Origin of the sequence: Microbacterium sp. CFH 31415 (genome assembly GCF_022538185.1) — a bacterium.
GTDB lineage: Bacteria > Actinomycetota > Actinomycetes > Actinomycetales > Microbacteriaceae > Microbacterium.
This window is the reverse complement of record NZ_JAKYXC010000002.1, coordinates 57,672-171,999: the sequence shown is the minus strand read 5'-3', so window position 1 is coordinate 171,999 and position 114,328 is coordinate 57,672. Positions and strand designations below refer to the sequence as shown.

105 protein-coding genes and 5 tRNA genes (2 of these 110 only partly in view) are annotated in these 114,328 nt (G+C 69.9%); 36 read left to right on the top strand and 74 right to left on the bottom strand.

The window, feature by feature from the left end:
• Positions 1-478: the 3' end of a zinc-dependent alcohol dehydrogenase family protein gene (locus tag MK786_RS01715; RefSeq protein ID WP_241110526.1), read on the top strand. It extends 578 nt beyond the left edge of the window; only the last 478 of its 1,056 coding nucleotides appear in the window; its start codon lies off the left edge, out of view; it ends in the stop codon at positions 476-478.
• Between the two features lie 25 nt (positions 479-503).
• The gene (locus tag MK786_RS01710) at positions 504-956 is read left to right on the top strand and encodes a pyridoxamine 5'-phosphate oxidase family protein (RefSeq protein WP_241110525.1); all 453 of its coding nucleotides are present in this window, start codon (positions 504-506) and stop codon (positions 954-956) included.
• 33 nt (positions 957-989) lie between these two features.
• Here the strand turns inward: MK786_RS01710 and MK786_RS01705 are convergent, their stop codons facing one another.
• From MK786_RS01705 to MK786_RS01695, 3 genes are all read right to left on the bottom strand, one after another.
• Positions 990-1,637, bottom strand: coding sequence for a hypothetical protein (locus MK786_RS01705; RefSeq protein ID WP_241110524.1), 648 nt, complete (start codon positions 1,635-1,637; stop codon positions 990-992).
• A gap of 3 nt (positions 1,638-1,640) precedes the next feature.
• Entirely contained in the window at positions 1,641-2,765 is a 1,125-nt protein-coding gene (locus tag MK786_RS01700) for an alpha/beta hydrolase (protein ID WP_241110523.1), read from the bottom strand.
• Positions 2,766-2,933: 168 nt separating this feature from the next.
• Complete coding sequence (locus MK786_RS01695; protein ID WP_241110935.1) at positions 2,934-4,910, bottom strand: AarF/ABC1/UbiB kinase family protein; 1,977 nt, start codon at positions 4,908-4,910, stop codon at positions 2,934-2,936.
• A gap of 216 nt (positions 4,911-5,126) precedes the next feature.
• Between MK786_RS01695 and MK786_RS01690 the strand changes: the two genes are divergently transcribed.
• The gene (locus tag MK786_RS01690; protein ID WP_374200414.1) at positions 5,127-7,751 is read left to right on the top strand and encodes a cation-translocating P-type ATPase; all 2,625 of its coding nucleotides are present in this window, start codon (positions 5,127-5,129) and stop codon (positions 7,749-7,751) included.
• Positions 7,752-7,818: 67 nt separating this feature from the next.
• Entirely contained in the window at positions 7,819-8,520 is a 702-nt protein-coding gene (locus tag MK786_RS01685) for a VIT family protein (RefSeq protein ID WP_241110933.1), read from the top strand.
• A 52-nt stretch (positions 8,521-8,572) separates the two neighbouring features.
• Here MK786_RS01685 and MK786_RS01680 read toward each other — a convergent pair whose 3' ends face one another.
• The 11 genes from MK786_RS01680 to rplU all read right to left on the bottom strand — a co-directional run bounded on the left by MK786_RS01680 (position 8,573) and on the right by rplU (position 16,723).
• Positions 8,573-9,604, bottom strand: a complete 1,032-nt coding sequence (locus MK786_RS01680; RefSeq protein ID WP_241110522.1) for a TerC family protein — start codon at positions 9,602-9,604, stop codon at positions 8,573-8,575.
• Between the two features lie 280 nt (positions 9,605-9,884).
• Positions 9,885-9,960, bottom strand: a tRNA-Ala gene (locus MK786_RS01675).
• Positions 9,961-10,031: 71 nt separating this feature from the next.
• On the bottom strand, positions 10,032-10,409 hold the full coding sequence (gene rsfS / locus MK786_RS01670) for a ribosome silencing factor (protein ID WP_241110521.1): 378 nt from the start codon (positions 10,407-10,409) through the stop codon (positions 10,032-10,034).
• Positions 10,409-11,560, bottom strand: a complete 1,152-nt coding sequence (locus MK786_RS01665) for a hypothetical protein (protein ID WP_241110520.1) — start codon at positions 11,558-11,560, stop codon at positions 10,409-10,411. The genes rsfS and MK786_RS01665 overlap by 1 nt, the downstream gene beginning before the upstream one ends.
• Positions 11,557-12,153: a nicotinate-nucleotide adenylyltransferase gene (nadD, locus tag MK786_RS01660; RefSeq protein WP_241110519.1), complete on the bottom strand. Its 597-nt coding sequence runs from the start codon at positions 12,151-12,153 to the stop codon at positions 11,557-11,559. Before nadD ends, MK786_RS01665 begins: the two co-directional genes overlap by 4 nt.
• Positions 12,154-12,163: 10 nt before the next feature.
• Complete coding sequence (locus MK786_RS01655) at positions 12,164-12,385, bottom strand: hypothetical protein (protein WP_241110518.1); 222 nt, start codon at positions 12,383-12,385, stop codon at positions 12,164-12,166.
• 53 nt (positions 12,386-12,438) lie between these two features.
• Positions 12,439-13,698, bottom strand: a complete 1,260-nt coding sequence (locus MK786_RS01650; protein WP_241110517.1) for a glutamate-5-semialdehyde dehydrogenase — start codon at positions 13,696-13,698, stop codon at positions 12,439-12,441.
• Positions 13,695-14,534, bottom strand: coding sequence for a glutamate 5-kinase (proB, locus tag MK786_RS01645; protein WP_241110516.1), 840 nt, complete (start codon positions 14,532-14,534; stop codon positions 13,695-13,697). Before proB ends, MK786_RS01650 begins: the two co-directional genes overlap by 4 nt.
• Positions 14,531-16,039: a GTPase ObgE gene (obgE, locus tag MK786_RS01640; protein WP_241110515.1), complete on the bottom strand. Its 1,509-nt coding sequence runs from the start codon at positions 16,037-16,039 to the stop codon at positions 14,531-14,533. The genes proB and obgE overlap by 4 nt, the downstream gene beginning before the upstream one ends.
• Positions 16,040-16,136: 97 nt before the next feature.
• Positions 16,137-16,394: a 50S ribosomal protein L27 gene (gene rpmA, locus MK786_RS01635; RefSeq protein ID WP_168914038.1), complete on the bottom strand. Its 258-nt coding sequence runs from the start codon at positions 16,392-16,394 to the stop codon at positions 16,137-16,139.
• Between the two features lie 20 nt (positions 16,395-16,414).
• On the bottom strand, positions 16,415-16,723 hold the full coding sequence (rplU, locus tag MK786_RS01630; RefSeq protein WP_168914039.1) for a 50S ribosomal protein L21: 309 nt from the start codon (positions 16,721-16,723) through the stop codon (positions 16,415-16,417).
• 240 nt (positions 16,724-16,963) lie between these two features.
• On the opposite strand from rplU, the gene MK786_RS01625 reads away from it, so the two are divergent.
• Positions 16,964-17,239 (top strand): DUF4031 domain-containing protein, encoded by a 276-nt coding sequence (locus MK786_RS01625; protein WP_241110514.1) that lies wholly within the window; start codon positions 16,964-16,966, stop codon positions 17,237-17,239.
• 35 nt (positions 17,240-17,274) lie between these two features.
• On the opposite strand, the gene MK786_RS01620 is transcribed toward MK786_RS01625, so the two are convergent.
• Complete coding sequence (locus MK786_RS01620) at positions 17,275-19,641, bottom strand: Rne/Rng family ribonuclease (RefSeq protein ID WP_241110513.1); 2,367 nt, start codon at positions 19,639-19,641, stop codon at positions 17,275-17,277.
• A gap of 306 nt (positions 19,642-19,947) precedes the next feature.
• Between MK786_RS01620 and MK786_RS01615 the strand changes: the two genes are divergently transcribed.
• Entirely contained in the window at positions 19,948-20,556 is a 609-nt protein-coding gene (locus tag MK786_RS01615; protein ID WP_241110512.1) for a vitamin K epoxide reductase family protein, read from the top strand.
• A gap of 6 nt (positions 20,557-20,562) precedes the next feature.
• On the opposite strand, the gene ndk is transcribed toward MK786_RS01615, so the two are convergent.
• The 8 genes from ndk to MK786_RS01575 form a co-directional block, all read right to left on the bottom strand.
• Positions 20,563-20,979 (bottom strand): nucleoside-diphosphate kinase, encoded by a 417-nt coding sequence (gene ndk / locus MK786_RS01610; protein ID WP_241110511.1) that lies wholly within the window; start codon positions 20,977-20,979, stop codon positions 20,563-20,565.
• Between the two features lies 1 nt (position 20,980).
• Positions 20,981-21,403 (bottom strand): DUF4233 domain-containing protein, encoded by a 423-nt coding sequence (locus tag MK786_RS01605; protein WP_241110510.1) that lies wholly within the window; start codon positions 21,401-21,403, stop codon positions 20,981-20,983.
• Positions 21,400-22,758, bottom strand: a complete 1,359-nt coding sequence (locus MK786_RS01600) for a folylpolyglutamate synthase/dihydrofolate synthase family protein (protein WP_241110509.1) — start codon at positions 22,756-22,758, stop codon at positions 21,400-21,402. Before MK786_RS01600 ends, MK786_RS01605 begins: the two co-directional genes overlap by 4 nt.
• The gene (gene ileS, locus MK786_RS01595; RefSeq protein ID WP_241110508.1) at positions 22,755-26,114 is read right to left on the bottom strand and encodes an isoleucine--tRNA ligase; all 3,360 of its coding nucleotides are present in this window, start codon (positions 26,112-26,114) and stop codon (positions 22,755-22,757) included. Before ileS ends, MK786_RS01600 begins: the two co-directional genes overlap by 4 nt.
• A gap of 203 nt (positions 26,115-26,317) precedes the next feature.
• Complete coding sequence (locus tag MK786_RS01590) at positions 26,318-27,865, bottom strand: ABC transporter ATP-binding protein (protein ID WP_241110507.1); 1,548 nt, start codon at positions 27,863-27,865, stop codon at positions 26,318-26,320.
• Positions 27,862-28,674, bottom strand: coding sequence for an ABC transporter permease (locus MK786_RS01585; RefSeq protein WP_241110506.1), 813 nt, complete (start codon positions 28,672-28,674; stop codon positions 27,862-27,864). Before MK786_RS01585 ends, MK786_RS01590 begins: the two co-directional genes overlap by 4 nt.
• The gene (locus MK786_RS01580) at positions 28,671-29,654 is read right to left on the bottom strand and encodes an ABC transporter permease (RefSeq protein WP_241110505.1); all 984 of its coding nucleotides are present in this window, start codon (positions 29,652-29,654) and stop codon (positions 28,671-28,673) included. The genes MK786_RS01585 and MK786_RS01580 overlap by 4 nt, the downstream gene beginning before the upstream one ends.
• 34 nt (positions 29,655-29,688) lie before the next feature.
• Positions 29,689-31,305, bottom strand: coding sequence for an ABC transporter substrate-binding protein (locus MK786_RS01575; protein WP_241110504.1), 1,617 nt, complete (start codon positions 31,303-31,305; stop codon positions 29,689-29,691).
• Between the two features lie 113 nt (positions 31,306-31,418).
• On the opposite strand from MK786_RS01575, the gene MK786_RS01570 reads away from it, so the two are divergent.
• The 3 genes from MK786_RS01570 to MK786_RS01560 all read left to right on the top strand — a co-directional run bounded on the left by MK786_RS01570 (position 31,419) and on the right by MK786_RS01560 (position 35,004).
• Positions 31,419-32,078: a pentapeptide repeat-containing protein gene (locus MK786_RS01570; protein WP_241110503.1), complete on the top strand. Its 660-nt coding sequence runs from the start codon at positions 31,419-31,421 to the stop codon at positions 32,076-32,078.
• A gap of 96 nt (positions 32,079-32,174) precedes the next feature.
• Positions 32,175-34,754 (top strand): valine--tRNA ligase, encoded by a 2,580-nt coding sequence (gene valS / locus MK786_RS01565; protein ID WP_241110502.1) that lies wholly within the window; start codon positions 32,175-32,177, stop codon positions 34,752-34,754.
• Between the two features lies 1 nt (position 34,755).
• Complete coding sequence (locus MK786_RS01560; RefSeq protein ID WP_241110501.1) at positions 34,756-35,004, top strand: hypothetical protein; 249 nt, start codon at positions 34,756-34,758, stop codon at positions 35,002-35,004.
• Positions 35,005-35,011: 7 nt separating this feature from the next.
• On the opposite strand, the gene MK786_RS01555 is transcribed toward MK786_RS01560, so the two are convergent.
• From MK786_RS01555 to MK786_RS01545, 3 genes are read right to left on the bottom strand one after another with little or no spacing between them, the layout of a single operon-like run.
• On the bottom strand, positions 35,012-36,442 hold the full coding sequence (locus MK786_RS01555; RefSeq protein ID WP_241110500.1) for an MFS transporter: 1,431 nt from the start codon (positions 36,440-36,442) through the stop codon (positions 35,012-35,014).
• Entirely contained in the window at positions 36,439-36,648 is a 210-nt protein-coding gene (locus MK786_RS01550; RefSeq protein ID WP_241110499.1) for a hypothetical protein, read from the bottom strand. The genes MK786_RS01555 and MK786_RS01550 overlap by 4 nt, the downstream gene beginning before the upstream one ends.
• A complete protein-coding gene (locus MK786_RS01545; protein ID WP_241110498.1) occupies positions 36,645-37,283 on the bottom strand; it encodes a transcriptional regulator in 639 nt (212 codons plus the stop codon). The genes MK786_RS01550 and MK786_RS01545 overlap by 4 nt, the downstream gene beginning before the upstream one ends.
• A gap of 107 nt (positions 37,284-37,390) precedes the next feature.
• Between MK786_RS01545 and MK786_RS01540 the strand changes: the two genes are divergently transcribed.
• Positions 37,391-39,442 (top strand): M3 family metallopeptidase, encoded by a 2,052-nt coding sequence (locus MK786_RS01540; RefSeq protein ID WP_241110497.1) that lies wholly within the window; start codon positions 37,391-37,393, stop codon positions 39,440-39,442.
• Positions 39,443-39,500: 58 nt separating this feature from the next.
• Here MK786_RS01540 and MK786_RS01535 read toward each other — a convergent pair whose 3' ends face one another.
• The 9 genes from MK786_RS01535 to MK786_RS01495 all read right to left on the bottom strand — a co-directional run bounded on the left by MK786_RS01535 (position 39,501) and on the right by MK786_RS01495 (position 46,965).
• Complete coding sequence (locus tag MK786_RS01535; RefSeq protein WP_241110496.1) at positions 39,501-40,559, bottom strand: alpha/beta fold hydrolase; 1,059 nt, start codon at positions 40,557-40,559, stop codon at positions 39,501-39,503.
• 4 nt (positions 40,560-40,563) lie between these two features.
• A complete protein-coding gene (locus MK786_RS01530) occupies positions 40,564-41,433 on the bottom strand; it encodes a hypothetical protein (RefSeq protein ID WP_241110495.1) in 870 nt (289 codons plus the stop codon).
• A gap of 109 nt (positions 41,434-41,542) precedes the next feature.
• Complete coding sequence (clpX, locus tag MK786_RS01525) at positions 41,543-42,811, bottom strand: ATP-dependent Clp protease ATP-binding subunit ClpX (RefSeq protein WP_241110494.1); 1,269 nt, start codon at positions 42,809-42,811, stop codon at positions 41,543-41,545.
• Positions 42,812-42,983: 172 nt separating this feature from the next.
• Positions 42,984-43,655: an ATP-dependent Clp protease proteolytic subunit gene (locus tag MK786_RS01520; RefSeq protein ID WP_191766881.1), complete on the bottom strand. Its 672-nt coding sequence runs from the start codon at positions 43,653-43,655 to the stop codon at positions 42,984-42,986.
• Positions 43,656-43,687: 32 nt separating this feature from the next.
• Positions 43,688-44,272 carry an ATP-dependent Clp protease proteolytic subunit gene (locus tag MK786_RS01515; protein WP_191766880.1) on the bottom strand — a complete coding sequence of 195 codons (585 nt, stop codon included), beginning with the start codon at positions 44,270-44,272 and terminating at the stop codon, positions 43,688-43,690.
• 80 nt (positions 44,273-44,352) lie between these two features.
• A complete protein-coding gene (locus MK786_RS01510) occupies positions 44,353-44,841 on the bottom strand; it encodes a tetratricopeptide repeat protein (RefSeq protein ID WP_241110493.1) in 489 nt (162 codons plus the stop codon).
• A gap of 72 nt (positions 44,842-44,913) precedes the next feature.
• Entirely contained in the window at positions 44,914-46,347 is a 1,434-nt protein-coding gene (tig, locus tag MK786_RS01505; protein WP_241110492.1) for a trigger factor, read from the bottom strand.
• A gap of 81 nt (positions 46,348-46,428) precedes the next feature.
• Positions 46,429-46,502, bottom strand: a tRNA-Pro gene (locus MK786_RS01500).
• Positions 46,503-46,587: 85 nt separating this feature from the next.
• Positions 46,588-46,965, bottom strand: coding sequence for a nuclear transport factor 2 family protein (locus tag MK786_RS01495; RefSeq protein WP_241110491.1), 378 nt, complete (start codon positions 46,963-46,965; stop codon positions 46,588-46,590).
• A 99-nt stretch (positions 46,966-47,064) separates the two neighbouring features.
• On the opposite strand from MK786_RS01495, the gene MK786_RS01490 reads away from it, so the two are divergent.
• The 3 genes from MK786_RS01490 (at position 47,065) to MK786_RS01480 (ending at position 49,898) form a co-directional block, all read left to right on the top strand.
• Positions 47,065-47,138 (top strand) — tRNA-Gly (locus tag MK786_RS01490).
• A 236-nt stretch (positions 47,139-47,374) separates the two neighbouring features.
• Positions 47,375-48,826, top strand: coding sequence for an LCP family protein (locus MK786_RS01485; RefSeq protein ID WP_374200413.1), 1,452 nt, complete (start codon positions 47,375-47,377; stop codon positions 48,824-48,826).
• Positions 48,827-48,989: 163 nt separating this feature from the next.
• The gene (locus MK786_RS01480) at positions 48,990-49,898 is read left to right on the top strand and encodes an alpha/beta fold hydrolase (RefSeq protein ID WP_241110490.1); all 909 of its coding nucleotides are present in this window, start codon (positions 48,990-48,992) and stop codon (positions 49,896-49,898) included.
• Positions 49,899-49,904: 6 nt separating this feature from the next.
• Here MK786_RS01480 and MK786_RS01475 read toward each other — a convergent pair whose 3' ends face one another.
• On the bottom strand, positions 49,905-50,444 hold the full coding sequence (locus tag MK786_RS01475) for a gamma carbonic anhydrase family protein (RefSeq protein ID WP_241110489.1): 540 nt from the start codon (positions 50,442-50,444) through the stop codon (positions 49,905-49,907).
• 9 nt (positions 50,445-50,453) lie between these two features.
• A complete protein-coding gene (locus MK786_RS01470) occupies positions 50,454-52,589 on the bottom strand; it encodes an acyltransferase family protein (protein WP_241110488.1) in 2,136 nt (711 codons plus the stop codon).
• Between the two features lie 172 nt (positions 52,590-52,761).
• Between MK786_RS01470 and MK786_RS01465 the strand changes: the two genes are divergently transcribed.
• Complete coding sequence (locus tag MK786_RS01465; protein ID WP_241110487.1) at positions 52,762-53,244, top strand: DNA starvation/stationary phase protection protein; 483 nt, start codon at positions 52,762-52,764, stop codon at positions 53,242-53,244.
• Between the two features lie 85 nt (positions 53,245-53,329).
• On the opposite strand, the gene MK786_RS01460 is transcribed toward MK786_RS01465, so the two are convergent.
• The 8 genes from MK786_RS01460 to MK786_RS01425 all read right to left on the bottom strand — a co-directional run bounded on the left by MK786_RS01460 (position 53,330) and on the right by MK786_RS01425 (position 62,045).
• The gene (locus tag MK786_RS01460) at positions 53,330-53,998 is read right to left on the bottom strand and encodes a response regulator transcription factor (protein WP_241110486.1); all 669 of its coding nucleotides are present in this window, start codon (positions 53,996-53,998) and stop codon (positions 53,330-53,332) included.
• A gap of 20 nt (positions 53,999-54,018) precedes the next feature.
• Positions 54,019-55,407 (bottom strand): sensor histidine kinase, encoded by a 1,389-nt coding sequence (locus MK786_RS01455; RefSeq protein WP_241110485.1) that lies wholly within the window; start codon positions 55,405-55,407, stop codon positions 54,019-54,021.
• Positions 55,388-56,962, bottom strand: a complete 1,575-nt coding sequence (locus MK786_RS01450; protein WP_241110484.1) for a multicopper oxidase family protein — start codon at positions 56,960-56,962, stop codon at positions 55,388-55,390. The genes MK786_RS01455 and MK786_RS01450 overlap by 20 nt, the downstream gene beginning before the upstream one ends.
• A gap of 92 nt (positions 56,963-57,054) precedes the next feature.
• Positions 57,055-58,560 (bottom strand): amidohydrolase, encoded by a 1,506-nt coding sequence (locus MK786_RS01445; RefSeq protein WP_241110483.1) that lies wholly within the window; start codon positions 58,558-58,560, stop codon positions 57,055-57,057.
• On the bottom strand, positions 58,557-59,198 hold the full coding sequence (locus MK786_RS01440) for an FMN-binding negative transcriptional regulator (protein WP_241110482.1): 642 nt from the start codon (positions 59,196-59,198) through the stop codon (positions 58,557-58,559). Before MK786_RS01440 ends, MK786_RS01445 begins: the two co-directional genes overlap by 4 nt.
• A gap of 21 nt (positions 59,199-59,219) precedes the next feature.
• Positions 59,220-60,224: an Fpg/Nei family DNA glycosylase gene (locus MK786_RS01435; RefSeq protein WP_241110481.1), complete on the bottom strand. Its 1,005-nt coding sequence runs from the start codon at positions 60,222-60,224 to the stop codon at positions 59,220-59,222.
• A gap of 6 nt (positions 60,225-60,230) precedes the next feature.
• On the bottom strand, positions 60,231-60,776 hold the full coding sequence (locus MK786_RS01430) for a ribose-5-phosphate isomerase (protein ID WP_241110480.1): 546 nt from the start codon (positions 60,774-60,776) through the stop codon (positions 60,231-60,233).
• Between the two features lie 54 nt (positions 60,777-60,830).
• Positions 60,831-62,045, bottom strand: a complete 1,215-nt coding sequence (locus tag MK786_RS01425) for a ferrochelatase (RefSeq protein ID WP_241110479.1) — start codon at positions 62,043-62,045, stop codon at positions 60,831-60,833.
• A gap of 62 nt (positions 62,046-62,107) precedes the next feature.
• Between MK786_RS01425 and MK786_RS01420 the strand changes: the two genes are divergently transcribed.
• The 6 genes from MK786_RS01420 (at position 62,108) to MK786_RS01395 (ending at position 70,316) form a co-directional block, all read left to right on the top strand.
• Positions 62,108-62,497 carry a metalloregulator ArsR/SmtB family transcription factor gene (locus MK786_RS01420; protein ID WP_241110478.1) on the top strand — a complete coding sequence of 130 codons (390 nt, stop codon included), beginning with the start codon at positions 62,108-62,110 and terminating at the stop codon, positions 62,495-62,497.
• Positions 62,494-64,185, top strand: coding sequence for a SulP family inorganic anion transporter (locus MK786_RS01415; RefSeq protein WP_241110477.1), 1,692 nt, complete (start codon positions 62,494-62,496; stop codon positions 64,183-64,185). The genes MK786_RS01420 and MK786_RS01415 overlap by 4 nt, the downstream gene beginning before the upstream one ends.
• 105 nt (positions 64,186-64,290) lie before the next feature.
• On the top strand, positions 64,291-66,837 hold the full coding sequence (gene pepN, locus MK786_RS01410; protein ID WP_241110476.1) for an aminopeptidase N: 2,547 nt from the start codon (positions 64,291-64,293) through the stop codon (positions 66,835-66,837).
• Positions 66,838-66,968: 131 nt separating this feature from the next.
• Entirely contained in the window at positions 66,969-68,060 is a 1,092-nt protein-coding gene (locus tag MK786_RS01405) for a mechanosensitive ion channel domain-containing protein (RefSeq protein WP_241110475.1), read from the top strand.
• The gene (locus tag MK786_RS01400; protein ID WP_241110474.1) at positions 68,057-68,575 is read left to right on the top strand and encodes a globin; all 519 of its coding nucleotides are present in this window, start codon (positions 68,057-68,059) and stop codon (positions 68,573-68,575) included. Before MK786_RS01405 ends, MK786_RS01400 begins: the two co-directional genes overlap by 4 nt.
• On the top strand, positions 68,475-70,316 hold the full coding sequence (locus MK786_RS01395; RefSeq protein ID WP_308220012.1) for an FAD-binding dehydrogenase: 1,842 nt from the start codon (positions 68,475-68,477) through the stop codon (positions 70,314-70,316). Before MK786_RS01400 ends, MK786_RS01395 begins: the two co-directional genes overlap by 101 nt.
• Positions 70,317-70,321: 5 nt before the next feature.
• Here MK786_RS01395 and MK786_RS01390 read toward each other — a convergent pair whose 3' ends face one another.
• A complete protein-coding gene (locus MK786_RS01390) occupies positions 70,322-70,999 on the bottom strand; it encodes a hypothetical protein (RefSeq protein WP_241110472.1) in 678 nt (225 codons plus the stop codon).
• A 102-nt stretch (positions 71,000-71,101) separates the two neighbouring features.
• Between MK786_RS01390 and MK786_RS01385 the strand changes: the two genes are divergently transcribed.
• Positions 71,102-71,950 (top strand): acyl-CoA thioesterase II, encoded by an 849-nt coding sequence (locus tag MK786_RS01385; protein ID WP_241110931.1) that lies wholly within the window; start codon positions 71,102-71,104, stop codon positions 71,948-71,950.
• A 32-nt stretch (positions 71,951-71,982) separates the two neighbouring features.
• Here the strand turns inward: MK786_RS01385 and MK786_RS01380 are convergent, their stop codons facing one another.
• The 4 genes from MK786_RS01380 to ssb all read right to left on the bottom strand — a co-directional run bounded on the left by MK786_RS01380 (position 71,983) and on the right by ssb (position 75,370).
• The gene (locus MK786_RS01380; RefSeq protein ID WP_241110471.1) at positions 71,983-72,498 is read right to left on the bottom strand and encodes a thioesterase family protein; all 516 of its coding nucleotides are present in this window, start codon (positions 72,496-72,498) and stop codon (positions 71,983-71,985) included.
• Complete coding sequence (ettA, locus tag MK786_RS01375) at positions 72,491-74,170, bottom strand: energy-dependent translational throttle protein EttA (protein WP_191766852.1); 1,680 nt, start codon at positions 74,168-74,170, stop codon at positions 72,491-72,493. The genes MK786_RS01380 and ettA overlap by 8 nt, the downstream gene beginning before the upstream one ends.
• A 106-nt stretch (positions 74,171-74,276) precedes the next feature.
• Positions 74,277-74,810: a hypothetical protein gene (locus MK786_RS01370; RefSeq protein WP_241110470.1), complete on the bottom strand. Its 534-nt coding sequence runs from the start codon at positions 74,808-74,810 to the stop codon at positions 74,277-74,279.
• Between the two features lie 41 nt (positions 74,811-74,851).
• On the bottom strand, positions 74,852-75,370 hold the full coding sequence (ssb, locus tag MK786_RS01365; protein WP_241110469.1) for a single-stranded DNA-binding protein: 519 nt from the start codon (positions 75,368-75,370) through the stop codon (positions 74,852-74,854).
• Positions 75,371-75,597: 227 nt separating this feature from the next.
• Between ssb and MK786_RS01360 the strand changes: the two genes are divergently transcribed.
• On the top strand, positions 75,598-75,858 hold the full coding sequence (locus MK786_RS01360; RefSeq protein WP_241110468.1) for a hypothetical protein: 261 nt from the start codon (positions 75,598-75,600) through the stop codon (positions 75,856-75,858).
• A 64-nt stretch (positions 75,859-75,922) separates the two neighbouring features.
• Here the strand turns inward: MK786_RS01360 and MK786_RS01355 are convergent, their stop codons facing one another.
• Entirely contained in the window at positions 75,923-77,347 is a 1,425-nt protein-coding gene (locus MK786_RS01355; RefSeq protein ID WP_241110467.1) for a PLP-dependent aminotransferase family protein, read from the bottom strand.
• A 62-nt stretch (positions 77,348-77,409) separates the two neighbouring features.
• Here MK786_RS01355 and MK786_RS01350 point away from each other — a divergent pair, with 62 nt between their 5' ends.
• Positions 77,410-78,048, top strand: coding sequence for a hypothetical protein (locus MK786_RS01350; protein ID WP_241110466.1), 639 nt, complete (start codon positions 77,410-77,412; stop codon positions 78,046-78,048).
• Between the two features lie 52 nt (positions 78,049-78,100).
• Here MK786_RS01350 and MK786_RS01345 read toward each other — a convergent pair whose 3' ends face one another.
• Positions 78,101-78,313 carry a methyltransferase gene (locus MK786_RS01345; protein ID WP_241110465.1) on the bottom strand — a complete coding sequence of 71 codons (213 nt, stop codon included), beginning with the start codon at positions 78,311-78,313 and terminating at the stop codon, positions 78,101-78,103.
• A gap of 105 nt (positions 78,314-78,418) precedes the next feature.
• Between MK786_RS01345 and MK786_RS01340 the strand changes: the two genes are divergently transcribed.
• From MK786_RS01340 to MK786_RS01315, 6 genes are all read left to right on the top strand, one after another.
• Positions 78,419-78,491: transfer RNA gene (locus tag MK786_RS01340), tRNA-Arg, on the top strand.
• 64 nt (positions 78,492-78,555) lie between these two features.
• The gene (gene orn / locus MK786_RS01335; RefSeq protein ID WP_241110464.1) at positions 78,556-79,182 is read left to right on the top strand and encodes an oligoribonuclease; all 627 of its coding nucleotides are present in this window, start codon (positions 78,556-78,558) and stop codon (positions 79,180-79,182) included.
• 37 nt (positions 79,183-79,219) lie between these two features.
• A tRNA-His gene (locus MK786_RS01330) sits at positions 79,220-79,295 on the top strand.
• Between the two features lie 25 nt (positions 79,296-79,320).
• The gene (locus MK786_RS01325; protein ID WP_241110463.1) at positions 79,321-79,662 is read left to right on the top strand and encodes a metallopeptidase family protein; all 342 of its coding nucleotides are present in this window, start codon (positions 79,321-79,323) and stop codon (positions 79,660-79,662) included.
• A complete protein-coding gene (gene clpS / locus MK786_RS01320) occupies positions 79,662-79,961 on the top strand; it encodes an ATP-dependent Clp protease adapter ClpS (RefSeq protein WP_277397159.1) in 300 nt (99 codons plus the stop codon). Before MK786_RS01325 ends, clpS begins: the two co-directional genes overlap by 1 nt.
• Positions 79,958-80,446, top strand: a complete 489-nt coding sequence (locus MK786_RS01315) for a DUF2017 family protein (protein ID WP_241110461.1) — start codon at positions 79,958-79,960, stop codon at positions 80,444-80,446. The genes clpS and MK786_RS01315 overlap by 4 nt, the downstream gene beginning before the upstream one ends.
• On the opposite strand, the gene MK786_RS01310 is transcribed toward MK786_RS01315, so the two are convergent.
• From MK786_RS01310 to gatC, 6 genes are read right to left on the bottom strand one after another with little or no spacing between them, the layout of a single operon-like run.
• Positions 80,447-81,040, bottom strand: coding sequence for a hypothetical protein (locus MK786_RS01310; protein ID WP_241110460.1), 594 nt, complete (start codon positions 81,038-81,040; stop codon positions 80,447-80,449).
• A complete protein-coding gene (locus tag MK786_RS01305; RefSeq protein ID WP_191766842.1) occupies positions 81,015-81,335 on the bottom strand; it encodes a hypothetical protein in 321 nt (106 codons plus the stop codon). The genes MK786_RS01310 and MK786_RS01305 overlap by 26 nt, the downstream gene beginning before the upstream one ends.
• A 32-nt stretch (positions 81,336-81,367) precedes the next feature.
• Positions 81,368-82,633: a DNA polymerase IV gene (dinB, locus tag MK786_RS01300; protein ID WP_241110459.1), complete on the bottom strand. Its 1,266-nt coding sequence runs from the start codon at positions 82,631-82,633 to the stop codon at positions 81,368-81,370.
• Between the two features lie 59 nt (positions 82,634-82,692).
• Positions 82,693-84,210 (bottom strand): Asp-tRNA(Asn)/Glu-tRNA(Gln) amidotransferase subunit GatB, encoded by a 1,518-nt coding sequence (gene gatB, locus MK786_RS01295; RefSeq protein ID WP_241110458.1) that lies wholly within the window; start codon positions 84,208-84,210, stop codon positions 82,693-82,695.
• Complete coding sequence (gene gatA / locus MK786_RS01290) at positions 84,210-85,736, bottom strand: Asp-tRNA(Asn)/Glu-tRNA(Gln) amidotransferase subunit GatA (RefSeq protein ID WP_241110457.1); 1,527 nt, start codon at positions 85,734-85,736, stop codon at positions 84,210-84,212. The genes gatB and gatA overlap by 1 nt, the downstream gene beginning before the upstream one ends.
• A gap of 8 nt (positions 85,737-85,744) precedes the next feature.
• The gene (gatC, locus tag MK786_RS01285; RefSeq protein ID WP_241110456.1) at positions 85,745-86,044 is read right to left on the bottom strand and encodes an Asp-tRNA(Asn)/Glu-tRNA(Gln) amidotransferase subunit GatC; all 300 of its coding nucleotides are present in this window, start codon (positions 86,042-86,044) and stop codon (positions 85,745-85,747) included.
• Between the two features lie 68 nt (positions 86,045-86,112).
• On the opposite strand from gatC, the gene MK786_RS01280 reads away from it, so the two are divergent.
• Positions 86,113-87,813, top strand: coding sequence for a long-chain-fatty-acid--CoA ligase (locus MK786_RS01280; RefSeq protein WP_241110455.1), 1,701 nt, complete (start codon positions 86,113-86,115; stop codon positions 87,811-87,813).
• Here the strand turns inward: MK786_RS01280 and MK786_RS16250 are convergent.
• Entirely contained in the window at positions 87,791-90,646 is a 2,856-nt protein-coding gene (locus tag MK786_RS16250) for a helix-turn-helix transcriptional regulator (protein ID WP_308220011.1), read from the bottom strand. The genes MK786_RS01280 and MK786_RS16250 overlap by 23 nt on opposite strands.
• A gap of 143 nt (positions 90,647-90,789) precedes the next feature.
• Here MK786_RS16250 and MK786_RS01265 point away from each other — a divergent pair, with 143 nt between their 5' ends.
• Complete coding sequence (locus MK786_RS01265; protein WP_241110454.1) at positions 90,790-91,020, top strand: hypothetical protein; 231 nt, start codon at positions 90,790-90,792, stop codon at positions 91,018-91,020.
• Between the two features lie 79 nt (positions 91,021-91,099).
• Here the strand turns inward: MK786_RS01265 and ligA are convergent, their stop codons facing one another.
• The 3 genes from ligA to MK786_RS01250 form a co-directional block, all read right to left on the bottom strand.
• Positions 91,100-93,286 carry an NAD-dependent DNA ligase LigA gene (gene ligA, locus MK786_RS01260; protein WP_374200412.1) on the bottom strand — a complete coding sequence of 729 codons (2,187 nt, stop codon included), beginning with the start codon at positions 93,284-93,286 and terminating at the stop codon, positions 91,100-91,102.
• Between the two features lie 263 nt (positions 93,287-93,549).
• Positions 93,550-94,647 carry a tRNA 2-thiouridine(34) synthase MnmA gene (gene mnmA / locus MK786_RS01255; protein ID WP_241110453.1) on the bottom strand — a complete coding sequence of 366 codons (1,098 nt, stop codon included), beginning with the start codon at positions 94,645-94,647 and terminating at the stop codon, positions 93,550-93,552.
• Between the two features lie 10 nt (positions 94,648-94,657).
• A complete protein-coding gene (locus tag MK786_RS01250) occupies positions 94,658-95,845 on the bottom strand; it encodes a cysteine desulfurase family protein (RefSeq protein ID WP_241110452.1) in 1,188 nt (395 codons plus the stop codon).
• A 109-nt stretch (positions 95,846-95,954) separates the two neighbouring features.
• Between MK786_RS01250 and glgX the strand changes: the two genes are divergently transcribed.
• From glgX to glgB, 3 genes are all read left to right on the top strand, one after another.
• Complete coding sequence (gene glgX, locus MK786_RS01245) at positions 95,955-98,039, top strand: glycogen debranching protein GlgX (RefSeq protein ID WP_241110451.1); 2,085 nt, start codon at positions 95,955-95,957, stop codon at positions 98,037-98,039.
• 167 nt (positions 98,040-98,206) lie between these two features.
• Positions 98,207-100,192, top strand: coding sequence for an alpha-1,4-glucan--maltose-1-phosphate maltosyltransferase (locus MK786_RS01240; protein ID WP_241110929.1), 1,986 nt, complete (start codon positions 98,207-98,209; stop codon positions 100,190-100,192).
• Positions 100,189-102,366 (top strand): 1,4-alpha-glucan branching protein GlgB, encoded by a 2,178-nt coding sequence (gene glgB / locus MK786_RS01235; RefSeq protein ID WP_241110450.1) that lies wholly within the window; start codon positions 100,189-100,191, stop codon positions 102,364-102,366. The genes MK786_RS01240 and glgB overlap by 4 nt, the downstream gene beginning before the upstream one ends.
• 19 nt (positions 102,367-102,385) lie before the next feature.
• Here the strand turns inward: glgB and MK786_RS01230 are convergent, their stop codons facing one another.
• Together MK786_RS01230 and MK786_RS01225 are read right to left on the bottom strand one after the other, a co-directional pair.
• Positions 102,386-103,330, bottom strand: coding sequence for a tetratricopeptide repeat protein (locus tag MK786_RS01230; protein WP_241110449.1), 945 nt, complete (start codon positions 103,328-103,330; stop codon positions 102,386-102,388).
• Entirely contained in the window at positions 103,327-105,186 is a 1,860-nt protein-coding gene (locus tag MK786_RS01225; RefSeq protein ID WP_241110448.1) for a glycosyl transferase, read from the bottom strand. The genes MK786_RS01230 and MK786_RS01225 overlap by 4 nt, the downstream gene beginning before the upstream one ends.
• A 177-nt stretch (positions 105,187-105,363) precedes the next feature.
• Here MK786_RS01225 and MK786_RS01220 point away from each other — a divergent pair, with 177 nt between their 5' ends.
• Positions 105,364-106,425, top strand: coding sequence for an AI-2E family transporter (locus MK786_RS01220; protein ID WP_241110447.1), 1,062 nt, complete (start codon positions 105,364-105,366; stop codon positions 106,423-106,425).
• Between the two features lie 36 nt (positions 106,426-106,461).
• On the opposite strand, the gene MK786_RS01215 is transcribed toward MK786_RS01220, so the two are convergent.
• The 9 genes from MK786_RS01215 to rpsB all read right to left on the bottom strand — a co-directional run bounded on the left by MK786_RS01215 (position 106,462) and on the right by rpsB (position 113,319).
• On the bottom strand, positions 106,462-107,190 hold the full coding sequence (locus MK786_RS01215) for an alpha/beta fold hydrolase (RefSeq protein WP_241110446.1): 729 nt from the start codon (positions 107,188-107,190) through the stop codon (positions 106,462-106,464).
• Positions 107,191-107,216: 26 nt separating this feature from the next.
• Positions 107,217-107,501 (bottom strand): hypothetical protein, encoded by a 285-nt coding sequence (locus MK786_RS01210; RefSeq protein WP_241110445.1) that lies wholly within the window; start codon positions 107,499-107,501, stop codon positions 107,217-107,219.
• A 5-nt stretch (positions 107,502-107,506) separates the two neighbouring features.
• Positions 107,507-108,256 (bottom strand): lytic transglycosylase domain-containing protein, encoded by a 750-nt coding sequence (locus MK786_RS01205; RefSeq protein ID WP_241110444.1) that lies wholly within the window; start codon positions 108,254-108,256, stop codon positions 107,507-107,509.
• Positions 108,257-108,314: 58 nt separating this feature from the next.
• Positions 108,315-108,878 carry a DivIVA domain-containing protein gene (locus tag MK786_RS01200; RefSeq protein ID WP_241110443.1) on the bottom strand — a complete coding sequence of 188 codons (564 nt, stop codon included), beginning with the start codon at positions 108,876-108,878 and terminating at the stop codon, positions 108,315-108,317.
• Entirely contained in the window at positions 108,875-110,041 is a 1,167-nt protein-coding gene (locus MK786_RS01195; RefSeq protein WP_241110442.1) for a phosphatidate cytidylyltransferase, read from the bottom strand. Before MK786_RS01195 ends, MK786_RS01200 begins: the two co-directional genes overlap by 4 nt.
• A gap of 5 nt (positions 110,042-110,046) precedes the next feature.
• On the bottom strand, positions 110,047-110,601 hold the full coding sequence (gene frr, locus MK786_RS01190) for a ribosome recycling factor (protein WP_241110441.1): 555 nt from the start codon (positions 110,599-110,601) through the stop codon (positions 110,047-110,049).
• Between the two features lie 51 nt (positions 110,602-110,652).
• Positions 110,653-111,372, bottom strand: a complete 720-nt coding sequence (gene pyrH, locus MK786_RS01185) for a UMP kinase (protein WP_241110440.1) — start codon at positions 111,370-111,372, stop codon at positions 110,653-110,655.
• Positions 111,373-111,455: 83 nt separating this feature from the next.
• The gene (tsf, locus tag MK786_RS01180; RefSeq protein ID WP_241110439.1) at positions 111,456-112,283 is read right to left on the bottom strand and encodes a translation elongation factor Ts; all 828 of its coding nucleotides are present in this window, start codon (positions 112,281-112,283) and stop codon (positions 111,456-111,458) included.
• 112 nt (positions 112,284-112,395) lie between these two features.
• On the bottom strand, positions 112,396-113,319 hold the full coding sequence (rpsB, locus tag MK786_RS01175) for a 30S ribosomal protein S2 (protein ID WP_241110438.1): 924 nt from the start codon (positions 113,317-113,319) through the stop codon (positions 112,396-112,398).
• Positions 113,320-113,668: 349 nt separating this feature from the next.
• Here rpsB and MK786_RS01170 point away from each other — a divergent pair, with 349 nt between their 5' ends.
• Positions 113,669-114,175 carry a murein hydrolase activator EnvC gene (locus tag MK786_RS01170; protein WP_241110437.1) on the top strand — a complete coding sequence of 169 codons (507 nt, stop codon included), beginning with the start codon at positions 113,669-113,671 and terminating at the stop codon, positions 114,173-114,175.
• A gap of 67 nt (positions 114,176-114,242) precedes the next feature.
• Here MK786_RS01170 and MK786_RS01165 read toward each other — a convergent pair whose 3' ends face one another.
• Positions 114,243-114,328, bottom strand: the 3' end of a protein-coding gene (locus MK786_RS01165; RefSeq protein WP_241110436.1) for a tyrosine recombinase XerC. 823 nt of this gene lie beyond the right edge of the window; 86 of the gene's 909 nt are visible here — the last part of the coding sequence; its start codon lies beyond the right edge, outside the window — the gene reads right to left on this strand; its stop codon occupies positions 114,243-114,245.

The following is a 114,328-nucleotide window of genomic DNA, read 5'->3' as shown; positions in this document are numbered from 1 at the left end:
GCTGTATGGACCGAGCCGGGTCATCGCGATCGACATCGACCCCAACCGCGTGGAGCAGGCGAAGCGGTTCGGTGCGAGCGACGGTGTCGTCTCCTCGGGCGCGGACTGGCGTGAGCAGGTTCTCGCCCTCACCGACGGGCTCGGTGTGGATGTCGCGATCGAAGCCGTCGGGCTGCCGTCGACCTGGGACATGAGCCTGGAGATCGTGCGGCCGGGCGGTCACGTCGCCAACGTGGGCGTGCACGGCAAGCCGGTCACGTTCCCGCTGGAGTCGGCCTGGATCCAGAACCTGACGATCACCACGGGCCTGGTCAACACGGACACTTCGCGGATGCTCATCAAGCTGCTCGCGCAGGGCCGCCTCGACGTCGCCGGCTTCATCAGCCACCGCTTCTCGCTCGGCGACATCATGGATGCCTACGACACGTTCGGCCGCGCGGCCGAGACGAAGGCCCTCAAGGTCATCCTCACGGCCTGACCACGGCGCAGAGGAGAAGAGGAGCATGGAGCGCATCGATGAAGCGGGCGTCTGGAAGCTGACCGAGGAGGAGTGCTGGAACCTCCTCGCGCGTCGGGAGCTGGGCCGCCTCGCACTCACCGGCCCGACGGGGCCGGAGATCTTTCCGGTGAACTACGTCGTCGACGGCCCGCGGCTGCTGTTCCGCACAGCGCCCGGCTCGAAGCTGGCCGATCTCTCGGCGGAACCCGACGTGGCCTTCGAGGTGGACGAGTACGACGAGAGCTCCGCAGCGAGCGTCGTGGTGAAGGGACGGGCGAGCAGACTCGAGCGTCAGAGCGAGATCGATGCGGCCGACGCTCTGCCCCTTCGTCCGTGGATTCCCACGCTGAAGTACCGCTGGGTCAAGATCTCTCCCGCGGCCATCAGCGGCAGGTGGTTCGAGCGCACTCCCGAGCCGGATCGCTACGTGGCGTCCCGAGCGGCAGACACCACCTGAACGGGCGCCCCAGGCCCGGGATCCTCCCTGACGTCAGCGCGGGGTGGTCTTCAGCCGTGCGGTCGTGTCGCGGCGGAGGATCGCCTCGAGGACGGCTCCGGTGGCGATCGCCATCACCACCGCCATCACCAGACCGGCACCGATGCCGATGAGCACAGACAGCGCCGGCTCCTGCCCCTCATGCCACAGAGGTGTCGCGATCGCCAGGAAGGCGCCGAGCGCGAGCGTCCAGGCCGCCGCCGTCCCGACGACCCACCATCCCGCGCCGCGAACATGGCGGCGCAGCTCCAGCCACTGCGCCGTGCCGACGGAGAAGAGCACCGCGCCGGCGGATGCGCCGACCATTCCCACCTTGACCACACCCGGCAGACCGGCGAAGTCGGTCGCGGCGGACGCGAGCATGCCGGCGCCGTACGCGACGGTCGCGCCGGCCGCCGTCAGAAGCACCCACGCCGCGACCCGAAGCCGGGCGAGTCGCCGACGCAGCACGACACTCTGCGCAGCGCCCAGCACCGCTCCTTCGAGCGCGCCGGCCGCGAGTGTCGCGTAGACGAACACCGGCGTACCGGACGTGACCACACCCACCACCGCAGGCACGAGGAAGCCGATGGCCTCGCCTGCGCTCACGACCACGAGCCACCGCGTCAGCCACCGCGAGTCGTCCGCTCCCTCGACTGTCATGCCTTACCTCTCGCAGCCGCCGAACGACTCGTCGAGGAAACCGACGACACGGGAGACCCACTCCTCGCGGGAGCTCTGCAGCGCTTGCGTGTGCTCGACGCCCGGCGCGACCCATATTGACACTCGAGACGGGTCGATCCGCTGCAGGCGCCGGGCGACCAGCTCCTCGTCCTGCTCGTCGCCCGCGGCGATCAGCAGGAACGGAGTCCGGTCCGCGCCCGCGAGCGAGTCGACCAGGCTGTCGGGACGAGGTGCGGGAGTGAGCACCTCGATGAGGGCGTACGTGACGGTGTCGAGCCCTTGCTGCACGACGCCTGCGATGCCGTACTCCTCGACCAGCCAGGCCTTGTCGGCGGCGGTCCGACCTGTCGCGCCCTCCGCCGCCACCGCGCAGATCCTCTGGTCGACGCCGGCAGCGCCGATGGCCTCCTCGCCGCCCATCGACAAGCCGACGACCGCGATCCGATGCGGATCGACTTCGGCGCGGCTTTCCAGATAGTCCACGGCTGCGTTTATGTCGCTCTCGCCATACCACCCGAGAGCCATCGCCTGACCGCCGCTGGCCCCGTGTCCGCGGGCGTCCGTCAGGAGCACCCCGTACTCGGCGGCCTGAAGGACGCGAGCCTGCGCAATCGTGTGGGAGGAGGTCGAGCCGGCGCCGTGACGGAGCACCACCGCCGCGCCGTTGCGCGATGGGATGTACCAGCCCGCCAGCGCCGTGCCGTCGGCGGCCGTCATCGACGCCCACGTCGCTCCGCTCGGTGGCTCCCCTGCGGCAGGCCGGGGCGGATACGCCGCGGCGAAGGCGATCGACGTCGAGTACACGGCGACGAGCACCACGCCGAGCCAGGGCAGCAGGATGAGCCTTCCCCATCGTCGCGTCGCCCTGAGGAGGAGGACGACCGCCACGGTGAACAGGATCACCGCCGCGGCCGGTCCCAGTGCCAGCGGCAGAACGGCGGCAACCACGGATGCGCGCGGGAGAGCGATGCCGAGCGCAGCGGACGCCGCGAGCCACCCGGCGATCGTCGCTCCGGCGGGGAGGAGGAAGAGCGACGGGCGACGCGAGTCGGCGACGTGCGCCCCGACTGCGCGGTCACGATCCGCTGTCTCGACGGCCGAAGGCATGCGTACACCCTGGCGCGGTCCCCACACTCGCAACGTGCCGAAGGTCCTGCCATCGGCCCAGCGACCTGCGGTCCGGCGCACCGCCGTCCGTACGCCATTCCGGCGTGATGCCGGGCTCCCCGCCGATCTGTTCGTGACCGCGGTCCGCTCACGGGTGAGTCGCCGATCCTATCCGCCGCCACGACTCCGGAAGGATTGGCCGAGGCTGCGCAGCAGCAGCAGGATTCCGCCGAGGCCGAGAAACCCACCGAGCACCGACACCGCGGGCACGCCTGCCAGCTCCGGGCCGGTGTCGCTCACGCCGAGCAGCACGCCCGCGAGCACGAGAGTGACCCCGACGACGGTGACCGTCAGGCGCGATGCGAGCCGGTCCACCCATGTGCGCTCGTCGGCACTGTCGAACACCACCGCCTTCACCGCGAAGGTGCCCTCGTCCAACTCACGGGAGATGTTCTCCACTCGCCGGCCCATTCGCAGCATCCGCTCGACGGACAGAGCGAACTGAACCTCCGCGGTCATCGCCATGTCGTGCAGCGACAGACCGCGCGTGGAGACAGTGGATGCCATACGAATGCCGCTGCGCGTGAGGTTGTATCCGTCGGACAGCCGCCGGAGCGTCCCGTCGAGGGAGCTGAGCGTGCGGAGCACGAGCAGGAGCGACGGCGGAATGGCGAGGTGGTGACGCCGAAGTGCGTCCACGAGCAGGCGGAAGATGTCTTCACCGGACGCGCTGAAGCGCACTCGGGTGACGAGAGCGCCGATGTCTCGCTGCAGCGCCGACTTGTCCAGCGCTCCGTGGTGCGTGCAGATGAGCAGCACCAGATCTGTGGCGCCGGCATCGTCTTCGTTCGCCATCGCTATCAGCAGCGCAGCGAGGAGCCTTCGGAGGCTCTTCTCCACGATCCCGATCGCTCCGTAGTCCACCAGCGAGACCCATCCGACAGGATCGCTCCCGTGGTCACATCGCGCCATGACGTTCCCGGCATGAAGATCTGCGTGAAACACCCCCCGGACGAGCACCTGGTCCAGCACGGCCGCCACCAGGTGGTCGGCGATAGCGCGAGCCACCCCCTCCGACAGGTCGCCCGGCGCGATGCGGCTGACCGGTGTTCCCAGGATCCGCTCCATCACCAGCATGCGTTCCGTCGAGTGCTCGCTGTACGCGCGGGGAGTGCGGACCGGCCAGGGGGATGCGGCGCCGGCCCTCCGCACGAGCTCGAGGTTCGCCAGCTCGATCCGGTAGTCCAGTTCCTGGTGCAACGCCCAGCTGAATTCGGCGACGAGGGCGACCACGCCGTATTCGCGTGCCCAGGTGGTGCGGCGTTCCAGGTCGCCCGCCAGCCGGTTGAGGATGTCCACGTCCGTGACCACCTGCCGGCGGGCGACAGGTCGCTGGATCTTGAGGACGACATCCTGGCCGTCGATCAGGCGCGCAGCGTGGACCTGCGCGACTGACGCCGCGGCGAGCGGCTCAGGGTCGACGAAGCTGAACACCTCTGTGATCGGCCGGCGCAGCTCGCTTTCCACGACCTGCCTGGCCGCATCCCAGGGGATCGGCGTCGAGTCGGTTTGGAGGGTAGCCAGAGCGTCGACGATCTCCCGAGGGAGCACATCGTCACGGGCCGAGAGCATCTGCCCCAGCTTCACGAACGTCACACCGGCTTCGTTTGCGGCCGCGACGATCGCTGCAGGCAGCTCGCGTGGGGCGTCGCCTCGCCCTCTGCGTTCGAAGAGCGCGAGTCCGTGACGTGAGGCGATCGAGAGAATCTCGGCGTAGCGTCGTGCCCGATCGCGTCGGCGGAGCGCATCGCGGACCATCTCGACAGGGCGCCCCCAGCCACCGGACGGCCAGACGAACTCGATCGTGACCACGCAGACGACGACGGCGGCGAAGAGCCAGCCCAAGGTGAGCGCGATGAAAGAAAGCGCGATCGGTGTGCCCACGGCCACGCGGCCGTCCTCGTCGAGCACGCCCGCGGCTCGAAGCGACCACAGCGCCAGGGGCAACGCGACCAGGAACACGACGAGCGACGTCGCACTCGCCCGGAACCAGCCGACCGTCCGATCCAGCAATCGGCGTGACGCCCAGGCGGCCAGGGCGGTGAAGCCTGCTCCGACTACGACGAGGATGACCCATGCGGGCATGGTCACGGCCCCTGTCGCAGCGAACAGCTGAGCGGACCCATCATCCGATGATGAGTGGCGGCAGGGTGGACCCGAAGGTCGAAGGTCCCGCGCGGTCGTATGGCTCCGCCCGGCAGGACCTTCGGCCCGACAGGTCCCGCGCCCTCGCGGCACGCTGAGTCGTGTCGCGTGGATGGGATGCCGCGAGCGCTCGCGAGGCGCGGCCACGGAGCCTCGGTGTGCGGCGGAAGGACCGAAGGTGTGACCGCAGTGTCGGAGACGTCGTCGGAGTCGGGCCTGACCAGCGCGGAGGCGTCCGCGCGCCTGGCAGAGGTCGGACCCAACACGCTCAAGCCCCGCCGGCGTGCATCGGTGTGGCGAATGCTGATCGCTCAGCTGACGCATCTCCTGGCCCTGTTGCTGTGGGTGGCGGCCGGCCTTGCGCTCGTGGCGGGGACGACGGCCCTCGCCGTGGCGATCGTGGTGATCATCATCTTGAATGCGGCATTCGCCTTCGCCCAGGAGTACCGCGCGGACCGCGCTGCGGAGCAACTGCGATCACTCGTACCGGTCACTGCACATGTGGTCCGCGACGGCGCCGCGGTCGAGGTCGCGGCAGCGGATCTCGTGCCTGGCGACCTCGTCGTGCTGGCCGCAGGTGACCGGGTCGGCGCCGATCTGCAGATAGCGTCCTGTGATGGTCTGCTGGTCGATGAGTCGATCGTCACCGGCGAGAGCGTCGCCGTCGCTCGCGGTGCGGGTGACCGGCTCATCGGCGGCACCTTCGTGGTTCAGGGGACTGCGCGCTCCGTTGTGATGGCCACGGGTCCGCGCACGCAACTGGCCGAGATCGCGCGGCTCACAGAGGGAGCCGCGAGACCTGCCAGCCCACTCACTCTCGAACTGCGGAGAGTCGTTCGAGTCATCGCGGTGATCGCGGCGACGGTGGCCGCAGGCCTCGGTGGCGCGGCGCTCCTCCTGGGCCTCGGACCGCTGGCCGCCGCCATCTTCGCGATCGGCGTCGCCGTCGCGCTCGTGCCGGAGGGCCTCCTCCCCACGGTGACGCTCTCGCTCGCTCGGGGTGCGGAGAAGATGTCCACGCGGAACGCGCTGGTGCGTCGTCTCGATGCCGTCGAGACGCTCGGAGCGACGAGCTTCATCTGCACAGACAAGACGGGCACCTTGACGCAGAGCCGAATGAACGTCGTGATCGTCGTCACCGTCACCGGTGCTGTCCACGTGCACGGGGAGGGTTACCTCCCCGTGGCTCGGCTGACGGGTCCCCCGTCCGCCGTCGCCCTCGCCGCTGACGTGACGCGCGCCGCACTGCGCTGCGTCAGCGGGCGCGTGGCGGAGACGCCGGAAGGCTGGGTGGCCGACGGCGACCCGATGGAGGCCGCATTCCATTGCCTTGCTCTGAGATTGGGGCTGACCGTCGAGCCCGAGGGCCAGCGCACCGCCTATACCTCGGAGCGCATGGTCAGCTCCTCGATCGACGGGACCACGGTCTCGGTCCTCGGCGGCCCGGAGGCGGTGTTCGCACGGTGCCGGGCAGTGCCGGATGACATGGTTCGAGCCGTGCAGCAACTGGCAGACGCGGGCAAGCGCGTGCTCGCGGTCGGGACACGCCGTTGGACTGCCGAGCCGTCCCCGGAGGCCGAACACGACCTTGAGCTGCTGGGCCTTCTTGCGCTCGAGGATCCACCCCGGGAAGGTGTGGCGGAGGCCTTGCGAGCCTGCCGGAGCGCGGGCATCCGCATCGCCATGATCACCGGTGATCACCCGCGAACCGGGGCCGCGATCGCCCGTGAACTCGGGCTGCTGGGCACACGGGGCGTCGTGCTGGACGGGGCAGACCTTCCCGCTGACGACGTCGCGCTGGCGGACGCCATCGACCATGACGACGGAGTCGTCGTTGCGCGCGCACAGCCGGCGGACAAGCTGCGGATCGCCCGGGCGCTGCGCAGCCACGGGCACGTCGTGGCGATGACCGGCGACGGCGTCAACGATGCGCCGGCGTTGCGGGAGGCCGACGTCGGCGTCGCAATGGGAGCCGCCGGCAGCGATGTGGCCCGGGAAGCCGCCGATGTGGTGCTCCTGGACGACCACTTCGCGACGATCGTGGCGGCGATCGAGTTGGGGCGTGCGACCTTCCAGAACGTGCGGCGCTTCTTGACCTACCACCTCACCGACAACGTCGCCGAACTCGCGCCGTTCGTGGTGTGGGCGGTGACAGGCGGCTCGGTGCCGCTGGCGATAGGCGTCCTCCAGGTGATCGCGCTGGACATCGGCAGCGACATGCTCCCCGCGTTGGCGCTCGGCGCCGAACCCGCGCGCGCAGACACCATGAAGGGCCGTCGTCAGCGCTCCAGCATCGACCGGGTGCTGCTCGCCCGAGCATTCCTCGTCTTGGGAATGACTGAGGCCATCGTCTCCATGGGTGCATTCGTGGCGGTGCTGCTGCTGGGCGGCTGGCGGTGGGGCGACGTTCCTGCTGCATCGCTCCAGGCGTCCGCATCCGGAACAGCGTTCGCGGCGATCGTGCTGGGGCAGATGGCGAATGCATTCGCGTGCCGCAGCACGAGGCTGCCCGTCTGGCGGTTGCGGTTTGGGGAGAACCGCGCCGTCGAATGGGCGGTGGCGGCGCAGGCGGTCCTGTTGCTGATCTTCCTCGGCGTCCCGCCATTGGCGACGCTCTTGGGGGGCAGCTGGCCGCCGCCGCACGGCTGGCTTCTGGCGGCCGTCGCCGTCCCGGCGGTCCTGGTCGCAGATGCCGTGCACAAGTCGATCGCCGCAGGACCTTCGGCCTCTCGCGGGCGCGGTGCCCCGTCGATGCTGAAGTCGACGAAAGGACTGCCATGAGCGATGACCGACGCACCGTGTGCTCCCACCCGCTGCGGCCGAATCGTCCTAGGTTTGTCGCGTGAGCATGCATGGTGGCGAGCCGCACGTCGCGGGGATCGCGGGAAAGCTGAACTGGCTCCGGGCAGGAGTTCTGGGAGCCAATGACGGCATCGTCTCGGTCGCGGCGATCGCTGTCGGCGTGGCTGCGGCGACACCGGACCTTGCGGCGATCATCCCCGCGTCGTCGGCTGCGCTGATCGGCGGAGCTCTCTCGATGGCGCTGGGCGAGTACGTCTCGGTCAGCAGTCAGAGCGACAGCGAGCGAGCGCTGATCGCCAAGGAGACGGAAGAGCTCCGCACGATGCCCGAGCAGGAGCTCGAGGAGCTCGCGGGGCTCTATCGTGCGCAGGGGCTGAGCGACGAGACGGCGAAACGGGTGGCTGTGGAGCTGACCGAGCGCGACGCGCTCCGTGCCCATCTGTCGATGGAACTGAACATCGATCCGGACGACCTCGTCAGCCCATGGCGGGCGGCCGCGGCATCCGCTCTGGCGTTCGTCTGCGGTGGAATCCTCCCGTTCCTCACCATTCTCCTGCCGGAGTCGGTCCGGATCCCCGTGACCTTCATCGTCGTTCTCATCGCACTCGGGGCCACAGGCGCGCTCGGCGCCCGCATCGGTGGAAGCCCCGTCACTCGAGCCACGATCCGCGTCGTCGTCGGCGGCGCGATCGCTCTGGCGGCCACGTTCGCGATCGGTGCGCTCTTGAACACCACCGGAATCGCCTGACGCTGCGCCGAGCCCTCCGTCAGGCGCTCGGCACCGTCGGAGTCGTGGACGGTCAGTGCGGAGTAGGACGCCCGCGCGGCTCCCCCGGTGCATCATCGACCGGGATCGGATCAGCCGCGCCGCGGTCGCCACGGGTCTTGACGAGGCTCGCAACGGTCGCCACGGCGATCGTCCCTGCGATGAAGAGCAACGAGAGCCAGATCGGAATCTCGGGAATCACTGTGATCGGATCGCCGCCGTTGACGAACGGCAGCTCGTTCTTGTGGAGGGCGTGGATGAGGAGCTTCACCCCGATGAAGGCCAGAATGACCGCGAGGCCCTGCGCGAGGTAGACCAGGCGCTCCAGCAGGCCACCGATCAGGAAGAACAGCTGGCGCAAGCCCATCAGGGCGAAGGCGTTGGCGGTGAACACGATGTACGCCTCTTCGGTCAAGCCGTAGATCGCGGGGATCGAGTCGACGGCGAAGATGAGGTCGACGAAGCCGATGGCGATGATGGTCAGCAGCATCGGCGTTGCCCAGCGGCGTCCCTGCCGAACGACGGTGAGCCGGTCACCGTGGTACTCGTCGGTGACGCGCAGGTGACGACGCACGAAGCGCATGACCCGGCCATCGGCGGGGTTGGAGTCGCCGTGAGAGAACGCCTGACGATAGGCCAGGAACAGCAGCAGCGCACCGAACCCGTAGAACACCCACGAGAAGTTCTCGATCAGCGTGGCACCGACGGCGATGAAGACACCGCGCAGGATCAGGGCGATCACGATGCCGATCATCAGGACCTTCTGCTGATAGATCTTCGGCACCGCGAAGCTCGTCATGACGATGAGGAAGACGAACAGGTTGTCGATCGACAGCGCCTTCTCGGTCAGATAGCCCGCGAAGTACTCGCCGCCGAACGTCCAGCCCGACACCGTGCCGATGCCGACGCCGAAGAGCAGGGCGAGACCGATGTAGAACGCCGACCAGCGCGCGGACTCGCCTATGGTCGGCTCGTGCGGCTTGCGCACATGCGCGTAGAACTCGTAGACGAAGAAGGCGATCGTTACCGCGATCGTGATGAACCAGACGAGCGGAGTGACATTCACAGCGGGGTCCTAACCTTGGCGTGAGCGGATCAGCGCCAAGGTCTTCTCCATCCTCGTGGCCGAGGACCGAGGGCCCGGAATGCGACGAGCATTCGTAATGACGAGCCGAACGTGTCGGAGTACTCCCCTTGGACTCGCCAGTGTAAACGAACGACGGGTTCTGGGGCCCGTGACCGCGCGGTAGGTCGAGCGAGACTCAACGGAGTGTCCAGTAGAACGACCATCGATCATTCGAACTCCCTGATCGGGGAGCGAAGTTTCGGTGCTTTACCGGGAGTTTTGGTGGACCTGAGGGGACTCGAACCCCTGACCCCCTGCATGCCATGCAGGTGCGCTACCAGCTGCGCCACAGGCCCTTGTTCTGCTGCCCCGCGAGGCAACTCCACAAGCTTACAACACGTCGCGGCGTGCCCCGAACCACCGCAGACTACTCGGTGGGCGTCCGGGCCGGAAGATCGATCGGGACGACCGGGCAGTCCTTCCAGAGCCGCTCGAGGCCGTAGTAGACGCGCTCCTGCTCGTGGAACACATGCACCACAAGGTCGCCGAAGTCGAGCAGCACCCAGCGTGCTTCGTGGCGCCCTTCGCGACGCAGGCGCTTGTGCCCGGCCTCCAGAAGGCGGTCCTCGATCTCATCGGCGATCGCGGCGACGTTGCGCTCGCTGCGACCGGTCACGAGCAGGAAGATGTCGACGAGTGGAAGCGGCACCGACACGTCGAGCGCGACGAGGTCTTCACCGCTCTTCGCGTCGGCGGCCGCCGCCGCGATCTGCAGCATGTCGAGGGACTGAGCGGATGCCGTCATCACAGCACCCCCGTGACGAAGGCGAGGATCAGCACGCCGACCAGCGCGAGCGCCAGAGCGCCGGCGGTGATCGCGAGCGTGAGCATGAGCTTGCTGCCCTTCTCGGGCACGGGAGGCCGGATGACCTCGCCGGCGGTCTTCACCGTGCTGATCGCAGCGCTGGCGGCGATCGGGGTGGGCGATGAGTGCGCGGGCAGCTCGCCGTCGACGAGCGTGGCGTCGACTTCCTTGCCGTCGGCCGTTCCGCGCGCGTGACCGGTGGACCCGAGCCCCTCCGGGAGGTTGAACGTGCCGGTGATGAGCACCTCGCCCGTCGAGCTGAGCGGGGCGACGATGGGCGAGACCTCGGGCGCCTGCGACAGGATGAGCGCGTTGGGCATCGAGACAGAACCCGTGGAGCGAGCGAGCAGCTGGTCGAACGACGGCGGCAGGTCGGCCTGCTCGGGCTCGGCCGCGAGAAGACCCGCGCCGAGGAGCGGGCTCACGCTGCGTTCCCTGTCGGCCTCGATCTCTTCTGCGGTCGCGGTGGTCCGGTCGGCAGACTCGTGACCGTCTGACCACGGGGAGACCGGGCGCACGGGCTCGGGCCGCGGCGCCTCGGCGGTGCGCTCCGGCGCCGCTTGGACGACCGGTGCGGGCGCCGTTGCGAGACCGAAGAGGTCGTGCATGCCGCTGTGCAGGCTGACCGGCTCCGTGCGGGTGAGCGGCGGAGCCTCGGTGACGAGGGTCGCCATGGAGGCGGAGTGCGCCGCAGCGACCTCGGGGGTGATGACCGGGACGGACGCCGTGCGGATGCGCTCCTGCTGACGTGCCTGGCGCCGGGTGAGGGGCGATGCTCCGAGGTCGACAGCGGAGTCGGCGACGGGCGCCGGCGGCACGACTACGGGATCGGCAGCTCGCGGGAGGTGCGCCGATGCGATCGGAGCGGAAGCCTGCTGCGGGGCCGGCGCGGGCTGCTCGGACTCTGCCTGCGCAGGAGCTTCGGCGGGAGCGTCGACGCCCGCACGCGGCGCCTCCGGCTCGGCAGTCGCCGGGGCCGCTGCCGTGGCAGCGCTCTCAGGGGTGATCACGGGGGTGGATCCGGTGTTCCGGATCTCGCGCAACTGCTTGCGCGTCAGCGGTGGGTTCGCCGGCTGCTCGGGTTCAGTCATTCCTTGCTCCGGTAGAGATGGTGCTTCGCAATGTATTGGACGACCCCGTCAGGAACGAGGTACCACACCGGGTGTCCTTGTTCTACGCGGTCACGGCAGTCCGTCGACGAGATGGCGAGAGCGGGGATCTCGAGCTGACTCACGTCTTCACTGGGCAACCCGTCTGTGCTGAGGACGTGCCCGGGGCGGGAGACCGCAACGAAATGTGCGAGGTCCCACAACTCATCATGGTCCCTCCAACTGAGAATTTGCGCTATGGCGTCGGCGCCCGTGATGAAGTACAGCTCCGCGTCGGGACGCTCCGCCTTCAGATCGCGCAGCGTGTCGATCGTGTAGGTCGGGCCCGAACGATCGATGTCGACGCGGCTCACCGTGAAGCGGGGATTGGATGCTGTGGCGATCACCGTCATGAGATAGCGATGCTCGCTCGGCGAGACGCCATCCTTCTGCCACGGCTCCCCCGTCGGCACGAACACGACCTCGTCGAGGTCGAACCACTGTGCGACCTCGCTGGCGGCGACGAGGTGGCCGTGATGGATGGGATCGAACGTCCCACCCATGACCCCGATCCTCGGGGCTGCCGGCACCGTCATTCAGTGCGGCCTAGTGGCCGTGCCCCACGTGCTGGACGTCGTTGGCGTGAGCGCGGGCGTAAGCCTCGGCCTTGTGCGAGTGGCGGTTGGCGACGTTGCGGTACGACAGCGTCACGACGGCCAGGGCGCCGAAGACGCAGATCGCGACGATGCCGTACCAGACGGTCTCGAGGGCGACGTTGCCGTGGTGCTCGGTTTCCGCGGCGAGGGCGACGATCGTGGCGATGGTCATTCGTGCTCCGTTCCATTCGCCTGCGGGCACAGGCTGTATGTCAGTTTAGGCGGTCAGTCGCGCACTTGTCCGACGCCCCGCGCCAGCCACTTCGTGCTCGTGAGCTCGGAGAGGCCCATCGGGCCCCGTGCGTGCAGCTTCTGCGTCGAGATCCCGACCTCGGCGCCGAAGCCGAACTCGCCGCCGTCGGTGAAGCGGGTGGAGGCGTTGGCCATGACGACGGCAGAGTCGACCTCCGCCAGGAAGCGCTCGGCGTGAGCGGGGTCGTCCGTGATGATCGACTCGGTGTGGTGGGTGGAATAGCGGCGGATGTGGTCGAGCGCCTCGTCGAGGTCGTCGACCACGCGCATGGCGATATCGAGGCTCAGATACTCTGTCGACCAGTCCTCGTCCGTCGCCGGGACGACGTCCGACACCAGCGCCGAGACGGTCTCGTCACCGTGCACCGTGACGCCTGAGCCGCGCAATGCCTCGACAACCGGCGGAACCAGCCGGGCTGCGGCATCCTTGACCACCAGGACGGTCTCCACGGAGTTGCACACGCTCGGACGCTGCGTCTTGGCGTTCACGACGATGTCGCGCGCCCAGTCGAGTCGCGCGGTCGAGTCGAGCACGATGTGCACGACGCCGGCACCGGTCTCGATGACCGGGACGGACGACTCTGTGACCACGGTCTCGATGAGCTGCGCGCTCCCCCGCGGCACGAGCACGTCGACGATGCCGCGGGCCTGCATCAGCTCCCGCGCGCCCTCTCGTCCGAAGTCGTCGACGGTCTGGATCGCTTCGGGGTCGATGCCCTGCTCGGCCAGGGCGCCGCGCATTGCCCGCACGAGCGCGGCGTTCGTGCGCTCAGCGGCCGTTCCGCCGCGCAAGACGACGGCGTTCCCCGAGCGCAGCGCGAGTGCGGCGATGTCGACTGTGACGTTCGGGCGCGCTTCGTAGATCGACCCGACGACGCCGAACGGCACGGCCACCTTCGTCAGTGCGACACCGTTCGCGAGGGTCCGGGTGTCGAGGACGCGGCCGACGGGGTCGGGCAGCTCAGCGACCTCTCGCACCGCCGCCGCAAGGGAGGCGACGCGCGGTTCGTCGAGCCGCAGGCGATCCTGCAGCGCAACCGACAGTCCCGTGCTGCGCCCGCGCTCGAGGTCCTCGGCGTTCGCGGCGACGATGTCGCCGGCGGCGTTCTCGATCGCCCGTGCGATCGCCTCGAGGGCGTCGCGCTTGGCGGCGTCGGAGAGGAGCCCGACACTGCGGGACGCCTCCTTGGCGAGAAGCATCCGCTCGCGGGCAGTCGTCGCGGTGGTGGTCATCCCACCAGTTTATCGACGGCGGTGCGCACGGGTCCGGTCGCCGGGGCCGCAGTCGGTTCGGGGTGCGGCTGGAACCACGTGCCGATCTCGGCGCCCGCCAGCGCCTGGTCGACGAGGTCGGCGCTCGTGACGAGAACGCCGATGCCGGATGCCGCGGCCAGCCGCGCAGCCGAGACCTTGGTCGCCGCGCCGCCGGTGCCGACGCTGTTGACCACGACCGAGCCGAACTCGAACCCATGGAGGTCGTCGCCGTAGGCGACGCGGGTGATCGGCGTCGCGCCTGGCTCGTCCGGCGGCCGTGTGTAGAGGCACTCGATATCGCTCAGGAGCACGAGCGCGTCGGCACCGACCAGCTGCGCGACGAGCGCGGCGAGCCTGTCGTTGTCGCCGAAGCGGATCTCGTGCGTGGCGACGGTGTCGTTTTCGTTGACGATGGGCAGGATCCGCAGTCCGAGGAGGCGCTCCATCGCGCGGCGAGCGTTAGAGCGGTGCGTGGGGTTCTCGAGGTCGCCGGCCGTCAGCAGCACCTGGCCCGCGACGATGCCAAAGCCGCGGAGCGCCGCCTGGTAGCGGTAGATGAGCACGTTCTGGCCCACGGCGGCAGCGGCCTGCTGTGTGGCCAGGTCGCTCGGGCGCTCGTCGAGCTTGAGATACGGCATGCCGGTGGCGATGGCACCCGACGATACGAGGACGACCTCGACACCGCGTCCGTAGGCGGCCGCGAGGGCGTCGACGATCGGACCGATCTTGTGGGCGTTCTCGCCGCTGATCGACGAGGAGCCGACCTTGACGACGACCCGGCGCGCCTGCGGCAGGTCGCGCCGTTCCAGCGTCACTCGTCGCCCTCCGCGCTCCAGTCCTTCGCTGCACGGCGCTCGGCCTCGAGTTCGGCGCGGGCTTCAGCCTTGGCATCCATCATGTCGTGGTAGCGCTCGCGACGCTCGGACGTCGTGCGGCGGCTGCTCTGCACCAGGCGCGGATCGGTGCCGCGGGGGGCGGTGGCGAGCTCGGCCACCGACTTGAGCGAGGGCTCCCAATCGAAGACGATGCCGTCGCCCTCGCCGATGACGACGGTCGCACCGGGGGTCGCGCCCGCGCGGAACAGCTCGTCCTCGACGCCCAGCTTCTCCAGCCGGTCAGCGAGATAGCCGACAGCCTCCTCGTTCTGGAAGTCGGTCTGCTGAACCCAGCGCACCGGCTTCTCGCCGAGGATCCGGTAGATGTTGCCGTAAGTGCCGCCCTCGACACGGATCCAGAACTCCTTCTCGGAGCCCTTGGGGCGGATGACGATGCGCTCGGGAGCAGGGGTCTTGGCCTGCTCGACGCGGTGCGCCGCGACGATCTCGCCGAGCGCGAAGGTGAGCTGGCGCAGACCCGCGTGGCTGACGGTGGAGATCTCGAACACGCGGAACCCGCGGGCTTCGAGTTCCGGCCGCACGAGGTCGGCCAGGTCCTTCGCCTCGGGCACGTCGACCTTGTTCAGTGCGACGAGCTGCGGACGCTCGAGGAGCGGCGTCTGGCCCTCAGGCACTGGGTACGCGCCGAGCTCGGCGAGGATCACATCGAGATCGCTCAGCGGGTCGCGACCCGGATCAAGCGTCGCGCAGTCGAGGACGTGCACGAGCGCGGTGCAGCGCTCCACGTGGCGCAGGAACTCGAGGCCCAGGCCCTTGCCCTCGCTCGCGCCCTCGATGAGACCGGGGACGTCCGCGACGGTGAACCGCACGTCACCGGCCTGCACGACACCGAGGTTCGGGTGCAGCGTCGTGAAGGGGTAGTCGGCGATCTTGGGCCGCGCCGCGGAGACGGACGCGATGAGACTGGACTTGCCCGCCGAGGGGAACCCGACCAGGGCGACGTCGGCGACGGTCTTCAGCTCCAGCTGGACGTCGCCCTCCCACCCGGGCGTGCCGAGCAGCGCGAAGCCGGGGGCCTTGCGCTTGGGGTTGGCGAGCGCCGCATTGCCGAGACCGCCCAAGCCTCCCGGCGCGACGACGAAGCGCATCCCCGGCTCGATCATGTCGACGAGCGTTTCGCCCGAGGGGTCCTTCACCACCGTTCCGACCGGCACCGGGAGCTCGAGCGACTCCCCCGCCGCACCGGAGCGGTGATCGCCCATGCCGAACCCGCCGTTGCCGCCGGAGCGGTGCGGCGAGTGGTGGTACGACAGCAGGGTCGTCACCTGGGGGTCGGCGACGAGCACGATGTCGCCGCCGTGCCCGCCGTTCCCTCCGTCTGGACCGGCCAGCGGCTTGAACTTCTCACGGCGCACGGACACGCAGCCGTTGCCGCCCTTGCCGGCGCGCAGATGCAGCGTCACACGATCCACGAATGTGACCATGCGTTCCCCCTCACGAGCGGTCTGGGTCAGCCCCAGAGTAAAGGGAAAGGGGCGAGCCGAAGCCCGCCCCTTTCCTCGAGTGTGCGCAGTCCGAGGATTACTCCGCGGCGGCCACGATGTTGACGACCTTGCGGCCGCCCTTCTGACCGAACTCGACAGCGCCCGCCGCGAGGGCGAACAGCGTGTCGTCGCCGCCACGGCCGACGTTGGCGCCGGGGTGGAAGTGGGTGCCGCGCTGACGGACGATGATCTCGCCGGCGAGGACCTGCTGGCCGCCGAAGCGCTTCACGCCCAGTCGCTGAGCGTTGGAGTCACGACCGTTACGGGTGGAGCTTGCGCCCTTTTTGTGTGCCATCTCTGCGTCTCTTCCTGGACTTACTTGATGCCGGTGACCTTGACGCGCGTGAGGTCCTGACGGTGCCCCTGGCGCTTCTTGTAGCCGGTCTTGTTCTTGAACTTCTGGATCACGATCTTCGGGCCGCGCTCCTCGCCGAGGACCTCGGCGGTGACGGTCACCTTGGCGAGCTTGTCAGCGTCGGTCGTGACAGCGTCGCCGTCCACGAGCAGGACGGCGGGCAGCTCGATCTTGTCGCCGATCTTCGCGGCCTGGCGGTCGAGAACGACGATCGTGCCGACCTCGACCTTCTCCTGCCGGCCACCGGCGCGCACAACTGCGTAAACCACTTCACACCTGTTTCTACTGAGATGGAGCGCACGGCTCCGGTTGTCTTTGCGAGACTCTGCTCTTGCGAGAAGAGGAAGTCCTGGTGCGGGAGCGACGGCTCCAGCCGGCTGCTGAGCCTGTCGAGCATCGCCATATCCTGCGAAACGGGACGCACCAAAGGACTACTTTACCGGATGCCGCGACCAACGCCAAAAGCGGACCGAACCGTGTCGCGGCATCCCTCGTGAAATGATCTCGGGGTGGCGATCCTCATCGACGATCCGCGGTGGCCCGCCCACGGGAGGCTGTGGGCGCACCTCGTGAGCGACAGCGATCTCGACGAGCTGCACGCGTTCGCCGCGGCGAACGGCATCCCCCGCCGCGGCTTCGACCGCGATCACTACGACGTGCCCGATGAGTCCCACGCCAGGCTCGTCGCCGCGGGTGCAGAGCACGTCGACGGCCACGAACTGGTGCGGCGGCTCATCGCGTCGGGGCTCCGCGTGACAGCGCGGGAACGACGCGCCGGCCGCTGACCCCTTCGGAGCAGGCGGACGGCGCGTCGTCGAGATCAGTCCTCGGAGGGCGTGTGCGACACCGGCGTGCCGGTGAGGGCGGCCGTGGTCACGCGGCGGCGCGACCGGCCCTGCCCCGGGGCCTTCGGCTCGGGAAGCGCCTCGAGCACCGAATCGAGCAGGATGTCCTTCTCGGTCTTGGGCGCCTTGGCCTTCGTCTTGGCCGCGTCGCCGCGCTTCTTCCGGGCCTTCTTCGGCCGCTCCGCCGGCGCCTCGACCGCGGCCGGCTCATCTGCCGGGACCTCGTCGTGGTGGTGGATGGTCGACGCGGCGATCTGCGCGAGCGCAGACTTGACGCCCTCGGTGATCACGTGCGTGCCGTTGGAGCCGCCGGTGGCCTGCTGCTGCGCGCCTCCTCCGCCGCGGGAGCGGCGGCCCGAGGGCGCACCGCCCGGCGACTGCGCGCCGCGGTGCTTGACGACGGGGTCGTGGTGCACGATCACGCCGCGGCCGGCGCAGACCTCGCAGGGCTCGCTGAAGGTCTCGAGCAGCCCGAGGCCCAGCTTCTTGCGCGTCATCTGCACGAGGCCGAGGGAAGTGACCTCGGCGACCTGGTGCTTCGTGCGGTCGCGGCTGAGGCACTCGACCAGGCGTCGCAGGACCAGATCGCGGTTGGACTCGAGCACCATGTCGATGAAGTCGACGACGATGATGCCGCCGATGTCACGCAGCCTCAGCTGGCGAACGATCTCCTCGGCAGCCTCGAGGTTGTTCTTCGTCACGGTCTCTTCGAGGTTTCCACCCGAGCCGACGAACTTCCCGGTGTTGACGTCTACGACTGTCATCGCCTCGGTGCGGTCGATGACCAGCGAGCCACCGGACGGCAGCCAGACCTTGCGGTCCAGCGCCTTCTCGATCTGCTCGGTGACACGGAACTCGTCGAACGGGTCGCGATCGCCCTCGTAGGCCACGACGCGCTCGAGCAGGTCGGGCGCGACGCTCTCGACGTACTTCGTGATGGTCTGGTGCGCGTCCTCGCCCTGGATGAGCATGCGCGTGAAGTCCTCATTGAACACGTCGCGCACGATCTTGACGAGGAGGTCGGGCTCGGAGTGGAGGAGCGCCGGCGCCTGGATCGTCTGGACCTGCTTGCTGACATGCTCCCACTGCGTAGTGAGCCGCTGCACGTCGCGCGTGAGCTGGTCTTCGGTGGCGCCCTCGGCGGCGGTGCGGACGATGACACCCGACGACTCCGGCAGCACCTCCTTGAGGATCTTCTTGAGGCGCGCGCGCTCGGTGTCGGGGAGCTTGCGGGAGATGCCGTTCATGGCTCCGCCCGGCACGTACACGAGGTAGCGGCCCGGCAGCGAGATCTGGCTCGTCAGACGCGCACCCTTGTGACCCACGGGGTCCTTCGTGACCTGCACGAGAACCTTGTCACCCGACTTGAGCGCGAGTTCGATGCGGCGTGGCTGGTTGCCGGTCTCCACCGCGTCCCAGTCAACCTCGCCGGAGTACAGCACGGCGTTGCGGCCGCGGCCGATGTCGACGAACGCGGCCTCCATGCTCGGCAGCACGTTCTGCACGCGACCGAGGTACACGTTGCCGATGAGCGAGGCGTCCTGGTTGCGCGCGACGTAATGCTCGACGAGAACGTTGTCTTCGAGCACGGCGATCTGGATGCGACCGTTCTTGGAGCGGACGATCATGACGCGGTCGACGGCCTCGCGGCGTGCGAGGAACTCCGCCTCGGTCACGACCGCGCGACGGCGGCCGGCCTCACGGCCGTCACGGCGGCGCTGCTTCTTTGCCTCGAGGCGCGTCGAGCCCTTGATGCGCTGCGGCTCGGTGATCAGCTCGACGGCGCGCTGGCGCGGCTGCGCGGGCTCGGACGGAGCGGATGCCTCGTCCCGGCCCTCTCCGCCGCGGCGGCGACTGCGACGCCGCGGCGATCCGGACGACTGCTCGGAGTCGCGCTCGCGCTCCTCGTCGGGCGCCGGAGGCAGGAACGCAATCTCGGGTGCGTAGAAGTGCAGCTGTGTCGACACCTGGGACACGAAGTCCTCGGGCAGGAGTCCGAGGCCCACCGCGGTCAGCGGAGCCTGCGGCTCGGGCTCTCCGGAGGTCTCCGGCTCTGTCGTCGCCTCCGCTTCGATCGGCGCCTCGAGCGTACTCGCGGCGTCCGCCGCCGCGTCGGCCGCGCCGGAGCCCGGCGCCGCCTCGGTGGCGCCGACTTCCGTCACGGGCGCTGCGCCGCCCTCTTCGAGGACCTCGACGGCCTCGATCACGGCTTCGGTCTCAGCCTCCGCGAGATCGGCTGGGTCGTTCGCCGCGTCGGTCGCCGCGGTGTCCGCAGCATCCGGCGCTAGCGCGGCATCCGATTCGTTCTGGGGGTTGAGGTCTGCATCTGTTCCATCGGCCATCACTGGCTTACTCCCTGCGGGTCGGCACCGCGCGCCGCCCGGCGAAATCTCTTGCGGTGCCGCACCTGCGGTGCCGCGAACTCACTCGGTCTGCAACGGGATCCCGGCTCATGCGGCGGGAGCTCACGCTGCCAAGGGCATTCGTCGCCCTGAAGTCTTCTGGTGATGCGGGTCGCGGCGCGGCCGCGGGGCATCGACGACCATTATCGCACTTTCGCCCGCCGATTGCTCGCCGACGCCACGCCGAGGGTTTTCCACGGTTCGACGCGCGGCATCCGCTCAACCTCCGATGCCATAATCCGAGGCATGCCGCGCGCCCAGACCCACACCCGTCCCGCCGGCCTGGCCGTCTGGCTGATCATCGCCGGTGTGATCGGGTGGATCGCCGCCTTCGCGCTCACGATGGAGCGCCTGCACCTGCTCGCCGATCCCGACGCCATCGCGTCGTGCGACTTCAGCCCACTGGTGCAGTGCACCGCGAACCTCGGGTCATGGCAGGGCAGCGTGTTCGGGTTCCCGAACCCGATCCTGGGCCTTGCGGGGTGGGTCGCCCCGATCGTGGTCGGCGTCGCGATCCTCGCCGGCGCGCGGTTCGCCCGCTGGTTCTGGTGGCTCTTCGAGCTGGGGATGACCTTCGCGTTCGGCTTCGTGATCTGGCTCATCAGCCAGAGCATCTTCGAGCTCGGCACGCTGTGCCCCTGGTGCATGGTCACCTGGGTCGTCACGATCCCGACGTTCTACGCCGTCACCCTGCACATCCTGCGCTCGGGCATCGTGGCGGTGCCGGCCGGAGTGCGCTCGGCGTCGGAGCGCCTGATGGGCTGGCTCCCGCTGCTCGCCGTGGGAAGCTACGCCGTCATCGCGATCATCGCGCAGGTGGAGCTGGACGCGCTCCAGCGCATCTTCCCCGGCTGAGCCGAATCAGGCGAACCAGATCCCCAGCTCGCGCGCGGCCGATTCGGGGCTGTCTGAGCCGTGCACGAGGTTCTGCTGCACCTTGAGACCCCAGTCGCGGCCGAGGTCCCCCCGGATGGTGCCCGGCGCGGCCGTGGTCGGGTCGGTGGTGCCCGCCAGCGAGCGGAAGCCCTCGATGACGCGGTTCCCGGCGAGGCGGATCGCCACCGACGGACCGGACATCATGAACTCGAGGAGCGGCTCGTAGAACGGCTTGCCCTCGTGCTCGGCGTAGTGCCGCTCGAGGGTGCTGCGGTCGGGTTCCACCAGGCGGATGTCGACGAGGGAGTACCCCTTCGCCTCGATGCGGGCGAGGATCGCACCGGTCAAGCCGCGCGCCACTCCGTCGGGCTTGACCAGGACGAGGGTCTCTTCGGTGGCCATGTCAGTCTCCGTTCGCCGTTCCGGCTTCTTGTGGGGGATTCGCCGCGAGCTGCGCGTTGCGCCGATCGAGCTGGGCTCCCTTGATCGTCGCATACGCGTACATCCCACCGAAAATGAGTGCCACCAGCCCGAGCGCCGGAACGAGGAACGCGCCCAGCGCCACGATGACCTGGAGCACCCAGCCGACGGCGATGCCCCAGCGATAGCGAACGAAACGGCCGGTGAGGACCATCAGCACGGCGACGACGGATCCCGCGACGATGCCCCACCAGGGCTCGATGGGTTCGGGGAGTGCCTTGAGGCCGTAGATCACGAGGCCGCCGAGGAACGCGATGATCGACTCGAACGCGAGGACGATCGACGCGAGCGACTCCGCGGCGCCGCGGGCACGCCGGGCAGGCTGCTGAGGGGCGGTGCCGGTCATGCCTCCCACCCGCTCTTCCATTCCTCGGCGTCGGCCAGGGTGATCGCCTCGCCCGCGAGCACGACGGACCCGGCGATGATCACTGCACGGCGTGCGGAGTCGGCTCCCCACGCCCGCGCGGCCTCCGCGGCCTGCGCGAGGTCGTCGTAGACGGTGACTGGCAGCTCGTGCGACTCCGCCAGATCGGCGAGCCGGTCGGCGTGCTCGGCGCGCTCCGACGCCGGCGCGGTCGCGAAGACGTGGCTGGCGACCGGTGCCAGCTCCGCCACTATCCCTGCGGCATCCTTGTCGCCCAGCACCCCGAGCACGACGCCCCACTCGTCGAAGTCGAACGACTCCCGCAGCGCTGCGACGAGGGCCCGCGCACCGTGCGGGTTGTGGGCGGCGTCGACGAGGACGGTCGGCGCGACTCCGACGAGCTGCAGGCGGCCGGGTGCGGTCGCCCGCGCGAGTCCCTCGGTGAGCACGGCGCCCGCGATCGCCTGCGAGGCGCCGCCGATGAGCGCCTCGACGGCGGCGATCGCGAGTGCCGCGTTGAAGCCCTGGTGTCCACCGTAGAGCGGGAGGTACTCCTCGTCGTAGGTGCCGGCGAGACCGCGCACGGTGATCTGCTGCCCGCCGACGGCGAGCCGCTGCTCGGCGAGACCGAAGTCCTCGCCCTCGAACGCGATGCTCGCGCCGTGCGCGGCGGCCGCGTCTCGCAGCACACGCTCGGCAGCGGGATCCTGGCGCGCCGATACGACTGCTGCGCCGTCTTTGATGATCCCCGCCTTCACCGCTGCGATTTCGGCGATCGTGTCGCCGAGCCGGTCGGCGTGATCGATGTCGATGGGCGTGAACACGGCGACATCACCGTCGGCGGTGTTGGTCGAGTCCCACGATCCGCCCATGCCGACCTCGAGAACGAGCACGTCGATCGGGGCGTCCGCGAAGGCGACGAAGGCGAGCACTGTGAGCAGCTCGAAGAACGTCAGCGGCGCGTCGCCGGCGGCCTCGAGCTCGGCGTCGACCAAGGCCACGAACGGCTCGATCTCATCCCACGCGTCAGCGACGGCCCCGTCGGCGATGGGCTCGCCGTCCACCATGATGCGCTCGGTGAAGCGCGCGAGGTGCGGGCTCGTGAACAGCCCCGTCCGCAGCCCGTGTGCGCGCACCAGGCTCTCGATGATGCGGCTGGTCGAGGTCTTGCCGTTCGTACCCGTCACATGCACGACGCGGTAGGTCTTCTGCGGATCGTCGAGCAGCTCCAGCACACGGCGGGTGCGCTCGACGCGCGGCTGCACCCATCGCTCCCCCTGCCGCTCCAGCAGCGCCGCGTAGACCGCGTCGGCGCGACTCACATCGCGATCACTCATGCGGACGCCTCCACCTTCGTCACGGAGACCGCGAACGCTCCGCGGTTCGCGAACGTTCCCGCGGGGAACTCGGCCGTGTGGTGCGGATCGGTGTCAGGAAGGCTGCCGCGCGGCCCGTAGAGGGCGTGCTCGACCGCGAGGGTCTCCCCCGCGACGTCCGCGATGGTGAACGCCGTCTCGACGCCGACGCGATCGTCGATGTCGTCGAAGGCGAGCTCGAGACGGATGCGGTCGCTCACGTCGAACCCTGCCGCCTTGCGGGTGTCCTGCACGGCGCGGATCACGTCGCGGGCCAGGCCCTCCGCTTCGAGCTCGGGCGTCGTCGCGGTGTCGAGGAGCACGAAGCCGCCGTCCGCGAGCAGCGCGATCGCGGTGCCCTCGTCGACCCCGCCGGCTTCCAGAGTGAGCTCGTACTCGCCCTCCTGCAGGGCGATGCCGTCGACGACGACCACGCCGTCGATCTCCTCCCACACGCCGGCCTTCGCACCCGAGATGACGTGCTGCACCTGCTTCCCCAGACGCGGCCCCGCCGCGCGGGCGTTGACCGTCAGCCGCTTGCTGATGCCGTAGCGCTCCGCGACGCCGCCGTCGAGCTCGACGAGCTCGACCGCCTTGACGTTGAGCTCGTCGCGCAGGATGCCGTCGAACTGCGCGAGGGACGCGGCATCCGGCACGACCACCGTGAGCTTCGCCAGCGGCAGGCGCACGCGCTTGCCCTCCTTCTTGCGCAACGCGTTGGCGACGCTCGACACCTGGCGGACGGCGTCCATCGCGGTGCGGATGTCGTCGGCAGCCGGGAACGCCGCGGCATCGGGCCAGTCCTGCAGGTGCACGCTGCGGCCGCCGGTCAGCCCTTGCCAGACCCGTTCCGAGACGAGCGGGATGAGCGGTGCGGCGACCCGGGTGAGCGTCTCGAGCACCGTGTAGAGGGTGTCGAACGCGTCGCGGCTCGTCGGGTCATCGGTCACGCCGACCCAGAAGCGGTCGCGCGAACGGCGGATGTACCAGTTGGTCAGTGCTTCCGCGAAGTCCCGCAGCTTCCCCGCAGCCAGCGTCGAGTCGAGGCCTCCGAGGTCGACCGCGACGTCGCGCACGAGGTCGCCCAGCAGCGACAGGATGTAGCGATCGAGAACGTCGGTCGAGTCGGTGCGCCAGGTGGCTTCATAGCCGTCGGGTCCGGACGCGTTGGCGTAGGTCGCGAAGAAGTACCAGGCGTTCCACAGCGGCAGCATGAACTCCCGCACGCCGGCGCGGATGCCCTCCTCGGTGACGACGAGGTTGCCGCCGCGCAGCACGGAGCTGGCCATGAGGAACCAGCGCATGGCGTCGGACCCGTCGCGATCGAACACTTCGCTGACGTCGGGGTAATTCTGCAGCGACTTCGACATCTTCAGCCCGTCGCTGCCCAGCACGATGCCGTGGCACGACACCCCGGTGAACGCCGGGCGGTCGAACAGCGCCGTCGACAGGACGTGCATCACGTAGAACCAGCCGCGGGTCTGCCCGATGTACTCGACGATGAAGTCGGCGGGCGAGTGCTCCTCGAACCATTCCTGATTCTCGAACGGGTAGTGCACCTGCGCGTAGGGCATGGAGCCCGAGTCGAACCACACGTCGAAGACGTCCTCGATCCGGCGCATCGTACTCGCGCCTGTCGGGTCGTCGGGGTTCGGGCGGGTCAGCTCGTCGATGAACGGACGATGCAGGTCGACCTCGCCGTCCGCGTTGCGCGGGAGGCGGCCGAAGTCGCGCTCCATCTCCTCGAGCGAGCCGTACACGTCGACGCGCGGGTACTCGGGGTCGTCGCTCTTCCACACCGGGATCGGCGAACCCCAGTAGCGGTTGCGGCTGATGGACCAGTCGCGCGCGCCCTCGAGCCATTTGCCGAACTGGCCGTGCTTGACGTTCGCGGGCACCCAGGTGATCAGCTCGTTGTTCGCGAGCAGGCGGTCCTTGATGTCGGTCACCCGCACGAACCAGCTCGACACCGCGCGGTAGATGAGCGGGTTGCGGCACCGCCAGCAGTGGGGGTACGAGTGCTCGTAGCTCGCCTCGCGCAGCAGGCGGCCCTCCTGACGGAGCAGGCGGATCAGTGGGCGATTGGCATCCATCCACAGCTCGCCGGCGACATCCGTCACCTGCGGCAGGAACCGTCCGCCATCGTCGAGGCTCATGATGAGCGGGATGCCGGCAGCCTCGGTGACGCGCTGGTCGTCCTCGCCGTAGGCCGGGGCCTGGTGGACGATTCCGGTGCCGTCGCCGGTCGTGACGTAGTCGTCGACGAGGATGCGCCAGGCGGTCCCGGTGCCCCAGGTCTCGGCATCCGCGTAGTAGTCGAACAGCCGGTCGTAGGACACGTCCTCGAGCTCGGAGCCCATCACCGTCTGGACGACGGCCTCGCGTGCCGCTTCAGCGCTCTCGTAGCCGAGGTCCTTCGCGTACCCGGCGAGCAGCTCCTCGGCGAGGAGGTACCTGTGCGCGTAAGCCTCGGCGGGCTCGTCGGCCCGTCCGTCCGGCGTGTGGTGCACGTCGGCCGCGCCGGCTGGGCCACCCGGCAGCACGACGTAGCGGATGTCGGGACCCACCGCGAGGGCGAAGTTCGTCGGCAGGGTCCAGGGCGTCGTCGTCCACGCCAGCGCGCGCACGCCGGTGAGTCCGAGGGCCTCGGCCTTCATTCCGACGAGCGGGAACGTCACCGTGACCGAGGGGTCCTGGCGCATCTTGTAGACGTCGTCGTCCATGCGCAGCTCATGGGTCGACAGGGGCGTCTCATCGCGCCAGCAGTACGGCAGCACGCGGTGCCCCTCATACGCGAGTCCCTTATCGTGCAGGGTCTTGAACGCCCACAGCACCGACTCCATGTACGACGGGTCGAGCGTCTTGTAGCCGCGCTCGAAATCGACCCAGCGCGCCTGACGCGTGACGTAGTCCTCCCACTCGCGCGTGTAGGCGAGGACCGACTCGCGGGCCTTCGCGTTGAACGCCGCGATGCCCATCTCCTCGATCTGGGTCTTCTCGGTGATGCCGAGCTGCTTCATCGCCTCGAGCTCCGCGGGCAGGCCGTGCGTGTCCCACCCGAACACGCGGTCGACCCTCTTGCCCAGCATCGTCTGGAAGCGCGGGAACAGATCCTTGGCATAGCCGGTGAGCAGGTGACCGTAGTGCGGCAGACCGTTCGCGAACGGCGGGCCGTCGTAGAACACCCACTCCTCGGCGCCCTCACGCTGCGCGATGGATGCGCGGAACGTGTTGTCGGACTGCCAGAACGCCAGCGTGTCGCGCTCGATCTCGGGGAAGCGCGGGCTCGGCACGACGGAGTCGGCGGCGGGTCCGAACGAGGACTTGGGGTAGGTCATGTCACTCCAGCAGGTTGCGGTGCTTCCTGCGAGGACGACCCTTTCGAGCCGCGGTACCACCCCGCGTGACCCCCGCCGAACGGCGGAGACCCTCTCTCACTGCGGCTGTGACGGGCCTGACCCGCTCGGTTCTAATGGGGACCGGAGTCCTGTTCTTCCGAGAGCTCCCCGGTGATGGCCGGATCGATGCTGCTGCGATGAGTCTACGCGGGTGCCGCACCCCGCGCACGCGGCGGGAGCGAGCGAGCCGCGGCGAGCAGCTCTCGCGTGAAAGGATGCTGCGCCCCGGCGAACACCTCCGCGGTCGGACCATGCTCGACCACGACGCCGTCCTTCATCACGAGGACCTCGTCGGCCACGGCCGCCACGACATCGAGGTCGTGCGAGACGAAGACGAGCGTCAGCCCACGGTCGCGCTGCAGTCGCGCCAGCAGGGAGAGGACGCGCTCGCGCACGAGGGGATCCAGAGCCGAGACCGGCTCGTCGAGCACGAGCACCTCGGGTTCGGCCGCCAGCGCGCGGGCGATGGCGACCCGCTGGCGCTGCCCTCCCGAGAGCTCCGACGGGCGTTGGCGGGCGAGCGCCGGGTCGAGCTCCACCTCGGCGAGCAGCTCGATAGCCCGCTGCTGCCTGGCCGCGCGCGGGACACCGCCCGCCTCGAGCGCCTCGGCGATCGACCGGCCGATGCGCCAGCGGGGATCGAGCGCGCCGGCGGGATTCTGGTGCACGAGCTGGATACGGCGCAGCCCCGCCGCCGTCGGGATCTCGCCGTCGAGGAGGACCTCGCCGGAGTCCGGGCGTTCGACGCCCACGATCATGCGGGCGACGGTCGTCTTGCCCGACCCCGACTCCCCCACGATGCCCAGGGTGCGTCCGCGGGGCACGGCGAAGCTCACGTCGACGGCCGCCGGAACGTCGAACGCCTTGGACAGCCCGCGCACGCGCAGCCGCGCGGGCGCCTCTTCGCCCGAGGTCGGCCGCGGCTCGTGCGCGGCGGCGGCGACCAGACTGCGCGTGTACGAATGCTGCGGGTCCCCGAACAGCGCCTCCGTCGCGCCGCGCTCGACGACACGCCCGTCGCGCATCACGAGCACGCGATCGGCGACCCCGCGCACGGCCGAGAAGTCGTGGCTGATGAACACGACGGCGACGCCGCGGTCGGCGATGTCGCGCAGGAGGGTGAGGATGCGCGCCTGCACCGTGGCGTCCAGCGCGGTCGTGGCCTCGTCGGCGACCAGGATCGTCGGCGCGCCGGCCAGCGCCGAGGCGATGAGCGCCCGTTGCCGCAGTCCGCCGGACAGCTCGTGAGGATACTGCCGTGCGCGCCGGGCGGGGTCCGGCATGGCGACCTCGGCCAGGAGGGCGTGGACGCGATCGCGGAGCGCGGGGCGCGGCATCCGCTCGCCGTGCAGTCGAAGGGGCTCGGCGACCTCGGCCTCCACGCGGCGCAGCGGGTCGAGCGACACCAGCGCATCCTGCGAGACGAGGGCGATGCGGGATCCGCGCAGCCGGCGCCAGGCCCGCTCGCTCAGGCCGCGCGCGTCGACACCGTCGATGTCGAGTGCGTCCGCGCGCACCGTGGCGCCCGCCGGAGACAGCCCGAGAAGCGCGCGGGCGGTGAGGGACTTGCCGGCGCCGGACTCGCCTATGATCGCGACGCACTCCCCCGGCGCCACCTCGAGGTCGAGGCCGTCGACGGCTCGCAGCTCGCCGATCGAGACGCTCAGCCCGCGCACGGTCAATCCGCTCATCGTGTGCGCCCCTCCGCTCGGGCGCGCAGGACTCGGCCGACGATCGTCGCCGCGATCACCGTGAGCGTGATCGCGGCGCCCGGGAACGCCGACACCCACCATGCCTGCCCGATCACGTTGCGCCCGCCCGCGAGCATCAGGCCCCACTCGGGGCTCGGCTCGGTCGGCCCCAGGCCGAGGAAGCTGAGCCCGGCGGCGGCGAGGATGCTCGAGCCGATGCCGATGGTCGCGAGAACGCTCAGCGCCCCCACGACGCCGGGGACGACGTGACGCGTGAACGCCAGCGGCGCCGAGATTCCGAGGATGCGCGCCGCCTCGACGTGCTCGGCGAGTCGCAGCGAGCGGGTCTGCACCCTCGCCAGGCGGATGTAGATCGGGACGGCGGCGATCGTCACCGCGATCGCGACGTTCACCGGCCCCGGTCCGAGCACGGCGACGACGACGAGCGCGATGAGGAACTCGGGGAAGGCCAGAAGGATGTCGGTGGCCCGCATGGCGACGGCGTCGACGACGCGCGGGGCCACGCCGGACAGCGCACCGACCGTCAGACCGATCGCGAACGCCAGGGCTGTCGCCAGGACGCCGATCCCGACCGATCGGCCCGTGCCGTAGACGACGCGCGAGTAGACGTCACGGCCGCTCTGGTCGGTGCCGAAGAAGTGCTCAGGGCTGGGGGGAAGCAGAGCGGCGCGCACGTCGGTCTGGAGAGGGTCGTGCGTGGCGAAGAGCTGGGGCGCGACGGCGACCGCGGCGATCGCCGCGAGCACGACGAGCGCGACGGTCATGCCGATCCGGCGGGTCTCGCTCATGCGACCACCTGCTCCCGAGCGACGCCGGTGCCCGGTGCGCGCCGCAGCCGCGGGTCGAGCAGCGGATAGGTGAGTTCGACGACGAGGTTGACGATGACGAAGACGACCGCGCTCAGGAGGATGATGCCCGTGATCACGGGGAGATCGCGGTCGGTGATGGCTGCGAGAGTGACGCGTCCGAGCCCTGGGCGGGCGAAGACGGTCTCGACGAGCACCGCACCGCCGAGGAGCGAACCCACCAGATAGGCGGCGAGCGTGAGTGCGCCGGTGGCGCCGTGCCGAAGCGTGTGGTGGAGGGTGAGCCACGTCGGCCCGGCGCCGCGGGCGCGCACAGTGGTGGCGAACGGCTGACGCTCGGCGGCCTCGATGCCGTCGCGGAGCACCTGGCCGAGCAGCGCCGCGATCGGCAGGGCGAGCGTGACGGCAGGGAGCACGATGGTCGCGGGATTGCGCGAGCCCGCCACGGGAAACCACCCGAGGCCGAACGCGAAGATGCTCAGCAGGAGCAGGCCGATCCAGAAGACCGGCGAGGACAGGATCACCAGCTCGACGCCTGCGACGGCGCTGCGCGACGCCCGGCCGCGCGCGAGCAGCGCCACGGCGAACGCCACCGCCACGGCGATCAACAGGGCGAGTGCGGAGAGTTGCAGCGTGGCGCCCAGCTGACGGCCGATGACCTCGGTCACCGGCATCCGCAGCTGGTACGACTCGCCGAGGTCGCCGCGCAGCAGCTGCCCGAGGTAGGCGACGTACTGCTCCAGCGGGGGCCGGTCGAGGCCGAGTTCAACCCGGATCGCATCCTTCACCGCGTCGCTGACCTGGGCCTGCGGCCCGAGCATCACCTCGACGGGGTCGCCGGGGATCACCCGCAGGGCAAGGAAGGCGAGCGTGGCCGCTCCCCACAGCACGATGACGACGGATGCCGCGATCCCTGCGGCCCGCGCCGCCAGGCGCGCGAGAGCCTCACGCCGTGCCGTCATCTCGTGCCGAGCCCTGCCCTCTCCGGGCGCCGGGTCAGCCGACGCTGACGTCGTAGAACAGCGGGCGCCCGTACAGATCGTAGGCGAGCCCCTCCACCGAGTCGCCCACCGCGGTGATGAGCGATGGGCTGTAGAGCGGGACGATGGCGACGTGCTCGGCGTTCCACTGCTGCACCTCGCCGTAGATCTCGCCGCGCTCGGCGGTGTCGGCCGTCGCCACGCCTCGCTCGAGGAGCGCGTCGAGGTCGGCGTCGCTCACCTGCGAGGCGTTCTGGAAGCCGTCCGTGTGCAGGTGGCTGCGCAGCAGGTCGGGGTCGACGCCCGAGAAGCCCCAGTCGGTCAGGTCGAACGTCTTCGGACCGTACTGCTCGTTGTACGCGCCGGGCTCGAGGACCTCGCGCACGATCTCGAAGCCGATCGCCTTGAGGTCGGACTGTATGGCATTGGCCAGTGCGGCGCGGTCATCGGGAACGGGCGTCCAGGCGATCCAGCGCGCGGAGAGCCGCTCGCCGTCCTTCGTGCGGTAACCCTCGGCGTCGCGCTCGGTCCAGCCGGCCTCGTCGAGGAGCGCCTCGGCCGCGCTGGCGTCGAATGGCCACGAACCCTCCAGCGACGCGTCGTAGGTCGGCGTCGTGGATCCGAGCACCGACCACGCACGCGGGAACTGGCCGAAGAAGATCTCGTCGACCGCCGTGTCGATGTCGATCGCCTGCGCGAACGCCTGGCGCACCTTCTCGTCCGCGAATACCCCGTACTTCTCGTTCAGGTACAGCGAGTACGGGAGGCCCGGGTACTCCTTCGCGTCGACCGTGAGCGACTCGTCGAGGTCGGCGGCCAGGTTCGGAGGCAGCTGGCTGGCCAGGTCGGCCTCGCCGCTCTCGACGACACCCACCCGGACCGACGCCTCGGGCAGGATCTCGACGCGCAGCGTCTCGAACTGCGCGGCGCCGGAGTCGTGCGGACCCCATGCGTAGTCGTCGTTGCGCGTGTAGACGATCTCCTGGTCGGGCGTGTACTCGGTGAGCTCGAACGGCCCGGTGCCGACGGTGATGCCTGGGCCGCCCGCCTTCAGCTGATCGGCCGACGACTCGAGGACGGCCGGCGAGTAGAACCCGAGGAGGGCGGTGCTCGCCGCCTGCAGGAACGGGGAGTACGGCTGGGTGAACGAGACGCGCACGGTGTGCTCGTCCTCGACTTCGGTGCCGGCGTAGAACTCGCCGCCCAGCATGCTCGCGGCCTGGGCCGACGCGGTCTCGGGGTCGGCGATGCGGTCGAAGTTGGCCTTCACCGCCGCCGCGTCGAAGGGCTCACCGTCGTGGAACGTGACATCGTCGCGAAGAGTGAAGACGTAGGAGGCGCCGTCGTCCTCGATCTCCCAGCTCTCGGCGAGCCACGGCGAGAACGTGCCGTCGGCCTCCTGGAACACCAGCGAGTCGAGCGCGGCGCGCTGCACCATCGACGACACGTCGAGCTGACTGGTCTGGGGGTCCATGTGACCGGCCGACAGGTTCGCACCCTCGATCGCCCAGACCACTTCACCACCGTCGTCACCGGCGTCGTTCGTGGTGGCGGCGCAAGAACTGAGCACGAGCGCGGCGATGAGCGGAGCGGCGGCGACGGCCAGGCGTCGGCGCAGGGGGGTAACGGGCATGGCTGACCTCGGGAAGTCTGAGACGGGGATACCACTACGGTAGCGGTTTGTGGACGCAGTCGATAAACGCGCATGACCGCTCGGGTGTTCCCGGCAGTCGATAGCGTCATCGCATGGCTCGTCCCCTTGCTTACCCGCTGGCTCCGCGCGTCTCCGCGCCCGATCTCCCCCGCGAGTTCTTCGACGTCATCGGGCTCGAGCGGCGCGGAGATCACCTTCAGGCGAGCATCGGCGGACTGAGCGGCGAGGTGGACGCCTCGCACGCTGCGCTCACCGAGTGCATCGTGGCCGCGGCATCCGTCGATCGTCTCGACCTCACCGGAGCGACCCTGGTCGATGTGGAGTTCAACGGGCTGCGCGCGACAAGCGTTCGCGGCGCCGACGCGCGACTCCGACGCGTGCTGCTCACCGGAGGACGCATCGGGACCCTCGACCTGGGAGCGGCGGGCATCGACGAGGTCGAGCTGCGCGGCATCCGGATCGACTATCTCTCCCTCGGCGGGGCGAAGGTCGAAGACCTGCGCGTGGCCGACTGCGCGATCGAGACCCTCGACCTTCCGCAGGCGACCCTCACGCGCGTGCGCTTCGAGAACACCCGGGCCGGTGAGGTCGACACCCGCGGCATGCGCGCCGACAGCGTGGACTTCCGAGGGCTCGACGCCGCGGCGTACCTCGACGTCTCCTCGCTGCGCCGGGTGACCCTGACCCCGTGGCAGGTCGAGCAGCTCGCGCCGGCGTTCGCCGCGGCGCTCGCCACCGACGTGCAGGACTGACGAGACCGGGCTCGGCATGCCGACCCGGTAGAATCGTGCGACAACCCACACTCAGGCACGCTCACACAGTGCCGCACATATCGCACGAGGAGACCCATGGCCGACGCGCTGATTCCCGACAAGCCCGCACTCGAGGGTCTCGAAAGCAAGTGGGATACCGCCTGGAAAGAGCAGGGCACCTACCTGTTCGACCGCATCCGCGCCGCCGAGGTCGGCCGCGCAGGCATCTTCTCGGTCGACACTCCCCCGCCCACTGCGTCGGGAAGTCTCCACATCGGCCACGTGTTCAGCTACACGCACACCGACGTGAAAGTGCGCTTCGAGCGCATGCGCGGCAAGACCGTCTTCTATCCGATGGGCTGGGACGACAACGGCCTGCCGACCGAACGTCGCGTGCAGAACTACTACGGCGTGCGCTGCGACCCGTCGCTGCCGTACGACCCCGGTTTCACGCCCCCGTTCGAGGGCGGTGACAACAAGAGCAGCCGCGCCGCAGACCAGGTTCCCGTGAGCCGCCGCAACTTCATCGAGCTCTGCGAGAAGCTCACCGTCGAGGACGAGAAGCACTTCGAAGCGCTGTGGCGCTCGCTCGGACTCAGCGTCGACTGGACGCAGACCTATCGCACCATCTCGGACGACACCCTGCGCACCAGCCAGCTGGCGTTCCTGCGCAATCTGGAGCGGGGCGAGGCCTACCAGGCGATGGCCCCGACGCTGTGGGACATCGACTTCCGCTCGGCGATCGCCCAGGCCGAGCTCGAAGACCGCGATCAGCCCGCCGCGTATCACCGGGTGGCCTTCCACAAGGCAGACGGTTCCGGTGACGTCCACATCGAGACGACGCGTCCCGAGCTGCTTCCGGCGTGCGTCGCGCTCGTGGCACACCCCGACGACGAGCGCTACCAGCCGCTCTTCGGCACCACCGTGCGCACCCCGCTGTTCGAGGTCGAAGTGCCCGTGCTCGCGCACCCGCTCGCCCAGCAGGACAAGGGCTCGGGTATCGCGATGATCTGCACCTTCGGTGACGTCACCGACATCATCTGGTGGCGCGAGCTCGACCTGCCCAACCGCACGATCCTGGGCCAGGATGGCCGCGTCATGGCCGAGGCGCCCGACGTGATCGCAACGGATGCCGCCAAGGCCGCATACGCGGAGCTGGCGGGCAAGACGGTGTTCAGCGCGAAGAAGCGCATCGTCGAGCTGCTGAAGGAATCGGGCGAGATGGAGGGCGACCCCCGGCCCTTCACCCACGCCGTGAAGTTCTACGAGAAGGGCGACCGCCCGCTCGAGATCGTGTCGACCCGTCAGTGGTACATCCGCAACGGCGCGCGCGACGAAGCTCTCCGCGACAAGCTGATCGCGCTCGGGCGCGAGGTCTCGTGGCACCCCGACTTCATGCGGGTGCGGTTCGAGAACTGGACCAATGGGCTCACCGGCGACTGGCTCGTGTCGCGCCAGCGGTTCTTCGGCGTGCCGATCCCGGTGTGGTACGCCCTAGACGAGAACGGCGACCGCGACTACACCCGGGTACTGACGCCCGACGCCGCCTCTCTGCCCGTCGACCCGACGACCGATGCGCCCTCGGGCTACACCGAGGACCAGCGCGGCGTGCCGGGCGGCTTCGACGGTGAGGCCGACATCTTCGACACCTGGGCAACCTCTTCGCTGACTCCGCAGCTCGCCGGCGGCTGGGAGCGCGATCCCGAGCTGTGGAACCTCGTGGCGCCGTTCGACGTGCGCCCCCAGGGTCAGGACATCATCCGCACGTGGCTCTTCTCAACGATGCTGCGCAGCGCGCTGGAGGATGGCCGCGCGCCCTGGACGGATGCCGCGATCTCGGGGTTCATCGTCGACCCCGACCGCAAGAAGATGTCGAAGTCGAAGGGCAACGTCGTGACGCCCGCCGACATCCTCGTCCAGCACGGCTCGGACGCCGTGCGCTACTGGGCGGCGTCGAGCCGCCTCGGCACCGACGCCGCCTTCGACCCGCAGAATCCGACGCAGATCAAGATCGGCCGTCGCCTCGCGATCAAGGTGCTCAATGCAGCCAAGTTCGTGCTGTCGTTCCCGGTACCCGAAGGTGCGCAGGTCACGCACGCGCTGGACGCATCCATGCTCACGACGCTGGACGCCGTGGTGCGCGACGCGACCACGGCGCTGGAGTCGTTCGATCACGCCCGCGCCCTCGAGATGACGGAATCGTTCTTCTGGACGTTCTGCGACGACTACCTCGAGCTGGTCAAGGAGCGCGCCTACAACCAGACCGACGTGGGCCAGGCGTCCGCGGCGCTCGCCCTGCGGACCGCCCTCTCGACCATGCTGCGACTCTTCGCACCGGTGATCGCGTTCGCCTCCGAGGAGGCGTGGTCGTGGTTCAACGACGGCTCCGTGCACACCTCTGCGTGGCCCGAGCCGCTCGGGACCGAGGGCGACACCGCCGTGCTGAAGGTTGTCGGCGAGGCCCTCATCGGCATCCGCCGCGCGAAGACCGAGGCGAAGGCCTCGCAGAAGACGCCCGTGACGCGCGTCACGATCGCCGGGCCCACGGCATCCCTCGACGCCCTCCGTCTCGCCGAAGGCGACCTCAAGGCAGTCGGCCGTATCGCCGAGATCGTCTACGCCGAGGCCGACGAGCTCGCCGTCACCGACATCGAACTCGCACCCCAGGAGGCCTGACATGCAGCTCGGCACACGCTGGACCTCGGGCGACGAGCCTCCGAGGTCGGTGCCGCCGGCGCTGCGCGGCGAGATCGAGGCGGTGGATGCCACGATCCCCGCGGATCAGCTCGGTCAGCCGCGGCCCCGGTGGACGATGACGTGGCTCGAGGGCAGACCGATCGCCGAGCTCGATACCGGCATCATCGTGTCGCTCGACGAGAACGGCGAGGCCTTCGCGCGCAACGACCCCGAGGACGGCTTCGGCTGATCGGCCGTCACTCCTCGGGCTCGCTGTGCTTCGACGCCTCGAGGAGCAGCTTCGAAGCGATCAGTGCGGCGAGCAGGGTCGCCACGGCGGCGATCACGTAGGGCAGACGCAGGTCATAGCGCGCCACCCAGCCGCCGAGCAGCGTGGCGAACGGGAAGAGTCCCCACGTGAAGGTGCGGATGATCCCGAGCACGCGGCCGAACAGGTGGCCAGGCACGATCGCCTGGCGCAGTGCACCCCACGGCACGTTCCACACCGAGACAGCACACGCCATCAGGCCGTAGGCGATCGTGCCGGTGACGACCTCGGGTGCAGCCCAGACGGCGGCGAGGGATGCCGCGGCCACGAGGTTCGCACCGAGCATGACCGGGCCCCGGCCGAAGCGCTCCACCAGAGTGGACGCCACGAGGGAGCCCGCGAGGGCGCCGAGTCCGATGCCGGCGGTCACGAGGCCGATGGCGGCCGGCGCGACGGCGAGCTCGTCGAGGAAATAGAGGATCGTGGGAGCCTGGGCGAAGGAGAACGCCGAGCCGACGACCGAGGTGAAGACCACCATCGACCGCAGGAAGTGGTGATGCCACAGGTACGAGATCGCCTCGCGGGCCGACACGCTTTCGTCGGCAGCCGACGATGCCACGGCGGCGTTCGCCCGCTCCCCAGCCTGCTCGGCGGGGCCTTCGGCTGCGGACAGCGGTTCGCCTGCGACGACGGCGGCCGCCGGCTCCGGGGCGTCCTGCCGTTGCGCCGCGGGGGCATCGCGCAGCGGACGGGCGGCCGACAGCGGCAGCATCACGGCGAGGGCGATGGGGATGAGGTAGCCGGCCGCGCCCACCCAGAGCGGGAGTGCGAGCGACACGGCGAACAGCACGCCGCCGATCGGCGTGGCGATGAAGTTGTCGATGGTGATCTGCGCGGCCTGCAGGAATCCGTTCGCGCGATCGAGGGAGCGCCGCTCGACGAGCGACGGGACGATCGCATTCGTGGCGTTGTCGAACAGCGTCTCGCCGAACCCGAAAACGAGGGTTGCGGCGAAGAGCCACCAGATGTCGAGCGCGCCCGTCACCGTGAGGAACGCGAGGCCGACGGCCGCCAGGCCGCGCAGCGCGTTGGCGAGCGCCATGATCCGCCGGCGGTCGTAGCGGTCGACGATCATGCCCGCGGGCAGGCCGAACACGAGCCACGGCACGAACGCGAGCGCCCCGAGTGCGGCGATCGCGAGGGGGTCGCGGGTGAGCGTGGTGGCGATGAGCGGAACGGCGACGCGGCCCACTCCGTCGGCGAGATTGCTGAAGGCCGCCGCTGTCCAGAGCTTGCCGAAGTCGGCGCCCAGTCGCGGCTTGGCTGCGGGTCGCCCGCTCGATGACGCGACAGGCTGAGGGGGCCCGCCCTTGCGCCCGGCCCCCTCGGTCTGGTCAGCGGTGTCCACGGTGTCGGTCATCGCGGGAGCATCCCCACGGCGCCCATGGCCAGTGCGTCGGAGCGGATCTCGCCGGCGGCGGTCTGCGCAGCCCGCGGGCCCTCGGTGGTGCCCCGGCGCTCGAGGCGGGTCGCGACGAAGCGGTCGAGGCCGGCGGCGGTGGTCAGCAGCATCCGCTCGAATCCGGTGGTGCGGACGACGGCGTGCGATGCAGTGAGAGCGGTCATGACTGTCCTCCAATTTCGGGAAGCGGGAAGAGGTCGGCGCGGATGGTGACCGGCCGCACGTTCTCGCCGCTCTGGTTGCGGTAGTTGTCCACGGCCTCGTCGATCAGGGCCATGATCTTGAGCGCGAGCTCTTTGCTCTGCTCCGGAGTGAGCCGGGCGGTGGCGGTGGATATCAGCGTCCCCTCCTGCCACATCTCGTCCTCGCCCCCGATGCCGCGGTTGACGAACTCGAGGAGCTGGTCGTTGCGGTTGCGCAGGAACTCGTTCATCACGACCTGCGTGGCAGCGCGGCCGGCGGGCGTCGTCATGGCATCGGGGCTCGCGAACGACACGCCGCCGATGGGACGCTCCCACCAGCGCTCGCGGCCTGTGCCGCGGTCGGCGGCCTCCTGGATGAGGTCGTGCTTGGCCAGCGCGCGCAGGTGATAGCTGGTCGCGCCGCTCGACTCGCCCAGCCGCTCGGCAAGGGAGCTGGCGGTCTGCGGACCGTACTGGCTGAGGATGTCGTAGATCTTCACGCGAAGCGGGTGCGCCAGCGCCCGAAGAGCGCCCGAGTCGAGAACACGGTCCTCGTTGTGTCGCTGCTCGGCCCGGGCCATGGCCGCGGCCTGGTCGCTGGTCTCGTTCTCTGCCATGCGTTCAGAGTAGCCATGCAAAGACTTCTTTGCAAGCACTTCTTTGCAACATACATTTTGCAAAGGAATGGCGGCATTGCGGTGCTCGCTGACTTAGGCTGTACGCCATGCCCAACGAGAACCCGCTGCTCTCTCCCGCCACGCTCCCCTACGGTCTGCCCGACTACACGGCGATCCGGCCGGAGCACTATCTGCCCGCTTTCCAGGCGGCGTTCGCGGAGCACGCGCGCGAGATCGCGAACCTCACGCGAGTGCGGTCGATGCCGACGTTCGACAACACTCTCGTACCGCTGGAGGAGAGCGGCAGGCTGCTCGGCGACGTCGCCCGCACTTTCTACACGGTGTCGTCCGCCGACGCGACGCCCGACATCCAGGCGATCGAAGAGGAGCTCGCTCCCCTGATGTCGGCGCACCAGGACTCGATACAGCTCGACGCGCAGCTGTACTGGCGCATCAAGACCGTGCACGATCAGCTCGACTCCCTCGGTCTGGAGTCCGAGCAGCGCTACCTCGTCGAGCGCCACTACCGCGAGATGACGCATGCCGGCGCCGCGCTCGACGACGCCGCCAAGCAGCACCTCACCGCGCTCAACCAGCGCCTGTCGACTCTGACCACGTCGTTCGAGAAGAACCTCCTCAATGACACCAACGACCTCGCCGTGGTCTTCGACAGCCCGGCTGAGCTCGACGGCCTCACCGAGGGCGAACTCTCGGCTGCCGCGCAGGCCGCGGCGGATCGAGGCCTGGACGGCAAGTGGGTCGTCACCCTGACCCTGTTCACGGGACATCCCTATCTCTCCTCACTGACCGACCGTACGAGCCGCAAGCGGATCCTCGACGCCTCGCGCGCGCGCGGCTCGCGCGGCAACGAACACGACAACCGCGCCGTGCTGCTCGAGATCGTGCGCCTCCGGGCCGAGCGCGCCGCGCTGCTCGGCTACGACACCCACGCCGCGTACATCACCTCCGACGAGACCGCCGGATCGCCCGAAGCCGTGCACGACCTCCTCCGCCGGCTCGCAGTGCCGGCAGCGCGCAACGCCGCCAAGGAGCAGGCCGCGCTCCAGGCGATCGTGGACGCCGAGCCCGAGCCGTTCACGCTCGAGGCGCACGACTGGGCGTTCTACACCGAGAAGGTGCGCGCCGCAGAGTACGACCTCGACCGCAGCGCGCTACGCCCCTGGTTCGAGGCCGAGCGCGTCCTGCAGGACGGCGTGTTCCGTGCCGCCACCGACCTCTACGGCGTGACGTTCGCCGAACGGCCCGACATCCCCGCGTACCACCCCGACGCGCGTGTCTTCGAGCTGCACAACGCCGACGGGAGCGAGCTGGGGCTGTTCATCCTCGACCTCTATACGCGCGACACCAAGCGCGGCGGCGCGTGGATGAACTCTATCGTCTCGCATTCCGCTCTGCGTGGCACGCGACCCATCGTGGTGAACAACCTCAACGTTCCCAAGCCGGCGCCCGGCACGCCGTCCCTCCTGACCCTCGACGAGGTCACGACGCTCTTCCATGAGTTCGGACACGCCCTCCACGGTCTGTTCGCGACCGTGACGTACCCGCACTTCGCCGGCACGAACGTGTTCCGCGACTTCGTCGAGTTCCCCAGTCAGGTCAACGAGATGTGGATCTACTGGCCCGAGATCCTCGACTCGTACGCCCGCCACGTCGACACCGACGAGCCGCTGCCTGCGGAGGTCGTCGAGAAGCTGCACACGTCCGAGGCGTTCAACCAGGGCTTCGCCACCAGCGAGTACCTGGCCGCGTCCTGGATCGACCAGGCGTGGCACTCGCTGACGTCGGCGCAGGCGACGGCCGACATCGACGTGGCGTCGTTCGAGGCGGCAGCGCTCGCCGACATCGGCCTCGACAACCCCGCCGTACCGACGCGCTACTCGTCGACGTACTTCGCGCACGTGTTCTCAGGTGGGTACAGCGCGGGCTACTACTCGTATATCTGGAGCGAGGTGCTCGACGCCGACACCGTCGAGTGGTTCCGTGAGAACGGCGGCCTGACGCGCGACAACGGCGACCGGTTCCGGCAGCGCCTGCTCGGCGTCGGCGGGTCGAAGGACCCGCTCGAGGCATACCGCGATTTCCGTGGGCGGGATGCCGACATCCGGCCCCTCCTCGAGCGCCGGGGCCTCGTCGCCTGAGCGGTCAGCCGAACGGTCGGCCGGCGCCGGCGCCTGAGCGGTCAGCCGGCACCGGCGGTCAGTCCGGATGCGCCGTGACCCATGCGGCTGCCGCCGCGCGGGAGGAGACCCCGAGCTTCTGCCGCGCGTTCGCCACGTGGCGGTGGATGGTGTGGACGCTGAGGAACAGCTCGTCGGCGATCTGCGCGTCGGTGCGCCCGCGGGCGACGAGCACGAGAACCTGACGCTCGCGGTCCGAGATCGGCCCCTCTCCGCGCGGCGCACCGCGCTCCTCCGGTGCTCGGATCGCAGCGAGCTCGGAAGGATCGGCGCCGGCGAAGGCGAGTGCTTCGCGCAGCAGGGCGCGGCTGTCGCCGTGCCAGGGGTGGTGTGCGCTGCCGTCGAGGATGCGCAGCTCCGCGCCGGGGATCGCCGCCGCCGTGCCGGCTCCGAGCGCGAGCGGGATCGCGCGGTCGCCGCGGCGGTGCATCACGAGGGTCGGTGCACGCACCGCACCGGCGGTCGCGCTCACGTTGATCGCGTAGACCTCGGCCAGCGCGTCCGCGGCGGCCTCGGACGATCCGCTCGCTCGCTGATGCCGCAGATAGGCATGCTGCTCGTCGGGTGTCGCAGCGGGGAAGAACACGTCCGACATGACCCTGCCGCCCACGCCCCAACTCCGTCGCACGAGATCGACGAGGGCGTCGCGGTCGGCCTCCGGGGCGATGTCGGTGCCGCGCAGGTAGGCGCCCGAGAGGATCATCCGATCCACCCGCTCGGGAAACCGCGCGGCCAACTCGATCGCGACGGGAGCGCCAGACGACCCCGCGAGCACGGTCGCCGCGTCGACGCCCGCGGCGTCGAGGACCGCGGTGAGTGCGTCGACATGACGCCCGACCGCGATCGCACCCCTCGGCGACCGCGTCAGCCCCGTGCCGGGTGGGTCCATCCGGATCACCCGCCGATTCCCGGCCAGCGTCTCGACGAAGTGGCGGATCGGCGGGTACTCGAGGTCGTGGACGAGGTGGCTCATCCACCAGCCGCCGAGCAGGAGAGGCTCTCCCTCTCCGAGCTCGGTCCAGGCGACGTCGTCGGCCCCCGACCATGTGTGCCGGATCGTCGTCGAGGTGCCGTCCACCTGATCAGTATGGAACACGCGCCCCGTGTCCGCGGCGCATGCGCAGCGCGTGCAGACCCTGGTGGCGCAGGGCGATCCAGGTCGCGTCCGCCCTCGCCACGATCTCGCCCGCGGAATCCGTCAGCGCGACCGACGTCTCGTAGCGCCGTCCCTCGTGCGCGCGTGTCCAGCTGTGGACGACCAGCTGCTCCCCCACCCGCGGACGTCGTTCGACCTCCGCCGTCATGGTGCCGAGCAGGCAGAGTTCACGGTCGCGCAACGCCGCCGCGGGATAGCTCGTGCAGTCCATCGCGGCCCACACGGCGGGGAACGGCGCCGCCCCGCCCACCGAGTCCCGGCCGTCCACGACCCACGGGGCGGTGAGCAGTTCGGGGCGGCCAGGTGCGAATCCGGGCGTCACGTGCATGCCGTCGGCACGGCGCGGCCCGCAGACGACGCAGTCGGAGAGAGGATGCCGCAGCCCGGCGAGCGGGTGCGCGTCGCGAGCCATGAGCGCTTCCTCGAACGACGGCGCGGCGGGAAGCGCAGTGTCTGCCAGCACACCCGGGCGGGCTTCAGCGACCACGCGTCGCCCGGACAGGACACGGGCGCCGCCCTCGCCATCGGGGCGCGCGACGAGCAGCCGTCGCAGCGGCACCGGTCGTCGCAGCACGACCGTGACGGTGTCGGCGTCGACGTGGCGCGCGATCATGCCCGCCGCGTACCCGCCGTTCGCCGAGTGCCGCGGTCCGTTCAGGCGCGCGTCGATCGAGAACACCGAATCGGGCAGGGGCGGGGACGCGGACGCCGTTCCCGCCAGTCTCGCGGCAGAGCCGGCGTCGGGGCGGCCGAAGAGAGCCGCGGCGTGATGGGTGGAGAACACGAGTCCAGTCATGACCCGAGTCAATCGCCGGCGGCGCCGGTGGCGCGTCGCGCGAATCAGCCAATCGTCGATGGCCGGATTGGGCCATCGACCTGGGCACCGATGGGCAGCTTCAGACGGGTCAGGCGCTCTTGCGCTTCTCGCGCAGCACCAGCGTCGGGGGCGCACTCTCCTCGACGGAGGCGCGCGTGACGATCACCTTGTCGACATCGTCGGTGGAGGGGATCTCGAACATGATCGGTCCGAGCACGTCTTCGAGGATCGCGCGGAGTCCGCGGGCGCCCGTCTTGCGCTCCACAGCGAGGTCGGCGATCGCCTCGAGCGCCTCGGTGTCGAACTCGAGCGTGACTCCGTCGAGCTCGAACATGCGATGGTACTGCTTGACCAGGGCGTTCTTCGGCTCGGTCAGGATCTCCATGAGCGCCTCGCGGTCGAGCGGTGACACCGACGCGACCACGGGAAGACGGCCGATGAACTCGGGGATGAGACCGAACTTGTGCAGGTCTTCGGGTCGCACTTCGCTGAAGAGGCTCAGGTCGTCGCCCTTGTTGTGCAGCGGTGCGCCGAAGCCGATGCCGTGCTTGCCGACGCGCGCGGAGATGATGTCTTCGAGGCCCGCGAATGCACCGGCGACGATGAACAGCACGTTCGTGGTGTCGATCTGGATGAACTCCTGGTGCGGATGCTTGCGCCCGCCCTGCGGCGGAACCGAGGCGACCGTGCCCTCGAGGATCTTCAGCAGCGCCTGCTGCACGCCTTCTCCGGAGACGTCGCGCGTGATCGACGGATTCTCCGCCTTGCGGGCGATCTTGTCGACCTCATCGATGTAGATGATGCCGGTCTCGGCGCGCTTCGTGTCGAAGTCGGCGGCCTGCAGGAGCTTGAGGAGGATGTTCTCGACGTCTTCGCCGACGTAGCCGGCCTCGGTGAGAGCGGTGGCATCGGCGACCGCGAACGGCACGTTGAGGCGCTTCGCGAGGGTCTGAGCGAGGTAGGTCTTGCCGCAGCCCGTCGGGCCCAGCAGCAGGATGTTGCTCTTGGCGATCTCGATCTCGTCGGCGCGCTGCTCGGCCGACTGGATCGTACCGTGCGCGCGCACGCGCTTGTAGTGGTTGTACACCGCCACGGAGAGCGCCCGCTTGGCGGCCTGCTGCCCGACGACGTACTCCTCGAGGAAGCCGAAGATCTCACGTGGCTTCGGGAGGTCGAAGTCGGTCACCACACCCGAGGACGACTCGGCCATGCGCTCTTCGATGATCTCGTTGCACAGCTCGACGCACTCGTCGCAGATGTAGACGCCGGGGCCGGCGATCAACTGCTGCACCTGCTTCTGGCTCTTGCCGCAGAAGGAGCACTTGAACAGGTCGGCGCTCTCACCGATGCGTGCCATGCGGCTCCTCCTCGTCGCGCCGGGGGCAGACCCCTGGCTGTCCTCCGAGCCTAATCGTTCGAGCCGACATGCGGCGGGATTGCGACACGCGTTGTGGAGGATGCGGCGTCCGCCCACAGCGAAGCCCCGCCACCCCGGGCATGCGGGGAGACGGGGCTGCGCGGCATCCGCTCTACTTCGTCAGTGCGGCGGGGGTGCGCTTGCGGGTCGTGAGCACCTGGTCGACCAGACCGTAGGCGAGAGCCTCCTCGGCGCCCAGGATCTTGTCGCGATCGATGTCCTTGTTGACCTCTGCGACGGTCTTGTTCGAGTGCTTCGACAGCGTCTCCTCGAGCCAGGTGCGCATGCGCATGATCTCCTGTGCCTGGATCTCGATGTCGCTCGCCTGCCCGTGGCCCGCCTCGCCCATCGCGGGCTGGTGGATCAGGATGCGGGCGTTGGGCAGCGCGAGACGCTTGCCGGGCGCACCGGCCGCGAGCAGCACGGCGGCGGCGGAGGCCGCCTGACCCAGCACCACGGTCTGGATCTGCGGCGAGACGTACTGCATCGTGTCGTAGATCGCAGTCATGGCCGTGAACGAGCCGCCGGGCGAGTTGATGTACATGATGATGTCGCGATCGGGGTCCTGGCTCTCGAGCACGAGCAGCTGGGCCATGACATCGTCGGCCGACGCGTCGTCGACCTGAACGCCGAGGAAGATCACGCGGTCCTCGAAGAGCTTGTTGTAGGGATCCTGGCGCTTGTAGCCGTAGGCCGTGCGCTCCTCGAACTGCGGGAGGACGTAGCGGCTGCCGGGCATCTGGAGCCCTTGCGGGGCGCTGGGTCCGAAGGTGGGGGTCTGCATTGCGGGTTCTCTCTCTTTCGCCTTCGGTGCGCTCAGTTGGCGGTTCCGCCGCCGCCGATGACGTCGGTCGCGGACTCGCGGATGTGGTCGACGAACCCGTACTCGAGGGCCTCGTCGGCGCTGAACCAGCGGTCGCGGTCGCCGTCGGCGTTGATCTGCTCGACGGACTTGCCCGTCTGCGCCGCCGTGATCTCGGCGAGGCGCTTCTTCATGTCGAGGATCAGCTGCGCCTGGGTCTGGATGTCGCTCGCCGTGCCGCCGAAGCCGCCGTGGGGCTGGTGCAGCAGCACGCGCGCGTTCGGCGTGATGTACCGCTTGCCCTTGGTGCCCGCCGTGAGGAGGAGCTGGCCCATCGAGGCGGCCATGCCGATGCCGACGGTGACGATGTCGTTCGGCACGAACTGCATCGTGTCGTAGATCGCCATGCCGGCCGTGATCGATCCGCCGGGCGAGTTGATGTAGAGGTAGATGTCCTTCTCGGAGTCCTCGGCGGCGAGCAGGAGGATCTTCGCGCAGATCTCGTTCGCGTTCTCGTCGCGCACCTCCGACCCGAGCCAGATGATGCGGTCCTTCAGCAGCCTGTCGAAGACGCTCGTCGCGACAAGTGGTTCGGCCATGTGTACTCCTGATTCCGTGGTCGTGCCATCGAATCTACCGGCGCGCTGCGGGCGACCCGCCCGTGTTCGCCCTGGGCAGATCAGTCCTGTGGGTCGATGAGATCGCGCGCGTACGCGGCGACCGAGCGGGTGTAGCGCGGCAGGTGCGGCGCGAGTGCCGTGAGAGCGACGGATGCTGCGCGCACGGCCTCCCCCGATGACACCAGCGCGAGGGCGTAGAAGGCCGCGGCCGCGTCGCGCAGCGGCGCGCCGGGGTCACGCTCGTACTCCGCGCGCAGCAGGTCGAGCGCCTCGTCGAGCTCGCCGAGATTCCGGATCGTGCTCGCGAGCTGGATGACCGCCTGTGTGCGCAGCTCGTCGTCGAGGCCTGCCTCGAGCGCCGCCCGGTACAGCGGCTCGGCCTCGGCCTCGAGCCCGGCCGAGTCCCGGGCGCCCGCCCGCTCGAACAGCGCACGCCCGTCGTCCTCATCCCGCTCGGCGGCGAGCTCGTCGATCAGCCGCACCCGCTCCGCGTCGTCCAGTCCCTCGTCGGCCCACACCGCCGCGACCCGGTCGTTCCAGTCGGTCATCGTCATCCTTCTCTGACAGAGAGGGGGACGGATGCCGCGGCATCCGTCCCCCGTTTCACTGCGATGCAGCGATCACTCCTTGTCGGCAGCGGCCTTCTTCTTGGTCGGCGCCTTCTTCTTGGCGGGCTTCTCGGCCTCTTCGGCCTCGATCACGGCGTCGGCGTCGGCCGCGGCATCCGCGATCTCCTGTGCCTCCTCCACGACCTCTTCCTCAGCCTCGGCCTCATCCTCGACGGCGACGAAGCCGGTGAGGTCGACGGTCTTGCCGTTCGTGTCGACAACGTTGACCTTGCCGAGCGCGATCGCGAGGGCCTTGTTGCGGGCGACCTCGCCGATCATCGCGGGCAGCTGGTTGCCCTGCTGCAGCGCGTTGACGAAGTCCTGCGGAGCCATGCCGTACTGGGCGGCGGACTGCACGAGGTACTGCGTGAGCTCGTCCTGCGAGACCTGCACGTTGACCTGCTCGGCGATCTTGTCGAGGAGCATCTGCGTCTTGAACTGCTTCTCGCTGGCCTCGGCGACCTCGGCGCGGTGCACGTCGTCCTCGAGGCGGCCCTCGCCCTCGAGGTGGGTGTGCACCTCGTCCTCGATGAGCTGGGCGGGAACCGGGATCTCGACCTGCTCGAGAAGCTGCTCGATGAGCTTGTCGCGCGCGGCCGAGCCCTGCGTGAACACCGACTGCTCGCCGACGCGGTCCTTGAGGCTGTCACGCAGCTCGCCGATGGTGTCGAATTCGCTGGCGATCTGGGCGAAGTCGTCGTCGGCCTCGGGAAGCTCGCGCTCCTTGACGGACTTCACGACGACCGAGACCTCGGCCTCCTCGCCGGCGTGGTCGCCGCCGACGAGCTTCGAGCGGAAGGTGGTCTCTTCGCCGGCGGTCAGCGAGTCGATGGCCTCGTCGATGCCCTCGAGCAGTTCGCCCGAGCCGACCTCGTACGAGACGCCCTCGGCGCGGTCGATCTCGGCGCCCTCGATCGTGGCGACGAGGTCGAGCTCGACGAAGTCACCCGTGGCGGCCGGGCGGTCGACGGTCACGAGCGTGCCGAAGCGGCTGCGCAGACGGTCGAGCTCCTCGTCGATGGCGCTCTCGTCGACCTCGATCGCGTCGACCTCGACCGTGGTGCCCTCGAACGCGGGCAGCTCGAAGTCGGGGCGGACATCCACCTCGACCTCGACCTTGAGGTCGCCCGAGAAGTCCTTCTCGGCCGGCCATTCGGTGACCTCGGCGCTCGGACGGCCGAGGACGCGGAGTTCGTTGGACTCGACGGCCTGGCGGTAGAACGTGTCGAGCCCCTCGCTGACGGCGTGCTCGAGCACCGCGCCGCGCCCGATGCGCTGGTCGATGATCGGTGCGGGGACCTTGCCCTTGCGGAAGCCGGGGATCTGGACGTCCTGAGCGATGTGCTCGTACGCGTGCGCGATCGACGGCTTGAGCTCGTCGGGCGTGACCGTGATGTGCAGCTTCACCCGGGTCGGGCTGAGCTTCTCGACGGTGCTGTTCACCATGCTTGTTCGTTCTCCTCTATCGGACCGCGCGCGCATGCGCGGCTGAAGGTCTGGGTCGGAATTCTGTGAGGGGCCGTGATGTCGGGGCGACAGGATTTGAACCTGCGGCCTCCCGCTCCCAAAGCGGGCGCTCTACCAAGCTGAGCTACGCCCCGGGCGGGTTCGCACGCACGCGTGCGCCATTCGGCCCCGAGAAGTCTAGCCGACCCGCCCGGCAGTCGCCTGCGCGCGCCGCTCGGGCTACATGCGCTCGACCCACTCGGCACGCCAGTCGGGAGCCGGGAACGGCTTCGTCCAGTACGCGGTCTCCTGAGCGATGCGGCCGTCGCGCAGCTCGAAGATGAAGATCGACTGGTACGGATCGCCGTCGCCGTAGTCGAGGTCGGCTTGAGCGACCCACACATCGCCGTCGCCGATCAGCCTCCGCAGCGAGATCGCCGGCAGCTGGGGGAATCGCGTGTACACAGCGCGGCGATTGTCGCCGCCCACGATGCGCTCCCCCGACTGCGGCCACTCCATCACCGCGTCCTCGTGGAACAGGTCGTCCATTCCGCCGACGTCGCCCGCATTCAGCGTGGCGATGAGCGCTTCGACGACCTCTCGGCCCGTGCGTGCCATGATCGGCTCCCTCCGCTCTGCCGCGCGTCGGGCTGACCTGGGGAGCGGGATGACGGCCACCATGTACTACGATTGGTCGGTGCCCGTCAGCGGGCGCACGGGGATGTAGCTCAATGGTAGAGCCTCAGTCTTCCAAACTGATGGTGCGGGTTCGATTCCCGTCATCCCCTCCACAGCCCTCTCGGGCGGCCCCGGCCCGCGCGAGAGGGCTTTTGACGTAACGCCGCCGGCTGCGCTGTCGTTTCCTGCATCCGTTGCCGGTCCACGCGGGCGCGAATGCAGGAAACGACAGCGCCGACCCCGCGGCACGCATCCACGCCACCGCTCCACTCGCTCGGCACGACGTCGGCGATACACCGTGCCATTACAGGGATAGGCCGTGACCCGTGCCTACCCTGAGGGCGTGAGTGTGTCCACCGCCGAGCCCAGACGGCTGCAGGGCGCCGCCGCGCCGGCCGCGCCTCGGAAGTCCGCGCCGCTCACCCAGGAACGACCGATGCGGTTTCCGGATGCCTCGTCCCGAGCCGTGATGACGCGGCGCGGATGGTGGCTGGTCGTCCTGAACTTCCTGGTCCCCGGCTCGGCACAGGTGCTCGCGGGGAACCGCCGTCTGGGACGCGTCGGGATCGTCGCGACTCTGGTCATGTGGGCGCTCGCGATCGCCGCCGCGCTGGGAGCGCTGCTGGCGCGGTCGGTGGTGCTGGCGATCGGCACGAACTGGTTCGTCCTGCTCCTCGCCCAGGGGCTGCTCATCGCTTACGCCGTGCTGTGGCTCATCCTCACGGTCGACACTCTGCGCCTCGTGCGCCTGGTGCGGACCGGACGACGCGCACGGTTCGGCATCGCCGCGGCATCCGTCGTCCTTCTCGTTCTGGCCTGCGGAACTGCGGCGTACGGAGCGAACGTGGCCGGCACCACACGCGAGACGCTCGGCGCGATCTTCGGCGCGAGCGGTCCCTCCGTCGAGCCGTCCGACGGCTATTACAACATCCTCCTCCTCGGCGCCGATCACGTTCCTTCCAACGATTCGAAGCGGTTCGACAGCATCTCGGTCGTCTCGATCAACGCCGAGACCGGCGCGACCACCATCACCGGCTTCCCGCGTGACATGCCCGGCTTCCCGTTCTCGGAAGGGCCGATGCAGGATCGCTACCCGAACGGCCACGAGGGTCACGCCGACGCGACGTGCGGGTGGGGCAGCGGCATCAACCAGCTCAACACCGAGGTCGAGGTCTGTCAGGACGGCTCGCTGATCTATCCCGACGCGGTCTCCAAGGGGTCCGCGCCGGGCATCGAGGCGACCAAGGATGCCGTCGAGGGCATCCTGGGCATCGAGGTACCCCATTACGTGACGATCGATATGTACGCCTTCGAGGACCTCATCGACGCCCTGGGCGGTGTCGAGATCGACGTCAAGGAGCGAATCCCGATCGGCGGCCCGGGCTATACCGGGGAACCGCTCGAAGATTGGGTCGAGGGATGGATCGAGCCGGGCACGCAGCGCATGGACGGCTTCACGGCGCAGTGGTACGCCCGCTCCCGTCACACCACGAGCGATTTCGACCGGATGCGCCGGCAGCGGGAACTGCAGCAGGCGATCCTTGCGCAATTCACTCCGCAGGTCGTGCTCACGCGCTTCCAGGAGGTGGCGGACGCCGGTGCGGACATGGTGAGCACAGACCTCCCCTCGTCGTTCATCCCGACTCTGCTCGATCTGGCGCTGAAGGCGAAGCAGCAGGAGATCACGACGATCGAGCTGACGCCCGACGGCGGCATCGACGAGCACGACCCTGACTGGGCTTACATCAAGGAGCTGGTGCAGACGAAGCTGCACCCGCCGAAGCCGACGCCCGAGGGCTGACGCCGTCGCGGCCGCGGCCGGTTCTGCGTGACCACGCCACCGCAGCCGGGCGCCCACCGGCTCCCCTGCATCGGGTGATTTCCGCCGCCCCGCTACCGGACGGCGTGCCCGAAGAGCAGAATCCGACTCAGGACTCGATCGGACAGAACGTGAGGGAGCACCGATGAGTACGCCCACCTCGCCCGCAGGCGCCCCCAAACCGCGCAGACTCCCGCGCCGGCCGGCGTCGAGTCTCACCGAGAAATGGACGCGGATCGACGGCGTCGACGTGTTCTACCGCGAGTCGCCGAACCCGCCCGCCGACGCACGCGTGATGACCCACGTGCACGGCTTCGGACTCTCGGGGAGGTACCTGCTGCCGACAGCCGAACGCCTCGCCGACCGATTCCACACCTTCGTCCCCGACCTGCCCGGGTTCGGCCGCAGCGGCAAGCGGCGCGACATGCTCGACATTCCCGATCTCGCCCACGCTGCCGCCGACTTCCTGGACGACCGCGGCGTCGAGAAGTCGACGCTGGTGGGCAACTCGATGGGCTGCCCGGTCATCATCGAGTTCGCGCATCACTACCCCGAGCGGATCGACCGTGCGGTGCTCGTCTCCCCCGCCGGCGGCATCTTCAATCAGCCGCTCCGTCGCGCGATCGCCCAGTTGACGACGGATGCTCCGCGGGAGCCGACCCGGATGGCACGGGTCGCCGTACCCGACTACGTGCGCTTCGGCGTGCCCAGCACCATGCGGATGTTCCGCGCGCTGACGCAGTACCCGTCGCTGCAGCGCCTCCTCGAGATGCGCATCCCGACGCTGGTCGTGCTCGGGCAGCGCGACCCGCTGCTCCCCCACGCGCACCGCGTCGACGAGGTCGCCAGTCAGACCGACAGCCACGTGCTCGTCGTCCTGCTCGAAGGTGCCGCGCACGCCATCAACTTCAGCCATCCCGGGCAGCTCGCTCACGTCATCACGCTCTTCATGGACGACAAGCCGATCGAGAACGACCCGTCCTGGCCAGGGCATGTGCGCCTGTACGAGGTCCACCGGGGCAAGCACCATCCGCCGCCGCGGCAGGCCGAATGAGGCGGATCAGTCGACGGGTCGCGCGTCGAGATGCTCCTCGATGTGGGCGAGGTAGTGCGCGGCGTTCGCGACGAGGCCCGCGCGCTCCTCGTCGGTGAGCCCACGGCGAACTTTGGCGGGGACACCGGCGACGAGCGAGCCGTCGGGGATGTCCGAGCCTTCGAGCACCACAGCTCCGCCGGCGACGAGGCAGCCGCGGCCGATCCGGGCGCCGTTCAGCACCACCGCACCCATGCCGATCAGCGAGCCGTCGCCGATCGCGCAGCCGTGCACGACGGCGTTGTGCCCGACCGACACGTCCTCGCCGATCACGACCGGCTTTCCCGCATCAACGTGCACCGAGACGTTGTCCTGCAGGTTGCTGCGCGCCCCCACCGTGATGGTGTCACCGTCGGCACGCAGCACGGCGTTGTACCAGACGCTCGCGCCCGGCCCGAGCGTGACGCCCCCGATGACGCGGGCACCGCTGGCGATGAACGAAGTGGCGTCGAGCGCGGGCGTCCTGCCCGCCGCGCTGAGCACCGATGCTCCGGAAGCGATCGTCATGATCCGACTCTATTCGGCCAGGGCGTTCCGGATCGCCTCGGAGTACCACGGCGCGAGAGTATCGGCGAAGGTCACCGTGAGGTGATCCTGGTCGCGGTAGATGTTCGCACCACCCACGACAGGGACACACAGCTCCTCGCCGCAGAACACGTCCGTGAAGTCGAGGAGCGTGACGCCGTCGCGCTGGGCGGCAGCGTCGCGCAGCGGGTCGTCCGCGACGAGCACATCGGACCGCAGTCCGTCGCATTCCGCGGCATCCCGCGTGCGAAGGCACTTGTTGGGGTCGGTCTCCCAGACGGGGTTGTCCACGACGGTGATCACCGGCACGCCGTGGTCGAGCATCGCGTCCCACGCGTCGACGTAGCCGGCGACCGCCGCGTCGTACGACGAGTCGAACCCGGCGGACGAGTACGGGGTCGTTGCGATCGCCGCGGTGAACACCGCGTCGAGGTCGGCGTCCGCCATCGCCGCCGTGACGCCCTCCCGCCATTCCGTGCATGCGGCGCCGAAGGCGCCGGGCGTGGACAGCGGTGTGGAGTTCCATGGGCACGCGCCTTTGAACCACGTGACGAGCTGCCAGCCCTCGTCCTCGGCGATGCGCTGGAACGTCGACAGCAGCTGGTAGGCATGGCTGTCGCCGACGAGGGCGACGCGCGGCGCGTCGGGGTCGTCGGACCCGAACGTGCACGAGACCGGTCGGGCGTCGGTGAGCTGCACGAAGCACTGAGCGTCGGCCGGGCGGTCGATGCCCGCGAATCCAGGCGCCGGGAGGATCGTGTCGCCGAAGTCGGCGTCGGCGCACGAGGCGTCGAGCACCGCGGCTGCGCCGAAGCACGGCGGCGGGTCCTCCTGGAGCTGCTGGATGTCGCGCACGCCCGCGTTGTAGGCGGGCGCGTTCACGAACCACGCGGTCGACGCGACGACCGCCACGATGAGCATCGCGCCGAGCGAGCTCCACAGCGTGACGCGCGCAGGCCGTGACGTCAGCACCTTCCAGCTGCGGGCAGGGTCTTCGACGAACTTCTTGGTGAGCCACGCGAGCACGAAGCAGAGGATCAGCAACGCAACCCGGTGGTAGATGGTGAGGCCCCAGAACGGCACCGACGGCGCGATGATGATGAGCGGCCAGTGCCAGAGGTACAGCGAGTACGAGATGTCACCGACGAACTGCGCCGGACGGATCGCGAGGATGCGCGTGGGGTACCACCAGCGCTCGGTGTTCGAAGCGGCCAGCACCGCCGCTGCGCCGAGGGTCGGAAGGGCGGCCATGTACCCCGGGAACGGCGTCTGGCCGTCGAACGTGAAGATCGCGTAGACGAGGACGAGCACGCCTGCCCAGCCCAGCACGAAGCTCCCGATCGCGTTGCGGACCCGGAGCAGGGGCACCAGGGCGATGAGCGCGCCGACACCGAACTGCCACATCCGTCCGAAGGTCACGAAGTACGCCGGAGCAGGGTTCGTGATCGTGAACACGACGCAGAACGCGAACGAGACGACCGTGACGATCGCGAGGGCCGTGATGACGGCGCGACGGCGGGCACCGCGGAAGAACTTCACTCCGACCCATGCCGCGAGCAGCATGAAGAGCGGCCACATGACGTAGAACTGCTCCTCGAGCGACAGCGACCAGTAGTGCTGGACGGTGGTCGGGTCGCCCGAGTGGTTGAGGTAGTCGGCGCTGTTGAGCGCCAGGAACCAGTTCTCGACGTAGAACGTCGACGCGAGGATCTCCTGCACCTCGTTCGGAAGCGCCGAGGTCGGCGTGAGGTATGGCGACATCGCGACGATCGCACAGAAGAGCAGGACGAGGAGGGATGCCGGCAGCAGGCGTCGCGCGCGGCGCGCCCAGAACTGGCCCAGTCGCACGCTCCCCGTGGCCGAGAGCTCGCGCATGAGGTGTCCGGTGATCAGGAAGCCGGAGATCACGAAGAAGATGTCGACGCCCACGTAGCCGCCCGTGACCCGGCCCGGCCAGAAGTGGTAAAGCACGACCGCGAGCACGGCTATCGCGCGCAGACCCTGCACGTGCGGGATGAACCGCGACGGCTCGGCGTGCTCGGGAGAGCGGTCGCGCGGCTCGCGGGTCACGGTGGCGGCGGGCGCACGCAGATTCTGCGGCCCGAGGTCGTGATCAGCGGAAGGCACCTATCGACGTTAGCCGGTGTCGGCTGACAATCCGGCATGACATCGCGGCGTCCGCGCCACCGGTTAGCCGAGCCTTGTCTTGCTTGCGGAATGCCGGGTGCTGAGTAGCGTTGCACCCACCGGAGGACGCACGCCGATCGAGGCGTCCCTCCCCATGATGGAGGCGACCGATATGACCAAGACGAACACCACCCCCGCTACCGCTGCCGACCCCACCGTGGCCGCCGCCAGCGCCCAGTTCCTCACTCCCGTCGTGCTCGGGTTGCAGGCCCTCGCCGTCAACGGCAAGCAGGCCCACTGGAACGTGCGCGGCGCGAACTTCATCGCCATCCACGAACTCCTCGACACCCTCGTCGCCAATGCGCAGGCTGGCGCCGACCAGGCCGCCGAGCGGATCGTCGCACTCGGCCTCCCGGTCGACGCGCGCGTCGGCACGATCGCCGGGAAGACCTCGACCGCTGTTCCCGCCGGCTTCACGCAGTGGGAGGCTCTGATCCGCGACGTGATCTCCGACATGGACGCCGTGATCGCCGACACGCAGGCCGCGATCGACGGCCTCGACGAGTTCGATCTCACGAGCCAGGACGTCGCGATCGGCATCAAGGAGACGCTGGAGAAGGATCGCTGGTTCCTGTTCGCGCACCTCGCGGAGTGACTGCGCGCGCTCGCCGAGCGAGCGCAGCGAGACGAGACGCCCCGGACCTCGACGAGGTCTCGGGGCGTTTCGTCCGTTTCGTGCGTCAGGAGCTCTGAAGGAACGCGAGCACGGCGAGCACCCGTCGATGCTCCGTGCCCGACTCCTCGAGCCCGAGCTTGGCGAAGATGGCGCTGATGTTCTTCTCCACGGCGCCGACGCCGATGAAGAGTCGCTCCGCGATGCTCGCGTTGCTGCGACCCTCGGCCATGAGCGTGAGCACATCGCGCTCCCGGGGCGTGAGGGTCGCCAACGGGTCGGGGCGTGCCGCGATCAATCCCTGCACGACGAGCGGGTCGAGCACCGTGCCGCGCTCGCGCACCCGCCGCACAGCATCGGTGAACTCCTCGAGCGAGGTGACCCGGTCTTTCAGGAGATAGCCGACTCCCCCGTCGCCGCCCGCGAGGAGCTCACGAGCGTACACGCCTTCGACGTATTGGCTGAGAACCAGGATGCCGACGTGCGGCAGGGCCCCGCGCAGCGTGAGCGCGGCGCGGATGCCCTCGTCGCGGAACCCCGGCGGGAGCCGCACGTCGAGGATCGCGACATCCGCCTCCGCATCGCGCACCCGCGCGACGATGTCGTCGGCGTCGCCCCACGCGCCCGCGGTGACGTAGCCGGCCTCGTCGAAGAGGCGCACCAGGCCCTCGCGCAGCAGCACCGAGTCCTCGATGAGGACGACGCGCACTGCACCTGTGTCATCGCCTGCTGCCATGCCCTCAGCATAGGGAGCGCTCACGGCGCGACCTGGGTCACCGGCACGTGCACGCCGATCGAGGTCGGCCCGCCCACGGGGCTGTCGACGACGAGAGTGCCCCGCAGGCCGGCAACGCGCTCGCGCAAGCCCTCGAGCCCGTGGCCGACGGCGTACGTCGCGCCGCCGCGGCCGTCGTCGACCACCCAGACGTCCAGCATCGACGGCGCGCCCGAGACGGATGGGCGCAGCGACGCCTTTACGGTCACGGCGGTGGCCCCGGCGTGCTTCACGACGTTCGTGAACAGCTCGGCCACGACGAAGTAGACCGTGCGTGCGACCTCCGGGCTCGTGACGGCATCGATGGTCGGGTCGATGTCCTTGTGCACGACGAGCGGCGTCGTCGCGGCGACGGCCGAGAGGGCGGCGGCGAGGCCGCGGTCCTGCAGGAGCGGCGGGGCGACGCCGCTCGAGAGCGCGCGCAACTCGTCGAGCGCGGCCTTGGCGTGACTGCGCGCCTCACGCGCGAGCTCGGCCGCGGCATCCCCGTCACCGGATTCGGCACGGCGTTCGAGAGCCGCGAGATCCAGCTGCAGGCGCACCAGTCGCTGCTGCGGGCCATCATGGATGTCGCGCTCGAGGCGGCGCAGGGCGACGTCCTCGGCGTGCACGGCAGCGCCACGGGCCGCTGCTTCGGCGCGCACCTCGGCTGCGAGGTCGTCCGACCGCCAGCGTCCGAGCATGCCCTGCGCGACGGCGTGGTGACCGCGGGCGAGACCGCCGAGGACCCACGGCATCGTGAACGTGAAGATGACGCCGGCGATGAAGTACAGCGTGACCTCGACGGCCCACGACGACCAGCCGCCGAACATCCACGGCAGCGCATCGGCGACATAGCGGCCCCAGTCGCTGCCGTCGCCGCGCGGGATGAAGACTCCCCAGAACCAGTACGTGAGTCCGCCGAGCCCGACGCTCAGCCATACCGTCGTGAGCGTGAAGGAGATCGTGCTGATCACCGGGTTCACGACCATGCCGTGCACGAGGTACAGCCAGTAGTGGGCGTTGCGGATCGGGCGCGTGAGCACCATCCAGAAGCCGTTCGTGCCCGTCTTGTCGCGATTCCACTCGGGCTCGGCGATCTGCGGCAGGCCGGTGAGCCAGAGGAGGCCGCGGTCTGCGATGCCGAACCCGCGCGCCACGAACAGCGACCCGACGATGATCGGCAGGCCGACGATGAGGACGAGCAGCCCGACCCCGGTCCAGAACAGCGCGGCGAGCACGCTCACCGAGATCATCGCCAGCACGAAGACGGCGATGAGGTAGACGGCGCTGCCGGGCGTGCGGCTCCAGGCGCGGCCGTAGTCCGCCCAGAAGCCCTCTTGCGCCGCGCGGGGCGCGGGCGTGACGGCGTCAGTGGTCATGGTGGTCATCGGAATCTCCCTCGGGACGTCGCAGGTCGGGCTCTTGGCCCGGCTCGACGACCAGGAACTGTCCCATCATGCCCTGGTCCTCGTGCCACAGCAGGTGGCAGTGATACATGTACGGAGTGGTCGGATCGGCGTAGTCCTCGAACCGCACGAGCAGCCGGTACTCGCGGTCCTGCTCGAGCGCGATCGTGTCCTTCCAGCCCGACAGCCGCGCCGGCGGCTTCCGGCCGTCCACGCTCAGCACGCGGAACTGCGTGTCGTGGACGTGGAACGAGTGCGGCAGCGGATTGTTGTTGTGGACGGACCAGACCTCGCTCGTGTCGACGGTGGCGACGACGTCCGAACGGCCCAGGTCCATCTGGCGGTCATTGATGCTGTGCCCCGACATCTCGAACGAGCGGTGGGCCGCGGCATCCGATTCATCCGCCTCCGGCATGTCGGCGAGCGTCTTCGGAAGCTCGGGAGACGGGAGGAGGGATGCCGCGGCCCGCAGCTCGAGCACGTCGAAAGCTGCACCGCCGGCGTGGAGGGCCGGGTCGGGCGCCTGCGATCGCAGGGCGACACGCTCACCGGGCGATAGAGCGACGACGATCTCGGCACGCTCCCCCGGCGACAGCGGCACGCTCGTCGACGCGAAGGGTTCCTCGAGGAGGCCGCCGTCGGTGCCGATGAGCGCGAACTCTCGACCGTCGGCGAAGGTGAAGTCGTACATGCGCGCACTGGACCCGTTCAGCAGGCGCAGGCGCACGTGCTCGGTCGTCACATCGAGGTACGGCGCGACGGTGCCGTTCACGAGGATCGTGTCGCCGAGCACGCCGTCGAACTGCATGCCGATGCTGCCGGAGAAGGCACCGTCTGCGCTGAAGGACCGATCCTGCACGATGACCGGGATGTCGTCCACGCCGTACTCGCGCGGCAGCGGCAAGGCAGCCTCCTCCTCGTCCTGGATGATGAACATCCCCGCGAGGCCGGCGTCGACCTGCTCGCGGGTGCGCCCGTGGAGGTGCGGGTGGTACCAGAGGGAAGCGGCGGGCTGGTCGATGGTCCACTGCGGCCGCCAGGTCGCCCCGGCGGCGATCGGCGTGTGCGGTCCGCCGTCCATCGCGGCGGGCAGGTGCATGCCGTGCCAGTGCACGGTCGTGCTCTCGGCGAGGCGGTTGGTCACCTCCACCCGCACGTCCTCACCGCGGGCGGCGACGAGCGTCGGGCCGAGGTACGAGCCGTTGTAGCCGAGCGTGGGCGTCTCGGTGCCGCCCAAGAAGGACGTGCGGCCCTCGCCGGCGTCGAGCTCGAAGACCCGCACGCCGTCCTCGACCTTCGACGGTGCGAGTTCGGGGATCCGCAGCGGCTGCTCGAAAGTGAACTCACCCGCCGCCGGCGGCGTTGGCCGTGCACTGTTCGACCCGAACCAGATCGCGCCGGCTGCGATCAGCAGGATCACCAGGGCGAGCGGGACGGCGACGAGGATCGCCACCACCCGCCGCCGGCGGCGCGGCGCAACCACCGGCGGCGCGGGCGGCAGCGGCGGAGAAGGCGGCGAGGGCAGAGCGGAAACCATGCCTCCAGCCTCGCCAGAGCACGCGGGAGGCGGCATCCGACTCCCTCCCGAACCGGGAGGGGGGTTGTCCCCCGGATGAGGCGCCGGGTCGGCTACGCGAGGTGCGTCAGCCGGCCGCCGAGGAGGGTGGCGGTGACGCTCATGCCGCGCAGCTGCTCGTGGTCCGCCGCGAGCGGGTCGTGCGCGCAGACGGCCAGGTCGGCCCGTGCGCCCGGCTCGATGCGCGCCGGAGCGGCCGAGCCGCCGTGCGTCGATGCGCCGAGGGCGACCTCGGCCCGCACGCTCTGCGCAGCCTGCCACGGCTCGCGCCCGTCGCGCGTGCGGAAGACCGCTGCCGCCATCGCGGCCCACGGGTCGAGCGGCGACACAGGGGCGTCCGATCCGAAGAGCAGGTTCGCGCCGGAGTCGTCGAGCGACCGCAGCGGATAGGGCTGCGCCGTCTGCTCGGCCCAGATCGTGTCGGTGAGGTCGCGATCGTCGATCGCGTGCTCGGGCTGGACGCTCACTCCGACGCCCAGCCGGGCGAAGCGCGGGATGTCGGCGTGCGCGACCAGCTGCGCGTGTTCGATCGTGCCCCAGGCGCCGGTCGCGGCGAACGCATCGAGGGCTGCCGAGTTCGCGACGTCCCCGATCGCGTGGATCGCCGAGGCGATCCCCGCTCCGGTCGCGCGGGTCATGAGGTCGACGAGCGTCGCGCTGTCGACCGTGAGCATCCCGTGGTTGTGCGGGTCTCCCGGGTAGGCATGGGAGGTCGCCGCGGTGCGGGTTCCGAGGGAGCCGTCGGTGATCACCTTCAGCGGGCCGACACGGGCGAGATCGGATGCCGCGCCCCGCGCCGCATCGCCCGTCTGAAGTCCCTCGGCGACGGCGCGGTCGAGGAACTCCGGGTAGATCCCGAACTCCACGCGCAGCGTGTCGAAGCCCCGGCCGATCCGGCGCGCCCACGCCTCTTCGTTCCACGCCATGTCGAGGTCGACCAGTCCCACGACGCCGCGGGCGGCGGCATCCCGTGCCATCCTCTCGACCAGAGGATCCGCGACCTGCGCCGGCACCGCGTTGAGGCGGCGCGAGATCTCGAACGCCGGGTCCTCGCGCAGGATGCCGGTGCCGTCCGGCTCGAACCCCTCGCGCCGCAGCGCCGCGGTGTTGAGCCACACGCTGTGCACGTCGGCATTGATCAGGTAGGTAGGGACCTCGCCGGTCGCCGCGTCGAGCGTCTCGAGCGTGGGAGGTTCGCTCCACAGGGCGTCGCGGAACCCCGTACCGACGCGTCGGCCGTCGGGAAGCGGCGCCGCGGCGCCCATGATGGCAGCCGCGTGAGCAGCCGAGGTCGCTCCGCCGAGTGGCTCGCGTTGTGCGGCCAGCGCCCACTGCACGACATGCACGTGGTGGTCCCACAGTCCGGGGATCAGCCACGCCCCGCGAGCGTCGAGCACAGCGCCGTGCCGGGCGAGGGCGCCCGCCGGCGCGATGTCGACGACGAACCCGTCGGCGAGGTGCACGTCGACCGGCTCGTCGAGGAAGGGGTCGGTGCGCTCCGCACCACTCAGGCGGACGTTCGCGAGGACGTCGGGCCTGTCACCGCGTTGAAGGGTCATCGGGCCGCCCTCCGGGTGTCGAGGTCGCGCCGCATCTCGCCGGCGAGGCGCGGGTCGGCGTACGGTCCTGCCCCCGCTTCGAGTTCCGCGATGATCGTCTCGACCACGTCATCGGGACGGTTCTGGCTGAGCTTGCGCTTGGCGACGACACGGGTCGGCGTGAGGCGGAATCCGACGGTGCCGCGCTCGAGCTTGGTGACGTACTCCGCATCGTTCGGCGGCTCCCAGAGGAGGCGCGGCTGCGGCATCCCACGCTCGAAGCGTGCGACCAGGCGGTCGAGCACCTCGAGGTTCTCCTGCGGAGTGAGGAGCTCGGGCACACCGGTCAGGTGAGCCGAGACGAAGTTCCACGTCGGCACGTTGGGTCCGTCCGGGTACCAGCCGGGCGAGATGTAGCCGTGGGGCCCTTGCACGACCACCAGCAGCTCGCGCTCACCGAGACCGTGGATCATGTCGTCAGGCCGGCCGACGTGACCCACGATCGTGAGGTCGTCGCGGCCGTCGTCGAGGAGCACGGCGTAGTGCGAGGCGACGAGGCCCGCATCGGTCTGGCTGACGAGGGTGACCCACGGGTTGAGCTCGACGAGGCGACGCAGCTCGCCGACATCGGTCATGGCGAAGCTCGGGTTCTGACGCATGGACTCCAGCCTAGGGTCGGCTCAGCGCTGGCAGTTCGGGCACCAGTAGAGCTTGCGTGTGGCCACCTCTTCGACGACGATCTCGGTGCCGCAGATGCGACAGGGCAGCCCCGCACGGTGGTACACCCAGTGCCGGTCGTCGCGGCTCGCCATGGCCCGTCGATACGCGCCGGGATCGAGGTCGTCCATCGTCATCATCTGACCGGTCTCGACGCCGATCGCGAGCAGGCGCACCCAGTCGCGCCAGAGTTCGTGCACCGTCTCCTCGGGCACCTCGCGTCCGGGCGTGTGGGGGTCCTGCCGCGCCCGGAAGAGCAGCTCGGCACGGTACACATTGCCGATACCGCTCACGACGGACTGGTCCATGAGCAGCAGGCCGATCGGAGTGGGCTTGCGCCGCACCACCTTAGTGAAGCGCTGCTCCCCCTCCATCACGTCGTCGACCAGCGGATCGGGTCCCAGCTTCGCGATGGTCGCGGCCACTTCATCGGGGGTCTGCAGCTCGCACGCCGTCGGCCCCCGCAGGTCGGCGGCGGTCGATTCCGTCAGCAGGCGCAGGCGCACCTGGCCGACCACCGGAGGCGGCCAGACATCGCCGTCATCGGCCAGTCCCGTGGTCTGCTCCGACATGCGCACGTGCACACGGGTCCGTCGGGGCGCGCCGATCGAGGTGAGCGAGTTCTCGCCCGCATCGTCCAGGATCGGATCGTCGTCCGCGAGGGCGGTGCCGCGCTGATTCGTCTGCCCCATGCGGCCGTTCGCCGAGGCGATGGTCGGGTCGACGAGGATCTCGCCCGCGAAATCCCAGGCGCCGTAGAGGCCCAGGTGGACGCGCAGCGTCAGGTCGTCGTCGAACTCGAGGAACATCTGCTTGCCCACGGCGCGAACGGCGGTGGCCGTGCGCCCGTCGATCACCGCCGCACCTTCGGCGAAGCGTCCTTGCGGGCTCGACGCCGCGACGTCACGACCGACGAAGTTGCGGTCGAACTGACGCGCGATGCGGTGGACGGAATGGCCCTCGGGCACGCTCGGTCAGCCTGCCTCGGGGTCGAACGAGCTGTCGTCCGCCGCGAGCACGTCGGGCTGTCCGGTCGTCGAACGAGGGTCGGGCTGGAGCGCACCGTCCTCCTCGTACGCGGCGAGCTGCGCGATGCGGCGCGCGTGGCGCTCCTCGCCCGAGAACGGCGTGGCGATGAAGCGGTCGATGAACGACACCGCCTCTTCGAAGGTGTGCTGACGGGCGCCGATAGCGATGACGTTCGCGTCGTTGTGCTCGCGGGCGAGCTCGGCGGTGGCGATGCTCCAGGCGAGCGCGGCGCGGACGCCCACGACCTTGTTCGCCGCGATCTGCTCGCCGTTGCCGGAGCCGCCGAAGACGACACCGAGGGTCTCGATGCCCGCCGCCTGATCGCGCACCACGGCCTGCGCCGCGCGGATGCAGAACGCCGGGTAGTCGTCGAGGGGGTCGTAGTCGATCGGCCCGTGGTCGACGACCTCGTGACCGGCGGCCGCGAGGTGGTGCTGCAGCTGGGTGGAGAACTCGAGGCCGGCGTGGTCGGTCGCGATATGGATGCGCATGAGGTCAATCCTAGGGAGCGGTGCGGGGACGCTTCGGGCAGGTTGCGCGGTCCGTCAGGGCGCCACGCCGGCCGCCGCGGGCTTGAATCCCGCGCGCACGTTCTCGCAGCAGGCGGGGCGGCAGACGTCGAACCACGGGCCCAGGTCGGTGAGGTGCGGGCGGTCCGCTGCGGCCGTGCCCCGAAGTCGCTCCTCGACGAGGTCGACGAGGCCCGACACGAACGCCGGGTCGACGCCGGGGGTCGGCGTGCGCACCGAGCGCAGGCCCGCTTCGGCCGCAGCATCCGTCGCCTCGGTGTCGAGGTCCCAGAGCACCTCCATGTGATCGCTCATGAAGCCGAGCGGCACGATCGCGACCGCCTCCACGCCCGCACCCGGCAGGTCGGCGATGACGTCGTTGACATCGGGCTCGAGCCACGGCTGGGTGGGCGGGCCGGAGCGCGACTGGTACACGAGCTCCCAGCCGACGCGCGCAGCCGCAGGGATCTCGGCGGCGACCGCCGACATGACGACCTCGGCGACGGCGAGGTGCTGCGCGGCGTAGGCTCCTCCCTCGCCCCATTCGAGGTGGTGCGGGTCGCCTTCGCGTGGACCGGAGCGCTCGGCGTCGGCGGTCGGGATGCTGTGGGTCGAGAAGAGCACGCGCACGGACTCGGGCGGCAGCCCGTCGGCCAGGAAACCGCCGACGGCGTCCCGCACACCGTCGATGAAGGGCTGCACGAACCCGGGGTGGTCGAAGAACTGGCGGACCTTGTCGATCGTCACCGATTCCCCGAGGCCCGTCGCGTCGAGGACGCGCGCGAAGTCCTCGCGGTACTGACGACAGCTCGAGAACGACGAGTAGGCACTGGTCGCGAGGGCGAGCAGATTCGAGTGACCGGATGCCGCGGCATCCTGCACCGCCTCCTCCAGATACGGAGCCCAGTTGCGATTCCCCCAGTACACGGGCAGGTCGATGCCGCGGGATGCGAGCTCGGCTTCGAGTGCGGCCTTGAGTGCGCGGTTCTGGGCATTGATGGGGCTGATGCCGTCGAAGTGCCGATAGTGGTGGGCGACCTCTTCCAGTCGCTCGTCGGGGATTCCCCGGCCGCGCGTCACGTTGCGCAGGAACGGGATGACCTCATCCTGCCCCTCGGGGCCGCCGAAACCTGCAAGCAGGATCCCGTCGTAGGCGACCGGAAACTCTATGTGCGGGGCCCCTGATGCCGCGGCCGGCGATGCGAACGGAACAGTCGGGGCGTGCTCACTGAGCGGCTCGGCAGGTGTCACCCCTCCATCCTGACACCCCGAGGGGAGGACCCGTCCCGCCCGCGCGATATGATGGTTCCATCATGCCACTATCCCCGCAGCAGCGGCCACTGTACGAAGTGAAGGCCGGCCTCTTCAAGGGCCTCTCCCACCCCCTCCGCATTCGCATCCTCGAGCTCCTCGCCGCGGCCCCCGAGGTGAGCGTCGCTGCGCTGCAGGAGGCGACGGGGCTCGAGGCATCCCACCTCTCACAGCACCTCGCCGTCCTGCGCCGCCATCGCCTCGTCGAGTCGGAGCGCCGCGCCAGCCACGTCTACTATCGCCTCGCCGATGAGAAGGTCGCCGAGCTGCTCTCCGTCGCACGAGCGCTGCTGCGCGACATCGTGCGCAACGACGGCGCGCGCGCGGCCGACGTCGACGAGCTCCCCGAACTCACGCCGGCGACACCTCGCCCGGCAGACGCAGACTCATGACCGCTTCTGCTTCCTCCCCACCCCAGCGGAGCCGGCTGCGCGCAGCGACACTCACCCTCCTCCCCTCGGCGGCCGATTACCGCCTCGCCCACCGCACCTGGCGCGGCGATCTGATCGCGGGCGTCACCGTCGGCATCGTCGCGCTCCCGCTGGCGCTGGGGTTCGGCGTGAGCTCGGGCCTCTCGGCGGAGGCGGGCCTGATCACGGCCATCGTGGCGGGACTCATCGCGGCCGTCTTCGGCGGGTCCTCGGTGCAGGTGTCGGGTCCGACGGGGGCGATGGTGGTCGTGCTGCTGCCGATCGTCGCGACGCACGGCGCCGCCGCCGTGGCCGCCGTGAGCGTGCTCGCAGGCATCGTCGTGCTCGCAGCCGGCGCCCTGCGGCTCGGACGCGCGGTGTCGTTCATCCCGTGGCCGGTCATCGAGGGCTTCACCCTCGGGATCGCGGTGATCATCTTCCTCCAGCAGGTTCCGCTTCTCGTCTCGCCCACGACTGCTGCCGCCGACGAGCACAGCTCCAACCCGGTGATCGCCGCTGTGCAGGCCCTGGCGGGCGCCGACTGGGCATACGTACCGTGGGCTCTGGGAGCGGTCGCGATCGTGGCCGGGTGCATGATCGCGGCTCCCAAGCTCCACCGGTCGCTCCCCGGCTCGCTCATCGGCATCGTGCTCGTCGCCGCACTGGCCGCGCTGCTGCCGTCACCGCTCGCACTGATCGGCGTCCTGCCTTCGTCCCTGCCCGCTCCGGCACTCCCCGCCGTCGAGCCGGGCACGCTCGTGACGCTCGTGCCGGCGGCGCTGACGGTCGCCGCGCTCGCCGCCATCGAGTCGCTCCTCTCGGCACGCGTCGCGGCCTCCCTCGCCGACACCGGCGCGTACGACCCCGACAGAGAGCTGGTCGGTCAGGGGCTCGCCTCCATCGGGTCGGGACTTTTCGGAGGGATGCCGGCCACCGGCGCCATCGCGCGCACCGCGGTCAATGTCCGGTCCGGGGGTCGGACCCGGCTGGCTTCGATCACCCACGCGGTCGTGCTGCTCCTGATCGTCCTCGTAGCTGCCGGTCCGGTCGGGATGATCCCGCTCGCGGCGCTGGCCGGCGTGCTCATGGTCACGGCCACCCGCATGGTGCACACCGCCACCGTCCGCTCGATCCTGCGGTCCACGCGCGCCGATGCCCTCGCATTCGCGATCACCGCGGTGATCACCGTCTCGTTCGATCTGATCGTCGCCGTGGCGATCGGCGTGCTGTGCGCAGGGGTGTTCGCCGTGCGCAACCTCTCGCGCGCCACCGGCGTCAGCCGAGAGCCGCTGCCCGAGCCCGCGCAGCCGGGAGACGACCGCATCGCGATCATCCGGTTCGACGGCCCGCTGTTCTTCGCCGCGGCCGACCGCGTCTTCGACGCCGTCACACGCACGGAGGGGGCTTCCGTGGTCATCCTTCGGATGTCGCAGCTGGAGCTCGTCGACGCGACCGGTGCTCACATCCTGAGCGACATCGTGCAATCCCTCGAGCGGCGCGGGGTGACCGTTCTCATCAAGGGCGTCCAGCCCGGCCATGAGGAGCTCTTCCGCACGGTGGGCGTGCTGAGCTCGCTGCGGCATCACAAGCACCTCTTCACCGACCTGCCCGGCGCGATCGAGCACGCGCGAGTCCACATCCGTCGAGAAGCGCAGAAGGACAGCGCATAGGCTAGGACGGTTGTCGCCGGCGCCATCAGCGCTGCGGCCAGCGGCTCGAGCGCGGCCCCCGGTTGCGTATCGAGATCACCGACCCTCACCCACGGGAGCAGAGCAGTGCCTGGAGAGAACCTCACCCGCAGCGAGGCGCAGGAGCGTCGCGCCATCATCGACACCCACTCGTACGAGGTCGCGCTCGACCTGACGAAGGGCGCTGAGGTGTTCTCCTCGCGCACCGTCGTGCGCTTCTCGGCGACGCCGGGAGCCGATACGTTCATCGACCTGATCGCGCGCGAGATCCGTGAGGTCACGCTCAACGGCCGTTCGATCGACCCCGCGACCGCGTTCGCCGAGTCGCGCATCGCGCTCGCCGGGCTCGAGGCCGAGAACGAGCTCGTGATCGACGCCGACTGCCTCTACACGAACACGGGCGAGGGCCTCCACCGCTTCGTCGACCCGGTCGACGACGAGGTCTACCTCTACTCGCAGTTCGAGGTTCCCGACTCGCGCCGCGTGTACGCGGTGTTCGAGCAGCCCGATCTGAAGGCGACGTTCCAGTTCACCGTCACGGCGCCCGCCGCCTGGAAGGTCGTCTCGAACTCGCCCACTCCCGAGCCCGAGGCGCACGGCGACGGCAGCGCGACGTGGACCTTCGAGGCCACCCCGCGGATCTCGTCGTATATCACCGCCCTCATCGCCGGTCCGTACGAAGCGACCTTCTCCGAGCTGACCAGCTCGTCGGGCCGCGTGATCCCCCTGGGCGTCTACGGACGCAAGAGCCTGTGGCAGCACCTCGACGCCGATTACATCTTCGAGAAGACCCGTCAGGGCTTCGCATACTTCGAGGACAAGTTCGACTACGCGTACCCGTTCGCCAAGTACGACCAGCTCTTCGTGCCGGAGTTCAACGCGGGCGCGATGGAGAACGCGGGCGCCGTGACCTTCACCGAGTCCTACGTCTTCCGCTCGAAGGTGACCGACGCCGTCAAGGAGCGACGCGTGGTCACGATCCTGCACGAGCTCGCCCACATGTGGTTCGGCGACCTCGTCACGATGAAGTGGTGGAACGACCTCTGGCTGAACGAGTCGTTCGCCGAGTGGGCGTCGACGATCGCGACCGCCGAGGCCACCGAGTGGACCGAAGCATGGACCACGTTCAACGCCATGGAGAAGACCTGGGCGTACCGCCAGGACCAGCTCCCCTCGACGCACCCCGTCGTCGCGCAGATCAACGACCTCGAAGACGTCCAGGTCAACTTCGACGGCATCACGTACGCCAAGGGCGGCTCGGTCCTGAAGCAGCTCGCGGCGTGGGTCGGCATCGAGCAGTTCTTCGCAGGCGTGGCGGCGTACTTCAAGAAGCACGAGTGGTCGAACACCGAGCTCTCCGACCTGCTGGCGGAGCTCGAGACCACGAGCGGCCGCGAGCTCTCGACGTGGTCGAGGAAGTGGCTCGAGACCGCCGGCGTCAACACGCTCTCGCCCGAGATCGTGACCGACGTCGACGGAGCCATCACGCGCTTCGCGATCGTGCAGACCGCGCCCGCCGACTACCCGACGATCCGCCCGCACCGCCTGGGCGTGGGCTTCTACGACGTCGAGGGCGACGCGCTCGTACGCGTGCACCACATCGAACTCGACGTCGACGGCGACCTGACCGAGGTCCCCGAGCTGAAGGGCCGGCAGCGCCCCGACCTCGTGCTGCTCAACGACGACGACCTGGCGTACGCCAAGATCCGTCTCGACGAGCGCTCGCTGCAGACGGCCATCGACCACCTCGGCAAGATCAGCGACCCCCTCGCCCGCTCGCTCGTGTGGGGAGCCGCGTGGGACCAGACGCGCGATGCCGAGGCATCCGCGTCCGATTACGTCGACCTCGTGCTGCGCAACATCGGCTCCGAGACCGAGTCGACCACGGTGCGCACCACCCTCGCGCAGCTCCAGCTCGCCGCCAACGCGTATGTCGCGCCCGAGAAGCGCTCTGCCACGCGCGAGAAGGTGGCCGACGCCCTGTGGGAGCTCGCTCAGGGCGCCGCGGCCGGCAGCGACAGCCAGCTGCAGTTCGTCACCGCGTTCGCGAGTGCGGCCGCGACCTCGGCGCAGGTCGAGAAGGTGCGCCAGGTACGCGACGGAGAGGTGTCGTTCGACGGCCTCGAGATCGACACCGACCTGTCGTGGCAGCTGCTCGTCGCACTCGCTGCGGGCGGAGTCGTGACGGCGGCCGAGGTCGACACCGCGCTGGAGGCCGACAACACCGCCAAGGGCGGCGAGTTCGCCGCACAGGCGAAGGCCGCCCTGCCGACCGCCGAAGCGAAGGCGGCCGCCTGGTCCTCGCTCATCGACAGCGACGACCTGCCGAACACGATCGTGCGGTCGGCCGCACTCGGCTTCGTGCACCCGGCCGGCCGCGAGCTGCTGGGCGACTACATCGAGCCGTACTTCGCCTCGTTGCTGCCGGTGTGGGAGTCGCGCACGTACAAGATCGCCGAGTACCTGATCTTCGGGCTCTACCCGGCACCGCTCGCCGACGTCCGGCTGCGCGACGCGACCCGGGCGTGGCTCGAGGCGAACGCCGACGCAGCCCCCGCGCTCCGCCGCCTCGTGGCGGAGAACCTCGCGGGAGTGGAGCGCGCCCTGGCCGTCCAGGAGCGCGACGCGCAGTAGTACCGCGGTACCACCTTGCTCCGCGAAGACCCCCCTCTCGGCCGATGTGCCGGAGGGGGGTCTCTCCGTAGCGTGCCCGATCAGCCGCGCCCTCGGCGGACGCACGGGCGACGGTCGTTAGGATCGTCTCGATGATCCACCTCGATGTCATTGAGCCGGAAGTGCCCGCGGAGCCGACGGCGTGGACCCAGTTCCTGGACTTCCTCGTGAGCGCCGGCTGGGCCGCGCTCAGCGTCGTCGGCATCCTCATCGGCGCCGTCATCGTCGTGTGGATTCTGCGCTTCGTCATCCGCCGCGTCGTGAACCGCATCGTCAATGGGGCCAAGTCGAAGGCCAATGTCGACGACACGCAGGCGCTGGAGCGCTCGCCTCTCGCGTCGGTGCGACTGGTGCAGCGCACCCGCACGCTCGGCTCGATCCTGCAGAACATCGTCAATGTGACCGTCGTCATCATCGCGCTGCTGCTGATCGTGAACGTCCTGGCCCCGAATGCCCTCGGCTCGCTCACGCTGCTCACAGCGGCCGTCGGTGCCGGCCTCGGCTTCGGCGCGCAGAACATCGTCAAGGATGTGCTCAACGGCATCTTCATCGTCGCCGAAGACCAGGTGGGCATCGGCGACGTCGTCGACCTCGGGCTCGCCTCGGGGATCGTCGAGTACGTCAGCGTGCGCGTCACCCATGTGCGCGATGTCAACGGCACGCTCTGGTACGTGCGCAACGGCGAGATCACCCGCATCGGCAACCTGTCACAGGGGTGGTCGCGCGTCATCGTCGATCTGTCGATCCCGGTGGACGCCGACATCGACGAGGTCGAGCATCTCATGCTCACGACCGCCAAGGGCCTCGCGAAGGACGCGAAGTGGCGCACCCGCATCCTCGAGCAGCCCGAGGTCTGGGGACTCGAGTCGATCTCGGGCGACGCGCTCGTGATCCGCCTGGTCATGAAGACCCGCGCCAACGCCAAGGACGACGTCGCGCGGGAGCTCCGCATGCGCTTGAAGAAGGCGCTCGACGAGGCAGGCATCACACTGCCGGCACTCAACACGATCATGCCCTCCGGCATCGAGGGCGCCCTGCGCGTGCGCGGCGCCAACCCCCCGAAGACCAAGCCGACCGCGGTGACTCCCCCGCCCGCAGCCTCCCGTCCCGTGTGGAAGCCCAAGCGCACGCCCAAGACGCTTCCGCCGGAAACGCCCGGCGACGACCCGAAGGCCACCCCATGACGGATGCAGCGCCACTGAGCTTCTACGACGAGATCGGCGGTCACGAGGCCTTCGTGCGGCTCGTCGACGTCTTCTACCGCGGTGTCGCCGAGGACGAGGTGCTGCGCCCGATGTATCCCGAGGACGACCTCGGGCCTGCAAAGGAGCGTCTCACGATGTTCCTCGAGCAGTACTGGGGCGGTCCGACGACCTACAGCGAGCAGCGCGGCCACCCGCGGCTGCGCATGCGCCACGTGCCGTTCCATGTCAACCCCGACGCCCGCGACCGCTGGCTCGCGCACATGCGCACGGCGGTGGACGACCTGAAGCTCTCGCCGCTGCACGAGGCCACGCTGTGGGACTACCTGCACCGCGCCGCGCATGCGATGGTGAACACGTTCGAGCCGACCGGCATCGGCCCGGCCGCGAACGGACGTGACGCGGCATCCCGCCCCAACGCTCCCGAGGCGGGCGCCCCGCGCTCGGCCATACCGCTCACCGCCGAACCATCTGCGCGTGGCGACGCGACGCCCTGACCCGACCCCGCACCACCTCGCAACCCACGAACTCGCACCAGACGAACTCGCACCCGACAAAGGAGTCGACATGCCCGCTGTGCCCGCCACCCACTCCGCGGACGTCCTCGTGATCGGCTGGGGCCTCGCCGGGCTCGTGGCCGCGAGCGAGGCCGTCGCCGCGGGCAAGCGGGTCGTGATCGTCGATCAGGAGCCCCGCTCGAATCTCGGCGGCCAGGCGTGGTGGTCGTTCGGCGGGCTCTTCTTCGTCGACTCGCCCGAGCAGCGGCGCATGGGCATCAAGGACTCGCTCGAGCTCGCCCGGCAGGACTGGTTCGGCAACGCGGGCTTCGATCGCGACGAAGATGCCTGGCCGAAGCGCTGGGCCGAGGCGTACCTGCAGTTCGCGCACGAGGAGAAGCGCAGCTGGCTGCGCGAGAAGGGCGTGCGGTTCTTCCCGGTCGTCGGCTGGGCCGAGCGCGGCGGCTACACCGCCACGGGCCCCGGCAACTCGGTGCCGCGCTTCCACATCACGTGGGGCACGGGCCCGGGCATCGTCGCGCCCTTCCAGTCCGACGTCGAGGCCGCCGAGACGCAGGGGCGGATCACGATCCTCCCGCGCCACAAGGTCACTTCGCTCACGGTGACCGGCGGGGTCGTGACCGGGGCCGAAGGCGACGTGCTCGCGCCGTCCGGCGCCGCGCGCGGGTACGCCTCGTCGCGCGAGGTCGTCGGCTCGTTCGCCGTGACCGCGGGAGCGACGATCGTGTCGTCGGGCGGCATCGGGGGCAATCACGAGCTCGTCCGCAAGTGGTGGCCGGAGCGTCTCGGCACTGCGCCGCAGACGATGGTCACGGGCGTCCCCGCGTACGTCGACGGCTCGATGCAGGAGGTGTCGTCGGCCGCTGGCGCCAACCTGATCAACGGCGACCGCATGTGGCACTACGTCGAGGGCATCCAGAACTGGGATCCGGTGTGGCCGGATCACGGCATCCGCATCCTCCCCGGCCCGTCGTCGGTGTGGCTCGACGCGACCGGCCAGCGCCTGCCGGTGCCGCTCTTCCCCGGCTTCGACACCCTGGGCACGCTCGCGCACCTGCGTGCGACCGGCCACGACCACTCGTGGTTCGTGCTGTCGCAGAAGATCATCGAGAAGGAGTTCACCCTCTCGGGCAGCGAGCAGAACCCCGACCTCACCGGCAAGGACGTGAAGCTGCTGGCGAAGTCGCGCCTCGGCAAGGGAGCCGCCGGGCCGGTGCAGGCCTTCATGGACAGGGGCGCCGACTTCATCGTGCGCGACGACCTCGACGACCTGATCGCCGGCATGAAGGCGCTTCCGGGCGGCGAGGTGCTCGACGGCGACCGCGTGCGGTTCGAGGTCGAGGCGCGCGATCGTGAGATCGACAACGACTTCACCAAGGACGCGCAGATCGCCATGCTGCGCTCGGCGCGGTCGTACCGCGGCGACAAGCTGATTCGCACCGCCAACCCGCACCGTATCCTCGACCCCGCGTGTGGGCCGCTGATCGCCGTGAAGCTCCATGTGCTCACGCGCAAGTCGCTCGGCGGCATCGAGACCGACCTGTCGGCGCGCGCGCTCGGCGCGGGCGGCCAGCCGATTCCCGGCCTGTTCGCGGCGGGTGAGGCCAGCGGCTTCGGCGGCGGGGGCGTCCACGGCTACCGCGCTCTCGAGGGCACGTTCGTGGGCGGTTGCCTCTTCTCAGGCCGCACGGCCGGACGGGCGGCCGCCGCCGCGGTTTGAGCCGATCAGCTGTCGCGGGCTCCGGTGCGCCGGACCGGCGTGAGTCCCATGACCGCGGGGCCGCGCACGACCACGTGGCCTCGCTCCAGGCTGACGCGCGTCCACGGCACATTGACGCGCACGCGCGCGGTCTCGGCACCGCTGATGAAGCCCATGCTGAGTGCCGCGTAGGCGACGCCGAGGGGAAGCCCGCCCAGTTCGTCATCGGGCTCGCCCCACACCGTCGCCCGGATCGCGCGCACGATGTCCTCGCCGGCGTCGGTCGGAACCGCCTCGGCGACCCGGGCGATGCCGCCCTGCGCCTTCGCGGCGAGCATCGACGCATCGATGCCCTCACGCTCCGTCCAGCCGCCGCGCGGCGGAGTGATACCTGCCCATGCCGGTGAGAGGGCCGTCTCGGGCAGCTCGACCGCCGACGGCTCGCCGGGGACGGCGCGCAGAGCGGATGCCTCGACCGCCAGGTCGCACACGAGTTCGGGGTCGGCTGCGACCGTTCTCATCGCGAGCACCGTCGGGGTCGCGTCGCCGATTCCGCGCGGGGCCAGCGGTGCCGACGTCATCACGAGTACCCCGCCCGTCGCCTGGAGCCGCACGCCTTCATCGGTGAAACGATCCGCTCGGCCGGCGAAGGTGAGGACGTCAGCCGCCGACTCGGCGTCGGCGAGGATCAGGCGGGGAGGCATCGCCCCTAAGCTACCAAGCGGAACGACAGGCGCCGTGCGCGCCCGGAAGGGAGTCGCGTGGAACAGGCCGAGTGGGAGCCCGACCCCGATCCCGTCGCGTCGATGCTGTCCGTGCTGGATCTCGCGGGATCGGACGCGCGCACGGAGGAGGACATCTTCACGGGCGTCTCGCAGTCCATGCCGCTGGGCCGGGTGTACGGCGGACAGGTGCTGGCGCAGTCCCTGGTGGCCGCAGCCCGAACCACGCCCGTCGACCGCCACGTGCACTCCATGCACGGTTACTTCCTCCGTCCCGGCGATTCGGCGAAGGGCATCACCTTCGCCGTGGACCGCATCCACGACGGACGCTCGTTCTCGACCCGGCGCACGCAGGCCTACCAGGAGGGTGTGCCGATCTTCTCGATGATCGCCTCCTTCCAGGACGAGGATCCCGGGATCGACCACCAGGCCCCGATGCCCGAGGGCGTCCCGGCCCCCGACGAGCTTCCCGACATCGAGTCGCACCTGCACGGACTGCATCCGATGTCCAAGCGACTGTTCACCGACCGTCCGGTGGATCTGCGTCACGTGCCGTCGCCGATCTACCTCACGGTCGAAGGGGAGCGCGCGCCCAGCCAGGCCGTGTGGATGAAGGTGCGCCGGCCGATCCCCGACTCACCGGCGATCCACCGCGCAGCTCTGGCGTACCTCAGCGATCTGACGATCCAGGAGTCGATCCTGCGCGCCCACGGCATCGCATGGGCGACGCGGGGCCTCAAGGTCGCCAGCCTGGACCACGCGATGTGGTATCACCGCTTCGGGCGAGTGGACGAGTGGATGCTGTACGTCCAGGAGTCCCCGTCGGCACGAGGCGGGCGCGGACTGGCGACCGGGCGCGTCTACTCGCACGACGGCACGCTGCTGGCGAGCGTCGCGCAGGAGATCATGGTGCGCGTGCCCGAAGCGGGGTGAGCGCGCCGCCCTGGCTCAGCCCTTTGCCGGGCTCAGCGGCGGTGGGCGTAGGTGACCGGCTCTCCGAGGTACGGCGACCAGGCGGCCCGTTCCGTCGCGGACAGCCGCAACGGGCGTCCGCTCTCCGCGTCCACCTTGACGACGACGGTCGTCGCTCGGGCCAGCACCGTCTGGACGCCGTCCACGGCCATCTCGACGGGGCTACACACTTCGTAGCAGACCTCGATGCTCGACCCGCCCAGCTTCGCGAACCACATCTGCACGTCGAGCGGGTGCCGCTGATACGGCACGGGCGCGAGGTACTCGATCTCCTGACGGGCGATGAGCGTGAGCACCCCGCTGAAGATGCTCGAGTCGAGCACGGCGGTGTCGGGGGCGTCCTCCCCCGGCCCGGGGACCCAGAACGCGCGCACCCGCGCCTCCTCGAGCAGTTTGAGCATCGAGGTGTTGTTGACGTGATTGAACGCGTCGAGGTCTGCCCACCGCAGGTGGATGGGGATGTGCAGGCGCCGCCCGCCGGCGGCGCCTGCCGGGCGGTCGTCAGTCACGGGTGAGCTTGCGGTAGGCCGAGCGGTGCGGCTTGGCCGCGTCGGGCCCGAGGCGTTCGATCTTGTTCTCCTCGTACGCCTCGAAGTTGCCCTCGAACCAGTACCACTTGTCGGGGTCCTCGTCGGTGCCCTCGTACGCCAGGATGTGCGTGGCGATGCGGTCGAGGAACCACCGGTCGTGCGTGATCACCACGGCGCAGCCGGGGAACTCGAGAAGCGCGTTCTCGAGCGACTGCAGCGTCTCGACGTCGAGGTCGTTGGTCGGCTCGTCGAGCAGCAGCAGGTTGCCGCCCTCCTTGAGCGTCAGCGCCAGATTGAGGCGGTTGCGCTCACCACCGGAGAGCACGCCGGCCTTCTTCTGCTGGTCGGGCCCCTTGAAGCCGAACTTCGACACGTACGCCCGCGACGGGATCTCGGTCTTGCCCACCGTGATGATGTCGAGTCCGTCGGACACGACCTCCCACAGCGTCTTGTTCGGGTCGATGCTGGCGCGCGACTGGTCGACGTAGCTGATCTTGACCGTCTCGCCGATCTTCAGGTCGCCGCCGTCGAGCGGTTCGAGCCCCACGATGGTCTTGAACAGGGTCGTCTTGCCGACGCCGTTGGGACCGATGACGCCCACGATGCCGTTCGGCGGGAGGCTGAAGCTCAGACCATCGATCAGGGATCGGCCGTCGAAGCCCTTCTGCAGCTTCTTGGCCTCGATGACGATGCTGCCCAGGCGCGGGCCCGGCGGGATGGTGATCTCCTCGAAATCGAGCTTCCGCGTACGGTCTGCCTCGGCCGCCATCTCTTCGTAGCGCGCGAGCCGGGCCTTCGACTTCGCCTGGCGGCCCTTCGCGTTGGAGCGGACCCACTCGAGCTCTTCGGCCAGGCGCTTGGCGAGCTTCGCGTCCTTCTTGCCCTGGATGGCAAGGCGCTCGCCCTTCTTCTCGAGATAGGTCGAGTAGTTGCCCTCGTAGCCGATCAGTCGCCCGCGGTCGACCTCGGCGATCCATTCAGCGACGTTGTCGAGGAAGTACCGGTCGTGCGTGATCGCGATCACGGCGCCGGGGTACTTCTGCAGGTGCTGCTCGAGCCACAGGACGCTCTCGGCATCGAGGTGGTTCGTGGGCTCGTCGAGGAGCAGGAGATCGGGCTTCTGAAGCAGAAGCTTCGTGAGCGCGACACGACGCTTCTCACCACCGGAGAGCGGGGCGATCTGGGCATCGCCGGGCGGAGTGCGCAGTGCATCCATCGCCTGCTCGAGCTGCGAGTCGAGGTCCCACGCGTCAGCGGCGTCGATCTCCTCCTGAAGCACGCCCATCTCGGCGAGGAGCGCGTCGAAGTCGGCGTCGGGGTCGGCCATGAGCGCCGAGATCTCGTTGAAGCGGTCGAGCTTCGCCTTGATCGCGATGCCGTCCTGGATGTTCTCGAGCACGGTCTTGGACTCGTCGAGCTCGGGCTCCTGCATGAGGATGCCGACACTGAAGCCGGGGCTGAGCTTCGCCTCGCCGTTCGACGGCGTGTCCAGGCCGGCCATGATCTTGAGGATCGTCGACTTTCCGGCGCCGTTCGGACCGACCATGCCGATCTTCGCCCCGGGGAGGAACGCCATCGTGACGTCATCGAGGATGAGCTTGTCTCCGACCGCCTTGCGGGCGCGGACCATCGAGTAGATGTATTCAGCCATGTCTTGTGAACGTTCTCCTAAGCCTGACGACGTCGGCGTCCCAGCCTACCGGCCGTACGCCGCCTCCGAGGCCTGCCGCTATGCGGCACGCGCCGGGGAAAGGCGCTCACCAGTCGATCGGACGCGTGTCGCCCACGAGGCAGGTCCCCTCGGCGAGGACGGGTACGACCACCGTGTAGGGCTCGCCCGTCGCCGGGCCGACCTGCCCGACGAGGCACTCATCCTGCCAGCGGACGGCGAACTGGATGCTCTCAGCCGGGTTGCCCACGGTGGAGGTGTCATGGGTGACCTCCATCGCCGCCTTGTCGAAGCCACCTTCGACGAGCGCGTCGATATAGGCACGACCTGCCGCTCTGTTCTCCGTCGCCCACACCTGATCGACGATCGAGGAGAAGAACGGCAGGTTCTCGGCGGCCGATGAGTCGGGAAGCAACGCCGGCGCAGATGGGGGCGGGGCAGCCGACGAGGTTGCGGTGGGCGAGCCGGTGGCGGTCTGCTCCGGGTCGGCTGGTCCGATCGGCCCGACTGCCGTGCACGCCGCCAGAGCGCAGGCAGCGGCCACGACGAGCGCGGGACCGGCGATCCGGAGGCCCGCACGCGTCCGCGCGCGGCGGACGGAGCACTCGGGATGTCGGGCCACGGACAGAGTCTAGGGCCCGGCATCGCGAGTTCCGCTCGGAGTCAGGACGGCGTCTCCACGTCAGCCGGTTCCCGTGCCCCGGCCTCCTCGCCGGGCGCACTCCACGTCGGGGCGGGCGTCGCATCGGTCGTATCGCCCTCCGCGTCTCCGGGCGCCGCCCACGCGTCTGCAGCGGCGGCGTCGGCGGACGGAACCGAGGCGGCACGGGCGGCCTTCACGAACGTCGTCGTGCCCCACATCAGGTCGTGACCGATCGCGTCGGCTTCGATCTCGACGTCGGTGCCGCTCTTCGTTCCGTTGTCCCAGTTGCGTACGCGCAGCCTGCCGTTGAGGATCACCCGCTCGCCCCTGCGCAATGACTGGAACGCATGCTCGGCGAGCCCTCGGAAGGCGGACACCGAGTAGAAGTTCGTCTCCGAGTCGACCCATGCGTCGCTGGCGCGGTCGTAGCGGCGCTGGCCGCTCGCCACCCGGAAGGTCGTGATCGGCACGCCTGCCGCAGTTCGTTTGTGCTGCGGCTCGGTCGCGACGTTGCCGGTGATGGTGATGCTGTCGTTCATGGGCGGTCTCCTCTCGATCCGGAGACGGTCTCCGGCCCGCCGGCGCCTGTGTGCCCGGCAGGCGCCGGCGGTGTCACCAGGCTGGGGCATGAGACGGGAGGACACTCAGCCCGCTCCCCGTTCTGGGGATCGCCCTCGCACCAGGGATTCTGTGGAGGAGCCAGGGAGGGTGCTCGACGAGAGAGATGTCGGAGGTCGCACATATGTTCGACTCGAGAGGAGTTCCGATGAGACTTTCCGAAGAGCGCCAGATCGCCGCACCCACCCCCGCGCCGGGTGTTCCCGTACGCCTGGCCGCTGCAGCACCGTCGCTGTGGCGCGTCATCGACCGCGGCGGCCGCGTGATCGGCCATCTCCAGGCGCTCCCCGAGTGCTCGGGCATCCGGTATCGCGCACGGCGTTTCCAGGCGGCGACACGCGCCTTCCTCGAGCTCGGCGAGTTCTGGTCGGCCGACGACGCGATCGACTGCATCCGCTTCGCCCGGTGACAGGAGCGCCAGGACTCAAGACGCCACGGGCGGCGGACGCGACGCCACGGGCGGCGGCTGCGCGTCAGACGACCGACTCGAGCTGGTCCACGATCGACACGGGGGCACCGGCCTTCACGCGTCGCCACGATTCGGCCAGCGCCGCCACAGCGCGCACGAGTTCGTCGGGGGGCGACGTGAACGGCAGGCGCAGGTGCCTGTCGTGGCCACCCTCCACCGAGAAGCGCGGACCTGCCGAGAGCAGGACTCCCCGCGATCGCACGTCCATCACGAGAGCGGAGCTGAGTGCGGCGTCCAGTTCGATCCACAACGAGACTCCGCCGTGTGTCGTCGGCACCCGCCACTCCGGCAGTTCCGACCCCAGCGCGGCGACGAGCGCATCGCGACCGGCGCGCAGAAGCGAGGACCGCTGCGCCGTGATGCCGGCGAAGTCCGAGAACAGGGCAGCCGCGACGGCCTGCTCGAACTCCGGCGTGCCGAGGTCATGCGCGGGGCGAGCAGCCACGAACCGCCGGACGAGATCGCCCTCGGCGCGGATCCAGCCGACGCGCAGACCTCCCCACACCGTCTTTCCCAGCGACCCGATCCGCACCACGCTCGACGGATCTCCGCCGGTGAAGCCGGCATCGACCGGCCCCCGATCGATGTCGAGGTCGGCAGTCGTCTCGTCGAGGACGAGCACGGATCCGGCCCGCTCCCCCGCGAGGAGGAAGGCGTCGCGCTCGAGAGCCGACATCGATCGCCCCGTGGGGTTCTGGAAGTCGGGCATGAGGTACGCCATCACGGGCAGCGTGCGCGCGAAGGCCTGTTCCGCCCGGTCGAGATCCCACCCGGCATCCGTCGTCACCGGCACTCCGACGAGGCGTGCACCCGCCCGTCGCAGGGCATCGGCGGCGTGCGGGTATGTCGGCGTCTCGATCACGACGCGATCGCCGCGTCCGAGCAGCACGGAGGCGACGAGGTGGATCGCGCTCTGCGCGCCGGTGGTGACGAGCACCTCACTCGGCGAGGTCGGAATGCCGCGCCGTTCGTAGTGCGCGGCGATCGCCTCTCGCAGCTCCACGCTCCCGAGCACGTCGTACCCGACCCGCGACACCAGCGACGCCGCCCCGCCGGCGACGTCCGCCATGATCCCGGCGAGGCCGGGCCAGGCCGGCGGGCTCGCCTGCTGGAGGTCGACGGCGCCGTCCGCGGCCGAGGCCCTGCCCGGGTCGTGGCGCCGCAGCGGAAGCGTCACGCTTCCCGACCCACGGAGGCTCGTGATGTGGCCGGTCTCGCGGAGGCTCCGGTACGCCGCAGCGACGGTGCTCCGGCTCAGATGCAGAGCGGCCGCGAGCTCCCGCTCGGCCGGTAGAGCCGTGCGCGGCGCCAGCCGGTTGTCGAGGCAGAGGAGGCGGATGCCATCGGCCAACGCCTCGTAGGCCGGCTCACGCGTGCGCCACCCACCGAGGGCCACACCGAGTGCACGAGCAGAGATCCTCGAATCCATGGGAGCCAGAATACGCACATTGGACTGTTTCACACATGCCAATCCTGCGATTGGATGGACTTATGACTCGTCGTGTGATCCAGCTCTTCGTCGGTCTGGTGCTGTACGGGGTCGGCTGCGCGATGACCGTCGAGGCCGGACTCGGTGTCGACCCGTGGACGGTTCTCGCCGAGGGCCTGTCGATCCACACCGGCATCGGCATCGGCTGGATCGCCAACATCCTCGGGTTCTTCGTGCTCCTGCTCTGGATCCCCCTCCGCCAGAAGCCCGGCGTCGGCACGATCGCGAACATCCTGCTCGTGGGAACGAGCATGCAGGTCGTGCTGTGGGTGTTCCCGCCGATCTCGGGCGTCGTCGCCCAGTTCGCGGTCCTGCTCGGAGGCATCGTCACCGTCGCGATCGCATCTGGTCTGTACATCGGCGCGCACTTCGGGCCAGGACCCCGTGACGGGCTCATGACGGGAATGCACAAGCGGCTCGGGTGGCCGATCTGGACGTGCCGAGCGCTGGTCGAGCTCACAGTCCTCGGCATCGGCTGGCTGCTCGGCGGTACCGTGGGCATCGGCACCGTGCTCTTCGCGTTCCTGATCGGCCCACTCGTGCACATCGCCCTGCCGCTGCTCGACACGCGCCGGACCGCTCTCCCCGCGGAGTCCGCCGGAGACCAGGCGACCCCGGTCGGCTCTCCCTCGCACAGCTGACGGGCGGCGGGAGGGGCATCCACTCCCACCGTCCTCACCGTGCCAGCGACGGTCAGTGCTCCCGGAACTCGGGCCAATCGCTGCCCGGCGTCATCCGGGAGTGCAGAGCGCTCTTGGCGATCTCCATCGACGGATACGTGCCCGCGACGGAGTCGGCGCCTGCCATCGTGACCGTGTAGCCGTCGTCGTCCTTGCGGATGCTGCCGACGACACCCGACGGGCCGTAGGCCACCCACAGGGTGTGGTGCGTCTCTGTGGTGCTCATGGTGAACTCCTTTCGATGCGTCCGATGCCGACGCTACGCCCGGACACGCACGGATGCCAGCATCCGGCACGCGATCCGGCGAACCGATAGCCTGGTGGGACCCTTCCCTCCGTAGCTCAGGGGACAGAGCGAGCGGTTTCTACCCGCCAGGTCGGGGGTTCGAATCCTCCCGGAGGGGCGAGACGGGCGTCGGCGCCCAGGCCCGTGCGTCGGCGTCCGGGGTCGTCAATAGGATGGAGCGCATGGTGGGGGCATCCGAGAACGACCGACTCGTCTGGATCGACTGCGAGATGACGGGACTCGACCTCGCGGTCGACGAGCTCGTCGAGATCGCGGTCGTCGTGACCGACTTCGAGCTGCGACCGCTCGACGCCGGCTTTCAGGCGGTGATCAGACCCGACGCTTCAGCGCTCGACAACATGAGCGAATTCGTGACCAGGATGCACGAGAAATCCGGCCTGCTCGACGAGATCCCGAACGGCCTGAGCGTCGCGGACGCCGAGTTCCAGGCGCTCGAGTACATTCAGCGGTTCGTGCCACTCGAGGGCAAGGCGCCGCTCGCCGGCAACACCATCGGCACCGATCGCATGTTCCTGGCGAAGTACATGCCCCGCATCGACCACTGGCTGCACTACCGCAACGTGGATGTGTCGAGCATCAAAGAGCTCGCCCGCCGCTGGTACCCGCGTGCCTACATCCACGCTCCTGCGAAAGACGGCGGTCATCGTGCCCTCGCCGACATCCTCGAGTCCATCCGCGAGCTCGCGTACTACCGTCAGGCGGTGTTCGTGCCCGAGCCCGGACCGACCAGCGACGGCGCACGCGCCGCGGCTGCCGCCGCCGTGTCGCTGTTCGCCCCAGAGGTGTGAGAGAATCGTCTGGTTGCCCGCGCAGGCGGGAGACATGGTGGGTATAGCTCAGTTGGTAGAGCGCTGGCTTGTGGTGCCGGATGTCGCGGGTTCGAGTCCCGTTACTCACCCCACGTACATCGAGGCATCATGATGGAGATGGATGCCGCGACCTTCGAGCAGCTCGTCATCGATGAGCTCGACCTGCTCCCCGACGACATGGTCGAAGGGCTCGACAACGTCGTGTTCGTCGTCGAGGACCGCGCCGAGGACGGCACCCTCGACCTGCTCGGACTCTACGACGGGTGGGCACTGACCGAGCGGGATCGCTACGGCGTCGGTGAGCTCCCTGATCGGATCATCGTGTACCGCGAGGCGCATCTGGCCGTCTGCGACGACCTCGACAGCCTGCGCGACGAGCTGCACACGACCCTCGTGCACGAGATCGCGCACTTCTACGGGATCGATGACGATCGCCTGCACGAACTGGGGTGGGCCTGATGACGCCGCTTTCTACCCCCGACCTCGACGAGCGGGTCGACGTCGGCGAACAGCTCGCCGCCAACCGGCCCTGGCAGACCGTCGTCTGGGACGACCCGGTGAACCTCATGAGCTACGTCACCCACGTGTTCCGCGAGTACTTCGGCTACCCCAAGCCGCAGGCGCACGCGCTCATGCTGGCGGTGCACAACGACGGCCACGCCGTCGTAGCGGAGGGTGCGCGCGAGCAGATGGAGCTCCACACTCGCGCGATGCACGACTATGGCCTGTGGGCCACCGTTCGAAAGGCCCCGGAATGACCCCTCGCCTGGTGATCCTCGAGCTCACCCGACTCGAGGCGGCGCACCTCGCCGGCCTCGTCGCCCAGTTCGCCGAGCTCGTCGACGGAGCCGTGACGGACGACGGGGATCCCGCCATCGCACGGCTCGCGCCTGACGCCTACGACGAGCCGGGCGCAGCCGACGAGTTCCGAAGGCTGACCGAGGCCGATCTCCTCGATCGGCGCCGCGACGATGCTCGCATCGTCCTCGCCTCCCTGGCCGACGCGGCGCACATCCCCGACGACCCCGACGACCCGGTGCTGCTCGAGGCGGTTCCGGTCGCGCTCGCGCCCGAGGCGACCGGTGCGTGGCTGCGCACCCTCGCCGCGATCCGCCTGGTGCTGGCGACCCGGCTCGGCGTCACGAACGAGGATCAACACTCCCCCGAGGATCCGCGGTTCGGCATCTACGACTGGCTGGGCTACCGGCTCGACGGGCTCGTGTCGGCGGTCGAGGGCGACTGATCAGGGCACGGCGAACACATGCGTCGCCAGCCGGCTCGGCTGGTCGCGCGTGATGTGGGCGTCCTCCTGACGCGCCCAGCGCTCCCAATACGGACGATATGCGTCGCCGTCGCGGCGGAGCGCGCGCGCCTTGCGCGACGGCGCCGGCGAGTCCACCCAGACTCGCACGTCGCTCAACCGCGCCGTCACGGGTGTGAGGATGCCCGCCCCCTCGACGACGAGCGGCAGGGAGGGGTCGACGGCGTGCGCCTCCGCCGGGCCCGCGGCATCCCAATCCCATCTCTGCCATACACCGACGAGGCCCCGCGCATGCGGGACCAGGATCTGCTCGCGCGCCAGACCGACGCCGTCGTCGAGCCCGTCCCAGCCCGGGTAGAGCGAATCGAGCGCGACCAGCTGCACCCGGCCGGCAAGCGGCCAGCGCGCGACCAGGGCCCTGGCGAGCGAGGTCTTGCCGGCTCCGCTGCGTCCGTCGATGAGGACGACCGGGTTCGTCGCCGACAGTGCCGTTATCGCCTCGACGATCGCCGTCGTCGCGGCGTCGAGGGCGCGGGAGACCGGATCTGAGCTACTTCTTGAGGGCGCGGATGACACGGCTGAGGGCACGCCCGGCGAAGAACACGAACGGGATGGCGACAGCGAGGAGCGAGACGATGTTCGGCTCGAACCGCAGGTCGTCGCCCCGGCGGATGTACGCGCCCACCGGGACCGCCCAGCCGCCGCCTCCTCCACCGCCATTGCCGGACTCGTCCGAGCCGCCGCCGAAACCGGACCACGTCAGCGCGACCGGGATGACGCGGATGCCGTCGACATCCTGCTGCTCGCCGTAAGCGCTCTTGACGCCGAAGTTCGCGGATTGCTTGCCGAGCTCGAGTGCGATGTTGGGCATGTCCCCACGCTACCGGCCTCGCGGCGCCGGTGTCAGCCCTGATCGAGCTTCGGCGGCGGCGGGGTCGAGGGAAGCGTGCCGCCGCCGCGTGCTTTGCCGAGCAGCGTGCCCCGCGTGACTGCGCCGCGGCCGAACTTCGCCGCGGCTCCGTCGAGAGCGTCCTCGATGCGGCGCCACTCGGCGTCGTCGTCCCACAGCGCGAGCGGCGCCGAGCCGGCTGCGCGCAGCTTCTCGGCGCGCACGCCGATCAGGCGCACGGGCAGATGCCGCTCGACGGTGTCGAACAGCTCGTGTGCCGCGTCGCCGATCCGCTGGCCGACCGCTGTCGGCTCGGGCAGGGTCTGCGAGCGGGAGATCGTCGTGAAGTCGGCGAATCGCACCTTGATCGCGATCGTGGACGCCTCCCACCCGCCGCCGCGCAGGCGCGCCCCCACGCGGTCGGCGAGCCGTCGCAACTCGGTTCGCAGGATGTGCGGATCGGCGATGTCCTCATGGAAGGTCTCTTCGTGGCCGACGCTCTTCTCGACGCGCTCGGTGTCGACCGACCGCGCATCGATGCCCAGCGCGAGGTGCCAGACCCGCTCGCCCATGGCCGGACCGAGAGCCCGGTCGAGCACATCGCGCGGCGTGTCGATGACGTCGCCGATCGTCCGGATGCCCCGCCCCTCGAGCGCCTCGGCGGCCTTCGGGCCAACTCCCCACAGCGCCCGCACCGACCTCGGCGCGAGGAAGACCGCCGTGTCGGCCTCGGCGATGACGAGCAGGCCGTCGGGCTTGCTGATCGTCGAGGCCATCTTCGCGACGTGCTTGGTCGCCGCGACCCCGATGCTGCACGTCAGACCGGTTTCGGCGTGGACGCGCGCCCGCAGGTCGCGCGCGATCACCGCCGGTCTCCCCCACAGCCGTCGTACGCCGCGCACGTCGAGGAACGCCTCGTCGATGGACAGCGGCTCGACCAACGGGGTGACATCGCGGAAGATCCGCATGACCTGGCCCGACAGCTCGAGATAGCGGTCGAAGTGGGGCGGTACGACGATCGCCGTGGGGCACAGTCGCAGCGCCTGCCCGACCGGCATTGCCGACCGTACGCCGAAGCGGCGCGCCTCGTAGGAGGCGCTCGAGACCACCGAGCGACCGTCGGGTGCGCCGATGATGATCGCCTTGCCCACCAGCGACGGGTCGTCGAGCTGCTCCACCGACGCGTAGAACGCATCCATGTCGACGTGGAGGATGCCGGTGCCGGTGTCGTCGGCTCCGTCGGGCGACACGAGCCGCCCGGTGCCGTCGCCACGTCCCATGGTCCGATCCTCTCCCTTCCCTCCGACGTCGCACCAGGCGACGCAGGAAGGTGCGGGTCTCAGTCTGCGGAGGCGCGCTCCAGCACGAGCTCACGCACGCGGGCGGCGTCGGCCTGCCCCTTCATCGCCTTCATGACGGCGCCGATGACGGCGCCGGCAGCCTGCACCTTGCCGTCACGGATCTTGGCGAGCACATCGGGCTGCGACGCCAGCGCCTCGTCGATGGCAGCGATCAGCGCGCCGTCATCCGAGACGACGGCGAGTCCGCGAGCGTCGACGACCTCCTGCGGCGTGCCTTCGCCCGCGATGACGCCCTCGAGCACCTGACGCGCGAGCTTGTCGTTGAGAGACCCTGCGTCCACGAGCGACTGCAGAGCTGCGACCTCGGCCGGGGTGACGAGGTCGGAGGCCTCGCGCGCCTGAGCGTTCGCGACGCGGGTGATCTCACCCGTCCACCACTTGCGTGCGGCGGCCGGCGCCGCGCCGGCGGCGACGGTGGCCTCGACCTCGGCGAGGAGGCCGCCGTTGACGACGTCCTGGAACTCGAGGTCGGTGAAGCCCCAGTCCGCCTTCAGGCGGCGCCGGCGCGAAGCCGGCGGCTCGGGCAGCGCGGCCCGGAGCTCCTCGATCAGGGCCGGCGCAGGTGCGACGGGGAGCAGGTCGGGCTCAGGGAAGTAGCGGTAGTCGTCAGCGTCCGACTTCGGCCGTCCCGGCGAGGTGGTTCCGGTGTCCTCGTGCCAGTGGCGCGTCTCCTGGACGATCGAGCCGCCGGCGGCGAGGATGGCCGCCTGACGCTGGATCTCGTAGCGGACCGCGCGCTCGACCGACCGCATCGAGTTCACGTTCTTCGTCTCGGTGCGGGTGCCGAGCTTCTCCTGACCGCGCGGGCGAAGCGAGACGTTGGCATCGCAGCGGAGGTTTCCGCGCTCCATCCGCGCCTCGGAGATGCCCAGCGAGATCACGATGTCGCGGATCGTCTGGACGTACGCCTTCGCGATCTCCGGGGCGCGGTGCTCGGCGCCGAAGATCGGCTTCGTGACGATCTCGACGAGCGGCACGCCCGCACGGTTGTAGTCGACGAGCGAATACTCCGCGCCCTGGATGCGACCGGTCGAGCCGCCGACGTGCGTGAGCTTGCCGGCATCCTCCTCCATGTGGGCGCGCTCGATCGGCACCGTGACGATCGACCCGTCGGAGAGCTCGACGTCGACCTGCCCCTCGAACGCGATGGGCTCGTCGTACTGCGAGATCTGGTAGTTCTTGCCGAGGTCGGGGTAGAAGTAGTTCTTCCGGGCGAACCGGCTCGACGGCGCGATCGAGCAGCCGAGGGCGAGGCCCAGGCTGATCGAGTACTTCACGGCCTCGGCGTTCACCGTCGGCAGCGAGCCGGGCAGGCCCATGTCGACCGGCGCGACGAGCGTGTTCGGCTGGGCGCCGTGATTGTCGGCGTGGGCCGGGTTGGCAGCGCCCGAGAACATCTTCGTCTGCGTGTTGAGCTCGACGTGCACCTCGAAGCCGAGCACCGGCTCGTACAGCTCGAGGGCCTTGTCGAAGTCCATCAGCTTGTCCTTGGCCATCAGAGTGCCCCTCCCTGAGTCGAGCCGCCGAGGTGCGGTGCGCGCTCGAGCAGCGGCGCCCCCCACGAATCCACCAACAGCGCTTCGAGCGCCGCGCCGACGCGGTAGAGACGCGCGTCCTCACGAGCCGGGGCGAGGAACTGGATGCCGACGGGCAGGCCGTCCTCGTCGGCGAGACCCGAGGGGATCGAGATGCCCGGAACGCCCGCGAGATTCGCGGGGATCGTCGTCACATCGTTGAGGTACATCTGCATCGGATCATCGAGCTTCTCGCCCAGGCGGAACGCCGTAGTCGGCGCGGACGGCGTGGCGATGACGTCGACCGAAGCGAACGCCGCGTCGAAGTCCTGCTGGATGAGCGTGCGCACCTTCTGCGCCGAGCCGTAGTAGGCGTCGTAGTAGCCCGCCGAGAGGGCGTAGGTGCCGAGGATGATGCGGCGCTTGACCTCGTCGCCGAAGCCCACGTCGCGCGTGCGGGCCATGACGTCCTCGACCGTGCCGCCGGGGACGTCGACCCGCAGGCCGAAGCGCACCGAGTCGAACTTGGCCAGGTTGCTGGATGCCTCGGCCGGCAGGATCAGGTAGTACGCCGCGACCCCGTACTCGAAGTGCGGCGCACTGATCTCGACGATCTCGGCACCCTGCGCCTCCATTGCGGCGAGGGCGCTGCGGAAGGACGCCGAGACGCCCGGCTGGAAGCCGGCGTCGGGCAGCTCCGTGATCACGCCGACCTTGAGTCCCTTGAGGACATCGCCCCGTGCGCCCTCACGGGCCGCCTCGGCGAACGAGGGCCAGGCGTCGGACAGCGACGTCGAGTCGTGGGGGTCATGGCCGCCGATCACGTCGTGCAGCAGCCCGGCGTCGAGGACGGTGCGGGTGACGGGGCCGACCTGGTCGAGGCTGGACGCCAGGGCGATCGCCCCGTAGCGGCTGACGCCGCCGTACGTCGGCTTGAGTCCGACGGTGCCGGTGACGTGCGCGGGCTGGCGGATCGAGCCGCCGGTGTCGGAGCCGAGGGCGAGCGGCGCCTCGAAGGCGGCGACGGCAGCAGCCGACCCGCCGCCCGAGCCGCCGGGAATGCGGTCGAGATCCCATGGGTTGCGTGTCGGACCGTACGCCGAGTGCTCGGTGGACGAGCCCATGGCGAACTCGTCCATGTTGGTCTTGCCGAGTGGCACCAGCCCGGCGGCGCGGGAGCGCGCGACGACCGTGGCGTCGTACGGCGACATGTAGCCCTCGAGGATCTTCGATCCGCTCGTGGACGGCATGTCGGTCGTCACGAGCACGTCCTTGATCGCGAGCGGGACGCCGGCGACCGGCCCGAGCCCCTCGCCCGCCGCGCGGCGGCGATCGATGTCGGCGGCCACCTCGAGCGCATGGTCGCTGACATGGAGGAAGGCGTGGACGTCGCCGTCGACGGCGGTGATCCGGTCGAGATGCGCTCGCGTCGCCTCGACGCTGGAGACCTCGCGGGCGGTGAGCTTGTCTGCGAGCGCGGCGGCGCTCAGCTTCGTCAGATCGGTCACGAGGGTCCTTACTGCTCTTCGCCGAGGATCGCGGTCACGCGGAAACGGCCGTCTGCGGCATCCGGAGCGTTCTGGAGAACCTGCGCCGGCGTGAGCTGATCGCCCACGACGTCGGGGCGGAAGACGTTCTCCAGCGGGATGGGGTGGCTTGTCGCGGTCACCTCGGCGGTGGCGACCTCCGAGACCTTCGCGATGTGGTCGACGATCACGTCGAGCTGCCCGGTCAGGCGCTCGACCTCCTCGTCGGACAGCTGGATCCGGGCGAGCACACCAAGATGGCGCACGAGATCGGGGGTGATTTCAGACACCACGACAGTCTAGTTCGACCGCGGCGTCGGCCCGTGGCCACCTGACCCCGGAGGCGTAGGCTGGCGACGTGACGACCTATGACCCGCCTCGCCCGTGGATCGCCAGCTACGCCGAAGGCGTGCCGCAGGACCTCGAACCCGTCAGCGGCTCGCTCGTCGACATCGTCGAGGAGTCCGCGAAGGACTATCCGGATGCTGTGGCCCTGCAGTTCTTCGGACGCGAGACCTCGTACCGGTCACTGCACGAGCAGATCGAGCGCGCTGCCGCCGGGCTGCGGGCGCAGGGCGTGCGGGCGGGAGATCCGGTGGCGATCGTGCTGCCGAACTGCCCGCAGCACATCGCCGCCTTCTACGCGATCCTCCGGCTGGGCGCCGTGGTCATCGAGCACAACCCGCTCTACACTCCGCGCGAGCTGCGCAAGCAGTTCGAGGATCACGGAGCAAAGCACGCGATCGTGTGGTCGAAGGTCGTGAAGACGGTGCAGGAGTTCCCCACCGACCTCGCGGTCACGTCGCTGATCTCGGTCGACATCACGCGCGCCATGCCGCTCACGACGCGACTCGCGCTGCGCCTTCCGCTCTCGAAGGCACGCGAGGCGCGAACGGCGCTCACAGAGCGCGTCAGCGGCGCCATCGGGTGGGAGGACATCGTCGGGTCGGCGCCGTTGCCGGCGACGCATCCGAAGCCCGCGACCGACGATCTCGCGCTCATCCAATACACGAGCGGCACGACGGGATCGCCGAAGGGCGCGTCGCTGACGCACCGCAACCTGCTGTCGAACGCGGCGCAGGCCCGTGCGTGGGTGCCGTCGATCGTGCGTGGCGAGGGATGCGTCGTCTACGCGGTGCTGCCGATGTTCCACGCGTACGGGCTCACGCTCTGCCTCACGTTCGCGATGTCCATGGGCGCCCGTCTCGTGCTCTTCCCGCGCTTCGACCCCGACATGGTGCTGGACGTGACGAAGAAGCATCCGGCCACGTTCCTCCCCCTCGTCCCGCCGATCGCCGATCGGCTGCTCAAGGCCGCGCGCGAGAAGGGGGTGTCGCTCCACGGGACGCAGGTGGCGATCTCGGGTGCCATGGCCCTCCCCCACGAGCTCGTCGTGCCGTTCGAGGCGGCATCGGGCGGCTACCTCGTCGAGGGGTACGGGCTCAGTGAGTGCTCCCCCGTGCTCATGGCGAACCCGGTCGCCGACAATCGCGTGCCCGGAACCGTCGGCCTGCCGCTGCCCGGCACGGAGTGCCGTGTGGTCGACCCCGATGATCCCACCCAGGACGTGCCGCACGGCGAGCGGGGCGAGCTGATCGTGCGCGGGCCGCAGGTGTTCGGCGGGTACTACGGCAAGCCCGAGGAGACCGAGGCGGTCTTCGCCGACGGCTGGTTCCGCACCGGCGACATCGTCGTGATCGACGATGCCGGGTTCGTGCGCGTCGTCGATCGCATCAAGGAGCTCATCATCACGGGCGGGTTCAACGTCGCTCCGACGGAGGTCGAGAACGTCCTGCGTCAGCATCCCCAGGTCGAGGATGCCGCAGTCGTCGGCCTGCCGAGCGGGCACAGCGGCGAAGAGGTGGTCGCCGCTGTCGTGCTCGCCCCCGGCGAGGAGATCGACGTCGAGGCCGTGCGCGAGTTCGCGCGCGGCATCCTCACCCCCTACAAGGTCCCTCGCCGCATCTTCGTCGTCGACGAGCTGCCCAAGTCGCTCATCGGCAAGGTGCTGCGACGCCAGGTGCGCGACCGCCTGCTCACCCTGACGACGGGGGCGTGACCGCCGCAGCACGGCGCGCGAGGTCGATGCGGTTCGACGCTCCGGTCTTGCGGAGCACGTTCGAGATGTGCGAGCTGACCGTCTTCTCGCTCACGAACAGCTCACCCGCGATCTCCCGGTAGGTGCGCCCGGCGACGACCAGCCGCACGATCTCCCGTTCGCGCGGAGTCAGGCCATCGATCGCCGGTGGCGGACGATGAGCGGATACCTCGCCCTCCGCGCCGGCATCCGGCAGCGGGATCCGCGCCGAGCGTGCGAGCTGGCGCAACGACACGGCGAGCGGCCGCGCCCCGATCCGGTCAGCGAGCGCCGCGCCGCGGCGCAGGGGCTCCGCGGCCGTCGCTCGATCGGGCCGCGCCGCGAGAAGCATCGCCTCAGCGGCCTTCTCGCAGCAGTACGCCTCCTCCCACGGCAGCTCCGCCGCAGCGCACTCCGCCGCCGCCTCGAGCCACAGGTCCGCGTCTTCGGTGGGGCCGGTGGCGCGGGCGAGTTCCGCCCGTTGCAGCGCTGAGCACACCGCCGACCACCGCCTCCCGTCGACTGTCTCCCCGTCGGCGACGCGCATGCGCCGGGCCGTCCTGCGGACGACGTCAGGGAGCGTCGACTCCGCGCGTCCCGCCCGCACATGATCGGCGAGGATGCGCGCGACGACCGGGATGGCCTCGACCGCATCCGCGTCACTCCACGTCGAGATCGTCTCGACGGCGCGCGCCGCCGCCTGGGTATCGCCGAGCGCCAGCTGCAGCTCGGCACGGCCAGACACGTCCTCCACCGCAGGGACGAGCCGACCCTCGGCGATCAACTCGTCCGCTCGCGCGAAATGGCTCCGCGCTCGCTCGAGGCGGCCCTGCCGGACCGCCAGCCAGCCGGCGACGCCGCGCGTGGTGACGTCGACGGGTCGGCCCGGGTACTGGCGCAGGGTGAACCGGAGCGCCTCGACGCAACGCTCCCAGCGCCCCAGCAGGAACCAGTCGGTCGCCTCCCACATGGCCAGCCAGGCGACGTACGAGTGCGGCAGCGTGCCGGTCGCACCGACCCGCACGCCGTGGATCGCCTCGGCGAAGGCCGCCGGGTCTCCGCCGTGTACGGCCGATGTCACGATGTGCGTGACCAGGTTGTGGGCAAGACCGTCGCGGATGCGCATCGCGGATCCCAGCGCCTCCGGACCGAGACTGCGCACCCGTGCGGTGTGGCCGGTGCGCTCAGCCGTCCGCAGACAGGCGACGAGCGACCATGCCAGCGCGGTGTCCTCCCCCGCCGTGCGAGCGAGTGCGAGCGCGTCCGCTGCGACCGGCGATGCCTCGGCACCCGGCAGGAACAGCGACACGACCGCCAGCGCGAAAGCGTCCTGCCAGCCCGCAGGTTCACGCCCGATCCGAGCTCGCAGCGCGTCGACCTCGTCGTCGGCCGGCGCCGGCAGCTGGGCGGCGGCACGCAGCAGCAGGCGGCGAGACTCCAGCTCGAGCCGACGCGCATGCTCATCCGGCCCGATGATGCCCAGGAGCCTCTCGACGGCGCCCAGCTCGTCACCGCTGCCGCAGCCGGCCGCCGCCCGACGGCGCAGCTCCAGCAGGTCCGCGACCGACTCCGCGGGGCCGTTCGTGCCGGCGCGCAAGTCGAGGGCGCGTTCGGCGAACCGCAGCGCCTGGGCGTAGCTCCCCGCCGCCAGAGCCGCACGGCATGCCGCCACGGCCCAGCGGAAGGCTTCTTCGGGGTCGTCGGACTCGGCTGCGTGGTCGGCGAGCCGGATGACGTCCTCGAACGACACGGACGCCGGCTGCCGCTGCGCGCGGCGGACGAATGCCGCGTGCCAGGCGGTCCGCTCGCGCTCGGAGAGTTCCCCGGCGAGCAGCTCTGCGGACAGCGGATGCCGAAACCAGTGCGCGCCGTCTGGGGCGATGCCGATCACGCCCGCCTCGGTGGCGGACGCGAGTGCACGATCGATGTCGGATGGGTTCGGCGCCGAATCGCGCTCGACGGCGACCACGACCTGCCGCAGGTCGGCCACAGTCATCGGGCGACCCGCGACCGCGAGCACCCGCAGCACAGCGGCAGCCGCCTCGCCCAGTTCGTGTGCGGGAGCGAGCACCGCTTCGGTCAGGCGCGTCGGTGGCGAGGGCGGCAGATGTCGCGCGTCGGGGTGGATGCCCTCGACCGTCAGCGCCGTGAAGTAGGGGAAACCCCGCGTGTGCGTCCATACCTCTTCGACGAGGGTCTGATGCGGCGATCGGCCCAGCAGGTCGGTCAGCTGCTCGGTGGTGCCTGCGCGGTCGAGCGGCCCGAGGGCGACGACGTCGCACGAGTCGACGTGCCGAGCACTCGACAGCCAGCGGTCCACCGGCCGCGCCGTGAGGATCGGCTCCTCGCGGACGGTCGACACCATGCTCAGCCGTCGCTCGGCAGGTCCTGACATGAGGTAGAGCACGGCGTCGAGGGTCGCGCTGTCGGCCCAGTGCAGATCGTCGACGAGCAGGACCACGCGCTGATCGGCGGTGCGGTCGTCCAGCCACGCGTCCAGGGCGAGCAGCGCCGTAGCCGGTGCCGTGTCGAAGTCCACGAGCGCTCCGGGGCCGCCGCCGCGGAACATCGTGCGGAAAGCCAGCATCGGCACTGAGACGGTCGACAGCGGCAGGCATGACCCGGCGTACACCGCGGCATCCACGAGCTGCGAGACGGCGTCCCTGGCGAGAGTGGTCTTCCCCACACCCGGCTCGCCGGTCAGCACGACCGAACCCGACCCACCCCCGATCGGGTCCAGGCGCGCGAGGATCCGGCGCCGGACGTCGTCCCGCCCGACGATCTGCCGTGCTGTGCCCGCCTCGCGTGGCGCCACTCCCCCAGTGTGACAGTGAACGCGGCTCACCGCCCGGGTGATCTGAGGATCACAGCCTCCGATCTGAGGGGTCTTTCCGGATGTGCCCAACCTCGCACGAGCGCACGGTGGAGGCATCCCCCTCGCAACGAAAGGTCGATGTCATGAACACGTCACACCACACCGCACGCGCCGTCGTCGTGCTCCTCGTCGCGGGTGCGTCGGGCGCCCTCATCGGGTTCGCGTCGTCGGCGGCAGCCGCACCTGGGCAGCCCGTCTTCGACCCGCCGCTCAGCGCGTGCGTCGAGGCACCGGAGCCCGACGACGTCGATCTCGGGATGCCGCCGTCGGACTTCGTGCGCGGCGCGGGGCGGACCGCGCCGATCGCTCACTGACCGTGCGAGGCGGGGCGGCCGCGAGCGACCAACACGACGAAGGGCGACGGGCCGCGGCCTCGGCACGCCGGCGGGAGGCTCACCCGGCGTCGGGCTCCAGCGCGTCGAGCGCCGCAGGTCCTTGCGTGACGAGGATGTGGAACTGCGCCGCATCGAGGATGCGCACGCCCAGCTCCTCGGCCTTGGTGAGCTTGGACCCGGCGCCCGGCCCTGCGGCGACGAAGTCGGTCTTCTTGGAGACGCTCGACGCCGCCTTGCCACCGGCCTGCATGATGGCCTCCTGAGCCCCCTCGCGGGTGTATCCCTCGAGGCTGCCGGTGGCGACGACCGTGAGGCCTTCGAGCACACCGCCCGCCGCCAGCGCTGCTCCGGGGCCGGGGTGTCCGGGAGTCGCGAGCTGTGCTCCCGCGGAGGCCCACTTCTCGACGATCTCCTGATGCCAGTCCACCGCGAACCATTCGTCGAGCGAGTCGGCGATGATCCCGCCGACCCCTTCGACCGCGGCGAGCTCGTCTCGCGAGGCCGCCTGGATCGCCTCGACCGAGCCGAACCACTGCGCGAGTGCTCGCGCGGCGACCGGACCGACGTGGCGGACGTTGAGCGCGACGAGGAAGCGCCAGAGCTCTTTCGTCTTCGCGCGCTCGAGCTGATCGATCAGCGTGAGCGCTTGCGCCGACGGCTGCGGGCCGGTGATTCCGGCCTTCTTCTCGGCACTGCTCGGGTTGCGCCGGAACGGCGCCCGTCGCACCGGCTCGCCCGTCTTCTCGTCGATGCGGGGCTCGCCGGTCTCGGCGTCGCGCACGACGACCTCGATCGGCACCAGCTGGTCGATCGTGAGGTCGAACAGCGTCGCCTCGGTCTGCAGCGGCGGGACCTCGGGCACCGACGGCTGCGTCAACGCGGCGGCGGTCACCTCGCCCAGAGCCTCGATGTCGAGGGCGCCACGCGAGCCGATGTGCTCGACCCGCCCGCGCACCTGCGCAGGGCAGGCGCGCGTGTTCGGGCACCGGAGGTCGATGTCGCCTTCCTTCGCCGGCGCGAGCGGGAAGCCGCACTCGGGGCAGTCCGCCGGCATGACGAACTCTCGCTCGGTGCCGTCGCGCAACTCGACGACCGGCCCCAGGACCTCGGGGATCACGTCCCCCGCCTTGCGCAGCACGACGGTGTCGCCGATGAGCACACCCTTCGCGCGGACGACGTCCTGGTTGTGCAGAGTCGCCTGGCGCACGACCGATCCCGCCACTCGCGCGGGCGCCATCACCGCGAACGGGGTCGCCCGGCCGGTGCGTCCCACCGATACGACGATGTCGAGCAACTTCGTGTTCACCTGCTCGGGCGGGTACTTGTAGGCGATCGCCCAGCGCGGCGCGCGGCTGGTCGCTCCGAGCTCGTCATGCAGCGCGAGCTCATCCACCTTGACCACGACGCCGTCGATCTCGTGCTCGACATCGTGTCGGTGGTCGCCGTAGTGCGCGACGAAGTCGAGCACGCCATCGATGTCGTCGGAGGTGCGGAAGTACGGGCTCGCCGGCAGACCCCACTCCGCGAGGAGGCCGTAGATCTCGCTCTGCGACTCGACCGGCGGCCGCTCCCAGGCGCCGATGCCGTGCACGAAGAGGCGCAGCGAATCGAGCCGCGCCTGGCCCGCCTCGCGCTCGAGCCCGTCCTTCTTGTCGAGCTGCTGGCGCAGACCGCCCGATGCAGCGTTGCGCGGGTTCGCGAACGACGGGAACCGTCGCTCGGCGCTCGCCCGTGCCTTGGCTTCGTCGAACGCTCGCCCGCGTGCACGGCTCTCGGCGACGGCGCGGTCACGCATGTCGGCCTGCAGCTCGTTGAGCGCGGCGAACGCCGCGACCGGGATGAACACCTCGCCCCGCACCTCGACGATGTCGGGGTGGTCCGTGCCGCCGAGCCTCTGCGGGATGCCCGGCACCCGCACCGCGTTGACGGTGACGTCTTCGCCGGTGCGCCCGTCGCCGCGCGTCGCCGCCGAGGTCAGAACGCCGCGCTCGTAGCGGAGGCTGATGGCGAGGCCGTCGATCTTGAGCTCGGTGAGCCAGCGCACCCGGCGGCCGGCGCCGGCCTCTGCTTTCGCACACCATTCGCGAAGCTCGTCGAGGCTGAACACGTTGTCGAGGCTGAGCATGCGCTCGGCGTGCTCGACGGGAGCGAACATCGAGCTCTCGGCGGCGCCGACCGTCTGGGTGGGCGAATCCTGGCCCTGCAGCTCGGGGTGCAGTCGCTCGAGTTCCTCGAGCCTGTGCATCCAGCCGTCGTAGGTGGCGTCATCGACGATCTCGGCGTTGCGGCCGTAGTACGCATCACGCGCGCCGAGGATCCGCTCCGTCAGATCCGCAGCCTCGGCGCGGGCGGCCGGGAGCCCGGGATCGGCGGGAAGAGCGGCCGCGGCATCGCTCGAGGTGGAGGCGGGCGTAGCGAGCTCAGCGTCATCCGTCACGCCGCCAGTCTAGGAGCGGTCACGGACAGCAGAAGGGGCTGAACGCCCGGCGCCGGGCCGCCGCATCCGCCCTACGCGTCGACGGGAACGGCGGAGACGGTGCGGTCGATCGTGAACTGGCCGATGACCCGCGTGCCGTCGTAGAGGACCGCGGTCTGGCCCGGCGCCACGCCGTCGAACGGCGTCTCGGGTACGACGGTCAGACGCCCGCCTGCGAGGGTCGCCCGTGCGGGGACCGGATCGGCGTGCGCGCGGATCTGCACATGGCACTCGAAGTCGCCGGGCGCCTGCGGGCGTCCGGCCCACGAGTGGCGCTCTCCCGAGATCTCGGCGGTGGCAAGAGCCTCCTTGGGGCCGACGACCACGGTGTTGGTGACGGGTCGCACCTCGAGCACGAAGCGGGGCTTGCCATCGGGCGCGGGAACGCCGAGCGACAGCCCGCGCCGCTGACCGACGGTGAAGGCGTGCGCACCCTCGTGGCGGCCGACCACCGCGCCGGCGCGGTCGACGACGTCACCGCGCGCGGTACCCACCTTCTCTGCGAGCCAGCCGCGCGTGTCGCCGTCGGGGATGAAGCAGATGTCGTGGCTGTCGGGCTTGTGCGCGACCGTCAGCCCGCGAGCCTCGGCCTCGGCCCGCACGATCGCCTTGGACGGGGTCGAGCCGAGCGGGAAATACGTGTGCGCGAGCTGCTCGGCCGTGAGCACGCCGAGCACGTAGGACTGGTCCTTCGCGGCGTCGGACGCGCGGTGCAGCTCCAGCCCCTCGCCGGTCTCGGCCAGCGTGGCGTAGTGGCCCGTGCAGACGGCGTCGAAGCCGAGCTCGATCGCGCGCTCGAGCAGCGCGGCGAACTTGATCTTCTCGTTGCACCGCATGCAGGGGTTCGGCGTGCGGCCCGCGCGGTACTCCGACACGAAGTCCTCGATCACGTCGTCGCGGAAGCGCTCCGAGAAATCCCACACGTAGAACGGGATGCCGATGAGATCCGCGGCGCGGCGCGCGTCCATCGCGTCCTCGACCGTGCAGCAGCCCCGGCTGCCGGTCCGCAGCGTGCCGCCGGCCCGCGAGAGCGCCAGGTGCACGCCGACGACGTCGTGCCCGGCCTCCACGGCTCGCGCCGCCGCGACGGCGGAATCGACGCCACCGCTCATCGCAGCAAGGATCCGCATGTGCTCCAGTCTACGAGCGGCCGCCTGAGGACGACCCGGATGCCGCCCTGGCACGCTCAACCGCAGCCGGAAGCTCCGCGAGCACGCGGTCGACGTCGTCGTCCAAGGTCGTGCGCCCGAGAGTGAGCCGCAGCACCTGGCGGGCCTCGGCATCCGACCGCCCCAGCGCCTGCACGACGTGCGAGGGCTCGGGGATGCCCGCCTGGCACGCCGATCCCGTTGAGACCGCGATGCCCGCCTGATCCAGCAGGAACAGCAGCGTCTCGCCCGAGGCGCCGGGGAACAGCACGTGGGCGTTCCCGGGGATGCGGTGGTCCGGATCGCCGAGCAGCTCAGCTTCGGGCACGGTGGAGAGGATGCCGCGCACCAGCCGTTCGCGAAGCGCGGCGAGTCGCTCCGCCTCTGCCTCGCGCTCGGCTTCGGCCAGTTCCGCCGCCACAGCGAATGCCGCGGCGCCCGCCACGTCCTGCGTTCCGGCGCGGAGGCCCCGCTGCTGTCCGCCGCCGTGGAGGAGCGGAGCGAGCCGCGCGTGCCGCGACACGAGCAGGGCGCCGACACCTGCCGGGCCGCCGACCTTGTGCGCCGACACGCTCATCGCGCACAGTCCCGTGTGGCCCGCGGCATCCGCTCGCCATCCTCGGAAGCCGACCGGGAGGTGCCCGAACGCGGCCACGGCGTCGACGTGCAGCGGAACTCGGGCCTCCGCCGCCGCAGCGGCGAGGCGGACGACGTCGTTGACGGTGCCGACCTCGTTGTTGGCGGCCAGCGCCGTCGCGAACGCGGCACCGTCGAGGCTCGCGGCGAAGGCTTCCGGCTGGATCGCGCCACGGGCATCGAGCGCGACGTGGCGCACCGCCGCGCCTTCCGCGGCGTGCAGCCACTCGATGGCGTCGAGGGTCGCATGGTGCTCGCCGTCGGGCAGGACGACCGCGTCGGCCCCGGCGGCCCGCGCCCACCACAGCCCCTTCGCCGCGAGGTTGACCGCCTCCGTGCCTCCCGACGTGAAGACGACCTCGATCGGGTCGCACGCGAGCACCTGCGACAGCCGCTCGCGCGACTCCTCCAGCAGCCTGCGCGCCCTCTGGCCGTATCCGTGGATCGAGGTGGCGTTGCCGACGTCGGCGGTCGCGCGCAGCCAGGCGTCGCGGGCTTCCGGCCGCAGCGGCGTCGTCGCGGCGTGGTCGAGGTACACCTGCATCGTCCACCTCCTCCTCCCTCGGCCGGAGGACCGGCGCGACTGCGTCTCACGTGTGTGGGAACCGGGTGCCGTAACACCGCCGACTCACGCGCTTACTACTGTAGGTCGCATGCCTTCCGCTCCGTCCGCCGGGTCGACTCTCTCCGCGGGTCTGCTCAGCACCGACCTCGACGACCTCGGTGTCACGCTCGGGCCCGACGGCGGACGGCTGCGCATCTGGTCGGGCGCGGCGGAGGCGATGGAGCTGGTCGTGTTCGACGACACCGACCTCGATTGGGCGACCGACAGCCTTCCGCTCGAGCCCGTCGGAGGCGGCGTATGGGAGGTCACGACGCAGCTGCTGCGCGCAGGTACGCGGTACGCCGTGCGCGTCGACGGCCCGCATGCCCCGGGCAACACCTTCAACCGCGGCACCCTGCTCGTCGAGCCGTACTCCCGCGGGCTCGCCCGCGGCGGGTACGACGACTGGCGCTCGGTCGTCGTGGACGGCTCGTTCGACTGGGGCGGTGTGGGCAAGCCGGGGGTCCCGCTCGACCGCACGGTGCTGTACGAGGGCCATCTGAAGGGCCTCTCGAAGCGGCATCCGGGAGTCCCGCCCGCGCTTCACGGCACGTATGCCGGGCTCGCGCACCCGGCGATGATCGAGCACTTCCTCGCGCTCGGCGTGACGAGCATCGAGCTGCTCCCCGTGCACGCGTTCGCCACCGAGCCCCGCCTGCTGCAGCATGGGCTGTCGAACTACTGGGGCTACAACAGCCTCAACTTCTTCACGCCGCACGCACCGTATGCGACCGAGCAGTCGCGGCGCGAAGGTCCTGAGTCCGTTCTGCGCGAGTTCAAGGGCATGGTGCGGCTGCTCCACGAGGCGGGCCTCGAGGTGATCCTCGACGTCGTGTACAACCACACGGCGGAAGAGGGCATCGGCGGTCCGCGGTCGAGCCTGCGCGGCATCGACAACCGCGCCTACTACCGGCAGCAGGACGACGGCGCCTACATCGACGTGACAGGCTGCGGCAATTCGGTGAACACAGCGACGGATGCCGCGGCCCGGCTGGTCCTCGATTCACTGCGGTACTGGGCGAACGACGTGCAGATCGACGGCTTCCGCTTCGACCTGGCCGCGACGCTCGGCCGCGACGCCGACCACCACTTCACCCCCGACCACCCGCTGCTGCGCGCGATCATCGACGATCCGGCCCTCGCCGGCGTCAAGAAGATCTCCGAGCCGTGGGACGTCGGGATGGGAGGCTGGCAGACGGGGAACTTCGGCGACGGCTGGAGCGAGTGGAACGACCGCTACCGCGACCGCGTGCGCAACTTCTGGCTGAGCGACGTCGACTACGCCCGGCGCGCGTCGGCCGCCCCGGTCGGCATCGGCGGCTTCGCCACGCGTCTGGCCGGATCGGCGAACACCTTTTCGCAGGAGCGCGGCCCGCTGGCCAGCGTGAACTTCGTCACTGCGCACGACGGCTTCACGCTGCGCGATCTCGTGTCGTACGACGTCAAGCACAACCTGGGCAACGGCGAGCAGAATCGCGACGGGGCCGATACGAACCGCTCGTTCAACCACGGCGCGGAGGGGCCCACCGACGACCCGAGCATCCTCGCCACACGCCGCAAGGCGATGCGGAACCTGCTCGGGACCCTGCTGCTGTCCGCCGGCATCCCGATGCTGACAGCCGGTGACGAGTTCGGCCGCACCCAGCGAGGAAACAACAACGCGTACTGCCACGACTCGCCGCTGACCTGGCTCTCCTGGGAGCACGCCGACTGGCAGCGCGACCTGTTCACCCACGTGCAGCGCCTCCTCGCGCTGCGCCGCGAGAACCCGGCGCTGCGGCCCATCCGATTCGCGCGGCTCGACGAGCACACGCCGTCCGCCTCGGTCATGGAGTGGTTCGACGAGTACGGCGAGACGATGTCGGGCGAGCGCTGGACGAGCCCCTCACACCGCACCCTTCAGTACGTCGCCGCATCCACACCCGAGGTCGAGGAGTTCAACCGCATCCTCCTCATCGTCCACGGCACCGAGCGGGACACCGAGGTCACGCTCCCCGAGATCGACGGCGTCACGCGGTACGTCTCGCTGTGGTCGAGCGCCGAGGAGACCCCCGCCGACGATCGCGACGACCACGCCCCGGGCGAGGTCGTCGCGGTGCCCGGAACCTCGATGCATCTCTTCCGCGCGGAGTGAGCATCCACGGATTACGACCCGGGCGCAAGCTCCTATCGAGCCGCCATCACTGCCGGTAGGTTCGAATCGTGGCATCACCGACGCGTCCGACTCCCCCACGTCCGTGGCGGAGCCTCTCCGCCCTTCCCGTCCGGCCCGCCCCTGTGGGCGAATCGCACGTCGTGACGATGACGGGCCGCATCCCGCTCACCAAGCCTTCGCCGTCGATCCCGGGCGAGCCGTACCGGGCGAAGGCCTTCAACGGAGAGGCCGTCCCGTTCGGGGTGACCTCCTTCCGCGAGGGCCACGACCGGATCGGCGTACATCTGCGACTGTTCTCGCCGTCCGGCGACGAGTCGCTGCACGGGGTGACGCCGCTCGAGAACGGACTGGACCGCTGGATGACCACGGTGGCCCTGCTCGAGGACGGCGTGTGGACGTTCCGGTTCGAGGCCTTCGGCGACGACTTCCTCACGTGGCAGCACGCCGCCGATGTGAAGATCGCCGCGGGCGTCGACGCGGAGCTGATGCGAGAGATGGGCGCCCTGCTCTTCGACCGGGCACGCATCGAGAAGGACCGCTCCGCTGCAGAGCTCAAGGCTCTCGCCGGCGCCGCAGCGGTCCTCCGCGACCCGAATATCGACAGCGACGGGGCCCTCGCCGTCGTGCGGGATGCCGCGATCACCGGCTACTTCGCCCACCGACCGCTGATGTCGATCGCGTCGATCGGCCCCACCCTGGAGCTGCTCGTCGAGCGCGAGCGCGCCGGCGTGGGCGCCTGGTACGAGTTCTTCCCCCGCTCCGAGGGCGCGAAGCGCCTGAAGGACGGGCGCGTGAAGCCCGGCAACCTGCGCACCGCCCGTGCCCGCATGCCCGCGGTGCGCGACATGGGCTTCGACGTGCTGTACATCCCGCCGGTGCATCCCATCGGCACCACCAACCGGAAGGGCCGCAACAACACCCTCACGGCCGAGCCGGGAGACCCGGGCTCGCCGTACGGGATCGGATCCGCTGACGGCGGCCACGACGCGGTCAGCCCCGAGCTCGGCTCGATGGCCGACTTCCGCGCGTTCGTGCGGGCGGCCCGAGAGAACGGCCTGGAGGTCGCGCTCGACCTCGCGCTCAACGCATCCCCCGACCATCCCTGGGTCATCGAGCACCCGGAGTGGTTCGTCACCCTCCCGGACGGCTCCATCGCCTACGCCGAGAATCCGCCGAAGAAGTATCAGGACATCTACCCGGTCTACTTCGACAACGATCCCCAGGGCATCTACGCCGAGGTTCTCCGCGTGGTCCGCCACTGGATCGCCCAGGGCGTGACGATCTTCCGCGTCGACAATCCGCACACCAAGCCGCTCGAGTTCTGGGAGTGGCTCATCGCGACGGTGAATGCGGACCGCCCAGACGTCATCTTCCTCGCCGAGGCGTTCTCCCGTCCGGAGGTCATGCAGACCCTCGCCAAGGCCGGCTTCCAGCAGAGCTATTCGTACTACACGTGGCGCAACACCAAGAAGGAGCTCGAGGATTTCTTCACGTCGATCGCCACCGAGACGGCCGACTTCATGCGGCCGAACCTGTTTGTGAACACCCACGACATCCTGACGGAGTACCTCCAGTTCGGCGGCCGTCCGGCCTACGTCATCCGGGCGGCGCTCGCGGCCACGGCCGCGCCGACATGGGGCGTGTACGCAGGCTACGAGCTGTTCGAGAACGTGGCCCGGCCAGGTTCCGAGGAGAACATCGACAACGAGAAGTACGAGATCAAGGTGCGCGACTGGGAGGGTGCCGAAGCGCGCGGCGACTCGCTCGCCCCGTGGATCCGGCGGCTCAACGAGATCCGCCGCGAGCACCCGTCGCTGCGCCAGCTCCGCAACATCACCATCCACTGGAGCGACGACGACGCGATCCTCGTGTACGCGAAGCATCTGCCGGCGGCGCTGTCGCCGAGCGGCGTCAGCGACACGATCATCGTCGTGGTCAACACCGATCCGCACTCGGTGCGCCAGACGATGGTCCACCTCGACACCCGGGTGTGGGGCGTGCAGCCCGGTGACCCGTACGAGGTCGACGATCTCGTCACGGGCGCGCGCTGGACCTGGTCCGACCACAACTTCGTCCAGTTGGACGCCTTCCGTGAGCCCGTGCACATCCTCCACGTCAAGGAGACGCGATGACGACGACCGATGAGGTGCTCGACGCGATCGCCGGGGGCGCCCACCATGACCCGCACAGCGTGCTCGGCATCCACGCCGGCCAGGACGCCGAGGGTGGCACGCTGTGGACCGTCCGTGCCCGACGCCCGCTCGCCCGCAGCGTGACCGCGGAGTTCGTCGACGGCACCCGCGTGCCGCTCGAGCACGTGCGCGCGGGAATCTGGGAGGGGACCCGCTCCGGCCCTCTGCGCCGCTACGATCTCGTGACCACGTACGACGACGGTCCCGACTACGTCGCCGACGACCCCTATCGCTTCCCGCCGTCGATCGGCGAGCTCGACCTCCATCTCATCGGCGAGGGCCGCCACGAGGAGCTCTGGCGCGTGCTCGGCGCTCACGTCCGCGAATTCGAGGGCACGAGCGGCACCGCCTTCGCGGTGTGGGCGCCCAACGCGCGCGCCGTGCGGATCGTCGGCTCGTTCAACGACTGGGACGGCCAGGGCCATGCCATGCGCTCCATGGGGGGCAGCGGCGTGTGGGAGCTGTTCGTCCCCGACGTCGGCGCCGGTGCGACGTACAAGTTCGAGCTGCTGAGCCGCTCGGGCGGGTGGGTCACCAAGGCCGACCCGATGGCCCGCTTCGCCGAGATTCCGCCGGCCACTGCATCGGTCGTGACGCAGTCGTCGTATCGCTGGGATGACGACGAGTGGATGAAGCGACGTGCGAAGTCGACGCCGGTCTCCTCGCCCATGTCGGTCTACGAGCTCCACCTCGGCTCCTGGCGACCGGGGCTGTCCTATCGCGAGGCCGCCGACCAGATCATCGAGTACGTCGGCGCGCAGGGCTTCACGCACGTCGAGTTCCTGCCGCTGGCGGAGCATCCCTTCGGCGGCTCGTGGGGCTACCAGGTCACCGGGTACTACGCGCCGACGAGCAGGTTCGGCCACCCCGACGACCTCCGCTACCTGATCGACCGCCTGCACGGCGCAGGCATCGGCGTGATCATGGACTGGGTGCCCGGGCACTTCCCGAAGGATGCCTTCGCCCTCGCCCGCTTCGACGGCGAGGCGCTGTACGAGCACCCCGACCCGCGGCGCGGCGAGCACCGCGACTGGGGCACGTACATCTTCGACTACGGTCGCAACGAGGTGCGCAACTTCCTCGTCGCGAACGCGCTGTACTGGTTCGAGGAGTTCCACGTCGACGGACTGCGGGTCGACGCGGTTGCGTCGATGCTGTACCTCGACTACTCGCGGGAAGACGGCGAGTGGGTGCCCAACGTGCACGGTGGAAGGGAGAACCTCGAGGCCATCCGCTTCCTGCAGGAGGTCAACGCCACCGCCTACAAGCGCTACCCGGGCATCGCGATGATCGCCGAGGAGTCCACGAGCTTCCCCGGGGTGACGGCTCCGACGAACCAGGCCGGCCTCGGCTTCGGGTTCAAGTGGAACATGGGCTGGATGAACGACTCGCTGCAGTACATCAAGCGCGACCCGATGTACCGCTCGCACCACGAGGGCGAGCTGTCGTTCTCGTTCGTCTACGCGTTCAGCGAGAACTTCGTGCTGCCGATCAGCCACGACGAGGTCGTGCACGGCAAGGGCAGTCTCATCGGACGCATGCCGGGCGACCACTGGCAGCAGCTCGCGAACATGCGCGCATTCCTCGCCTACATGTGGGGTCACCCGGGCAAGCAGCTGCTGTTCATGGGCCAGGAGTTCGGCCAGCTCTCCGAGTGGTCGGAAGGACGTTCACTGGACTGGTGGCTGCTGGACCAGCCCTCGCACGCGCAGCTGCACTCGTTCGTCGCGACACTCAACCGTGTGTACCGCGACCACTCCGCCCTGTGGGCGCGCGACAGCGACGGCGCTGCCTTCGTGCGGCTGGGGGCGCCGTTGTGGAACCCCAACGTCATCGCCTTCGCGCGCCGCGACTGGCACGGCAACTCCCTCGCCGTGATCTGCAACTTCTCGGGCGAGCCGATCACGTCGTACGAGCTGGATCTGCCGGAGCACGGTGTGTGGCATGAAGTGCTCAACACGGATGCCGCGGCATTCGGCGGCTCGGGTGTGGGCAACCTCGGCGTGGTCCACGCAGGCGAGGGCGGGCGCGCGAAGCTCGTGCTGCCGCCGCTCGGCGTGCTGTGGCTGCGGCATGACCCGCAAGCGCACATCCCGTCACCCACGCAGGGGTGACGGCGCAGCGGGGCGCGCTCTAGAAGAGGAGCGAGGCGAGCTGCGCGCGAGCGCGCGTGACGCGCGGGTCGGCGTCGCCGACGAGCGCGAACAGTTCGAGCAGACGCTCGCGCACCGGCGCGCGCTGGTCGGACGGCAGCTGCGCGAACAGCTCGAGCAGACGGTCGAACGCGTCGTCGACATGTCCGCCGGCGATGTCGAGATCGGCCACCGCGAGCTGCGCATCGACGTCGGCGGGTGCGGCGGCAGCCGCAGCGCGGGCGGCCTGCAGATCGGCACCCTGCACACGGTCCAGCAGGCGAACCTGACCCAGTCCCGCGCGGGCATCCGCGTCGCGCGGGTTTTCCGCCAGGGCCTTCTCGTACGCAGCGATCGCGCGTGGGTAGTCCCCCGCCTCGATGGCCTCGAACGCTTCGGCGTGCAGCGGCGGCAGCGGAGGCTCGACCGGCTCGGGCGCCTCGGCCGCAGCATCCTCCGACACGCTCACCGTGCCGGTCACGCCGTTCTGCGCTGCGAGCTGGAGGAGCTGGGCGAAGACTTCGCGCACCTGCTGCTCGGGGACCGCGCCGGTGAACATCGGAACCGGCTGACCCGCCACCAGCGCGACGACCATCGGGATCGACTGCGCACGGAAGGCCTGTGACAGCTGCGGGTTCGCGTCGACGTCGACCTTCGCCAGCACCAGGCGTCCGCCGAGCTCGGTGACCACGCGCTCGAGCACCGGGCTGAGCTGCTTGCAGGGTCCGCACCACTCGGCCCACAGGTCGATGACGACCGGGACCGTGCGCGAGAGCTCGAGAACCTGCGCGAACGTGTCGTCCGTGACGTCCATGACCAGGGAGGGCACGGACCCGGCGGCAGCCGCCTGCGGCTCCTGCCCCGCCGGCGTGGCGGCGGGCCGGTTGCGCAGAGCGGAGAGATCCACAGCGCCGCGCAGCGCGGCGCCCGAGGTGGGGTCGGTCACTTGATCACCTTCGCGTCGAGGATGTCGGAGGAGTAGCCGAGCAGACGGATCTTGTCCGTCGAGCCCTGCCCGGGCACGTAGAAGAACACCTGGTCGGTGAACGTCGTCGTGAAGCCGCTCGCCGACTGGTCGGCGCCTGCGAGCGTCTTCACCGTTGGGTTGTCGGGCAGCTTGATGACCGCGCCCGGATCGGTCGGCTTGACCGTGTCGACCTCGATGAGGTTGACCGCCACGATGGCACCGCTCTCCACCGTCGCGAGGGCGAGGGGCCCGAACTGGCCAGGACCCGACGAGAACGTCAGGCTGCCCGTCTTGGACGCCGTCTCGTTGAAGGACTCGAGGCGGCGCTGGCGATCGGCGGCGATACTCGCGCGAAGCTGGTCGCCCTCCGCCTCGAACATGTCGTAATGCACGCTCTCCTCGCCCTTGTTGATGATGTCGGCGTAGGCCGCGGCGAGGTCCTCGGGCGCCATGATCAGGAACGGCGAGTCGGCGGCCGGCTCGACCGCGCCGATGTAGTAAGGCGCGAGATCGGGCATCTCAGTCGACGCCTCGAGACCCGCGGAGTAGGAGAGCTTGTAAGGCGCCCATGCGTCCTGCTGCGTGAGCACCATGATGCTCGAGGTCTTGCTCTCCTGGTCGTCGACGACCGCCATCACCGAGCGCGGCCACGCGTCGTTCGACTCGGGCAGCACGATCTCGAGCGGCTTCGTGACGATCGGCGCGGGAGCCGCGTAGTCGGCGATCGAGGCACGGAGCGTGTAGTTCGTCGCGCGGGCCGCCAGTGCGGCGCCGTCGAGACGGGTCGCGGCGAGGTCCTTGTCTTTCGACTCGTCGGCCTCGGCCACTGTCGCGGCGATGCGGGACAGGATGCGCTCGGCCTGCGGTTTGGTGACGGCGGGCGCCTGCTGACCCTCCTGATCGATCACCGTGGCTGTCGGGGTCGGAGTCGGGGTCGCCCCGAACTGCGGCCAGGCGTCGGCCGAGCAGCCGCTGAACATCAGGGCCGACACGGCGACCACGGGCAGCACAGCGAACGCGCGACGGCCGCGGGTCACGGCGCGGCGCGTAGGGGGCGTCGAGCTGATGACGCCCTTGTCGGCGCCTTCGATCGCGAGATCGATCGGCTCGGTGACGGGCATCGGGAGGCCCTTGCGGCGCGGGCCGCGCGAACGGCGCGCGTGGCGGATGCCGAGGATGTACAGGAACACGCCGACGGCCATCAGGATGCCGCCGCCCACGATGAGCGGTCCGGCCCACGGCGTCGAGTTGGCGATCGGCCACGAGACCGAGACATTCGACGGTGCCGGCAGCGTTCCGTCGCTCGCGACGAGCACGCTCATCTCGGAGGGCAGCTGGAGCGGCGCGATCAGGATGTCGCTCTGCTGGAACTCGTCGAGCCACAGGTCGGAGCCGACGGGAGAGCGCCCGGGAACCTCGGTCGCCGTCTCGTCGACGACAGCCTCGCCACCGGTGGCCGCGTCACCCTCCGCAGCCGCCTCGCCCTCGGCGGGCGCCTCGGTCGCGGGAGCCTCGGGTTCCACCAGCTCGGTCACGATCTCGCCCGCGTCATCGAGGGTCGCGACGTTGTAGGAGGTGTCGGCGAGCCACGCCTGCATGTCGGCGGTGCGCCCGTAGGCGGCGAAGATGTTGCCGTCGCCCTGGGCGCGCAGCGTCTGCGCACCGGGAATCTCGTTCAGGACAGTGCCGTCGATCACGAGGTACGGGGCATCCTCGTCGACCGAGACGGCGGCGATGTCGTTCTCGGGTCCCTGGAAGATCGTCCGCTGCGCGATGCCTGCCCCGATCATCACGGCGGCGAGCACGAACGCCGCGACAGCCCAAACGAAACGCACGAATAACACCTCTCCCAGGCCCGCCGGACGGCGAAGGCCCTCGATTCGACATTTCAGACTAGCGAAGTCGACCTGAAAGGGGCCCGGGAGGGCGCAATCGCGGGCCTGAGGGTCAGCAGTGCGTATCCTGACGGAACGGAAGTCCGGCGCGCGCGCCGGGAGGGTCGGGAGGGCCGAATGAAGGTGCACAATCCGTTCCGGGTCGCGTTCGTCGCGACTCTGGGCGTCGGGCTCGGACTCGTGCTGATCGGCAGCATCCAGACACTGTCGACGATCCTGCTCTACGTCGGCACGGCACTGTTCCTCTCACTGGGCCTCGACCCCATCGTGGCGTGGCTGGAGCGCCGCAAGCTCCCCCGGTGGGCGGCGGTGCTGATCACGATCCTCGCGGTCCTGGGCGTCTTCGCGGGCATCCTCCTCATGATCGTCCCGATCATCGTCGGCCAGATCACTCAGCTGGTCTCCGACATCCAGGACCTCATCCAGAAGGGGTGGAATCCGGTCGCCGAGGCGAAGACCTGGATGACCGAGACCTTCCCGAACCTCAACGTCGACGATGTCTTCACCTACCTCAACGACTGGTTCGAGTCGCTCGACGTCGGCGCCATCGGCGAGCAGATCGGCGGCGGTCTCATCGTGATCGGCGGCGCGGTTCTCGCGGGCTTCGCGGGCGCGTTCATCGTGCTGATCCTGACGATCTACTTCACGGCCTCCACGCCGAACCTGAAGCGCGCGGTGTACCAGCTGGTCCCGGCGTCGAAGCGGGCGCGGTTCATCGACCTCGGCGAGCAGATCACCGACTCGGTCGGCTACTACGTCATCGGGCAGCTCAGCCTCGGCGTGATCAACGGTGTGCTCAGCGCGATCTTCCTGTCGATCATCGACGCTCCATTCCCCGCCGTGCTCGCGGTGATCGCGTTCTTCTTCTCGCTGATCCCCCTGGTCGGAACGCTCACCGGCTCGACGATCATCGTGCTGTTCTGCCTCGGGCTGGGCTCGCCCACGACCGCCCTCATCGCGGCGATCTACTACCTGATCTACATGCAGATCGAGGCGTACGTGATCTCGCCGCGCATCATGGGCCGTGCCGTCTCCGTGCCCGGCGCCGTCGTCGTGATCGCCGCCCTCGCCGGCGGTGCGCTGCTCGGTCTGCTCGGCGCCCTCGTCGCGATCCCGGTGGCGGCGAGCATCCTGATCATCTACCGCCAGGTGGTCATCCCACGCCAGAACGAGCGGTGAGCGGATGCCGCGTCCCGGCGGCCCTCGGGGGCGGCGTCAGGACTCGGCCACCCCCGCGTCGTCCCACTCGGTCGGAAGAGGGAGCGCATCCGGATGGACGGCGGCCACGATCTCGGTGAGCACGCGGCGCGTCTGGTTCTCGCCGACCCACAGGTGCTTGCCGCCCTCGACGGGGATCAGCACCGCGTGCGGCACACTCGCGAATCGCTCGGCCGCGGCATCCGGCCGGAGATAGTCGTCGAACTCGGGGACCAGCACGACCATCCGCCGGCCGTCGGCGGCCCAGGCCGCCACCTCGGCATCGGTGGCGCGGTGCAACGGCGGCGAGAGCAGCACGACCCCCTCGACGTCGTGGTCGCGGCCGTACTTGAGCGCAAGCTCGGTGCCGAACGACCAGCCGACCAGCCAGGGCGCGGGAAGGCCGCGCTCACGCACGAAGTCCATCGCCGCGGCGACGTCGAACGCCTCCGCGCGGCCGCCGTCGAACGCCCCCTCGCTCGTCCCGCGCTGCGACGTCGTGCCGCGCGTGTTGAACCGGAGGACGGCGAGGTCGGCGAGGGCGGGAAGCCGGCCCGCGGCTTTGCGGAAGATGTGCGAGTCCATGAACCCGCCGGCCGTCGGCAGCGGGTGCAGCGTCACGAGGGTAGCGACGGGGTCGCGGCCCTCGGGCAGGGCGAGCTCACCGACGAGCGTCAGCCCGTCGAGGGTCTCGAGCTCGACGTCCTCCCGACGGGCGGGCAGGAGCACGGGTCCGCGGATCTCCATGTCAACCGGTCCTCATGCGCGGGCCGTCAGGCCACTTTCCAACAATGCTGATGCCAGTGCCGGCGCGCAGCGAGATCGGCGCTGTCGCCGAGAACGCCGTCGGCGCGCCACGCCACGAGGTGGGCGACGCCGGCGTCGATCGTCCGGCCGCAGCCGGGGCACACGTAGCTCTTCTGCGCCTGCGCGGCCGAGACCGGCTGAATGGTCCACTCCACGCCGCGCCGCACCTCGGTGCGCTTCCAGCCTGCGAGCAGGCGCTCGAGGGAGTCGTCGCCGTTCGACGCAGGGCGACGTCTGTTCGACCGCGGCATCGCGGTCAGTACCACCCGACGCGCTGCGAGTGCCCCCAGGCGCCGCACGGCGTACCGTAACGACCGCCGATGTAGCCGAGGCCCCACGAGATCTGCGTGGCGGGGTTGGTCTCCCAGTCCGCACCGGCGCTGCCCATCTTGCTGCCGGGGAGCGCCTGCGGGATGCCGTAGGCGCCGCTCGAGGCGTTGTAGGCGTTGACCCGCCAGCCGGACTCCTTGTTCCACAGCGCCACGAGGCACGAGAACTCGCCGTCGCCCCAGCCGCGGTCCGTGACCATGCGGTACGCGATGGCCTGCGCACTGCCAGGGTCGGGCGTCACGAAGGGCGGGGCCCAGCCGGTGGACGACGAGGTCGACCCGGACGACGTCTCGACGGGCTTGGGCTTCGGCTTCGGCTTCGGCTTCACATAGACCGTGTAGCCGTCGCGATCGAGCGAGCGGGGTTCTTGCTCAGCGTCGTCGGTCTCGACGACCGCTCGCGTCTGGATGTCGCCCAGCGAGCTCGCGTAGAGGGTGATCGGCGCGGCTTCCTGCGCGTTCGCCTGCGACATCGCCATGCCCGTGGGCCCGATGTAAGCGACCACGAAACCGATCGCCGCGAACCCGGCGAACACTCCGAGGACACCACGACGGCGCGACCAGCGCGGGGTCGGAGCCGCCGCACGACGGGGCGGGCCGGTGGGTGAATCGGCAACGGTCGACACGGACTGACGACGGGAGCGCCGAGTCGGGATCAGGTCGTTTCCGGAAGTCACAGTTCCCCGAGTCTAGCGATCGTCATCGGCAGGTGCCATCCGAGATCGAGGCGCGGCGTCATGTCACCGCGAGCATGATCTCGACGACGGAGTCCAGCACGGCGTCGACCTGCGTCTCGCGGTAGCCGCCCCGCTGCATGCGGAATGCCACCGACCGCACCTGCTCGACCGTCACCGACTCCCCCGACTCGATGAAGCGCGAGACCTTGTCGGCGACGAGATCCACCTCGTCGACGCGGTAGCCGTAGCGCAGCATCGACACACGATCGAAGCGTCGACCGCGAGGGCGGGACAGCCGGTCGAGGACGACCTGTGCGGTCTCGCGGGTCTTGCCCACCCAGGCGTGCGCGCCGTGATCCGACACCGCCGCCTCGCGCTCGCGGGCGGCGAACGCGTCTTCGATGCGACCGAGAGCGGCGTCGACTGACGAGATCACGTAGCCGCGACGGACCAGCGGGAAGGCGACGCGACGCACGTCGGCCGCGGTGAGCCGCTCTCCCCCGGCCTCGAAGGCCGTGCGGGCGCGGGCGAGGAAGTCGTCGACGGCCTTCTTGTCGTAGCCCTTCTCGCGCCCACGAGTCTCGGGGAACGCCGCCGGAGGGCCGGCAGGCTCAGTCGTCATGATGCCACCAGGGGGGTGAAGAGGTAATAGAGGGCCAGCGCGGCGGCCGCCGACGGCAGGATCGAGTCGAGTCGATCGAGCACACCGCCGTGACCGGGCAGCCAGGAGCTCATGTCCTTGATACCGAGGTCGCGCTTGATCATCGATTCTCCTAGGTCGCCGGCGGTGGCCGTTCCGAGGATGACGACGCCGATCACGATGCCCGCCCACCAGCTGAGCCCGAGCATGAAGATCCCCAGCAGGACGCCGGCGATGATCACGGCGACGACAGCGCCCCCGAACCCCTCCCAGGTCTTCTTAGGGCTGATCCGCGGCGCCATCGGATGCTTGCCGAACATGATGCCTGCGGCGTAGGCGCCGGTGTCGGCGGCGACGACGACCGCGATGAACGCCAGCACCCACCACTCTCCGCCGTCCTGGGCGAGCAGCACCACGCACAGGCTGGCCAGGAACGGGACGTAGAGCTGGATGAATCCGCCGATCAGCACATCGCCCAGCACTGCGCCGTACGTGCGGCCGTCGCGCGCGGTCATCTGAGCGAGGAGCCGCCAGACGACGACGAGTGCGATCGCGACGAAGACGACGACCCAGTGCAGCCACAGCTCGAGGAAGTAGCCCGACACCACGATGATCCCGCCCGCGACGAGCTGCGGGACCAGATCGATCTTGCGGCCGGCCGCGACGAGGGCCCGCGAGAACTCGAAGACGCCCAGGAGCACGGCGGCGAGGGCGAACACCACGAACAGCTGCTTCACGAAGATCAGCGAACCGACGAGCACCGCTCCGGCGGCGACGCCGATGAGCGTGGCCAGGATCAGATCGCGGCCGGTGCGCGCCTTGATGCGCTCGTTGGCCTCTTCGAACTCGGCGCGCGCATGCGCGACCTGGGTCTCGAACTCCGCCCGCGCGTGCGCCACCTGCGTCTCGAACTCGGAGCGCTTGGCGCGGAGGTGCGATTGGACGACGGGCCCGGAGTCTGCGGGCTCGGAGGCAGCCGGCACGGCGAACGCAGGGACGTCCGGCGCGGTGGAGGCATCGCCCTCGTTCTCGGCGACGACCTCGGTGTCGGCGTCTCGGCGGGCCTCAGCCGCCTCGCGACGGGTCAGCGGAGCCGCAGGGAGTGACGAGCCACCCCCCGCAGGCTCTCCGGGTGCATCGGACATCAGGTTCAGACCTCGAGCAGCTCGGCTTCTTTGCGCTTGAGCGCCTCGTCGATCGCGTCGACGTGCGCCCGCGTGAGGACGTCGAGCTCCTTCTCGGCGCGATTGAGCTCGTCCTCGCCGAACTCGCTCTTGAGGGCGTCGATGTCGTCCTTCGACTTGCGACGGATGCCGCGCAGGTGCACCTTGTGGTCCTCGCCCTTGGAGCGAACCAGCTTGACGTACTCCTTGCGGCGCTCCTCGGTGAGCTCGGGCATCGTGACACGCACGATGTTGCCGTCATTCGTGGGGTTCACGCCGAGATTCGGGATGTCGCGGATGGCCTGCTCGATCGCCTTCAGCGCCGACTTGTCGTACGGCGTGATGATGAGCGAGCGCGCCTCGGGGTTGTTGATCGACGCCAGCTGCGCGAGCGGCGTCGGGGTGCCGTAGTAGTCCACCAGCACCTTCTGGAAGAGCTGGGGGTTCGCACGCCCGGTTCGAACCGTGGCGAAGTCATCCTTCGCAGCTTCGACGGCACGGTCCATGCGTGCTCCGGCATCGGCCAAGACGTCCGCGATCACTGTGTCTCCTTCATCGGGGTGGGGCCTGATCAGTCTACTCAGCGGCGCGATTCACGCCGTGACGAGCGTGCCGATGGACTCGCCGAGCAGCGCGCGCGTCACATTGCCTGCAGGCTCCATGCCGAAGACCCGCATGTCCATCTTGTTGTCCATGCACAGGCTGAAGGCGGTCGAGTCGACCACCTTGAGGCCGCGCTGGAGCGCGTCCAGGTAGGTGATGCGGTCGATCTTGGTGGCCGAGGCATCCGTCTTCGGATCTGCCGTGTAGACGCCGTCGACGCCGTTCTTGGCGACCAGCACCTCCTGCGCGTCGATCTCCAGAGCGCGCTGGGCGGCGACGGTATCGGTGGAGAAGTAGGGCAGGCCCGCACCGGCCCCGAAGATCACCACGCGTCCCTTCTCCATGTGGCGCTCCGCGCGCCGCGGGATGTAGGGCTCGGCGACCTGGGTCATCGAGATCGCCGACTGCACGCGCGTGGCGGCACCTGCCTGCTCGAGGAAGTCCTGCAGTGCGAGGGCGTTCATGACGGTGCCGAGCATGCCCATGTAGTCGGCTCGGCCGCGGTCCATGCCACGCTGGCTCAGCTCGGCGCCGCGGAAGAAGTTGCCGCCGCCGACGACGACGGCGATCTCGACGCGGTCGACGGCTGCCGCGATCTCGCGGGCCATCTGGCTGACGACGTCGGGGTTGACCCCCAGCTGCCCGCCGCCGAAGGCTTCTCCGGACAGCTTCAGGAGGACGCGGCGGCGCCCGGTGGTCTCAGTGATCACGACGATCCTCTCGTTGGGGACAAACTACCTAAGGGCATGAGAAAAGGCCCGCATCGGTGTTCGATGCGGGCCTTCTCGAGATGTTATGCGCCGACCTTGAAGCGGGCGAAGCCCGTGAGGGTCAGACCGGCGTCCTTGGCGACCTGGGCCACGGACAGCTTGTTGTCCTTGGCGTAGTCCTGGTCGAGCAGGGAGACCTGCTTGAAGAACGCGTTCACGCGGCCCTCGACGATCTTCGGGAGTGCGGCCTCGGGCTTGCCCTCGTTGCGGGAGATCTCGGTGACGATCTCGCGCTCCTTCTCGACGTCGGCCTCGGGGACCTCGTCGCGCGAGAGGTACGACGGGTTCGCGAACGAGATGTGCTGCGCCAGGCTGCGCGCGGTCTCCGCGTCGTCACCGGAGTACGCCAGGACCACGCCGACCTGCGGGGGCAGGTCTTTGCTGGTCTTGTGCAGGTAGACCTCGAACTTGTCGCCGGTCAGCGTGCGCACGCGGCGCAGCTCGACCTTCTCGCCGATGATCGCGGCCTCGTCGTCGATGAGCTGGGCGACGGTCTGCGAACCGGCGGGGGCCGCGAGAGCGGCCTCCACCGAGTCGGCGGACGCGGCGGCAGCGGCATCGGCGACCTTCTCGGCCAGCGCGATGAAGCGGTCGTTCTTCGCCACGAAGTCGGTCTCGCACGCGAGCTCGATCAGCGTGACCTTGCCGTCCTGCTCGCGAGCGGCGACGAGACCCTCGCTGGTGGAACGGTCGGCGCGCTTGGCGTTGCCCTTCGCGCCCTTGAGACGCAGGATCTCGACGGCCTTCTCGACGTCGCCGTCGGCCTCTTCGAGAGCCTTCTTCGTGTCGACCATGCCCGTGCCGAGCTGGTCGCGCAGCGCCTTGATGTCGGCGATCGTGAAGTTTGCCATGGGTGGCGGCTCCTTGATTGTGATGAGTGCTGAGGATGCCTCGGCGGGACCGGCCTGAGTGCGTTGACTCAGTCCGATCCCGCCGGGGCGGAGTTCATGCGGCAGTGCCGAATTACTTGGCGGCCTCGGCGGCGGCAGCGCCCTCGGCGTCGGCGGCCGACTCGGTCGCGGCCTCGCCCTCGACGGCCTGCTCGGCCTCGACGGCCTCGGCCAGGTCGGCGGCGGCGATCGCCTCGTCGGCGACCTTCTCGGTCTCGGCGGACGACTGCTCCGGCGCGCTCTGCTCGAGCAGCTCGCGCTCCCAGTCGGCGAGAGGCTCAGCGTCGGCCGATTCGTCGGTCGGCTGGTGACGCTGGATGAGTCCCTCGGCGGCGGCGTCGGCGATGATGCGCGTGAGCAGGCTCACCGAGCGGATCGCGTCGTCGTTGCCGGGGATCGGGTACTGGAACTCGTCCGGGTCGGCGTTCGTGTCGAGGATGCCGATGACCGGGATGCCGAGCTTCGTGGCTTCGTCGACCGCGAGGTGCTCGCGCTTGGCGTCGATGACCCAGATGGCCGAAGGGGTCTTCTGGAGGTTGCGGATGCCGCCGAGCGACTTGTGGAGCTTGTCGAGCTCGCGCTTCTTGATCAGCAGCTCCTTCTTCGTGAAGCCGCTCGCAGCCGGATCGTCGAAGTTGAGCTCTTCGAGCTCCTTCATGCGCGCAAGGCGCTTGGACACCGTCTGGAAGTTGGTGAGGAGGCCACCGAGCCAGCGCTGGTTGACGTAGGGCTGGCCGACGCGGGTCGCCTGCTCGGCGACGATCTCCTGCGCCTGCTTCTTCGTGCCGACGAAGAGGATGGTGCCGCCGTGGGCGACGGTCTCCTTGACGAAGTCGTACGCCTTGTCGATGTACGTCAGCGACTGCTGCAGGTCGATGATGTGAATGCCCGAGCGCTCCGTGAGGATGAAGCGCTTGACCTTCGGATTCCACCGGCGGGTCTGGTGTCCGAAGTGGACGCCGCTGTCGAGCAGCTGGCGAATGGTGACGACGGCCATAGCCGTTCTCCTGTTCTGGCGCTCACGCGCCTCTTGCGGTTGTGTTCTGCCGGCAAGAAGCCGACGAGCCTGGTGCCCGGCACACGCCCGCTCGCAGAAGCTCTGTGAGACCGTTGGGAGTGGATGCCGCGCCGCGGGATCGGGTGGATCGCCGCCGCGCTCTGGGCACGCGGAGTCATCCCGACAAGCGGGATGCAGGGTCCAGTGTAACAGCAGCCCCTTCTCCCCCGCGCGCGGTCGGGCCATCCCCTCCACCGGCTTCTCCTTCGGTGATCACACCCGTCCCTGCGCGCGCCATCGTCGAGGGGTGCGCACCCCGACCTCCGCTCCGTTCCGCCGACGATGTGCGGTGACCGTGCTCGCCCTCGCGATCGCGCTGACGTCGTCCGCCGTCTCCGCGCAGGCGCTGCACGACGAGGTGGATGCCCGGCACGCCGCCGGGCTAGCAGATCGCGGGTGGGTGTGGCCGAGCGCGGCGTTCCGCTTGGTCCGGCCGTTCCAGGCGCCGGCGCACGCCTACGGCGCCGGCCACCGAGGGATCGACCTCGAGGCCGTGGACTCGTTCGAGGTGCGGTCGCCTGCCGCGGGCACGGTGGCCTTCTCTGGCCCGGTCGCCGGCCGCGGGATTCTGACCATCGAGCACGGCGACGGCCTGGTGACGACGCTCGAGCCCATCAACAGCGACCTGCGACCGGGCGCGACGCTCAGGTCGGGCGACGCCGTCGGCACGATCGCCCTCGGCGGGCACACCGCGGCTGGCGCTCTGCACTTCGGGGTGCGGCTGCATGGCGAGTACGTCAACCCCATGCTTCTGCTCGGCGACGTGCCGCGCGCGGTCCTCCTCCCCTGCTGCTGATCGCTGCGCCCGCCGGTGATGGCTGGGTGGGCCCGGGCGTCGGCCGGCTCGCGGGCATGCCCTGCGGTCAGGCGCGGGGGTGCGCGAGGCGATAGGTCGCCGTCAGCCGCTCGCTCGAGACGTGCGTGTAGATCTGCGTCGTGCCGAGGCTGG

Coding starts and splice junctions, on each gene's coding strand:
- MK786_RS01405 (WP_241110475.1), top strand. CDS start 66,969: ATGATCCACCTCGATGTCATTGAGCCGGAAGTGCCCGCGGAGCCGACG.
- MK786_RS01540 (WP_241110497.1), top strand. CDS start 37,391: ATGCCCAACGAGAACCCGCTGCTCTCTCCCGCCACGCTCCCCTACGGT.
- MK786_RS01390 (WP_241110472.1), bottom strand. CDS start 70,999: ATGCCTCCCCGCCTGATCCTCGCCGACGCCGAGTCGGCGGCTGACGTC.
- MK786_RS01265 (WP_241110454.1), top strand. CDS start 90,790: ATGAACACGTCACACCACACCGCACGCGCCGTCGTCGTGCTCCTCGTC.
- rpsB (WP_241110438.1), bottom strand. CDS start 113,319: ATGGCCGTCGTCACCATTCGCCAGCTGCTCGACAGCGGCGTCCACTTC.
- MK786_RS01445 (WP_241110483.1), bottom strand. CDS start 58,560: ATGACCCTTCAACGCGGTGACAGGCCCGACGTCCTCGCGAACGTCCGC.
- MK786_RS01550 (WP_241110499.1), bottom strand. CDS start 36,648: ATGACCGCTCTCACTGCATCGCACGCCGTCGTCCGCACCACCGGATTC.
- MK786_RS01695 (WP_241110935.1), bottom strand. CDS start 4,910: ATGCCCGCATGGGTCATCCTCGTCGTAGTCGGAGCAGGCTTCACCGCC.
- obgE (WP_241110515.1), bottom strand. CDS start 16,039: ATGGTCACATTCGTGGATCGTGTGACGCTGCATCTGCGCGCCGGCAAG.
- MK786_RS01600 (WP_241110509.1), bottom strand. CDS start 22,758: ATGAGTGATCGCGATGTGAGTCGCGCCGACGCGGTCTACGCGGCGCTG.
- MK786_RS01460 (WP_241110486.1), bottom strand. CDS start 53,998: ATGGCAGCAGGCGATGACACAGGTGCAGTGCGCGTCGTCCTCATCGAG.
- ileS (WP_241110508.1), bottom strand. CDS start 26,114: ATGACCTACCCCAAGTCCTCGTTCGGACCCGCCGCCGACTCCGTCGTG.
- MK786_RS01315 (WP_241110461.1), top strand. CDS start 79,958: ATGACCCCTCGCCTGGTGATCCTCGAGCTCACCCGACTCGAGGCGGCG.
- MK786_RS01215 (WP_241110446.1), bottom strand. CDS start 107,190: ATGGAGATCCGCGGACCCGTGCTCCTGCCCGCCCGTCGGGAGGACGTC.
- glgX (WP_241110451.1), top strand. CDS start 95,955: ATGCCTTCCGCTCCGTCCGCCGGGTCGACTCTCTCCGCGGGTCTGCTC.
- MK786_RS01570 (WP_241110503.1), top strand. CDS start 31,419: ATGGCTCGTCCCCTTGCTTACCCGCTGGCTCCGCGCGTCTCCGCGCCC.
- MK786_RS01605 (WP_241110510.1), bottom strand. CDS start 21,403: ATGACCGGCACCGCCCCTCAGCAGCCTGCCCGGCGTGCCCGCGGCGCC.
- MK786_RS01415 (WP_241110477.1), top strand. CDS start 62,494: ATGACCGCTTCTGCTTCCTCCCCACCCCAGCGGAGCCGGCTGCGCGCA.
- MK786_RS01350 (WP_241110466.1), top strand. CDS start 77,410: ATGACTCGTCGTGTGATCCAGCTCTTCGTCGGTCTGGTGCTGTACGGG.
- MK786_RS01210 (WP_241110445.1), bottom strand. CDS start 107,501: ATGCCGCGGTCGAACAGACGTCGCCCTGCGTCGAACGGCGACGACTCC.
- MK786_RS01385 (WP_241110931.1), top strand. CDS start 71,102: ATGCTGTCCGTGCTGGATCTCGCGGGATCGGACGCGCGCACGGAGGAG.
- MK786_RS01465 (WP_241110487.1), top strand. CDS start 52,762: ATGACCAAGACGAACACCACCCCCGCTACCGCTGCCGACCCCACCGTG.
- MK786_RS01480 (WP_241110490.1), top strand. CDS start 48,990: ATGAGTACGCCCACCTCGCCCGCAGGCGCCCCCAAACCGCGCAGACTC.
- ssb (WP_241110469.1), bottom strand. CDS start 75,370: ATGAACGACAGCATCACCATCACCGGCAACGTCGCGACCGAGCCGCAG.
- rsfS (WP_241110521.1), bottom strand. CDS start 10,409: ATGACGGCATCCGCTCAGTCCCTCGACATGCTGCAGATCGCGGCGGCG.
- MK786_RS01700 (WP_241110523.1), bottom strand. CDS start 2,765: ATGCCTTCGGCCGTCGAGACAGCGGATCGTGACCGCGCAGTCGGGGCG.
- MK786_RS01510 (WP_241110493.1), bottom strand. CDS start 44,841: ATGACCGACTGGAACGACCGGGTCGCGGCGGTGTGGGCCGACGAGGGA.
- MK786_RS01665 (WP_241110520.1), bottom strand. CDS start 11,560: ATGACTGAACCCGAGCAGCCGGCGAACCCACCGCTGACGCGCAAGCAG.
- gatB (WP_241110458.1), bottom strand. CDS start 84,210: ATGGCCAAGGACAAGCTGATGGACTTCGACAAGGCCCTCGAGCTGTAC.
- MK786_RS01560 (WP_241110501.1), top strand. CDS start 34,756: ATGCAGCTCGGCACACGCTGGACCTCGGGCGACGAGCCTCCGAGGTCG.
- MK786_RS01585 (WP_241110506.1), bottom strand. CDS start 28,674: ATGAGCGAGACCCGCCGGATCGGCATGACCGTCGCGCTCGTCGTGCTC.
- valS (WP_241110502.1), top strand. CDS start 32,175: ATGGCCGACGCGCTGATTCCCGACAAGCCCGCACTCGAGGGTCTCGAA.
- dinB (WP_241110459.1), bottom strand. CDS start 82,633: ATGGGACGTGGCGACGGCACCGGGCGGCTCGTGTCGCCCGACGGAGCC.
- MK786_RS01545 (WP_241110498.1), bottom strand. CDS start 37,283: ATGGCAGAGAACGAGACCAGCGACCAGGCCGCGGCCATGGCCCGGGCC.
- MK786_RS01345 (WP_241110465.1), bottom strand. CDS start 78,313: ATGAGCACCACAGAGACGCACCACACCCTGTGGGTGGCCTACGGCCCG.
- MK786_RS01305 (WP_191766842.1), bottom strand. CDS start 81,335: ATGCCCAACATCGCACTCGAGCTCGGCAAGCAATCCGCGAACTTCGGC.
- MK786_RS01495 (WP_241110491.1), bottom strand. CDS start 46,965: ATGGCACGCACGGGCCGAGAGGTCGTCGAAGCGCTCATCGCCACGCTG.
- MK786_RS01615 (WP_241110512.1), top strand. CDS start 19,948: ATGCCGCGCGCCCAGACCCACACCCGTCCCGCCGGCCTGGCCGTCTGG.
- MK786_RS01420 (WP_241110478.1), top strand. CDS start 62,108: ATGCCACTATCCCCGCAGCAGCGGCCACTGTACGAAGTGAAGGCCGGC.
- glgB (WP_241110450.1), top strand. CDS start 100,189: ATGACGACGACCGATGAGGTGCTCGACGCGATCGCCGGGGGCGCCCAC.
- MK786_RS01430 (WP_241110480.1), bottom strand. CDS start 60,776: ATGCGCATCCATATCGCGACCGACCACGCCGGCCTCGAGTTCTCCACC.
- tig (WP_241110492.1), bottom strand. CDS start 46,347: ATGGTGAACAGCACCGTCGAGAAGCTCAGCCCGACCCGGGTGAAGCTG.
- rpmA (WP_168914038.1), bottom strand. CDS start 16,394: ATGGCACACAAAAAGGGCGCAAGCTCCACCCGTAACGGTCGTGACTCC.
- MK786_RS01685 (WP_241110933.1), top strand. CDS start 7,819: ATGCATGGTGGCGAGCCGCACGTCGCGGGGATCGCGGGAAAGCTGAAC.
- MK786_RS01240 (WP_241110929.1), top strand. CDS start 98,207: ATGACGGGCCGCATCCCGCTCACCAAGCCTTCGCCGTCGATCCCGGGC.
- MK786_RS01250 (WP_241110452.1), bottom strand. CDS start 95,845: ATGCAGGTGTACCTCGACCACGCCGCGACGACGCCGCTGCGGCCGGAA.
- MK786_RS01360 (WP_241110468.1), top strand. CDS start 75,598: ATGAGACTTTCCGAAGAGCGCCAGATCGCCGCACCCACCCCCGCGCCG.
- MK786_RS01475 (WP_241110489.1), bottom strand. CDS start 50,444: ATGACGATCGCTTCCGGAGCATCGGTGCTCAGCGCGGCGGGCAGGACG.
- MK786_RS01515 (WP_191766880.1), bottom strand. CDS start 44,272: ATGGCCGAACCACTTGTCGCGACGAGCGTCTTCGACAGGCTGCTGAAG.
- MK786_RS01455 (WP_241110485.1), bottom strand. CDS start 55,407: ATGACCACCATGACCACTGACGCCGTCACGCCCGCGCCCCGCGCGGCG.
- tsf (WP_241110439.1), bottom strand. CDS start 112,283: ATGGCAAACTTCACGATCGCCGACATCAAGGCGCTGCGCGACCAGCTC.
- ligA (WP_374200412.1), bottom strand. CDS start 93,286: ATGCACAGGCTCGAGGAACTCGAGCGACTGCACCCCGAGCTGCAGGGC.
- MK786_RS01580 (WP_241110505.1), bottom strand. CDS start 29,654: ATGACGGCACGGCGTGAGGCTCTCGCGCGCCTGGCGGCGCGGGCCGCA.
- MK786_RS01530 (WP_241110495.1), bottom strand. CDS start 41,433: ATGACTGGACTCGTGTTCTCCACCCATCACGCCGCGGCTCTCTTCGGC.
- MK786_RS01555 (WP_241110500.1), bottom strand. CDS start 36,442: ATGACCGACACCGTGGACACCGCTGACCAGACCGAGGGGGCCGGGCGC.
- MK786_RS01355 (WP_241110467.1), bottom strand. CDS start 77,347: ATGGATTCGAGGATCTCTGCTCGTGCACTCGGTGTGGCCCTCGGTGGG.
- ettA (WP_191766852.1), bottom strand. CDS start 74,170: ATGGCTGAATACATCTACTCGATGGTCCGCGCCCGCAAGGCGGTCGGA.
- orn (WP_241110464.1), top strand. CDS start 78,556: ATGGTGGGGGCATCCGAGAACGACCGACTCGTCTGGATCGACTGCGAG.
- clpS (WP_277397159.1), top strand. CDS start 79,662: ATGACGCCGCTTTCTACCCCCGACCTCGACGAGCGGGTCGACGTCGGC.
- MK786_RS01620 (WP_241110513.1), bottom strand. CDS start 19,641: ATGGCCGATGGAACAGATGCAGACCTCAACCCCCAGAACGAATCGGAT.
- mnmA (WP_241110453.1), bottom strand. CDS start 94,647: ATGCGGATCCTTGCTGCGATGAGCGGTGGCGTCGATTCCGCCGTCGCG.
- MK786_RS01575 (WP_241110504.1), bottom strand. CDS start 31,305: ATGCCCGTTACCCCCCTGCGCCGACGCCTGGCCGTCGCCGCCGCTCCG.
- MK786_RS01520 (WP_191766881.1), bottom strand. CDS start 43,655: ATGCAGACCCCCACCTTCGGACCCAGCGCCCCGCAAGGGCTCCAGATG.
- MK786_RS01400 (WP_241110474.1), top strand. CDS start 68,057: ATGACGGATGCAGCGCCACTGAGCTTCTACGACGAGATCGGCGGTCAC.
- MK786_RS01220 (WP_241110447.1), top strand. CDS start 105,364: ATGAAGGTGCACAATCCGTTCCGGGTCGCGTTCGTCGCGACTCTGGGC.
- MK786_RS01710 (WP_241110525.1), top strand. CDS start 504: ATGGAGCGCATCGATGAAGCGGGCGTCTGGAAGCTGACCGAGGAGGAG.
- ndk (WP_241110511.1), bottom strand. CDS start 20,979: ATGGCCACCGAAGAGACCCTCGTCCTGGTCAAGCCCGACGGAGTGGCG.
- MK786_RS01705 (WP_241110524.1), bottom strand. CDS start 1,637: ATGACAGTCGAGGGAGCGGACGACTCGCGGTGGCTGACGCGGTGGCTC.
- MK786_RS01590 (WP_241110507.1), bottom strand. CDS start 27,865: ATGAGCGGATTGACCGTGCGCGGGCTGAGCGTCTCGATCGGCGAGCTG.
- MK786_RS01200 (WP_241110443.1), bottom strand. CDS start 108,878: ATGACGACTGAGCCTGCCGGCCCTCCGGCGGCGTTCCCCGAGACTCGT.
- MK786_RS01650 (WP_241110517.1), bottom strand. CDS start 13,698: ATGACCACCACCGCGACGACTGCCCGCGAGCGGATGCTTCTCGCCAAG.
- MK786_RS01325 (WP_241110463.1), top strand. CDS start 79,321: ATGGATGCCGCGACCTTCGAGCAGCTCGTCATCGATGAGCTCGACCTG.
- nadD (WP_241110519.1), bottom strand. CDS start 12,153: ATGACGGTGCCGGCAGCCCCGAGGATCGGGGTCATGGGTGGGACGTTC.
- MK786_RS01450 (WP_241110484.1), bottom strand. CDS start 56,962: ATGGTTTCCGCTCTGCCCTCGCCGCCTTCTCCGCCGCTGCCGCCCGCG.
- MK786_RS01655 (WP_241110518.1), bottom strand. CDS start 12,385: ATGACCATCGCCACGATCGTCGCCCTCGCCGCGGAAACCGAGCACCAC.
- MK786_RS01440 (WP_241110482.1), bottom strand. CDS start 59,198: ATGCGTCAGAACCCGAGCTTCGCCATGACCGATGTCGGCGAGCTGCGT.
- MK786_RS01195 (WP_241110442.1), bottom strand. CDS start 110,041: ATGTCCGATGCACCCGGAGAGCCTGCGGGGGGTGGCTCGTCACTCCCT.
- clpX (WP_241110494.1), bottom strand. CDS start 42,811: ATGGCACGCATCGGTGAGAGCGCCGACCTGTTCAAGTGCTCCTTCTGC.